This is a genomic window from Plantibacter sp. VKM Ac-2885 (genome assembly GCF_015351205.1).
Taxonomy (GTDB): domain Bacteria; phylum Actinomycetota; class Actinomycetes; order Actinomycetales; family Microbacteriaceae; genus Plantibacter; species Plantibacter auratus.
This window is the reverse complement of record NZ_JADKSK010000001.1, coordinates 1,012,597-1,124,709: the sequence shown is the minus strand read 5'-3', so window position 1 is coordinate 1,124,709 and position 112,113 is coordinate 1,012,597. Positions and strand designations below refer to the sequence as shown.

At 70.3% G+C, this 112,113-nt stretch carries 109 protein-coding genes and 1 pseudogene (1 of these 110 only partly in view); 53 read left to right on the top strand and 57 right to left on the bottom strand.

Annotation, left to right across the window (positions count from 1 at the left end):
• A protein-coding gene (locus ITJ66_RS05490) for a sensor histidine kinase (protein ID WP_192018755.1) crosses the window boundary here: on the top strand, nt 1-460 show its final stretch. 1,199 nt of this gene lie to the left of the window's left edge; 460 of the gene's 1,659 nt are visible here — the last part of the coding sequence; the start codon falls outside the window, past its left edge; it ends in the stop codon at nt 458-460.
• Nucleotides 457-1,164, top strand: coding sequence for a response regulator (locus ITJ66_RS05485; protein ID WP_194643877.1), 708 nt, complete (start codon nt 457-459; stop codon nt 1,162-1,164). The genes ITJ66_RS05490 and ITJ66_RS05485 overlap by 4 nt, the downstream gene beginning before the upstream one ends.
• Nucleotides 1,165-1,393: 229 nt before the next feature.
• On the opposite strand, the gene ITJ66_RS05480 is transcribed toward ITJ66_RS05485, so the two are convergent.
• The 3 genes from ITJ66_RS05480 to ITJ66_RS05470 are packed head-to-tail and all read right to left on the bottom strand — an operon-like array spanning nt 1,394 to nt 3,710.
• Entirely contained in the window at nt 1,394-3,046 is a 1,653-nt protein-coding gene (locus tag ITJ66_RS05480; RefSeq protein WP_194643875.1) for a hypothetical protein, read from the bottom strand.
• Nucleotides 3,043-3,438: a hypothetical protein gene (locus ITJ66_RS05475; RefSeq protein WP_194643873.1), complete on the bottom strand. Its 396-nt coding sequence runs from the start codon at nt 3,436-3,438 to the stop codon at nt 3,043-3,045. Before ITJ66_RS05475 ends, ITJ66_RS05480 begins: the two co-directional genes overlap by 4 nt.
• The gene (locus ITJ66_RS05470; protein ID WP_194643870.1) at nt 3,435-3,710 is read right to left on the bottom strand and encodes a hypothetical protein; all 276 of its coding nucleotides are present in this window, start codon (nt 3,708-3,710) and stop codon (nt 3,435-3,437) included. Before ITJ66_RS05470 ends, ITJ66_RS05475 begins: the two co-directional genes overlap by 4 nt.
• A 205-nt stretch (nt 3,711-3,915) precedes the next feature.
• Between ITJ66_RS05470 and ITJ66_RS05465 the strand changes: the two genes are divergently transcribed.
• The 3 genes from ITJ66_RS05465 (at nt 3,916) to ITJ66_RS05455 (ending at nt 6,187) form a co-directional block, all read left to right on the top strand.
• Nucleotides 3,916-4,530 carry a hypothetical protein gene (locus ITJ66_RS05465; protein ID WP_194643868.1) on the top strand — a complete coding sequence of 205 codons (615 nt, stop codon included), beginning with the start codon at nt 3,916-3,918 and terminating at the stop codon, nt 4,528-4,530.
• A 170-nt stretch (nt 4,531-4,700) separates the two neighbouring features.
• Nucleotides 4,701-5,558, top strand: coding sequence for a DUF4097 family beta strand repeat-containing protein (locus ITJ66_RS05460; protein ID WP_137242313.1), 858 nt, complete (start codon nt 4,701-4,703; stop codon nt 5,556-5,558).
• Nucleotides 5,555-6,187 (top strand): PadR family transcriptional regulator, encoded by a 633-nt coding sequence (locus ITJ66_RS05455; protein ID WP_086474617.1) that lies wholly within the window; start codon nt 5,555-5,557, stop codon nt 6,185-6,187. The genes ITJ66_RS05460 and ITJ66_RS05455 overlap by 4 nt, the downstream gene beginning before the upstream one ends.
• 59 nt (nt 6,188-6,246) lie before the next feature.
• Here ITJ66_RS05455 and ITJ66_RS05450 read toward each other — a convergent pair whose 3' ends face one another.
• A complete protein-coding gene (locus ITJ66_RS05450; protein ID WP_191940500.1) occupies nt 6,247-6,756 on the bottom strand; it encodes a septum formation family protein in 510 nt (169 codons plus the stop codon).
• Nucleotides 6,757-6,940: 184 nt separating this feature from the next.
• A complete protein-coding gene (locus ITJ66_RS05445) occupies nt 6,941-7,447 on the bottom strand; it encodes a septum formation family protein (RefSeq protein WP_229940073.1) in 507 nt (168 codons plus the stop codon).
• Between the two features lie 261 nt (nt 7,448-7,708).
• On the opposite strand from ITJ66_RS05445, the gene ITJ66_RS05440 reads away from it, so the two are divergent.
• Entirely contained in the window at nt 7,709-9,712 is a 2,004-nt protein-coding gene (locus ITJ66_RS05440; protein ID WP_085511822.1) for an APC family permease, read from the top strand.
• A 59-nt stretch (nt 9,713-9,771) separates the two neighbouring features.
• Entirely contained in the window at nt 9,772-10,062 is a 291-nt protein-coding gene (locus ITJ66_RS05435; protein ID WP_124768674.1) for a hypothetical protein, read from the top strand.
• Nucleotides 10,063-10,131: 69 nt separating this feature from the next.
• Here the strand turns inward: ITJ66_RS05435 and crcB are convergent, their stop codons facing one another.
• The 4 genes from crcB to ITJ66_RS05415 are packed head-to-tail and all read right to left on the bottom strand — an operon-like array spanning nt 10,132 to nt 12,053.
• Nucleotides 10,132-10,512: a fluoride efflux transporter CrcB gene (gene crcB, locus ITJ66_RS05430; protein WP_137242314.1), complete on the bottom strand. Its 381-nt coding sequence runs from the start codon at nt 10,510-10,512 to the stop codon at nt 10,132-10,134.
• On the bottom strand, nt 10,509-10,943 hold the full coding sequence (locus tag ITJ66_RS05425; protein ID WP_194643866.1) for a CrcB family protein: 435 nt from the start codon (nt 10,941-10,943) through the stop codon (nt 10,509-10,511). Before ITJ66_RS05425 ends, crcB begins: the two co-directional genes overlap by 4 nt.
• Nucleotides 10,940-11,464, bottom strand: a complete 525-nt coding sequence (locus ITJ66_RS05420) for a universal stress protein (protein ID WP_194643864.1) — start codon at nt 11,462-11,464, stop codon at nt 10,940-10,942. Before ITJ66_RS05420 ends, ITJ66_RS05425 begins: the two co-directional genes overlap by 4 nt.
• Nucleotides 11,465-11,468: 4 nt before the next feature.
• Nucleotides 11,469-12,053, bottom strand: coding sequence for an HhH-GPD-type base excision DNA repair protein (locus ITJ66_RS05415; RefSeq protein WP_194643862.1), 585 nt, complete (start codon nt 12,051-12,053; stop codon nt 11,469-11,471).
• 207 nt (nt 12,054-12,260) lie between these two features.
• Here ITJ66_RS05415 and ITJ66_RS05410 point away from each other — a divergent pair, with 207 nt between their 5' ends.
• Both ITJ66_RS05410 and ITJ66_RS05405 read left to right on the top strand, forming a co-directional pair.
• The gene (locus ITJ66_RS05410; protein WP_064294210.1) at nt 12,261-12,476 is read left to right on the top strand and encodes a DUF3073 domain-containing protein; all 216 of its coding nucleotides are present in this window, start codon (nt 12,261-12,263) and stop codon (nt 12,474-12,476) included.
• Nucleotides 12,477-12,610: 134 nt separating this feature from the next.
• On the top strand, nt 12,611-13,780 hold the full coding sequence (locus tag ITJ66_RS05405; protein ID WP_192018763.1) for a 2TM domain-containing protein: 1,170 nt from the start codon (nt 12,611-12,613) through the stop codon (nt 13,778-13,780).
• Between the two features lie 69 nt (nt 13,781-13,849).
• Here ITJ66_RS05405 and purF read toward each other — a convergent pair whose 3' ends face one another.
• From purF to ITJ66_RS05390, 3 genes are all read right to left on the bottom strand, one after another.
• Nucleotides 13,850-15,307, bottom strand: coding sequence for an amidophosphoribosyltransferase (purF, locus tag ITJ66_RS05400; protein ID WP_085511828.1), 1,458 nt, complete (start codon nt 15,305-15,307; stop codon nt 13,850-13,852).
• Between the two features lie 71 nt (nt 15,308-15,378).
• The gene (gene purM / locus ITJ66_RS05395) at nt 15,379-16,491 is read right to left on the bottom strand and encodes a phosphoribosylformylglycinamidine cyclo-ligase (protein WP_192018764.1); all 1,113 of its coding nucleotides are present in this window, start codon (nt 16,489-16,491) and stop codon (nt 15,379-15,381) included.
• The gene (locus tag ITJ66_RS05390) at nt 16,488-16,967 is read right to left on the bottom strand and encodes a DUF2273 domain-containing protein (RefSeq protein ID WP_192018765.1); all 480 of its coding nucleotides are present in this window, start codon (nt 16,965-16,967) and stop codon (nt 16,488-16,490) included. The genes purM and ITJ66_RS05390 overlap by 4 nt, the downstream gene beginning before the upstream one ends.
• An 84-nt stretch (nt 16,968-17,051) precedes the next feature.
• Here ITJ66_RS05390 and zapE point away from each other — a divergent pair, with 84 nt between their 5' ends.
• On the top strand, nt 17,052-18,197 hold the full coding sequence (zapE, locus tag ITJ66_RS05385) for an AFG1/ZapE family ATPase (RefSeq protein ID WP_194643860.1): 1,146 nt from the start codon (nt 17,052-17,054) through the stop codon (nt 18,195-18,197).
• Nucleotides 18,198-18,203: 6 nt separating this feature from the next.
• On the opposite strand, the gene ITJ66_RS05380 is transcribed toward zapE, so the two are convergent.
• The 3 genes from ITJ66_RS05380 to ITJ66_RS05370 form a co-directional block, all read right to left on the bottom strand.
• A complete protein-coding gene (locus tag ITJ66_RS05380; protein ID WP_137242320.1) occupies nt 18,204-19,208 on the bottom strand; it encodes an NAD-dependent epimerase/dehydratase family protein in 1,005 nt (334 codons plus the stop codon).
• Between the two features lie 90 nt (nt 19,209-19,298).
• Entirely contained in the window at nt 19,299-20,300 is a 1,002-nt protein-coding gene (locus ITJ66_RS05375; protein ID WP_229940067.1) for a glycosyltransferase family 2 protein, read from the bottom strand.
• A gap of 21 nt (nt 20,301-20,321) precedes the next feature.
• The gene (locus ITJ66_RS05370; RefSeq protein ID WP_064294203.1) at nt 20,322-20,687 is read right to left on the bottom strand and encodes a sterol carrier family protein; all 366 of its coding nucleotides are present in this window, start codon (nt 20,685-20,687) and stop codon (nt 20,322-20,324) included.
• Between the two features lie 38 nt (nt 20,688-20,725).
• Between ITJ66_RS05370 and purD the strand changes: the two genes are divergently transcribed.
• The 3 genes from purD to ITJ66_RS05355 are packed head-to-tail and all read left to right on the top strand — an operon-like array spanning nt 20,726 to nt 23,382.
• Nucleotides 20,726-21,991: a phosphoribosylamine--glycine ligase gene (gene purD, locus ITJ66_RS05365; RefSeq protein ID WP_192018767.1), complete on the top strand. Its 1,266-nt coding sequence runs from the start codon at nt 20,726-20,728 to the stop codon at nt 21,989-21,991.
• 11 nt (nt 21,992-22,002) lie between these two features.
• Nucleotides 22,003-22,881, top strand: coding sequence for an alpha/beta fold hydrolase (locus ITJ66_RS05360; RefSeq protein WP_192018768.1), 879 nt, complete (start codon nt 22,003-22,005; stop codon nt 22,879-22,881).
• A 3-nt stretch (nt 22,882-22,884) separates the two neighbouring features.
• Nucleotides 22,885-23,382 carry a 2'-5' RNA ligase family protein gene (locus ITJ66_RS05355; protein WP_192004537.1) on the top strand — a complete coding sequence of 166 codons (498 nt, stop codon included), beginning with the start codon at nt 22,885-22,887 and terminating at the stop codon, nt 23,380-23,382.
• Between the two features lie 30 nt (nt 23,383-23,412).
• On the opposite strand, the gene ITJ66_RS05350 is transcribed toward ITJ66_RS05355, so the two are convergent.
• Entirely contained in the window at nt 23,413-24,993 is a 1,581-nt protein-coding gene (locus ITJ66_RS05350) for a DHA2 family efflux MFS transporter permease subunit (RefSeq protein WP_192018769.1), read from the bottom strand.
• A gap of 88 nt (nt 24,994-25,081) precedes the next feature.
• Complete coding sequence (locus tag ITJ66_RS05345) at nt 25,082-25,723, bottom strand: PadR family transcriptional regulator (protein WP_192018770.1); 642 nt, start codon at nt 25,721-25,723, stop codon at nt 25,082-25,084.
• A gap of 94 nt (nt 25,724-25,817) precedes the next feature.
• On the opposite strand from ITJ66_RS05345, the gene ITJ66_RS05340 reads away from it, so the two are divergent.
• Complete coding sequence (locus tag ITJ66_RS05340) at nt 25,818-26,756, top strand: phosphoribosylaminoimidazolesuccinocarboxamide synthase (protein WP_192018771.1); 939 nt, start codon at nt 25,818-25,820, stop codon at nt 26,754-26,756.
• A 12-nt stretch (nt 26,757-26,768) separates the two neighbouring features.
• Here ITJ66_RS05340 and ITJ66_RS05335 read toward each other — a convergent pair whose 3' ends face one another.
• The 7 genes from ITJ66_RS05335 to ITJ66_RS05305 form a co-directional block, all read right to left on the bottom strand.
• Nucleotides 26,769-27,473, bottom strand: a complete 705-nt coding sequence (locus ITJ66_RS05335) for a hypothetical protein (RefSeq protein ID WP_192018772.1) — start codon at nt 27,471-27,473, stop codon at nt 26,769-26,771.
• Nucleotides 27,474-27,684: 211 nt separating this feature from the next.
• Nucleotides 27,685-28,812 (bottom strand): zinc-binding dehydrogenase, encoded by a 1,128-nt coding sequence (locus ITJ66_RS05330; RefSeq protein ID WP_124768656.1) that lies wholly within the window; start codon nt 28,810-28,812, stop codon nt 27,685-27,687.
• A 19-nt stretch (nt 28,813-28,831) separates the two neighbouring features.
• Nucleotides 28,832-29,632 (bottom strand): HAD family hydrolase, encoded by an 801-nt coding sequence (locus ITJ66_RS05325; protein ID WP_229940064.1) that lies wholly within the window; start codon nt 29,630-29,632, stop codon nt 28,832-28,834.
• On the bottom strand, nt 29,629-30,891 hold the full coding sequence (locus ITJ66_RS05320; protein ID WP_229940063.1) for a TIGR03364 family FAD-dependent oxidoreductase: 1,263 nt from the start codon (nt 30,889-30,891) through the stop codon (nt 29,629-29,631). Before ITJ66_RS05320 ends, ITJ66_RS05325 begins: the two co-directional genes overlap by 4 nt.
• Complete coding sequence (phnE, locus tag ITJ66_RS05315; protein ID WP_194643858.1) at nt 30,888-32,645, bottom strand: phosphonate ABC transporter, permease protein PhnE; 1,758 nt, start codon at nt 32,643-32,645, stop codon at nt 30,888-30,890. Before phnE ends, ITJ66_RS05320 begins: the two co-directional genes overlap by 4 nt.
• A complete protein-coding gene (phnC, locus tag ITJ66_RS05310) occupies nt 32,645-33,634 on the bottom strand; it encodes a phosphonate ABC transporter ATP-binding protein (RefSeq protein WP_194643856.1) in 990 nt (329 codons plus the stop codon). Before phnC ends, phnE begins: the two co-directional genes overlap by 1 nt.
• A 133-nt stretch (nt 33,635-33,767) precedes the next feature.
• Nucleotides 33,768-34,688: a phosphate/phosphite/phosphonate ABC transporter substrate-binding protein gene (locus ITJ66_RS05305; RefSeq protein ID WP_086474636.1), complete on the bottom strand. Its 921-nt coding sequence runs from the start codon at nt 34,686-34,688 to the stop codon at nt 33,768-33,770.
• 261 nt (nt 34,689-34,949) lie between these two features.
• Between ITJ66_RS05305 and ITJ66_RS05300 the strand changes: the two genes are divergently transcribed.
• Both ITJ66_RS05300 and ITJ66_RS05295 read left to right on the top strand, forming a co-directional pair.
• The gene (locus ITJ66_RS05300; protein ID WP_370582574.1) at nt 34,950-36,095 is read left to right on the top strand and encodes an alpha/beta hydrolase; all 1,146 of its coding nucleotides are present in this window, start codon (nt 34,950-34,952) and stop codon (nt 36,093-36,095) included.
• 58 nt (nt 36,096-36,153) lie between these two features.
• A complete protein-coding gene (locus ITJ66_RS05295; protein WP_137242327.1) occupies nt 36,154-37,584 on the top strand; it encodes an alanine--tRNA ligase-related protein in 1,431 nt (476 codons plus the stop codon).
• 14 nt (nt 37,585-37,598) lie between these two features.
• Here ITJ66_RS05295 and ITJ66_RS05290 read toward each other — a convergent pair whose 3' ends face one another.
• Together ITJ66_RS05290 and ITJ66_RS05285 are read right to left on the bottom strand one after the other, a co-directional pair.
• Nucleotides 37,599-39,650, bottom strand: a complete 2,052-nt coding sequence (locus ITJ66_RS05290; RefSeq protein ID WP_194643854.1) for a bifunctional lysylphosphatidylglycerol flippase/synthetase MprF — start codon at nt 39,648-39,650, stop codon at nt 37,599-37,601.
• Between the two features lie 54 nt (nt 39,651-39,704).
• The gene (locus ITJ66_RS05285; RefSeq protein WP_194643851.1) at nt 39,705-41,300 is read right to left on the bottom strand and encodes a PucR family transcriptional regulator; all 1,596 of its coding nucleotides are present in this window, start codon (nt 41,298-41,300) and stop codon (nt 39,705-39,707) included.
• Between the two features lie 156 nt (nt 41,301-41,456).
• On the opposite strand from ITJ66_RS05285, the gene gabT reads away from it, so the two are divergent.
• The 11 genes from gabT (at nt 41,457) to ITJ66_RS05230 (ending at nt 55,550) form a co-directional block, all read left to right on the top strand.
• Complete coding sequence (gabT, locus tag ITJ66_RS05280) at nt 41,457-42,821, top strand: 4-aminobutyrate--2-oxoglutarate transaminase (protein WP_194643849.1); 1,365 nt, start codon at nt 41,457-41,459, stop codon at nt 42,819-42,821.
• Nucleotides 42,822-43,023: 202 nt separating this feature from the next.
• Nucleotides 43,024-44,490 carry an NAD-dependent succinate-semialdehyde dehydrogenase gene (locus ITJ66_RS05275; RefSeq protein ID WP_194643847.1) on the top strand — a complete coding sequence of 489 codons (1,467 nt, stop codon included), beginning with the start codon at nt 43,024-43,026 and terminating at the stop codon, nt 44,488-44,490.
• A gap of 284 nt (nt 44,491-44,774) precedes the next feature.
• Nucleotides 44,775-46,133 carry an NAD(P)/FAD-dependent oxidoreductase gene (locus tag ITJ66_RS05270; RefSeq protein WP_137242332.1) on the top strand — a complete coding sequence of 453 codons (1,359 nt, stop codon included), beginning with the start codon at nt 44,775-44,777 and terminating at the stop codon, nt 46,131-46,133.
• 156 nt (nt 46,134-46,289) lie between these two features.
• Nucleotides 46,290-47,186 carry a universal stress protein gene (locus ITJ66_RS05265; RefSeq protein WP_194643845.1) on the top strand — a complete coding sequence of 299 codons (897 nt, stop codon included), beginning with the start codon at nt 46,290-46,292 and terminating at the stop codon, nt 47,184-47,186.
• Nucleotides 47,183-48,760, top strand: coding sequence for an APC family permease (locus ITJ66_RS05260; RefSeq protein ID WP_079705048.1), 1,578 nt, complete (start codon nt 47,183-47,185; stop codon nt 48,758-48,760). Before ITJ66_RS05265 ends, ITJ66_RS05260 begins: the two co-directional genes overlap by 4 nt.
• A 105-nt stretch (nt 48,761-48,865) precedes the next feature.
• Nucleotides 48,866-49,126 carry a phosphoribosylformylglycinamidine synthase subunit PurS gene (gene purS / locus ITJ66_RS05255; protein ID WP_064294182.1) on the top strand — a complete coding sequence of 87 codons (261 nt, stop codon included), beginning with the start codon at nt 48,866-48,868 and terminating at the stop codon, nt 49,124-49,126.
• Nucleotides 49,123-49,824, top strand: a complete 702-nt coding sequence (gene purQ, locus ITJ66_RS05250; protein WP_064294181.1) for a phosphoribosylformylglycinamidine synthase subunit PurQ — start codon at nt 49,123-49,125, stop codon at nt 49,822-49,824. The genes purS and purQ overlap by 4 nt, the downstream gene beginning before the upstream one ends.
• A 292-nt stretch (nt 49,825-50,116) precedes the next feature.
• A complete protein-coding gene (locus ITJ66_RS05245; protein ID WP_194643843.1) occupies nt 50,117-50,824 on the top strand; it encodes a FadR/GntR family transcriptional regulator in 708 nt (235 codons plus the stop codon).
• A gap of 675 nt (nt 50,825-51,499) precedes the next feature.
• Entirely contained in the window at nt 51,500-52,771 is a 1,272-nt protein-coding gene (locus tag ITJ66_RS05240; RefSeq protein WP_192018784.1) for an HNH endonuclease signature motif containing protein, read from the top strand.
• A gap of 513 nt (nt 52,772-53,284) precedes the next feature.
• A complete protein-coding gene (locus ITJ66_RS05235) occupies nt 53,285-54,193 on the top strand; it encodes an NAD(P)-dependent oxidoreductase (protein ID WP_137242337.1) in 909 nt (302 codons plus the stop codon).
• Nucleotides 54,194-54,296: 103 nt separating this feature from the next.
• Nucleotides 54,297-55,550: a four-carbon acid sugar kinase family protein gene (locus tag ITJ66_RS05230; protein ID WP_194643841.1), complete on the top strand. Its 1,254-nt coding sequence runs from the start codon at nt 54,297-54,299 to the stop codon at nt 55,548-55,550.
• On the opposite strand, the gene ITJ66_RS05225 is transcribed toward ITJ66_RS05230, so the two are convergent.
• Nucleotides 55,547-55,918: a helix-turn-helix domain-containing protein gene (locus ITJ66_RS05225; RefSeq protein ID WP_194643839.1), complete on the bottom strand. Its 372-nt coding sequence runs from the start codon at nt 55,916-55,918 to the stop codon at nt 55,547-55,549. The genes ITJ66_RS05230 and ITJ66_RS05225 overlap by 4 nt on opposite strands.
• 116 nt (nt 55,919-56,034) lie before the next feature.
• On the opposite strand from ITJ66_RS05225, the gene ITJ66_RS05220 reads away from it, so the two are divergent.
• The 5 genes from ITJ66_RS05220 to ITJ66_RS05200 all read left to right on the top strand — a co-directional run bounded on the left by ITJ66_RS05220 (nt 56,035) and on the right by ITJ66_RS05200 (nt 61,452).
• Nucleotides 56,035-56,892, top strand: a complete 858-nt coding sequence (locus tag ITJ66_RS05220) for an SDR family oxidoreductase (protein ID WP_192018787.1) — start codon at nt 56,035-56,037, stop codon at nt 56,890-56,892.
• 214 nt (nt 56,893-57,106) lie between these two features.
• A complete protein-coding gene (locus ITJ66_RS05215; protein ID WP_194643837.1) occupies nt 57,107-58,810 on the top strand; it encodes an amidohydrolase in 1,704 nt (567 codons plus the stop codon).
• Between the two features lies 1 nt (nt 58,811).
• Nucleotides 58,812-59,705 carry an ABC transporter substrate-binding protein gene (locus ITJ66_RS05210; RefSeq protein ID WP_192018789.1) on the top strand — a complete coding sequence of 298 codons (894 nt, stop codon included), beginning with the start codon at nt 58,812-58,814 and terminating at the stop codon, nt 59,703-59,705.
• Nucleotides 59,706-59,707: 2 nt separating this feature from the next.
• Complete coding sequence (locus ITJ66_RS05205) at nt 59,708-60,679, top strand: amino acid ABC transporter permease (protein WP_079705041.1); 972 nt, start codon at nt 59,708-59,710, stop codon at nt 60,677-60,679.
• Complete coding sequence (locus tag ITJ66_RS05200) at nt 60,676-61,452, top strand: amino acid ABC transporter ATP-binding protein (protein ID WP_274598595.1); 777 nt, start codon at nt 60,676-60,678, stop codon at nt 61,450-61,452. Before ITJ66_RS05205 ends, ITJ66_RS05200 begins: the two co-directional genes overlap by 4 nt.
• A 75-nt stretch (nt 61,453-61,527) precedes the next feature.
• On the opposite strand, the gene ITJ66_RS05195 is transcribed toward ITJ66_RS05200, so the two are convergent.
• From ITJ66_RS05195 to ITJ66_RS05170, 6 genes are all read right to left on the bottom strand, one after another.
• Nucleotides 61,528-61,746, bottom strand: a complete 219-nt coding sequence (locus ITJ66_RS05195; protein WP_064294172.1) for a hypothetical protein — start codon at nt 61,744-61,746, stop codon at nt 61,528-61,530.
• A 151-nt stretch (nt 61,747-61,897) separates the two neighbouring features.
• Complete coding sequence (locus ITJ66_RS05190; protein ID WP_192018790.1) at nt 61,898-62,521, bottom strand: hypothetical protein; 624 nt, start codon at nt 62,519-62,521, stop codon at nt 61,898-61,900.
• A complete protein-coding gene (locus ITJ66_RS05185) occupies nt 62,518-63,126 on the bottom strand; it encodes a DUF6286 domain-containing protein (protein ID WP_192018791.1) in 609 nt (202 codons plus the stop codon). The genes ITJ66_RS05190 and ITJ66_RS05185 overlap by 4 nt, the downstream gene beginning before the upstream one ends.
• Nucleotides 63,123-63,536 (bottom strand): hypothetical protein, encoded by a 414-nt coding sequence (locus tag ITJ66_RS05180; protein ID WP_192018792.1) that lies wholly within the window; start codon nt 63,534-63,536, stop codon nt 63,123-63,125. Before ITJ66_RS05180 ends, ITJ66_RS05185 begins: the two co-directional genes overlap by 4 nt.
• Nucleotides 63,533-63,724 (bottom strand): DUF2273 domain-containing protein, encoded by a 192-nt coding sequence (locus ITJ66_RS05175; RefSeq protein WP_056008790.1) that lies wholly within the window; start codon nt 63,722-63,724, stop codon nt 63,533-63,535. The genes ITJ66_RS05180 and ITJ66_RS05175 overlap by 4 nt, the downstream gene beginning before the upstream one ends.
• The gene (locus tag ITJ66_RS05170; RefSeq protein ID WP_079001390.1) at nt 63,721-64,179 is read right to left on the bottom strand and encodes an Asp23/Gls24 family envelope stress response protein; all 459 of its coding nucleotides are present in this window, start codon (nt 64,177-64,179) and stop codon (nt 63,721-63,723) included. The genes ITJ66_RS05175 and ITJ66_RS05170 overlap by 4 nt, the downstream gene beginning before the upstream one ends.
• A gap of 241 nt (nt 64,180-64,420) precedes the next feature.
• Between ITJ66_RS05170 and purL the strand changes: the two genes are divergently transcribed.
• Entirely contained in the window at nt 64,421-66,754 is a 2,334-nt protein-coding gene (gene purL / locus ITJ66_RS05165) for a phosphoribosylformylglycinamidine synthase subunit PurL (protein ID WP_194643835.1), read from the top strand.
• Between the two features lie 208 nt (nt 66,755-66,962).
• Here purL and ITJ66_RS05160 read toward each other — a convergent pair whose 3' ends face one another.
• Nucleotides 66,963-67,403, bottom strand: a complete 441-nt coding sequence (locus tag ITJ66_RS05160; RefSeq protein ID WP_194643833.1) for an FCD domain-containing protein — start codon at nt 67,401-67,403, stop codon at nt 66,963-66,965.
• Nucleotides 67,404-67,585: 182 nt separating this feature from the next.
• Between ITJ66_RS05160 and ITJ66_RS05155 the strand changes: the two genes are divergently transcribed.
• Nucleotides 67,586-68,272, top strand: coding sequence for a GntR family transcriptional regulator (locus ITJ66_RS05155; protein WP_064294165.1), 687 nt, complete (start codon nt 67,586-67,588; stop codon nt 68,270-68,272).
• A gap of 310 nt (nt 68,273-68,582) precedes the next feature.
• Nucleotides 68,583-69,248, top strand: coding sequence for a nicotinamide riboside transporter PnuC (gene pnuC, locus ITJ66_RS05150; RefSeq protein WP_137242344.1), 666 nt, complete (start codon nt 68,583-68,585; stop codon nt 69,246-69,248).
• Here the strand turns inward: pnuC and ITJ66_RS05145 are convergent.
• Together ITJ66_RS05145 and ITJ66_RS05140 are read right to left on the bottom strand one after the other, a co-directional pair.
• Complete coding sequence (locus ITJ66_RS05145) at nt 69,179-70,513, bottom strand: cell wall metabolism sensor histidine kinase WalK (RefSeq protein ID WP_194643831.1); 1,335 nt, start codon at nt 70,511-70,513, stop codon at nt 69,179-69,181. The two genes, pnuC and ITJ66_RS05145, sit on opposite strands and share 70 nt — an antisense overlap.
• Nucleotides 70,513-71,175, bottom strand: coding sequence for a response regulator transcription factor (locus ITJ66_RS05140; protein WP_191940464.1), 663 nt, complete (start codon nt 71,173-71,175; stop codon nt 70,513-70,515). Before ITJ66_RS05140 ends, ITJ66_RS05145 begins: the two co-directional genes overlap by 1 nt.
• Before the next feature lie 190 nt (nt 71,176-71,365).
• On the opposite strand from ITJ66_RS05140, the gene ITJ66_RS05135 reads away from it, so the two are divergent.
• The 5 genes from ITJ66_RS05135 to ITJ66_RS05115 all read left to right on the top strand — a co-directional run bounded on the left by ITJ66_RS05135 (nt 71,366) and on the right by ITJ66_RS05115 (nt 75,434).
• Nucleotides 71,366-71,893 (top strand): hypothetical protein, encoded by a 528-nt coding sequence (locus tag ITJ66_RS05135; RefSeq protein WP_191940463.1) that lies wholly within the window; start codon nt 71,366-71,368, stop codon nt 71,891-71,893.
• A complete protein-coding gene (locus tag ITJ66_RS05130; protein ID WP_191940462.1) occupies nt 71,890-72,957 on the top strand; it encodes a peptidoglycan-binding protein in 1,068 nt (355 codons plus the stop codon). Before ITJ66_RS05135 ends, ITJ66_RS05130 begins: the two co-directional genes overlap by 4 nt.
• Nucleotides 72,954-73,685, top strand: coding sequence for an ABC transporter ATP-binding protein (locus tag ITJ66_RS05125; protein ID WP_194643829.1), 732 nt, complete (start codon nt 72,954-72,956; stop codon nt 73,683-73,685). The genes ITJ66_RS05130 and ITJ66_RS05125 overlap by 4 nt, the downstream gene beginning before the upstream one ends.
• A complete protein-coding gene (locus tag ITJ66_RS05120; RefSeq protein ID WP_194643827.1) occupies nt 73,682-74,893 on the top strand; it encodes an ABC transporter permease in 1,212 nt (403 codons plus the stop codon). Before ITJ66_RS05125 ends, ITJ66_RS05120 begins: the two co-directional genes overlap by 4 nt.
• An 85-nt stretch (nt 74,894-74,978) precedes the next feature.
• A complete protein-coding gene (locus tag ITJ66_RS05115; RefSeq protein WP_191940459.1) occupies nt 74,979-75,434 on the top strand; it encodes a VOC family protein in 456 nt (151 codons plus the stop codon).
• Nucleotides 75,435-75,436: 2 nt separating this feature from the next.
• Here ITJ66_RS05115 and ITJ66_RS05110 read toward each other — a convergent pair whose 3' ends face one another.
• The gene (locus ITJ66_RS05110; RefSeq protein ID WP_137242351.1) at nt 75,437-76,123 is read right to left on the bottom strand and encodes a TetR/AcrR family transcriptional regulator; all 687 of its coding nucleotides are present in this window, start codon (nt 76,121-76,123) and stop codon (nt 75,437-75,439) included.
• Nucleotides 76,124-76,274: 151 nt separating this feature from the next.
• Between ITJ66_RS05110 and ITJ66_RS05105 the strand changes: the two genes are divergently transcribed.
• From ITJ66_RS05105 to ITJ66_RS05095, 3 genes are read left to right on the top strand one after another with little or no spacing between them, the layout of a single operon-like run.
• Nucleotides 76,275-79,127: an MMPL family transporter gene (locus ITJ66_RS05105; RefSeq protein WP_194643824.1), complete on the top strand. Its 2,853-nt coding sequence runs from the start codon at nt 76,275-76,277 to the stop codon at nt 79,125-79,127.
• A complete protein-coding gene (locus ITJ66_RS05100; RefSeq protein WP_194643822.1) occupies nt 79,124-81,121 on the top strand; it encodes a YhgE/Pip domain-containing protein in 1,998 nt (665 codons plus the stop codon). The genes ITJ66_RS05105 and ITJ66_RS05100 overlap by 4 nt, the downstream gene beginning before the upstream one ends.
• Before the next feature lie 34 nt (nt 81,122-81,155).
• A complete protein-coding gene (locus ITJ66_RS05095; RefSeq protein WP_194643820.1) occupies nt 81,156-81,296 on the top strand; it encodes a hypothetical protein in 141 nt (46 codons plus the stop codon).
• 193 nt (nt 81,297-81,489) lie between these two features.
• On the opposite strand, the gene ITJ66_RS05090 is transcribed toward ITJ66_RS05095, so the two are convergent.
• The 5 genes from ITJ66_RS05090 to ITJ66_RS05070 all read right to left on the bottom strand — a co-directional run bounded on the left by ITJ66_RS05090 (nt 81,490) and on the right by ITJ66_RS05070 (nt 87,092).
• A complete protein-coding gene (locus ITJ66_RS05090; RefSeq protein ID WP_085511877.1) occupies nt 81,490-82,482 on the bottom strand; it encodes an NADP-dependent oxidoreductase in 993 nt (330 codons plus the stop codon).
• Nucleotides 82,483-82,628: 146 nt separating this feature from the next.
• Nucleotides 82,629-83,465: a carbohydrate ABC transporter permease gene (locus ITJ66_RS05085; RefSeq protein WP_192004504.1), complete on the bottom strand. Its 837-nt coding sequence runs from the start codon at nt 83,463-83,465 to the stop codon at nt 82,629-82,631.
• On the bottom strand, nt 83,462-84,442 hold the full coding sequence (locus ITJ66_RS05080; RefSeq protein WP_194643819.1) for a carbohydrate ABC transporter permease: 981 nt from the start codon (nt 84,440-84,442) through the stop codon (nt 83,462-83,464). The genes ITJ66_RS05085 and ITJ66_RS05080 overlap by 4 nt, the downstream gene beginning before the upstream one ends.
• Before the next feature lie 6 nt (nt 84,443-84,448).
• A complete protein-coding gene (locus ITJ66_RS05075; protein WP_192004502.1) occupies nt 84,449-85,747 on the bottom strand; it encodes a sugar ABC transporter substrate-binding protein in 1,299 nt (432 codons plus the stop codon).
• Between the two features lie 112 nt (nt 85,748-85,859).
• On the bottom strand, nt 85,860-87,092 hold the full coding sequence (locus tag ITJ66_RS05070; RefSeq protein ID WP_064296105.1) for an aminotransferase class V-fold PLP-dependent enzyme: 1,233 nt from the start codon (nt 87,090-87,092) through the stop codon (nt 85,860-85,862).
• A gap of 237 nt (nt 87,093-87,329) precedes the next feature.
• Between ITJ66_RS05070 and ITJ66_RS05065 the strand changes: the two genes are divergently transcribed.
• A complete protein-coding gene (locus ITJ66_RS05065) occupies nt 87,330-88,022 on the top strand; it encodes a FadR/GntR family transcriptional regulator (protein ID WP_079705021.1) in 693 nt (230 codons plus the stop codon).
• A gap of 186 nt (nt 88,023-88,208) precedes the next feature.
• Here the strand turns inward: ITJ66_RS05065 and ITJ66_RS05060 are convergent, their stop codons facing one another.
• The 3 genes from ITJ66_RS05060 to aztA form a co-directional block, all read right to left on the bottom strand.
• Entirely contained in the window at nt 88,209-89,150 is a 942-nt protein-coding gene (locus tag ITJ66_RS05060) for an SDR family NAD(P)-dependent oxidoreductase (protein ID WP_194643817.1), read from the bottom strand.
• Between the two features lie 258 nt (nt 89,151-89,408).
• Nucleotides 89,409-89,753, bottom strand: coding sequence for a chorismate mutase (locus ITJ66_RS05055; protein ID WP_194643815.1), 345 nt, complete (start codon nt 89,751-89,753; stop codon nt 89,409-89,411).
• Nucleotides 89,754-89,815: 62 nt separating this feature from the next.
• Complete coding sequence (gene aztA / locus ITJ66_RS05050; RefSeq protein WP_199862236.1) at nt 89,816-90,508, bottom strand: zinc ABC transporter ATP-binding protein AztA; 693 nt, start codon at nt 90,506-90,508, stop codon at nt 89,816-89,818.
• Nucleotides 90,509-90,558: 50 nt separating this feature from the next.
• Between aztA and aztB the strand changes: the two genes are divergently transcribed.
• From aztB to aztD, 4 genes are read left to right on the top strand one after another with little or no spacing between them, the layout of a single operon-like run.
• Nucleotides 90,559-91,557 carry a zinc ABC transporter permease AztB gene (gene aztB, locus ITJ66_RS05045; RefSeq protein ID WP_194643812.1) on the top strand — a complete coding sequence of 333 codons (999 nt, stop codon included), beginning with the start codon at nt 90,559-90,561 and terminating at the stop codon, nt 91,555-91,557.
• Nucleotides 91,449-92,774 carry a hypothetical protein gene (locus ITJ66_RS05040; RefSeq protein ID WP_370582572.1) on the top strand — a complete coding sequence of 442 codons (1,326 nt, stop codon included), beginning with the start codon at nt 91,449-91,451 and terminating at the stop codon, nt 92,772-92,774. Before aztB ends, ITJ66_RS05040 begins: the two co-directional genes overlap by 109 nt.
• Nucleotides 92,775-92,776: 2 nt before the next feature.
• The gene (gene aztC, locus ITJ66_RS05035) at nt 92,777-93,709 is read left to right on the top strand and encodes a zinc ABC transporter substrate-binding protein AztC (protein ID WP_194643810.1); all 933 of its coding nucleotides are present in this window, start codon (nt 92,777-92,779) and stop codon (nt 93,707-93,709) included.
• A gap of 28 nt (nt 93,710-93,737) precedes the next feature.
• Nucleotides 93,738-94,985 (top strand): zinc metallochaperone AztD, encoded by a 1,248-nt coding sequence (gene aztD, locus ITJ66_RS05030; protein ID WP_228501493.1) that lies wholly within the window; start codon nt 93,738-93,740, stop codon nt 94,983-94,985.
• Nucleotides 94,986-95,070: 85 nt separating this feature from the next.
• Here the strand turns inward: aztD and ITJ66_RS05025 are convergent, their stop codons facing one another.
• From ITJ66_RS05025 to ITJ66_RS05015, 3 genes and pseudogenes are all read right to left on the bottom strand, one after another.
• Nucleotides 95,071-96,465 carry an FtsX-like permease family protein gene (locus tag ITJ66_RS05025; RefSeq protein ID WP_370582571.1) on the bottom strand — a complete coding sequence of 465 codons (1,395 nt, stop codon included), beginning with the start codon at nt 96,463-96,465 and terminating at the stop codon, nt 95,071-95,073.
• A 245-nt stretch (nt 96,466-96,710) separates the two neighbouring features.
• Nucleotides 96,711-97,388: pseudogene (locus ITJ66_RS05020) on the bottom strand (ABC transporter ATP-binding protein); the annotation flags it as partial.
• Nucleotides 97,389-97,490: 102 nt separating this feature from the next.
• Nucleotides 97,491-97,805 carry a hypothetical protein gene (locus tag ITJ66_RS05015; RefSeq protein ID WP_086474678.1) on the bottom strand — a complete coding sequence of 105 codons (315 nt, stop codon included), beginning with the start codon at nt 97,803-97,805 and terminating at the stop codon, nt 97,491-97,493.
• 126 nt (nt 97,806-97,931) lie between these two features.
• Here ITJ66_RS05015 and ITJ66_RS05010 point away from each other — a divergent pair, with 126 nt between their 5' ends.
• Nucleotides 97,932-99,086 (top strand): AI-2E family transporter, encoded by a 1,155-nt coding sequence (locus ITJ66_RS05010; RefSeq protein WP_194643808.1) that lies wholly within the window; start codon nt 97,932-97,934, stop codon nt 99,084-99,086.
• A 32-nt stretch (nt 99,087-99,118) separates the two neighbouring features.
• Here the strand turns inward: ITJ66_RS05010 and ITJ66_RS05005 are convergent, their stop codons facing one another.
• The 8 genes from ITJ66_RS05005 to ITJ66_RS04970 all read right to left on the bottom strand — a co-directional run bounded on the left by ITJ66_RS05005 (nt 99,119) and on the right by ITJ66_RS04970 (nt 106,789).
• Complete coding sequence (locus ITJ66_RS05005; protein WP_194643806.1) at nt 99,119-100,219, bottom strand: ABC transporter ATP-binding protein; 1,101 nt, start codon at nt 100,217-100,219, stop codon at nt 99,119-99,121.
• A complete protein-coding gene (locus tag ITJ66_RS05000; protein ID WP_085512186.1) occupies nt 100,216-101,028 on the bottom strand; it encodes an ABC transporter permease in 813 nt (270 codons plus the stop codon). The genes ITJ66_RS05005 and ITJ66_RS05000 overlap by 4 nt, the downstream gene beginning before the upstream one ends.
• Nucleotides 101,025-101,993 carry an ABC transporter permease subunit gene (locus tag ITJ66_RS04995; RefSeq protein ID WP_228501491.1) on the bottom strand — a complete coding sequence of 323 codons (969 nt, stop codon included), beginning with the start codon at nt 101,991-101,993 and terminating at the stop codon, nt 101,025-101,027. Before ITJ66_RS04995 ends, ITJ66_RS05000 begins: the two co-directional genes overlap by 4 nt.
• The gene (locus tag ITJ66_RS04990) at nt 101,993-103,102 is read right to left on the bottom strand and encodes an ABC transporter substrate-binding protein (protein ID WP_194643804.1); all 1,110 of its coding nucleotides are present in this window, start codon (nt 103,100-103,102) and stop codon (nt 101,993-101,995) included. The genes ITJ66_RS04995 and ITJ66_RS04990 overlap by 1 nt, the downstream gene beginning before the upstream one ends.
• A 233-nt stretch (nt 103,103-103,335) precedes the next feature.
• Complete coding sequence (locus ITJ66_RS04985; protein ID WP_124768619.1) at nt 103,336-103,968, bottom strand: GNAT family N-acetyltransferase; 633 nt, start codon at nt 103,966-103,968, stop codon at nt 103,336-103,338.
• Between the two features lie 49 nt (nt 103,969-104,017).
• Nucleotides 104,018-105,133, bottom strand: a complete 1,116-nt coding sequence (locus ITJ66_RS04980; protein ID WP_194643802.1) for a beta-propeller fold lactonase family protein — start codon at nt 105,131-105,133, stop codon at nt 104,018-104,020.
• A 42-nt stretch (nt 105,134-105,175) separates the two neighbouring features.
• Nucleotides 105,176-105,469 (bottom strand): winged helix-turn-helix transcriptional regulator, encoded by a 294-nt coding sequence (locus ITJ66_RS04975; protein ID WP_079705009.1) that lies wholly within the window; start codon nt 105,467-105,469, stop codon nt 105,176-105,178.
• A gap of 33 nt (nt 105,470-105,502) precedes the next feature.
• Entirely contained in the window at nt 105,503-106,789 is a 1,287-nt protein-coding gene (locus ITJ66_RS04970) for an adenylosuccinate synthase (RefSeq protein ID WP_064295554.1), read from the bottom strand.
• A gap of 252 nt (nt 106,790-107,041) precedes the next feature.
• Between ITJ66_RS04970 and ITJ66_RS04965 the strand changes: the two genes are divergently transcribed.
• Nucleotides 107,042-107,794 (top strand): HAD-IIB family hydrolase, encoded by a 753-nt coding sequence (locus ITJ66_RS04965; protein WP_064295553.1) that lies wholly within the window; start codon nt 107,042-107,044, stop codon nt 107,792-107,794.
• 158 nt (nt 107,795-107,952) lie between these two features.
• On the opposite strand, the gene ITJ66_RS04960 is transcribed toward ITJ66_RS04965, so the two are convergent.
• On the bottom strand, nt 107,953-108,429 hold the full coding sequence (locus ITJ66_RS04960; RefSeq protein WP_194643800.1) for a DUF3151 domain-containing protein: 477 nt from the start codon (nt 108,427-108,429) through the stop codon (nt 107,953-107,955).
• A 125-nt stretch (nt 108,430-108,554) separates the two neighbouring features.
• Here ITJ66_RS04960 and ITJ66_RS04955 point away from each other — a divergent pair, with 125 nt between their 5' ends.
• From ITJ66_RS04955 to ITJ66_RS04945, 3 genes are all read left to right on the top strand, one after another.
• Nucleotides 108,555-109,229, top strand: a complete 675-nt coding sequence (locus ITJ66_RS04955) for a TetR/AcrR family transcriptional regulator (protein ID WP_086473086.1) — start codon at nt 108,555-108,557, stop codon at nt 109,227-109,229.
• Nucleotides 109,219-109,875, top strand: coding sequence for a hypothetical protein (locus ITJ66_RS04950; protein WP_191940444.1), 657 nt, complete (start codon nt 109,219-109,221; stop codon nt 109,873-109,875). Before ITJ66_RS04955 ends, ITJ66_RS04950 begins: the two co-directional genes overlap by 11 nt.
• A gap of 70 nt (nt 109,876-109,945) precedes the next feature.
• Nucleotides 109,946-111,823 carry a YhgE/Pip domain-containing protein gene (locus ITJ66_RS04945; protein WP_192018810.1) on the top strand — a complete coding sequence of 626 codons (1,878 nt, stop codon included), beginning with the start codon at nt 109,946-109,948 and terminating at the stop codon, nt 111,821-111,823.
• The last annotated feature ends 290 nt before the right edge of the window (nt 111,824-112,113 follow it).

The window sequence follows — 112,113 nt, the reverse complement described above, 5'->3', positions numbered from 1 at the left end:
GCAGGCGGCCGAGCAGGGGGTCGAGCTGCACCTCGAGAGCGACCCGGCGCTCGGACGCGTGCGCGTCGACCCGGCCGTGATCGTCACCATCCTCGGCAACCTCATCGACAACGCGATCGACGCGGCGTCCGGTGATCGCCCCTGGGTGGAGGTCTACCTCGGGCAGGGGCTGCCGGACGAACTCGGCGCCGGGCGGTCCGCCGACGCCGAGACGACGGAGCTCGTGATCCAGGTGACCGACAGCGGACCGGGCCTGCCCCCGGAGGCGCTCGACCTCGCATTCGTGCGCGGCTGGTCGACGAAGGAGCCCGGCCGCTACGGCCGGGGGTTCGGTCTCGCGTTGGTCCAGCAGGCCGTGACACGGCTCGGCGGCACGATCGAGGTCGTCCGCGAGCCGTCCTCGGCGTTCGTCGTGACGCTGCCGGCCGCGGTCGGGGTCCGGGACGAGGCAGGCACATGAGCGAGCGCATCCGGGTCCTGGTCGTCGAGGACGAACCGATCACCCAGCAGGCCCATGCGTCCTACCTGCGCCGCGTCGAGGGCTTCGAACTCGCCGCCGTGGCGGGCGATGCGGCCACCGCGATGCAGGCGCTGCGGGCAGCTGCGGCCCACCGCTCCCCCGACGACCGGATCGACCTCGTCCTGCTCGACCTCAACCTGCCGGACGCGCACGGTCTCGAGCTCTGCCGACGCATCCGGACGGCGGGTATCGACGTCGACGTCATCGCCATCACCGCGGCCCGTGATCTCCGGATCGTCCGAGCGGCGGTCTCGGCGGGCATTGTCCAGTACCTCATCAAGCCGTTCGCGTTCCCCGCGTTCGCCGACAAGCTGGAGGCGTACCGCTCCTTCCGGCGCACGATGTCGGCGGAGGGCTCGGTGGCGAGCCAGCACGAGGTGGACCTCACCCTCGCCACGCTGCGAGCGCCGTCCTCCCGTCCGCAGTTGGCGAAGGGCCTCTCGGAGGACACCCTCCGCCTGGTCTCGGACCTCCTCCGGCAGGCGGCCGGACCGCTCTCCGCGAGCGAGGCGGCAGCCGCCGGGTCCCTGTCGCGGGTGACGGCCAGGCGCTACCTCGAGTACCTCGCCGAGACGGGCGCCGTCGAGCGGTCGCCGCGCTACGGCACCCCGGGGCGCCCGGAGCTCGAGTACCGCTGGCGCTGAGCGGACGTCGCTCTCCACCGCCCCGGCCCCTGAGCCGCCCCTGCCTCCAGTCCCCGAGCAACCCCACGCGGTCCCCGAGCCACCCCTCCGGTCCCCGAGCCGCCCCGGGCCTCCGATCCCTGAGCCACCCCACCCGGTCCCCGAGCCACCCCGAAGCCCGTGGTCCCCGAGCCACCCCCTGCTTCCGATCCCCGAGCAACCCCACGCGGTCCCTGAGCTTGTCGAAGGGTCAGCTCGGGTTCACGACGGCGTAGATCTGGTTCCAGTTCGCGAAGCCGGTGACCGGGTCGTCCGAGCCGTTCAGCATGATGTCCTCGTCCACGGAGTTCGTCTCGCCGGTCGACGGATCGTAGATCTCGTAGTCGCCGTCGTGGAAGCCGATGATGAGCACGTAGTGCTGCGGGATGGTGTTGTCGCTCGGGCCGACGAGAAGCGGGACGGGCGTCCCGTCGTTCGCCGCCGCCGCGGCCTCGGTGAGTGCCGCGCCTCGGCCCGAGTCACCACCCAGGGCGTTGGTCCAGTCGATGTGGTAGTCGGTACCGGTGCGGTCGGATTCGGTGACCGCGCCGCCGGGTGCGGTGCCCGCGACGTTCGGGTAGTCGATCGGGCCGGGGAACAGGTCGTTCGCACGGTCCTGGACGGCCTGCTGCAGGAACGTCATCCGATCCTCGGTGTCCAGACCGGCCGCGTCGGCGAGGTCGAGTCCCCGGAGGTAGTCGGGCACGTGGCCGTCGAGGAACTCGCCGGTCTGCAGCCAGTAGGCGAGGAACGGGTCCGACTGGGCGGCGAGGGTGATGAGCGTCGTCGATCCGCAGGTCTTGTTGTTGTACTGGTCGAAGGTCTCGCCGTTCACCGTGGCGTCCCCGTTGTCGCCGACGCCGAGGTTCGTGAGCTCGTCGATCATGCGCTGGCGTTCGCCGGGCGGAGCGTTCTTGATCGCGTCGGCGAGGGCGAGCACGGAGGAACTGCCGGCGCCGGTGGCGATCGCACTCATGAGGAGGGCGCTGACGGCAGGGTCGCCGGACTCTTCCATCGCCGCGAGGATGCGTTCGCGTTCGTCGTCGCTCATCGCGTTCCAGTTCTGGACGTAGTTCGCCCATTCCGTCTCGGAGAGGACCGAACTGTCGGGGTCACCGTTCGGGAACTGCGTCCGCGAGACGAGGACGTCCAGCCGCGTCTGGCCCACGGGCACCTCGACGCCGGCGAGCACGGCGTAGCCTTCGGCGTCCGACAGTGCCCGCTGCAGCGCCTCACCGGCCGCCCATGCGTCGTCGTAGGCGTCGTGGCAGACGGACACGCCGTCGAGGATCTGGCCGGCCCCGCGGATGAGGTCCGAGAGCACACCGGCGACCTCTCCGGCTCCGGTGATCGGGTTGGTCATCGCCCATGGGTTCACGGAGATGTTCCCGATGGTCCGCTGACCGTCGCGGATGGTGTCCGCACCCGGATGGTGGGCGGCGCGGGCCGCGGTGATGGCGTCCGCGTAGTCGCGGAGACCGCTGGCACCGGTCCGGAGACCCTCGATCTCGCTGCCGACGAGGGTGTTGACGGACGCCAGGACCTGCGTCGCGCTCGCGCCGGTCACCCCGACGAGTGCGTCGGGCAGGCTCGACGCGGTGACGGTGGAGAGCGTGGTCTGGATCGCCTCCGCGGCGAGCACCGCGTTCTCGTACTGCTCCGCGAGCCCGTCGATGGTGGCCGGGTCACCCGGCGGTGGGGTGTCCGCGAACGTGGAGGATCTGGGGATGAGCCCGACTGCGCGATCAACGAACGAACCGATCGAGGTGATGAAGCTCAACGGGTCGCCGCTCAGCGAGCCGATGAAGGTGGCGAGCACGTCGATCTCGGCTGAGCTCTTGGTGCGGAGGTCGGAGAGGTTCATGGTCGGTCCCCGGTCCCGGCGGTGCGCGTGGTCGTGGCGAGTCCGGAGAGGAGCTGCCGGACGACGGTCTGCAGCCTGGCGACCGCGCGCAGTTCGGCGGACGTCTCTGCGCTGTCGGCTCCTCGGCGACGCGCGTCGATGAGGGCGTCGAGCAGCACAGCCCCCGCCTGCTCGTCCGTCAGCATGCCGGCGCCGAGGCCGATGACGGCGTCGAGACCGGCCGTGCGGACCACACTCGCGACCTGCTCGGTGACGCCGGCGGGGACGCCGGCTCCTCGGAGTTCCGCGGCCAGCGACGCGACCCGCGCGCCGGTCGCGGCCCGCTCGGCCGCGTCACGACGATCGGACGGGACCGCCGTGGGTGGCGGAGCCTGCGGCGGCGGCGCGGTCATGAGGCGTCCTTGGCGAGCGCCGCGTCCGTGCCGGCCATCGTGTCCGCGACGTTCTGCATCCACCGTGCGAAGTCGTCGAGCGTCTTGCCCGCCTCCGTCATCTCGGTCCGCCACGTCAGTTCGAAGGCGGCGGCGTTCGCAGCCACCTGCTCGTCAAGGAACGACGTGTCGAGGCAGGTCGAGAAGACCCCCGTCGCGCTCGTGGCCGCCCCACCCACCGCTTGGACGACCGCCGCCAGGCCCGCGTCGTCCACCTGCATCGTGCCACTCATGGATCCCCGCTCTCCGGTGCTGTTCGCGCTGCCCGGTCGATCCCGGTGAGGCGCCTGATCCGATGGTTCCACCTTGTCCCCGCCGGCTCCGGAAGACGATGGGCAGCACTCCCCATCACCCGTCGGGCGTCGGACGTGGCGCACGCCGGGGTGTCGGTTACGGTGAGGGTGACGCGTCCGCTCGGGCGCCGCGGAGGGAACCGTCATGCAGCAGATCCATCGTCGCCTCGCGACCGTGTCGCTGACGATCCTCGTCGCCGCGCTCGCTTGTACGGGATGCGGCCTGTCGGCGACACCCGTCGTGGCCGACGAGACCGACCACGCCCGGCTCACCGCGTTGGCCGATGATCCGCTCTTCACGGACGGCAGCGTGACCGGGCCACGGGTTCCGGACACCTCTGCCAACGTCAGCGTGCAACGCGGGGCGATCACGGTCGAGGACCTCTGGCCGTCGGACGTGACCGCGGAACCAGGAGCGAGCGGACCCGCCTGGCCTGCCGCCACCGCCATGTTGGCCCAGCTGCGCGACGCAGGGTGGCGACCGGTGGCCGTCTCCTGCGAGCTGGATCCGTCGTCGGGGTTGGAGGGCGCGACGGTGTACGCCACGAAGGAGTTCGACGACTTCACCGCTGCGCTCGAGGCCGAGGTGAGGCCTCCATCCTCGAAGCTCGTCGGGTACGTGCCCTTCCATTTGGAGGCCGACGACCCGTGGTCGGCGCACTCGGAGGTCCCGGCGGGATCCAGTTGCCTCGACGGCAGTGGGCCACCGAGCGGCGAGGGGTCCGTCCCCGACGACCTGGCCATCGCTCCCTGGTACTGAGCCTCCGCCGCTGCAGACCGACGTGCGCCGCGACGACCGTCCGTACGCCGATCCCAGGGTCGACTCAGGGTGATCCCGGAGGTTCCGGGGGTTGCCACGCGCCGAAACGCGATATATCGTGAATTCCAGTTCAACGCGATATATCGCGATCACTCGGAAGGAACCGCACCATGGCACAGGAGAAGTGGATCATCGCTCCCGGCGAGAGCCGCATCATCGACCTCGAACTCGTGAGACGACTCAAGGTCGGCCTCATCGGCGGCCAGGTCGACATCATCGGACACGACGAGCCCGGCGCCCGCATCGAGGTGGGGGCCGTCACCGGCAAGGACCTCAAGATCACCATCGACGGCGACGTCGCCGAGATCGACCACCCGCAGCTGCGCTGGGACAACTTCCTCGAAGTGTTCTCGAACTTCGGCGCCAATCGCGCCACGGCCCAGGTCAGCGTCCTCGTCCCCCGCGACATCGCCCTGACGTTCGGCGTGGTCAGCGCCAGCGGACTGGTCGCAGGCCTCACCGCAGACGCCAAGCTCAACACGGTGTCCGGCGACCTCGTGGCCGACCGGATGACCGGACGGCTCGACCTCAACTCCGTGAGCGGCGAGCTCACGGTCCAGAACCACACGGGTCGCATCCAGGCGCACACGGTCTCGGGCGACGTCACCGTCTCCGGCGACATCACGCGCGCCTCGATCGACGGCGTCTCCTCCGACCTGCTCCTCGACATCCACGGTGCATGCGAACAGCTCGACCTGAACACCGTGAGCGGCGCGATCACGGTCCGTCTCGACGAGGAACTCGCCGCCCGCTACACGGCGAACTCGGTCGGCGGCCGCCTGGCGATCGACGGCGTCGTCCTGAAGGGGCTGCGCGGTGGCGGGTACAACTCGCACACCGGCGCCCTGTCCGGACAGTTCGCCGAGGTGCGCATGAACACCGTCGGCGGCGCGGTGACCGTCCTCCGCCGCCCGGCTGCCGAGCCGGCGGGCGCGGCCACCACCGCAGGGAGCGAGGCAGGCGCATGAGCCCCGTCTTCGCCCACGGCAGCCTGCGGTTGTACCTCCTGAGCCTGCTCGACGAGTCGCCGAAGCACGGCTACGAACTCATCCAGGCACTCACCGACCGGAGCGGTGGCACCTACAGCCCGAGCGCCGGCACCATCTACCCGCGCCTCGCGAAGCTGGAAGAGGAGGGACTCGTCACGAAGACGAGTGACGGCCGGAAGACCGTCTACGAGATCACCGAGGCGGGCCGGGCGGAGCTCGCAGCACGGGCGGGCGAGCTCGACGGCATCGAGGACCAGCTCACCGATTCCGTCCGCCGTATCGCCGACGAGGTCCGTAGCGGGGTCACGGCGGCCATGAAGAGCCTCCGGGCCGATCTCGCCTCAGCCGCGCGCGAGGCGAAGCAGTCCGCGAAGCCCGGTCCGAGCTGGACGTCGACCGCCGAGGAGAGCGCCGACCAGAAGGTGCAGGGACGCCTGGCGCTCCACGAGACCGACGTGTCGATCAACGAGTTCCGCCAGGCGGTCCGAGCCGAACTCCGCGAGCACGTCGCCCGTGGAGGCGCGCTCGACGACGACACCGTGTCGGCCCTGCGTGCCGACCTCGTCGCCGTCCGCGACCGCCTGCGGGAGCGGCTCAGCGGCTCCTGACGATCGACGACGACGTGCCCGCCTTCCCGTCTGGAGGCGGGCACGTCGTCGTCGCCGCGTCAGCGGGCGGCGCCGGAGAGCGACCCGGCCGTCGGCGCGGTGTCGAAGATCAGACAGCTGACGAGCCGATCATCCAGCTGGTCCCAGCTCTCCTCGGTCGGCCAGTAGAAGCTGTAGTCGAGTGCCGACTCCTCGAACGGGATACCGACGAAGCGCTCGAACTGCGCCAGGCACCCGGCGTCCGCCTCCGAGGTGACGGCCTCGTCGCCCGGCCATTCGTCGCCCTCCAGCTCGAAGTCGGCGTAGACCTCGAGGTCGTGATCCGCGGAGCACGGCACGGTCGGTACTTCGGTGAGTTCGTCGGCGGTCGACGAGTCGTCCAGGCAGTCGCCGACCGCGATGGTGAACACGTCGGTCGCGCCGCCCTCGAGGATCTCTCCGGACTGCGGGTCGCGCGTCTCCGCCGGCTTGGGGAGGATGCCCTCGATAGCACTGCAGCCGGAGAGGGTCAGTACTGCGGCGACCGCCATGGAGACGGTGATGGCAGGGAGGAAGCGATGGGAGGTCATGGGAGGTCCTTGTCCGGAGGGAACGTGAATGTCGCTCGGCAGCGCTCAGGCCGAAGCAATCCAGTATATGACATATGAGTTGTCATGAATTGTGCGTAGCCCCCGGATTCAGGGCCGAGAAACGGGACCACCCGACCCCACTCTGGAGTCGGGCGGTCCCGTCGGTGCTGCGCGCGCGGTCGACCTACCGTGCCGCGCCGGCCAGCGAGCCCGTGGTCGCCGCGGAGTCGTAGATCACGCAGGTGACGAGCCGGTCGTCCACCCCGTTCCAGCTGGCCTCGGTCGGCGTGTAGTAGTTGAACTCGAGGCTGGAGTCCTCGTAGACGATCCCGACGAACGCCTGGAACTGCGCGTAGCAACCGTCGTCGGCCTGCTGCGTGACGGCTTCCTCGCCGGGCCACTCGTCGCCGGTCAGCGTGACCTCGCCGTACACCTCGTACTGGTGCGGCTCGGAACAGGGCACGGTCGGCACCTCCGTGACCTCGTCGGACGACGACTCGTCGTTCAGGCAGTCGCCGACCGAGAGGGTGAAGACGTCCGTCGTGCCTCCACCGACGATCTCACCGGACTGCGCGTCCCGGGTCTCGGCTGGCTTCGGGAGGATGCCCTCCACGACACTGCAACCGGAGAGCGTCAGGGCCGCGGCGAGGGCGGCGAGGGCGAGCGGGAGGAGACGACGGCGAGCGGTCACGATGAGGGTCCTTGAGGTGGGTGGTCGATCACGAGCGACTGTCCGGGCTCACAGCCAAGCAACAGCCGTCGATCAGGATATTGGTCGACCATCCTGGTCCGCCACTCCCCCGCTCGATGAACACTGCGTCACGGTCGGGTGACGATGCCTGTCCATCCAGCTCATCCCCGCTTGACTCCGGTTCCCGAAGGAGTAATATCGCCGCTCGTGACAACTGAGGGTCGAGAGCCCGGGACAGAACCACGATCGGCAAAACGCTGGTTGATCGGGGACCCGCTGCCGACCGAGAACCTGGAGGGCCAGCTCCTCCCCAAACGGCTCGCGCTGCCGATCTTCGCGAGCGACGCACTGTCGAGTGTGGCGTACGCGCCGCAGGAACTCCTCATGATCCTCACGCTCGGCGGGCTCGCCTTCCTGAGCTTCGCGCCGTGGGTCGCGGCGTGCGTCGTGATCCTGCTCGTCGTGGTCGTCGCGAGCTACCGGCAGCTCATCAAGGCGTACCCGTCGGGTGGTGGCGACTACGAGGTCGCCCACCGGAACCTCGGCGAGAAGGCCGGCCTCGTGGTCGCCTCCGCTCTCCTGGTGGACTACGTCCTCACGGTCGCCGTGTCGGTGGCCTCGGGCGTCGACAACATCATCTCCGCGATCCCCGGGCTGAACCCGTGGCGCGTCGAGCTGGCCGTCGGATTCGTCCTCGTCCTCATGGCCGTGAACCTCCGTGGCGTGCGGGAGTCGAGCAAGGCCTTCGCGATCCCCACCTACTTCTTCATCGCGAGCGTGCTCGTCATGATCGTCGCGGGACTCGCCCGCACGTTCATGGGCGACGCCCCGGTCGCGTCGAGCGCCGAGTTCACCGTGCAGGGCGAGAGCCTCACCCAGGCGGCGTTCATCCTGCTCCTCCTCCGCGCCTTCTCCTCCGGTTGTTCAGCACTCACCGGTGTCGAAGCCGTCTCGAACGGCGTCCCGGCGTTCCGCCGCCCGCAGATCAAGAACGCCCAGAAGACGCTGGTCCTCATGGGCGGCACCGCGATCGTGCTGTTCGTCGGCCTCACCGCGCTCGCCCTCATCTCACGCGTGCACTACGCCGAGAACGCCTGTCACCTCGAAGGGTTCGCGGACTGCGCGACGACGCCGCAGCCGAGCCTCATGGCCCAGGTCGCGACCGCGGTCTTCGGCGCGAACAGCATCCCGTTCTTCCTCATCCAGGCGGCGACCGCGTGCGTCCTGCTCCTCGCGGCCAACACCGCGTTCAACGGCTTCCCGCTGCTCGGCGCCGTCCTTGCGCGCGACTCCTACGCCCCCAAGTCGCTCAACACCCGTGGCGACCGCCTCGTGTTCTCGAACGGCATGATCATCCTGGGCCTCGCCGCGTGCGCGATCCTCGTCGTCTACCAGGCGAACCTCACCCAGCTCATCCAGCTGTACATCATCGGGGTGTTCGTGTCGTTCACGCTGGGCCAGACAGGCATGGTGAAGCACTGGCTGCGGATGCTGCGGGAGGGCTGCGACAACCGCGGCTCCGTCTACCGCGGCCTCGCGATCAACGCGTTCGGCGCCCTGCTCACGGCGAGCGTCCTCATCGTCGTGACGATCACGAAGTTCACCCACGGCGCCTGGCTCGTCTTCGTGCTCATGCCGATCCTCTTCGTCCTCATGCTCGGCGTGAACCGCTACTACCGCGACGTCGAGAAGGAGGTCGAGGTCGACCCGACCACGACCTTCGGCGCGACCGGCGACCACGCGATCGTCCTCGTCGGCAAGATGCAGAAGCCGATCCTCAAGGCGCTGGACTACGCGATCGCCGCCAAGCACGACAGCCTCGAAGCGGTCCACATGTCGATCGATCCGGAGGCCACGAAGCTGCTCGAGCAGCAGTGGATCGAACAGAACATCCACGTTCCGCTCGTCATTCTCGAGTCGCCGTACCGCGAGTTCGCGATGCCGCTCGCGAAGTACATCAAGGCGCACCGTGCAGAGCATGGCGCCGAGGTCGTGACGGTCTACATGCCGCAGTACATCGTCGGGCACTGGTGGGAGAGCCTCCTCCACAACCGGCGGGCGTCGCGGATCCGCAACCAGATCATGCTCGTCCACGGCGTGACCGTCGCCCTCGTGCCGTGGCTGCTCGACTCCTCGGAGCTCATCTACGGACGTCGGTCACGGCCGCTGCCCGGCCAGGAACGACGGGGCGAGATCGTCCGCGTCAAGAAGCCGATCGAGCGGAAGCCGCACATCGACCGCAACACGGGGCAGCCCCGCTCCTGATCGGCCACCCGCTCCGGCGACGGCGTGAGGGAGTTGCCGCAGACTGACAGACTGGGGACATGTTCACCTGGGGTCTCTCGCTGCTGTTCCTCGCGGCCGTCTTCGGGACGCTCTCGATGGCCCGCCTCATCGCCGCGAACCCCGACTCACCACTGCCGATGTGGCAGGGCCGCCCGCAGCGACTCCCGCAGTTCACGATCATCCTGCGCGGACTGTCGGGCGGACTCGGGGTCTTCGGGGTCTTCCTGCTGTGGTCGGAGATCGGCTTCTGGAGCATCCTGCTGCTCATCGTCGCCCTCGGGATCCCCATCGTGCTGAACCTCCGGCACAACCGCCGCTTCGAGGCATAGCCGCCGTGTTCGTTCGCCCATCTTCGGGCGAACGAACGCTCATTCGCCCGTATTTGGGCGAACGGGCGGTCAGGCGAGGAGCGAACCGAGCCCGTAGCCGACCAGGGCTGCGACGACCGACGCGACGAGCATGCCCAACGCGTTCGTCAATCCGGCCCGGGAACGTCCGTCGTGGAGCAGCCGGACGGTCTCGATGCTCGCGGTGCTGAACGTCGTGTACCCACCGAGCAGGCCACCCCCGAGGACGAGCCGCCACGCCTCGTCGACGACCCCGCCGAGGGCCAGCGACGTGACGAGGCCGAGCAGGAGCGACCCGCTGACGTTGATGACGGTCGTCCCCCAGGGGTACGCACCACCCACGCGGGAGCGGACCAGGCCGTCGACGACGAAGCGGGCCGCGGCACCGACACCGCCGGCCGCCGCGATCGCGAGGAAGAGCCACGGCGTCACGAGTGGCCACCGCCGATCCGTCGGGCGAGGACGATGCCGCTCCAGCTCGCCAGGACGCCCAGCACGACGCTCCCCACCGCGTACAGCACTCCCACGAGCGCGCTCCCCTCGATGAGGAGGACACTGCTGTCGGCCGCGAGCGCGCTGTACGTCGTGAAGCCGCCGAGGACGCCGGTGCCGAAGAACAGGCGGAGATCGCGTCGACGGCCTGCGTCGGGCCCGCGTCGGAGCAGCGACTCGAGGAGGAGACCGAGCAGGAAGGCGCCGACGACGTTGATGCCGAGGATGGCCACCGGGACACCACCGATCGGCGGGACCGCGAGGGAGATCGCCTCGCGGGCGCCCGTCCCGATCGCGCCACCGAGCGCGACCGTCGCGATCGTGGCGGGTTGGAGGTGCGGAGCCCGTGTCCCCGTCGGAGCGGCCGTCACCGCAGGTCGCCGGCGGAGGCGTCCCAGAGTGGTTCGTCGGTGGCGCTCGGCGCGAGTGGGACCACGATCACCGGACGCGCCTGCCGATGGGCCAGCGTCGCGGCGACGGAACCGTTGAAGAACTCGAGGATGCCCTTCCGGAGGCCCCGCTCCCGGGTCCCGACGATGATCGCCCGGGCGGACACCGAATCGGCGAGTCGACCGAGGGCACGAGCCGGGTCACCGGCGAGCTGGGTCAGCTCCCACACGACGCCGGTGTCGTCGAGGAGACGGTGCGCCGTCGCCTCCAGGCCGGGATCGGCGGGCTCCGGGTCGAAGTCGTGCAGATCTGCGTCGAACGGCAACGACGTGACGGTGCCGTCGACGTTCTCGACCACGACGAACCGGCTCGCGTCGACGTGAGCGAGGACGAGCCGGCAGGCGAAGGCCTGCGCGAACGACGCCGCCTCGACGAGCACGGTGTCGGGCTGCCCCGGCGTGACACCGACCACGATCGCGGTACCCCGCTGCTCTCCGCTCATGTCGTCACTTCCCCTTCGCGCGCTTCGCGGCGGCCTTGGCCGCCTGCTTCGCCGCCCGCACCTGCGCGAGCGACTCCGGGTCGACGATGTCGGCGACGGACCGCAGACTGCCGTCCTCGCCGTAGGGCGCCGAGGCCTTCCGCCAGTCGGCCGCGTCGAGCCCGTACTGCTTGCCGAGGAGCGCGAGGAAGATCTTCGCCTTCTGCTCGCCGAACCCCGGCAGGGCGAGCAGGCGCTTCAGGATCTCCGGGCCGTCTGGCGCGTCGCGCGTCCAGATCGCCTCCGCGTCGCCGTCCCAGTCGTCGACGATCGCGGCGCAGAGCCCCTGCACCCGGCCGGCCATGGAACCCGGGAACCGGTGCACGGCCGGACTCGTCTTGAAGAGGGCGGCGAACGCCTCGGGTTCTTCCCGCGCGATGGTGGCCGCGTCGAAGGAACCGAGTCGGTCACTGATCTTCAGCGGGCCGGCGAACGCGGTCTCCATCGGCACCTGCTGATCGAGCAGCATGCCGACGAGCAAGGCGAGCGGGTCGGTCGACAACAGGCGGTCGGCGTCCGCATCTCCGGTGATGTGCAGGGTTCCGGTCATGGGTCCATCGTCCCACCACTCGGCGTCCTGGCCCAGCCCCGTTCCGTCGCGGTGTCGGCATCGGTGCCCGGCAGACCGTCTCCGTACGAGCGCCCCGTCCACGGGCGGCATGGTAAGCTCAACGCTAGTCTTTATCGTTCCCTGGTAGGCGAAAGCCCCGGACGCCCCGCAAGCGCGGCCGGTCAGAAAATCATGAGGGGGTCTCGCATGGGTCGTGGCCGTCAAAAGGCAAAGCACACGAAGATCGCTCGTGAGCTCAAGTCGTTCAGCCCGGACGTGAACTACAACGCGCTCGAGCGCGAGCTCACGGGGCACTCCGTCGACCACCCGGGCACGGGCGTCGACGAGAGCTACGACGACGAGATCGCCAAGTGGGCTGAATACGCCGAGAAGTACGCCGACGGTGAGGCGAAGGGCGCGTAGGCGCGCCCTTCCCACCGTTCCGGCGCGCGCCCGCATCGGCGATTCGCCGTCGCTTCAGCACCTCACGGCTGGGTGATCTCTCAGACGACTGTTGGCAAATGGAGTTCTCGCTGGGCGGAGACTAGCCTGGACGGATGAACACCGACGAACTCCGCGTTGCCGCCAAGAAGCGCCTGAAGGCGCAGCACGATTTCAAGCAGTTTCTCGCCGTCTGGGGTGCGGTCTCCGTCCTCCTGATCGTCATCTGGCTCCTCACCGGTGCCTGGGGATACTTCTGGCCGATCTGGCCGATCTTCGTGATGGGCATCGCCCTGGTCTTCGTCGGACTCGACGCCTACGGTCCGTCCAAGCACATCACCGAGGACGCCATCGACGCCGAAGTCGCGCGCCTCGTGAACCAGCAGCAGCAGCGCGCTGCCGCTCGCGAGGCCGCCTCGCAGCCGAACCACGCGCAGGCACCGTACGCCGGTCAGAGCGGTTACGAGCAGCACCCGTACCAGGCGGGTCAGACCGGCCAGGCGCCGGTGTACGACCCCGCACAGTACGGACAGACGGCCGCCTACGACACCTCGCAGTACGCGGGTGGCCAGACCGGCGGCTACGGCACGCAGCCGACCCAGGGCGCCCAGGCCACGCAGCAGTACGGCGCCTACCAGGCCCCGTCGGCCGAGGCTCCGGCCTCCGAGGCTCCTGCGGCGGAGCCCACCTCGGACTGGGTGCGCGCCGCCGAGCCCACCCCGACCGAGCAGTTCGCCGCGGTCTTCTCCGGCACCGACCGCGCGCCCGAGGCCGCAGCCGCGCCGAACACGTCCGCCGAACCGGCCGAGTCGATCGTCCTGGAGTCGACGTCCACCGGCGACGCCGAGACCGTCGCAGCCGCCGCCGACGAGACCGAGGCGCGCCTCGCGAGCGACGAGACCGGACGCGACGAGACCGTGTCGGCCGCCGCACCGGCCGCGGCCGTGAGCGCGCCCCGCACCTCGACCAGCCGGTCGACGACGGCGCGTTCGACGACGGCCCGGAAGCCCGCCGCCAAGACGACCACGGCGGCGACGGCCGCGGGCACCACCGTCCGCAAGACGAGTTCGACGCGCGCCACCACCGGTTCGACGACGCCGAAGGCCGCAGGAGCCAAGACCACGACGCCGAAGGCCGCAGCCACGAAGGCACCGACGACGAAGACGACGGGCGCCGCAGCGAAGCCGGCCACCGCGAAGGCACCGGCGAAGCCGCGCACGACGAAGCCGAAGGCGGCCCCCGCGGCCGCGCCGGCGCCGCTCGAGCAGCCAGGTACGCCGGAGTAGCAGTCGGTTCCTGAACGACGAAGCGCGCGAGCCCCTCGGGGCTCGCGCGCTTCGTCGTTCAGGCGGGACTCAGGAGAGCTGTGAGCGCTCCACCCACTCGAGGTACTCCTCGGAGACGGTACCGGTGACGTACTCGCCGGTGAAGCAGCTCATCTCGAGGTCGCTGATGCCCGAGCCCTCGAGGATGGCGGCCTTCATGTCGGCGACCTCCTGATAGATGAGGTTGTCGGCACCCAGCTCGCGGGCGATGTCGGGGATCTTCTTGCCGTGTGCGACGAGCTCCTGGCGGGACGGCATGTTGATGCCGTACACGTGGGGGTAGCGGACCGGCGGTGCGGCGGAGGTGAAGGTCACCTTGTTGGCACCGGCGAGACGCGCCATGTCGACGATCTCCTTCGACGTCGTCCCGCGGACGATCGAGTCGTCGACGATGAGGATGTTCTTGCCCTTGAACTCCGAGCCCATCGCGTTGAGCTTCTGACGGACGCTCTTCTTGCGCTGCGCCTGGCCCGGCATGATGAAGGTGCGCCCCACGTACCGGTTCTTGTAGAAGCCCTCGCGGTACTCGATGCCGAGCTTCTGGGCGACCTGCATGGCCGCTGGGCGGGAGGAGTCCGGGATCGGCATGACGACGTCGATGTCACCCATCGGCGTGTACTCGGCGATGGTGTCGGCGAGCCGGTTGCCGAGACGCAGTCGGGCCTCGTAGACCGAGATGCCGTTCATGACGGAGTCGGGGCGAGCGAGGTAGACGTACTCGAAGGAGCACGGCACGAGCCGCGGGTTCTTCGCGCACTGCCGCGAGTACAGCTCACCCGAAGCGGTGATGAAGACGGCCTCGCCCGGGGCGATCTCGCGGACGATCTCGTAGCCGCCGGCTTCGAGGACGAGCGACTCCGAGGCGACCACCCAGTCGTTGCCGACCAGGCCCGTCTGGCGCTTGCCGAGGATGAGCGGGCGGATGCCGAACGGGTCGCGGAAGGCGAGCAGGCCGTGACCCGCGATGAGGGCGATCGTCGCGTAGGAGCCCTCGACCCGCTCGTGCACGTTCTCGACGGCGTTGAACACCTGGTCGGGATCGAGGTCGAGGCCGCTGATTTGTCCCTGCAGCTCCGTCGCGAGGACGTTGAGCAGCAGCTCGGTGTCGCTCGTGGAGTTCACGTGGCGGCGGTCGACGTGGAACAGGTCCTTGCTGAGCTCGCGGGTGTTCGTGAGGTTGCCGTTGTGGATGAGCGTGATGCCGTAGGGCGCGTTCACGTAGAACGGCTGCGCCTCGCTCTCGTTGGCGGCGTCGCCCTTCGTCGCGTAGCGCACGTGGCCGAGGCCCATGTTGCCGAGGAGCGAGCGCATGTCGCGGGTGCGGAAGGCTTCACGCACCTGTCCCTTGGCCTTGACCATGTGGAAGGTGCTGCCGTCGGCGGTGGCGATGCCGGTGGAGTCCTGACCGCGGTGCTGGAGGAGCAGGAGGCTGTCGTAGACCTGCTGGTTGGCAGGCTCGGTTGAGACGATGCCGACGATGCCGCACATGCGTGGGGACTCCTTGGGGTTCGTGCTGGGCGAGTGGCGGAACGGAGGAACAGTGGGCCGGATCGGTGCGACTAGTCGCGGTAGGCGCCGACGAGGCGGACGGCACCGCCGTCGACCCCCTTGGCACCCTGTTCGAACGCGCTGAGGTCTGCGGCGGCGTCGCCGAGGTGCACGGTGCCGACCTGCCAGGTCGCGATCCCGTCGGCCTCGAGGGCGGCCGTGACGCCGTCGGCGACCGCCGGCGAGACGACGGCGAAGAATCCGACGCCCAGGTTCCAGGTGCCCTCGCTCGATTCGAGCGAGGATCCGGCCAGCTCGCTCAGCGTCCGGAACACCGGCGACGGGCTCCAGGTGGAGCGGTCGACCTCGGCCCAGGACCCCTTGGGCAGGACGCGCGCGAGGTTGGCGGCGATCCCGCCTCCGGTGACGTGGCTGAGCGAGTGGACGCCGCCCGCGAAGGCCGGGTCGTCGAGCAGCCGCAGGAGGGGCAGGGTGTAGAGCCGTGTCGGCTCGAGGAGGGCCTCGCCGAAGGTCGTGCCGAGCTCGTCGCTGTGGTCGGCGTAGCCGACGCCCGCCTGGGCGAGGATGTGCCGCACGAGGGAGAAGCCGTTCGAGTGCAGGCCCGAGGACGCGAGTGCGAGGACGACGTCGCCGTCCTCGACGCGGTGCTCACCGAGGATGGCGTCCGCCTCGACCGCACCGGTGCAGGCGCCGGCGACGTCGTAGTCGTCGACCCCGAGGAGTCCGGGGTGCTCCGCCGTCTCGCCGCCGATGAGCGCCGTCCCGGTGTCGGAGCAGGCCTGGGCGATGCCCGAGACGATCGAAGCGATGCGCTCCGGGTGGACCTTGCCGCAGGCGATGTAGTCGGTCATGAAGAGCGGCTTCGCCCCGACCACGACGATGTCGTCGACGACCATGCCGACGAGGTCCTGGCCGATGGTGTCGTGCTTGTCGATGGCCTGGGCGATCGCGACCTTCGTGCCGACACCGTCGGTCGACGTGGCGAGCAGGGGCCGACGGAAGGCGGTGAGCGCTGAGGCGTCGAACAGGCCGGCGAACCCGCCGAAGCCGCCGAAGACCTCCGGGCCGTGCGTCTTCGCGACGGCGGCCTTCATGAGCTCGACGGCGCGGTCACCGGCTGCCGTGTCGACACCGGCCTCCCGGTAGCTGGTGGATGAGGTCATGACCGTCCTGAACCTTCTGCGATGGGTGGATTCGGGGGGCCGGACTCACCTGGCTCGGCACTGACGGAACCGGCAGGTTCCGCGTCGGCCGCGGGGGTCCCGGCTGGATGCACGTCAACTCTATCCGCTGCGACGATCCGCGTCCGTCGCGCCATGGAGCGGTCGATGAGGAGACCGATGACGAGGGCGATCGCGCCGAAGACGACGACGCACACGAGCAGGAGGAAGCCGAACACCTGGGTGAGCGAGTAGTCGGCGCTCCCCGGGAACGCGAAGGTGAGGATGAGCGCGGCGATGATCCCCACGAAGGCACCGATGACGAGGAACCGCCAGTAGCGGGGCGACCGCCGCACGGAGACCGAACCGGAGGAGTACACGGTCGCGACCTCGGTGTCGGGCTCGGTCGGCGTCGCGGGGCCGGTCGGTTCGGATGGGTGCTGAGCTTCCGGCGCTGGCTGCCCGGTGGCGTCTGTCATGCCTCCATTCTCCCCCACGATCCTGGGCATCGTGAACCGATGGTGAACGGCCGCGGTCGACGTGCCGGCAGGTACGATCGAGCGGTGGACACGACGGGGACCGAGACGACCGATCCCGTTCCGATCCCTCCCGACGACACCCTGCTCTCGGCGGTCGAGTCCGCCGCCGCCGTCGCCGGGTTCACGCTCGAGCCGGAGCAGCTGGAGGTGGCGAGGCGCCTGGCATCACTCCGGATCGCCGAGGATCGACCCGCGCACCTGTACCTGTGGGGTGCGGCCGGGCGGGGCAAGACCTGGCTCCTCGACGCGTTCTTCGCAGCGCTCCCGACGCATCGGAGGCGTCGCGTCCACTTCCACTCCTTCTTCCGCGGGCTGCACGCCGCGATCCACCGGGTCCGCACGGAGGCCGCCGACGCCGCTCGAGCGACGGGCGAGCCGGGCGCCGGGTCCCGCGCGGCGGCCGGAGCGGTGACGAACGCGGTCGAGCAAGCCGTCGACGAACTGCTCGACGAGGTGGACGTCGTGCTGTTCGACGAGTTCCAGGTGCACGATCCCGGCGACGGCGCGCTCATGATCCGGCTGCTCGACGCGCTCTTCGCCCGACAGGTGACCCTGTTGACGAGCTCGAACTCCGCGCCGCAGGATCTGCTGCCGGACCCGGGGTACCACCACATCTTCGAGCCCGGAATCGCCCTGATCGAGGCGAACATGCAGGTGCTCGAACTCGCCGGCTCGACCGACCACCGTCGCAGCTCCCCGGTCAGGCACCGCGACGGCTTCGCCCGTGGCAGCTGGTCCATCGCCGGCGAGTCCGCGGACGCCCACCTCGCGGCACTCGGCCTCCACCGTCCGGGGCCAGGCGAGGCGACGGCGCTGACGATCAGTGGCCACACGTTCCAGGCAGCCGCCGCGCGCGACGGCGTCCTCTGGTTCGCCAGCGCCGAACTCATCGAGCGTCCGACCTCGGTCGGCGACTACCTCGCCTGGGCGGCGGACTACGACCGGTGGGTCCTCGACGCCCTGCCCGAGTCCCACGCCCTCACCCGGGAGGCGCGCGCCCGGTTCGTCCACCTCGTCGACGCCCTGTGCGATCTCGGCGTCGAACTCCACGTCGTGGCCACCACCGACCGGGACACCTTCATGACCGATCCCGCCCTCGGACCGGATGGGTTCGCCCGCGACGCGGTGAGGACGCGCAGCCGGCTCGCCCTCCTCCGCGAGATCCGCTGACGGCCGTCAGCTCCCGGCGAGCACGGCCCGCTCGACGGCGCGGTCCAGCCCGACGACGGGCCGGTCCGGACGCTGCGGCGCCACACCACCGAGAGCCTGCAGCCAACCCCAGGTGTCGGCGACGGTCTCGGCGAGCGGACGACGACGGAGACCCGCCGCGACCGCACGCGAGACGTCACCGTGATGCATCGCGTCGGCGTCCGGTCCGGTGGGGAGCCAGACGGGCAGTTGGGTCCAGGGCTGGATCCCGGCCGCGAGCACCCGCTCCTGATCCACCCAACGGAGGGTCGCAGCTGACCCGGTCGCGGCGACGCAGGCGTCGAGCAGCTCCCCCAACGTCGTCGCCCGCGGCTCGCTCACGACGTTGAACGCACCACTCGCGCCCGTCGAACCGGCCGTGAGGAGGAAGGCCGCGAGATCCCGCGCATCGATGTACTGGATGGGGTCGGAAGCGGCGCCGGGAGCGAGCACCTCGCCGCCCTCGGCGATCCGCGCCAGCCACCAGGGCAGTCGCCCGATGTTCTCGTGCGGGCCGAGGATGAGGCCGGCTCGCGCCAGGACCGCACGGTCGCCGAACGCCTGCACGGCGGCCAGCTCACCGCCGCGCTTGGCACGGGCGTAGTCAGCGAAGCCGTCGTCATGCGCCGACCCGTCGACGACCGGTGCATCCTCCGACGCGCCGGCGGGGAGCGGGTCGGCGTAAACCGAACGGCTCGAGACGTACACGTAGCTCCCGGCCCGGTCGGCCAGCAGCGCGGCCGCGTCACGCACGGCGACCGGAGCCCACGACCAGGTGTCGACGACGACGTCCCACGACCCGACCCGGAGCGCGTCGAGTCCACCGGGCATCGTCCGGTCGCCGTGCAGCACGGTGACCGCGTCCGACGGCGCGGCGCGGTTCGTGCCGCGGTGGAAGACGGTGACCTCCCAGCCGGCGGCGACCGCTTCGTCGACGACTGCTCGCCCGACGAACTCCGTCCCACCCAGGACCAACAGCCGTTTCGTGCTCATGCCTCCATCACAGCGCAGGAGGCGACGGCGCACCACCCCGGTTCGCTGGGAGCAGCGAGCAGCGCGCCGGAGCGGAGCGCCGTCAGCGGACTACTTGCGGCTGTGCTCCAGCGATCCGGCTCGCATGGCGGCCTCGTCGTTCAGGTCGACGCGGGAGGCCACGTAGTAGCTGCTCCACTTCGCCGCGTGGTACGCGGGGTTCATGACGAACCAGTATGCCCGGCGCTTCCAGCCGTACTCCTTGTCGCGGACGATCCGCTTCGCGTCGCGGATCGCACCGACGACGGTGTAGCCGATCTGACGCGACCGTCGGAGCCGCGCGATCGGTTTGCCGATACGGCGCAGCGCGGTCGTCTCGTCGAAGATGCGTTTGCGGTACTCGTCGAGGGTGAGGTCGTTGGAGTGGATGACCCAACCCCGCGGTGCGTAGGCCTTCCGCAGTCCGGCCGCGATGATGTCGGCACCGAACGCCATGTCCTCGGAGTACGGGAGGTCGCGGTAGGGGATGTCGCCCAGCAGGAGCTCGCGTCGCGTGGCCGAGTTGACGTCGGAGTAGAAGCCGAGGGCGTCGAGCAGCCCACCGTTCCCGTCGGCGAACCCGTCGTTCGCGAACACCGTCGTGCCGAAGTCCGGCCCGAAGTTGCGGAAGACGTCGTGGATCTCGTACTTCATCAGCGGGAAGCAGGTCGGTCGGGCGATCTGCTTGCCCATGACCGCGACGACGTCCATGCCGTCCGGGTCCAAGGGCGTGGTCAGCTCGTGCAACCAGCGGGAGTCGCCCGGGATCGCATCGTGCGTGAGGTAGGCGACGTACTTGCCCCTGGCGAGGCGCGCGGCGAGCTGGCGGGTCCGGCCGTGGCCGAACTCGCTGTTCGGGATGACGTGCAGCCGGACGTCGGGGTGGGCGGCGACGATGTCGAGCGTCCGGTCGGTGGAGCCGGAATCGATGACGAGGGTCTCGAACGTGCCGTCGTAGTCCTGGCCCTCGATCGCCGAGAGGATCTGTTCGAGGTACATCTCGCCGTTGTAGGTGGGGATGACGATCGTCGCGTCGAGCGTCGTCTCAGCTGGGGCTTCGAGGTCAGAGGTCACCGCACCAATGTACCCGGAACGTCAGCGCGGCAGCAGCAGTGGCACGAGGCCCGTGAGGTCCGCCCGCTGGCCGGACGCGTGCACCGTGCCGCCGGCCATCGCCGTGGTCCAGTCGATGCGGCCGGAAGCGAGGGCGAGCCAGGTCGGCGCGTCCATCTCGATCACGTTCGGTGGCGTGCCGCGGGTGTGGCGGGGGCCCTCGATGCACTGAACCGCACCGAACGGCGGCACCCGCACTTCGACGGTGTTGCCGGGTGCCCGCTCGACGAGGAGCTCCAACAGGTAGCGGACCGCGGTCGCCGTGTCCGTGCGCGACGCCGGTGCGTCCCCGAGTGCCTGCTCCAGGGCAGCGCGACCGACGGCGTCCGTGATCCTGGGTCTGGCCATGCATTCGAGGCTAGGCCATTGCGCCTTAAGCTAGACGGGTGAAGATCCTCGTCCTCGGTTCCGGTGCTCGCGAGCACGCCATCATCAAGGCTCTCCTCTCCGAAGAGGCCGGGCACCACATCATCGCCGCCCCCGGCAACGCGGGCATCGCGGGCGACGTGACCGTGGTCGGCATCGACCAGGAGAACCCCTCGATCGTGCGCGACTTCGCCCGGGACGAAGCGGTCGACCTCGTCGTCATCGGGCCTGAGGCCCCGCTCGTCGCCGGCGTGGCCGACAAGCTGCGCGCCGCCGGCATCCCGGTCTTCGGCCCCAACCGCTCGGCGGCCGCGCTCGAGGGCTCGAAGTCCTTCGCGAAGCGGATCATGGACGAAGCCGGCGTGCCCACCGGTCGCGCGGTCCGCGCCGAGGACCTCGACGCAGCGGTCGCCGCGCTCGACGACTTCGGTGCCCCGTACGTCGTCAAGGCCGACGGCCTCGCGGCGGGCAAGGGCGTCCTCGTCACCCACGACCGCGATGCGGCCATCCAGCACGCCACCAACTGGCTCGGCTACGGCGGCGTCCTCGTCGAGGAGTTCCTCGACGGCCAGGAGGTCTCCCTCTTCTTCATCACCGACGGCGAGACGGTGCTCCCGCTCTCCCCCGCACAGGACTACAAGCGACTGCTCGACGGCGACGCCGGCCCGAACACGGGCGGCATGGGCGCCTACTCCCCGCTGCCCTGGCTCGACAACCGCTTCGGCAGCGAGACGGCCTTCGTCGACGAGGTCCTCGAGACGGTCGCCGTCCCCGTCGTGCGACAGCTGGCGTCGGAGGGCAACCCGTTCCAGGGCCTCCTCTACGCCGGACTCATCCTCACCGAACGCGGGATCCGCGTGATCGAGTTCAACGCGCGCTTCGGCGACCCGGAGACGCAGGTCGTCCTCCCCCGGCTCGTCACCCCGCTGTCGGCGCTCCTGCTCGGCTCGGCCACCGGAACGCTCGGCGAGCAGCCGCGACCCGCGTTCGCCGATGCGAGCGCGGTGACCGTGGTGCTCGCGAGCCAGAACTACCCCGAGACGCCCGTCACCGGCCGGAGCATCACCGGCCTCGACGCCGCCGTCGCCGTCGAGGGGGTCCACCTCGTCCACGCCGCGACGGCCGACGTCGACGGTGGCCTGGTCGCCACCGGCGGCCGCGTCCTCAACGTCGTGGCCCTCGGATCCACGTTCCCGGAGGCACGCGGACGTGCGTACGAGGCGCTGTCGCGCATCGAACTCGAGGGCGGTCAGTACCGCACCGACATCGCCGCACGCGTCTCCTGATCGCGGCCCGGATGAGCGCAGCAGCGGGAACCGGGTCGTCGGCAGTCGTCAAGAGTCACGACGGCACCAGACTGCACGTGGACGTGATCGGCGACGACGCCCTGCCGCCGCTCGTCGTCCTCGCCGGCGGTCCGGCGCGTCACCCGGTCTACCTCGGTGATCTCGGCGGCCTGAGCACCAGGCGTCGCCTCATCGTGCTGCACCAGCGCGGGGTCGGACGGTCCGAGAGCGGATCGTCGACCGCTGCGGCGAGCTGGCCGGAACTCGCCGAGGACGTCGAGGCCGTGCGTCGCTGGTTGGACGTCGACCGTCTCGAACTCCTCGGGCACTCCGCCGGTACCCGCGTCGCCGTGAGCTACGCCGCACGCTACCCGCACCGGCTCGACCGCCTGTGCCTCATCACGCCACCCGCCACCTGGCTCGTCGACACGGACGACGACAGCGCGGAGATCATCGCCCGGCACGCGGCGGAGGACTGGTACCCCGGCTTCCTCGAGGCGCTGCCCGCGCTGCTCGCGGCGCCGGACTCCGCGTCGGGGAACCGCTTGTTCCCGGCGGTGGCGCCCATCGCCTGGGGCGAGTGGGACGACACCGCCCGCGAACACGAGCGTCTGGGCGCCTGGCACCCGGCCGCGCAGGACGCGTTCGTGCACACGCCCACGATCGACGAGGTCGAGGACATCCGCGACGCCCTGCGCACCGTGACGGCTCCCGTCCTCGTGGTCGCAGGCTCTGAGGACGGCCTGACGGGACTCGCGCCCGTCGTCGACCTCGCGAAGCGGTTCCCGCTCGGCCAGGCCATCGTGCTCGACGGGTGCGGACACTACCCCTGGGTGGAGCAGCCGCGATCCTTCGCCGCCGCCGTCCACGGCTTCTTCCCGATCGGCTGACCGGTGCGCAGCGTCGATCTGACGTTCGACGAGGCCCTCGAGGCCGCCGTCCGCGACCGCTGGCAAGCGCTCCTCGACCTCGGTATCAGTAGTCTCGCCACGCATCGCGGTGCGAGCAACCGTCCGCACGTCACGCTGTCGGCCGGCGAGGACCTCGAGCTCACCGGGCGGCCGGCCTTCGCGCCGTTCGCCGTCCGGCTCGGGGCTCCGCTGTTGTTCCCGCGTCGCTCGGGCGCCGTCCTCGCGCTCACGGTGATCCCCACGCACGAGCTGCTGGAGCTGCACGGACGTGTGGCCGGCGGCGTCACCGGTTCGTTCGAGCACACCCGGCCTGACGCCTGGACACCCCACGTCACACTCTCCCGACGCGTCGCCGGCGAACAGACCGCGGCGGCACTCGACGGGCTCCGGTCGCTCGGCGACCTCCCGTCCGGGCTCGTCACCGGGCTCCGGTTCTGGAACGGCGACACCAGGACGGTCACGGACCTCCTCGGCCCGTGACCGTCCCGTGCCGCCGTGTCGGTTGAGCCGCTACTCGGCTTCGGCCCGGGCGGTGGCGGCAGCTGCGGCGACCGCGGCGGCCTGTCCGTGCTGGGTCTCCGGGGTCGACCAGGCGGCCGCCTTCGGCTTCTGGAAGAACAGGACCACGACCGCGCCCACGAGCGCGAGGCCGGCCGGAAGGAGCAACGACTGGGCCATGGCGGTGGTGAACCCGGCGTGCAGGAACTCCGGCAGCTCACCACCCGTCACCTCGCTCACGCCGCCGGCAGCACCACCAGGTGCCGCGGGCAGCTCGGCCGCGAGGCGTCCCTGGATGAGCGCGGCGATGGCCGCGCTGCCGAGGACGGCTCCGATCTGACGCGTCGTGTTGAACACGCCTGAGCCGGCGCCGGCCTGGTGCTGCGGGAGGCCCCGAGTGGTGAGGTTGGAGACCGGGCCCCACATGAAGCCGTTGGCGAGGCCGAGGACGGCACTCGGGAGGAGCAGCATGAGGATCGGCTGCTCGGGCGTGAGCAGGATCGAGTACCAGCCGAGCGCGAGGGCCAGCAGGAGGAGCCCCGCGAGGGCGAACCACTTCGGGTTCACGCGGTCGATCGCCCGCCCGACCACGGGCGCGAGCCCGGCGGAGAGCACGGCCATCGGCACGAGCATGAGCGCGGACTGCGTCGGGGTCAAGCCGCGGACGGTCTGGTAGAAGAAGACGAGCGGCAGCGACATGCTCGTTATCGTGAACCCGATCGTCGAGATCGCGAGGTTGCCGACCGAGAAGTTGCGGTCGCGGAACAGCGCCAGCGGGAGCAGCGGCTCACCCTTCATGACGGCCTGCCACAGGACGAACAGGCCGAGGACGACGACACCGGCGATGATGAGACTCCACACGGTGATCGGACCGGTGATCGTGCCCCAGTCGTAGCTCTGGCCCTCCTGGATGCCGAACACGAGGAGGAACATCCCGAGCCCGCTCAGGACGACCCCGAGCACGTCGAACTTGTGCGGATGCGTGGCGAGCGCGGGGACGTTCCGCCAGACCATGATGAAGCCGATGACACCGACGGGCACGTTGATGAAGAAGATCCACTCCCACCCGAAGCCGTCGACGAGCACCCCACCGAGGATCGGGCCGACGAGTGTCGCGACACCAGCGGTCGCTCCCCAGAGGCCCATGGCCGCACCGCGGCGGTCCGGCGGGAAGATGCGGGTGATGACGGCCATCGTCTGCGGGGTCATGAGCGCGGCGCCGAGACCCTGCACGACGCGGGCGACGATGAGCATCTCGATGGAGCCCGACAGGCCGCACCAGAGTGAGGCGAGCGTGAAGACGACGAGGCCGATGAGGTAGAGGTTCTTCGGGCCGAAGCGGTCGCCGAGGCGGCCGGTGATGAGCAGCGGCACGGCGTAGGCGAGCAGGTAGGCGCTCGTCACCCAGATGACGTTGTTGATGCCGGTGTCGAGGCCGCGCATGATCGCGGGGTTGGCCACGGACACGATGGTCGTGTCGATGAGGATCATGAAGAATCCGATGACGAGCGACCAGAGCGCAGGCCAGGGGCGCACGGCCCCGGGCGTCGTGCCTGCGGCGCCCTGGGGCGGCGTGGACGGGGTGGTGGACATGAGGTCCCTTTCTGCATGGAGGACGATTCGCGTTCGGGACGCGAGGCTGAGCGGGAACGCGACCGGACGGGTCGTCGGTCCCGAAGGATCAGGTGGAGGGTGTCGTCCGAGTGGACACCGGCGGGGTCGCCGCCTGCTCGTGGAGTGGCGCACGGGTCCCCGGCACGTGCCAGGCGAGTGCACCGTCGGCGATCTCGGCGAGGAGCGATTCGAGGTGGGAGATCTCGGCGCGCAGCATGGCGGCCGAGTAGGGGACGTTGATCCAGTACACGCGCGGGATCCCTCGCTCGCGCGCCCACGTCATGCGGCGATCGAGGTCGGCGAGCTCGGCCTGTTGCCGGAGGATACGGGTCTCGAGCAGCATCCGCACCTCCTCGGCGCCCAGCTCGTGCGCCTCGGACAGCGCGAGCCCGAGCTCCGGGTACTCGTTCGTGGGGGTGCTGAGCAGCTCGCGCAACCGCTCCCCCAGCAGGTGCCGGCCGAGGTCGGTGATCTCGAAGGTGGTGCGCTCGGGCCGGGCTCCCTCGCGGTCGGTCCCGGAGGCGAGCACGAGGCCGTCGGCCTCGAGTCCGTAGACGGCGCGGTAGAGCGAGCCGGGGCTCACCTTGACGACCCGGTCCTCCTGACGATGGAGCGCGAGTTGGTACATCTCGTAGGGGTGCATGGGGCGCTCGGCCAGGTATCCGAGCGCGGCGACGGCGAGCAGGCCGAGCGGCTTGATCTTGCCCATGACCCTCCCATCACTCCACGCGAACTATTCCACGTGGAATATACGCGTACCGCCCCGAGGTCGCAAGCCCCGGCGACCGACCCGGCCACCGCCGATGCACGATAATGAACGAGTGAGCGCACCCTCGGAGACCAACGCCTGGAACCACGTCTACTCGGGCAAGGTCCGCGACCTGTACGAGCCGGCCGCCGGGCCCGACGACCTGTTGCTCGTCGTCGCGAGCGACCGGGTGAGCGCGTTCGACCACGTGCTCGAGCCGGGCATCCCCGGCAAGGGCGATCTCCTCACCAGCCTGAGCCTCTGGTGGTTCGACCAGCTCCGCGACGTGCCGAACCACCTCGTGCCCGATCACGAGCTCGACGCCGCGGGCGTCGCGGTGTCCAGCATCCCGGTGGAGTTCGCCGGTCGCGCGATGCTCGTCCGGAAGCTCGACATGTTCCCCGTCGAGTGCGTCGTCCGCGGCTACCTCACCGGCTCCGGCTGGAAGGAGTACGTCGCGAACCGCACCGTCTGCGGCATCCCGCTGCCCGACGGCCTGCGCGACGGCGATCGTCTGCCCGAGCCGCTGTTCACCCCCGCGTACAAGGCGCCGCTCGGCGAGCACGACGAGAACATCTCGTTCTCCCGCATGATCGAGCTCATCGGCGAGGACGACGCAGTCGCACTGAAGGACCTGTCACTCGGCATCTACGAGACGGCATCACTCACGGCGGAGCGCCACGGGGTCATCCTCGCCGACACGAAGTTCGAGTTCGGCCGCAACCCCTCGACCGGTGTCATCACGCTCGGCGACGAAGTGCTCACCTCCGACTCCAGCCGGTACTGGGACCGCGACGTCTACCTGACGAGCGACGACCCCACCGCACGGATGGCGAGCTTCGACAAGCAGATCGTCCGCAACTGGCTGGCCCACAACTGGGACCAGGACGACGCCTCGACACCCACACCACCGACGCTGCCTGCCGAGATCGTCACGCAGACGGCCGCTCGCTACCGCGAACTCCTCGAGCGCCTCACCGGCACCGGTCGCTGACCGAGGTGCCGGTCAGCTCGTCTTCCGACGGGCACGAAGCCGAGCACTGTCGGCCAGGATGGCCTGCGCATCGGGCAGCGGCCCCTCCGGCACGATGACACCCATGAGCGTGGCCGTCTTCTCGAGTGCGTCGCGTGCATCGTCTGCCGCGAGCCGCGCCTCGACCAGATCGCACTGAGCGTCACTGCCCACCTCGCCGAGGGCTGCGCTGCGTTCCACCAGCTCACGCTGCAGCCGCTCCGCGGTGGCGTACATGCGCGTGAGCGTCCAGAGCGAGGTCCACGGGAGGTCGTCGCTCAGCCCGATGAGGTGGTCGTTGAGCGGGTCGATCCACCGCGACGGCTGGTGCCCGCCGTCCAGGCGACGACGACGGTTGCGTCGTTCGGCCGACACGAGCAGGAAGACGGCGACGAGGATCGCACCGAGCAAGGCGCCGACGACGTCGAGTCCGGGCGCCCAATCCGGGTCGAAGCCGGGGAGCGACACGGACGAGCGTTCGTCGTGGACGATCGACCACTCGACGAGTACGCCCACCGTCGCGCCGATGACGAAGCCCGCGAGCAGGAGGAAGGCACCGAGCAGGAGCGTGATCCTCCGCCGCAGCTGGTGGCCGCGCTGCTGATCCTCGGTGAGCTCACCTCGTTCCGCGAACGGATCCACGACCATGAGGCGACCACCGACACGGACCACACCAGGGTGGCGAGTCGTGACCGTCATGGCCCGAGGATACCCCACAAGGTGGGTCATGCGGCAGGATTCACGAGTCGAGATCGGCGGAAATCCGCGGTGGATCGGCCGTCGTGACCCCCGGAATGGGGGCGCTCGAAGGGGTCACGCCGCCCCAGGGAGCCGTCGCCGAGCCGTCGACGGAACCCAGCCAGGCTCACCGGACGATCTGCGCCAGGTCGAAGCGCACCCCGTGGTCCGTTCAGGGCCGGACACCGACGCGCGGGAAGGCGCCCGATGCAGCTGCGACGAGCGCCTCGTCGACGTCCTGCAAGGGGAACTCCGGACCCACGAGTTCGGCGAACGGATACCGACGCCACGCACCGGTCAGGAAGTCGACCGCGCGTGCCAGATCCCGCGGTCGGTAGTTGTGTGCGCCACGCACCGTGAGGAGGCGTCGGACGATGCGTTCGGCGTCGATGCCGAGCGGCGCACCGGGCGACACGCTGCCGACGAGGACCGCCGTCCCGCCGATCGACAGCGACGCGATGGCGGCGTCGACGGCACGGGCGTCGCCGGACATCTCGATGGCCACCGGGAAGCCCTCCACGCCCGCCGCCAGGTGCGCGGCGTCGAGGTGCTCGGCGGCACCGATCGTGGGGTCGACCGTCGCGATGGCGCCGAAGCGACCGGCGAGCAGCCGGCGGGCTGGGTCCGGATCGCTCACGACGACGCGCGCGCCGGCGTCGGTCGCGATGGCCGCGACCGTCAGCCCGAGCATCCCGGCGCCGGTCACGAGCACCGCCGTGCCGGGCAGGTCGTGCCCGGCCGCATCCAGTGCGGCGATCGCGGTGGCCGTCGCGCAGGACGCCGGCGCGAAGACGGCGGCGGGCGGCGTCTCCCCCACGATGACGATGGCCGTGCCCTCGAGGAGTTCGACGTGGGTCGCGAACCCACCGCTCAACTCCCACCCGCGGTGCACCCGGTCGTGACCGTACTTCGCGAGCCGGCGGCACTTCTGCTCCAGGCCGGCGGAGCAGCGGTCGCAGACGCCGCAGCTCACGACGACCGACCACACGACCCGCATCCCCGCGACGAGGACCGTGCCGTCCACCGCGGTGACGGGTCCCCCGACCGCAACGACGCGTCCCACCTGTTCGTGCCCGAGGACGAGCGGTGTGGCGGCGTCACGGTGCCCGAGGACGGTGTGCACGTCGGAGCCGCACACGGTCGCCAGTTCCACTTCGACGAGGACGTCGCCCGGCCCGAGCGTCACCCCGGGCACCGCCATCGCCTGGTGCGGGTGCCCCGGCCCCTGCCAGACCATCGCGATCGGCGACGGTCTGATGAAGACGTCGTTGCCCTCGTGCGCGGTGAGCGTCGTGTGCATGGTTCCCCCGGTCGGTCGTTCAGTCGAGACCGAGGAGCGCGGGCAACTCGGCGATGCTCGTGATGATCTCGTCGGCGCCCGCCTCGAGCAGCGTCTCCTCGTCGTGCGCTCCGGTGAGCACCCCGACGACGAGCCCGGCGCCGGCGTTCACCCCGGACAGCATGTCGCTGGCCGTGTCGCCGACGACGACCATGGTGTCGACGGCGCTCGCACCGAACCGGAGGAGCGCCGTCAGCGGCAGGTCCGGCGCTGGACGCCCTCGACCGGCGTCGGCGGGCGACAGGGCGTCGTCGGCGAGTTCGGACCACCCGAGGCTCGCGAGGAGCGCGTCGCGTGTGGCGGGGGCGAACCCGGTGGTGAACACGACACCCACGCCGAGCTCGCGGAGCCGCCGCACCGTGTCCTCGGCTCCGGGGATCGCCTCGACGCGCCCCTCGCCGACGAGGCGCTCGTAGGCCTCTTCGAAGGTGGCGTTGCCGGAAGCGGCTCGAGCCTCGTCGCCGTCGGTCAGCATGAGGAACACGTCGAGCTTCGACTGGCCCATCGTGTCGCGGACGAGCTCGATGGCCGCGTCGAGCGCGTCCTCGGTGTCGATGCCGATCGTCTCGGCGGCGACGCGGAAGGCGTCCTCGACGACGCCGTCGTCCGAGACCGTCGTCCCGGCGAGGTCGAGGACCACCAGTTCGAGCAGGAGGTCGTCCTCGTGTGCGTCGTCGAACCCGTCCTCCAGCTCGTCGAGGTCGTCGAGGTCGGTCTCCACGTCGTCGTTGAGGTCGGGCGCCGCGGTGCTGTCCTGCTGGGGTCGATCGATGCTGGTCACGAGAGGCCTTTCTGAAGGTGGGCTGATGCGGCACGGATGCTGGTCGGCTGCGCCGGCGAGAAGGTCGGGCCGAGGTGCTCGGCGACGGCCAGCTCGCCGAGTGCGGGTCCGGTGGTCATCCCGATGCCCGTCGTCGCGGCGACCACACGGACGCCCGGGGTCGGTTCGTCGATGAGCAACTCCTCCGGGGCGGTGGCGTAGACGCCCTGCCAGCGTTCGAGGACGTCGAGCCTCGTCCCGAACAGCGCGCTTCCTGCCCGCAGGAGTTCGTCGAAGGCGTGCTCGGACTGGAACGGGGAGACCGCCTCGCCGCGGCTGTGGGTGTCGCCGAGGATGATCGAGCCGTCCGGCAACTGGGTCGCCATGAGGTTGACGTCGAGCGAGGCGAGCCCGGGGTGATCCTGCTGCAGTCGCTCCCGGAGGGCCGGGATGGCGGGCGAGTCGGCGAATCCCGCGTAGCGCAGGAGTGACCATCCGGTCAGGAGTGGCGCCGGCATCGGCTTCGGCAGCTCGGCGCGCACCCGGACCATGTCGAGCGCGCATCGACGGACGACCGCCCGCTCGGCCAGCTCGGGGAGGAGGGTGTCGATGTCGTGGTTCACCGCGACCACGGTGAGGCCTGCGGCGATGACGCCGCGGCTGGTGTCGACGAAGCCGGAGCGCAGTCCCGTCACGGTCGTCCGGCGTCGGAACTCGACACCGCGGCGTTCCAGGTACGCCGTGACGGCGCCCAGGGCCTGACGCGGGTTCACCTGGAGGTCGCGTGGCAGCCAGGCGCCGCCCACCACGTCGGCGGCGCTGACCGGCACCTGCTGCAGGAACTCGGCCGCGTCGTACAGGCGGACGTCGGCCGCGGCTCCCGCCTGGGCACGGGACGCCGCGAAGTCCTCGAGGACGCGCAACTCGTCGAGGTGCCGGGCGACCACGTGCGTGCCCGAGCGCCGGACCCACAATCCCGCGTCCTGCTCGAGTCGCTGCCAGATCTCGGCCGAACGCGCGGCGAGGCGAGCTGCGAGCCCGGCCTGCGGCGTCGCGGCCAGATGGCCGAAGTTGCGGACCGACGCACCCTGGGCTTCGGCCGAGCGTTCGACGACCACGACCTCGGCACCGGCGTCCACGGCGGCGAGCGCCGCCGACAGCCCGACGATGCCGGCTCCGACGATCACGACGTCCGCGCGATCGGCCGAGGCACCGAGCGAGCCGACACCGAGGCCGACCCGCGCCGCCGACACCCCGCCGCTCATCCGTCGTCCGTTCACGAGAACACCCTCCGCATCCACATGGCGATGCCCTCGACGACGAGGACGACCGCGAGGATCATCAGCACGATGGCCGTGACCTGGTCGTAGTTCCCGCCCTGGTCCGCCTGGATCAGGTAGTAGCCGATGCCGCCTCCGCCGACGATGCCCAGCATGGTCGCGGCGCGGATGTTCGTGTCGAGCGTGTAGAAGGTGTGCCCGACCAGTGCACGGGCGCCCTGCGGGAGCGTCGCGGCGGCGTAGACCTGCGGGCGCGTCGCACCGACGGCGGTCAAGGCGCGTTCCGGTCCGGGCGCGACCTCCTCGAAGGAGTCCGCGATGAGCTTGCCGAGGAGGCCGATCCCGCAGATGCCGAGCGCGAGCGTCCCCGCCTGGGCACCGAGTCCGGTGACGACGATGAGGAGGATCGCGAGGATGAGCTCCGGGATGCCGCGGATTCCGACGAGCGCGAACCGGGCGCCGGTGCGGACACCGCGGCTCGGGGCGACGTTCCGCGCGGCGAGCGACCCGATGACGATCGAGCAGACGAGGGCGATGAGGGTCGCCGCGAAGGCGATCGCGACGGTCTCGAACATCGCCTCGACCATCTGCTCCGTCGTGCGCATGCCGAACGACGGCGGCCAGAGTCGGACGAGGACGTCGGGGGCCTTGGCCCAGAACGTCACGAGGTCCCCCCACTGGATGTCGGACACGACGACGCCCCAGACGACGACCGCCACGGCGAGCCAGGCACCGACGGTGTCGCGGACGCGGGCCGGCGTCCACGGACGCTTCGCTGCAGCGGCGATCCGGGACTCGGCACTCGGAGTGGCGACCGTCAGGCTGCTCCCGCTCGCCACGCGACGTGCCTCCCGGCCCGCGGCCACCCGACGCACGACGCGGTCTCCGAGTCCGCGTCCGGTCGGCTGCACCCCGAGCATCACGGTCCGCACGGTGCTCGACACGATCTCCATGACGACGCACAGCGCGAAGATGACGATCGCGAGTCCGATGCCGAGCGAGTAGTCGAGCGATTTGAACGCGAGCGACAGTTCACGGCCGAGGCCGAGGACGCCGACGTAGCCGAGCAGGACCGAACCGCGCAGGTTGATGTCGCCGCGGTGGAGGACCGTGGCCACCCAGGACGGCAGGACCTGCGGCAGGACACCCGAGGTGAACTCCTGCAGCTTCGAGCCGCCGGCCGCCCGGATCGCGAGTCGCGGCCCCTCGTCGACCTGCTCGATCGCGTCCGCGAAGAGCTTCGAGATCATGCCGACGGAGTGCAGCCCGATCGCGATGATGCCGGGCAGCGAGCCGAGCGAGAACATGAGCACGAGGATCATCGCGATGACGACGTCCGGCACGGCACGGCTGAGCACGCCGACGAACCGACCGACCGCGCGCCAGGCCGGTCCCGGGGTCGTGTTGGCGGCTGCGAGGTACGCGACCGGGATCGAGAGCACCGCAGCGAGGACGGTGCCGGAGATCACGATCCCCAGGGTCAGGGCGGTGAGCGACAGCAGTTCCCCGGGCGGCGGGAACGTGATCGTGCCCACCCGGTTGAAGAAGTTGACCGCGTTGCCCCAGCTCGCCACCATGTTCGGGATCGAGATCCCGACCTCGAGGAGCGAGTAGACCGAGAACGCGAGCAGCGCGACGAGCGTGAGCACGGCGGCGATCGTCTGCGGTCGGAGCCGACCGACCGGAACGGGTCCGGAGAGTCCTGGCGGGCGGCCGGCGGGCGGTGCCGTCTTCGCGGGCGCGGTGACGACCATCAGCGGGTCCTGCCAGGTCGACGGAGCTCGTCGGGCTCGCGGCCGTCGACGTCGAACTCCCACTCCGGGTCGTCGGGCAGTTCGTCCTCGCCCGCGCGCTCCTCGACCCCGAGCAGGCCGCGGAGGTCGTCGTCGGGGTCGCCGAGCAGCTCGTCGGTCTCCAACTCCACCGCGATCGCCTGCAGCTCACGGGTGCTCGTCGCGACCCGGCCGTAGATCTCCATCACCTCGGTCTTCGACAGGCCGTCGGTCGTGGTGTCGAGGACCACCTCGCCGTGGCGGAGGCCGACGATGCGGTCGCCCCAGGAGAGCGCGAGGTCGACCTGGTGCAGGCTGCACACGACGGTGAGCCCGCGGTCGATCGCGATCTCGCGGATGAGGGCCATCACCTGCTCGCTCGACTCCGGGTCGAGGGAGGCGACGGGTTCGTCGGCGAGCAGGATCTCGGGGTCCTGCATGAGCGCTCTGGCGATGGCGACGCGCTGCTGCTGACCGCCGGAGAGGGTGTCGGCGCGCTGGTAGGCGCGCTCGAGGAGCCCGACGCGGTCGAGGTGGCCGAGCGCCTTCAACTTCAGGGTGCGGCCGTAGCCGAGGATGCCGAGACGCGGTCCGCGGACGCCCGCCAGCGAGCCGGTGAGGACGTTCTCGAGGACGGTGAGTGACGGGACCAGCTCGAACTGCTGGAAGACGAACCCGACGCGGGCGCGGAGCCGGCGCAGGGCGCGCTGCCCGAGGGCCGGCACCTCGTCGCCGAGGACCGAGACGGACCCGGCGGTGGGCCGCTCGAGACCGTCCAGGTGACGGAGGAGCGTCGACTTGCCGGAGCCCGACAGACCGAGCAGGACGACGATCTCACCACGACGGATGTCGAGGTCGACGCGCTGCAGGGCGACCGTCCGGTCGAAGCGCTTCGTGACCCCGCGGAGACGCACGAGCGGTTCCGCTCCGTCGGGTGCGGTGTGACGCGCCTGCTGCTCGGTGACGCTCATGGCTGCTGCCTCTCGTGAGGTTGGTGGTGGTGCGGATGTCGCGCCTCGACAGGCTCGGTGAGCGGATACCGGAGCACCGGTCACTGCCCTTCGACAAGCTCAGGAACCGCTTGTCGAAGGGCGGGACTGGCGCTCAGGCCTGGCACTGCTTGGCGTTGGTCTTCTTGCAGATGTCGCGGATGGTGTCGTAGTACGCGTCGTCGACCGGCGAGGTGCCGTAGAAGGTCGCGCGGAAGGCGTCGCTGTCGGCGCTCTTCACGCCGGAGTCGATGATCTGGTCGATCGTGACCTCGGACAGGGCCTTCTCGAGCTTCTCCTTCACGTCGGCGGGCAGCGAGTCGGACTCGACGATCGGCGCACCGGGGACCATCGTGCGGTCGATGACCTTCACGCCGTCGTTCTTCTCGACCTCGGAGTCCTCGGCGAAGCCCGCCTCGCACTCGACGCCCTCGGCGGTCTTCGTCACCGAGACGTCGTGCTTGCCGGCGAAGACCGGGGTGATGTCCTTCTCAGGGTCGATGCCGGCCTCGAGCAGGTTGTAGCTCGGGAAGAGGTACCCGGACGTCGAGGACGGGTCGACGAAGCAGACCTTCTTGCCCTTGAACTCCTCGATCTTCGTGATCGACGAGTCCTTCGGGACGATCGCCTCGGAGTAGTAGCCCGGCTCCTGCCCCTTGTCGGTGATGATCGACGAGATCGGCGTGATCTTGGCCCCGTTGTTGAGCGCGGTCACGTAGGTGAAGCCGGAGAAGGAGGCGACGTCGATCTTCCCGGCCACGGCCGCCTCGATGAGGGCCGCGTAGTCGGTCGACTCGTGGTACTCGACCTTCTTGCCGGTCTCCTGGGCGATGTAGTCCATGAGCGGCTGGTAGTTGGTCTGCGTGTCGACCGAGTCGGGGACGACGCCGAAGACGAGGGTCTGGTCGTCGACCGCGAAGGTGCCGGCCGCGGCGGAACCGGTGTCGCTGGCGGTGGCGCTCGAGCAGGCGGCCAGGCCGATCGAGAGGAGGGCTGCGGCGCCGAGCGCAGCGACGCGGGTGAGGGAGAGCTTCATGTGCTGGGACGTACCTTTCAGAAGGACCGATGCACCCGCCCGCTCCGCGCGTGGCTCCGGTGGATCGGAACCGCGAGTGACCGACGCGGGCACTGCTGTGTGCCGTACGTGTGATCACGCTACGAGCGGCGCCCGAACAGGGCCGGGCCTCCCGGTGAACAGGAGGTGAAGCCCCGCGGAAGGATCGATCAGGCAAGCCACGACCGTCGTCCGCCGAGCCGCCTAGACTGCTGGAATCCGCCCATCCGAGCAGCAGAGCAGGTGAGTCGTTTGCCCCTCGACCCGATCTTCGTCGAACGAGCGCGGACGCACCGCGCCTACCTCATCTCGACCGCACTCGAGCAGGCGAAGGCCTTCTTCCTGCGACCGAAGACGACCACCGTCGCGCGCCCGAAGCCAGCTCCCGCGGCAGACCCGACGGCGACCTCCCCGAAGGCCGCCGGACCGAAGGCGAAGCCCTCGAGCCCGACGGCGAAGGCAACCACCGCCGCACCCCGCCGCAAGAAGACGCGCGCACAGCACCGCAAGGCGGCGCGGAACTGGGACAAGAAGGAGCTCGCGACCGTCGGCGTCCCGGGCCCGGAGCTACGCATCGAGGAGCACACGATCCCGGTCGCCGGCTTCCCCGACGTCCGGATCCGGCTCTACCACCCGCCGACGGCCGACGGCGACCAGGCCGTGCCCGCGGTCCTTTCCTTCTTCGGAGGGGCGTTCCGCATCGGCGGGATCGACTACCCGACGACCGACGCGGGGTTCCGTCGTCGGGCGGCCGACGCCGGTGTGGTCATCGCCGCCGTCGACTACGCGCTCGCTCCCGAGCACCGGTACCCGACGCAGCTGGAGCAGGCCCATGCGGCGCTCGTGTGGCTGTTCGCCGAGGCCGCGACGCTCGGGATCGACTCGGGGCGGATCGCCGTCGCCGGGGTGTCCGCCGGCGGCAGCATCGCGGCGGCGCTCACGCTCGTGAACCGTGAACGCGGCCGGCTGCCCATCCGACTCCAGCTGCTCGAGGTGCCGGTCACGGACCTCACCGGAGGCCACATCGACCTCCGTCCCGTGCGGGAGATGGGCATCCCGAGGATCTTCGCGATCAAGGAGCTGCGTTCCGTCGCGAAGACCTACCTCCTCGATCGACGTCAGGCGAAGGAGCCGCACGCATCGCCCCTCCTCGCCCGATCGCACGCGGACCTCCCCCGCGCCGTGATCCTCACGGCCGAGTACGACCCGCTCCGCGGTGACGGCGCGGCCTACCTCGCCGCGCTCCGGGCCGACGGCGTCGACGCGAGCGGGACGATGTACCTGGGCGCGACGCACGACACCCCCATCTTCGGCGGCGTGCTCCCCGCGGCCCGCCGCTGGCACGACGACGTCGTGACCGCCCTGCGATCACTCCACGACGCGGACTGAGTCGGGTCGCCGCGCCCACCGGCTTCCCCTCGGGCCGGAAAGCTGGAATCGTGTCGGCATGGACGCCCACGAGATCCGGAACGCCTACCTCGACTTCCTCGAGCGGAACGGCCACGCGCTGATCACGCGGGCACCGCTCGTCCCGCGCGGCGACACGAGCACCCTGTTCAACGGCAGCGGGATGCAGGCGCTCCTGCCGTACCTCCTCGGTGAGGATCACCCCGACGGACGGCGGCTGACCGACAGCCAGCCGTGCGTCCGGGCCCAGGACATCGAGGAGGTCGGCGACAACCGGCACACCACCTTCTTCGAGATGCTCGGCAACTGGTCGCTCGGCGACTACTTCAAGGAGACGCAGATCCGGCAGTTCTTCACCTTCCTGGTCGACATCGTCGGGCTGGATCCGGAGCGGATCTCCGTCACCTGCTTCATCGGCGATCCCGCGAACGGCATCCCGCGCGACGACGAGGCCGCGTCGATCTGGGCGTCCGTGTTCGCCGAACGCGGGGTCTCCAACGGGATCGCGGAGATCGGCTCACAGGCCGATGGTGACGCCCGCGGGGTGCGGCCCGGAGAGCGGATCTTCTTCTACGACGGCGGCGAGAACTGGTGGTCCCGCGGCGGGTCACTCGAGGGCACACCGATCGGCGACCCGTGCGGCCCCGACAGCGAGGTGTTCTACGACTTCGGCCCCGAGTACCAGGATCCGTCCTACGGCCTCGCGCATCCCGCGAGCGACGGCGGACGGTTCATGGAGATCGGCAACCAGGTGTTCATGCAGTACCGCCGACGCGAGGACGGCTCGTTCGAGGAACTCGCCAGACGCAACGTGGACTTCGGCGGCGGCCTCGAACGCATCGCCGCCGCGTCGATCGACTCCGACGACGTCTTCCGCATCTCGCTCCTGTGGCCCATCGTCGAGCGACTCCAGGAGCTCACCGGGAAACGCTACGAGGACGAGACCGCCGCCATGCGCATCATCGCCGACCACCTGCGCGGGGCGACGTTCCTGGCCGTGGACGGGGTGCGTCCGTCGAACAAGGAGCAGGGCTACGTCATGCGGCGGCTGCTCCGACGGGCGATCCGGCTCGCGCTCTCGCTCGACCTCCACGAGAACTTCTTCGGCGAGATCGTGCCCGTCATCGCCGGCTTGTACGCCGACGACTACCCGGAGGTGGCCGCCGCCCGTGACGAGGTCGTCGCCGTCCTCGTCAAGGAGGAGCAGTCGTTCCGACGCACGCTGGGCGCAGGCCTCCAGATGGTCCAGGGGTACGCCGGGCGGGTCATGACGGGACACGACGTGTTCCGGCTGTCCGACACGAACGGCTTCCCGAAGGAGCTGACCATCGAGGAGGCGGGGCGCCTCGGCATCGAGGTCGCTCCCGACTGGGAGGCGGAGTTCGCCGCCGCCCTCGCCGAGCAGCGCGCGCGGTCCCGCGGGGCGACGCACCTCGGTGCCGCCGGTCTCCCGGGCGGCGACACCGCCTGAGGGTCGGCCTCCGCTCAGTCGCGCTTGAGCATGTCGATGCCGGCGCCGGCGAACTGCCGGAGCGTCGCGTCCGGCAGGAATGCACGGGTGAGCGCCGCGGCGATCCGGGTGAGGTCGCCCTCGTCGCGGTACAGGAGGTAGATCGGCTCCGATCGCGGGTTGAACTTCTGCTTGAACCGGTGGAGGGACGAGAAGCCGTACACGGGCTCCAGGATGCCGCTGAGCTGCCCCAGCAGGTGCGCGATGCGCCCTTCGTCGTCCTCCACCCGATGCGCGAGCGGCGCACCCGAGAGCGAGAGGATCTGAGCGCCCTCCTCGGCGAAGACTTTGGCCGAGGAGGCGATGAGGAACTCCATGACCGATCCGAAGCCCTCCTCGCGTCGCCGCATGAGGTCGAGCGTCCACCCGCGGTGCTCGCTGTCGGGGCCGAATACCGGGAGCCAGCTGAGGAATCCGTCGACGTCGCCGTCGGGTGAGATCGCGAGTGCCAGACGGACCTCCGGGTCGTCGGCCTCCTGCAGGGTCCCGAGGGTGAACCGCATCTCGGGCAGACCCTTGTCGCCGACCCAGCCTTCGGAGATGGCGCGGATCTGCTGTCGGACGCCCCAGGTCTCGGCGGCGTAGGTGCTCATCCGGAAGACCATCCCCTCGCGCTCGGCCTTGTTGAGCGCCGTGCGGATGTTCGACCAGGCCTTGCCGGTGAACGCGAGGCCCGGGAGGTCGACGATCGTGTCGTCGGCGATGATGAGGTCGCGCCATCCCTCGGGCATCGCGTCCTTCGTCGCCTGGCTGGAACTGAAGAAGCACGGGATGAGGGAGTCACGCTCGGCCGCCTGGACGAACTCCTCGACGCTGGCCTGCAGGTGCTCCGGCGGGCCGAGCGGGTCGGCGAGCACGATCGCGACGCCGGCGTGCTTCTGGTAGGGCACGAGGCCCACCGAGGTGCGGAAGTACTCCATGCCGTCCCATGTGGCCATCCACGAGAGTGAGCCACCGCCGTCGGTCCGGATGAGCGCGCGGGCGTCGTCCGCAGAGGGCAGGTCCTGCTGCTGCTTCCGCCCGACGCCGAGCTGTCGGCGTCGGTGGGACGAGAACGCGCTGCGGGTCGCGAGGAGGTAGACGAGGAAGGCGAGCCAGAGCACCGACGTCGCCAGGAACACGTCGGTGTCGCCCCAGTCGATCGGGAGCTCGGCGGGGTCCAGTGGCGACAGCGCCAGGTACAGGACTGCGACCAGGACGTTGAGGATCGCCCAGACGACGCTCAGCACCCATGCCCAGCGGCGACCGAGCCGCAGGCCGTTGGCGACGATGATGATCACGACCGTGTCGATCGCGACGTCGAGCCACGGGCCCTCCGCCGGAGCGGTCGGACCGAACGGGCCGTTGGTCGGCACGAGCAGGGCGACGATCTGGACGACGCCGAGTGCCACGCTCGTCGTGAACGCGAGTAGTCGGCGCTCGCGGACGCTGGCCCGCTGGATGCGGAAGGAACGGTTCACCGCGAGGACGAAGAGCACCGCGAAGGCGTGCTCGAGGTCCGCGAGCGAGCCGATGAAGAGGACCCCGATCGCGGCGTAGGACGCGACGATGATCCAGCCCCGCTGCCGCCAGGGCGAGGCGAAGAGCGACACACAGGCGGCGAAGCACGCCATCGTCCCGCCGGAGGGACCGACGTCGAGCATCCCGGCGAGGCTCGTCGCCCACGGCCAGAGCAGCTGACTGGCGGCCCAGAGGAATCCGGCGGTGGCGAGGACGGCGACGAGCTGACCGGCGGCGAAGGTGATGAGCGCCACCCTCGATCCTCGCCACCACTCCAGCAGGCCGACCCAGGCGAACCCGATCACCGCGAACACGTAGGCCCACGGCTCCACGACGAGGAACGTCCCGGTGACAGGAGTCCACCAGCGTCCCGCCTCGAAGGCGGGCAAGCCGTAGGCGACCGCGTCCCACCATGGTTGCGCCGTCGTCGACTCCCAGAGGCCACGCCCGACGACCCCCACGACGAGGATGACCAGCACCAGGGCGATCGTGACCGGCACCCGGGCGACCACCGTTCGGATCCTCATGCGCGCTGCCCCCTTCGTGGTTCCACGGAGCACACGCGCGCCGTGCGGTCGAGGCTACAGAACGGCCGCGCGCGAACGCAACGCATCGCCGTCCGACAGGCTGACCAGTGCGAGCCAGAGTTCGGCCCGAGCGGCGAAGGTGTCGAGCGGTCGCCCGAGCACCTGCTCCACCCGGGTGATGCGGTTGCGGAGCGTGTGTCGATGGATCCCGAGTCGCCGTGCTGCGGGCTCCCACTGACCATTCGCCTCGAGCCAGCCGCGCAGGCTCGGCACGAGGTCGGAGCCCTCCTCGCGGTCGACGCGGAGCACGGGCTCGAGCAGTTCCTCGGCCACGGCGGCGGCACGCAAGGGGTCGAGCAACCCGGCCATCCCCGCCGCGGCGAGCGCCCCGAACTGTACGACGGCCTCGCCGGCGGAGACGGCGTGCTCGTGTGCGGAGACCGCCTGCTCGATCCCGGTCGTCAGATCAGCGAGCGCGAGGGATCGGGAGAGGCCGAGCCGCCGAGCGGGGGCCGCCGCGATCACCGCCTCGACCGCCCGGTCGACGTCCGTCTCGGTGTCCCCCTCGGCCGCTGCGAGGAGCAGGACAGGCCGTCCGTCCTGCTCGGCGACGAAGAGCGAGCCCGGGCTGAGCGTCTCGGCCCGTTCCAGCTCGGTGAGGAGCGCCTCGCGCCCTTCGGTCGGCCCGGAGCAGACGCCGACACGAACCGCTCCGGTCGGCAACGGCGTACCGAGCTGATCGGCGACCTCGCGCGCCGCAGTGGTCTGTCCGGCGCGGAGCAGCTGCCAGACACCGGTGCGCAGCGAGCGCCCCGCCCGTCCGAGCGCGCCGCCCTGCTCGAGGGTGAGCCCGGCGATGGCGACGACGGAGGTCACGACGCTCTGGGCCGCGGCGTCCAATGGGCCGTCGGTCCCGGCGATGGCGAGCACGCCCCGGAGGTCCCCGCGCCGACCGAGGGTCTGCAGCGAGACCGTGCGGGTGCGGCTCGCGAGCGTCGCCCCCGACCGCTGTCCGCGGCTCAGGAGCATGGTGGCCTCGCCGGCCACCCGCTCCAGGAGGCGCTCGGTCTCGGGACCGGCGGTGGGCCCGTCGCCCGCGATCGCCACCGGTGTCGCATGCGCGTCGAAGAGCACGACCCAGGCACCGAGGGACCGCGCGAGTTCGGTGACGACGGCGGCCGTCGCGTCGGGTCGGAGTGCGGCGAACGCGATGGCGCGCTGGGCTCCCAGGGCCCAGGCGTCCCTCGCCCGCGCCGCCTCGGTGAGGAGGTCGGCCGCGTACCGGATGACGGCGATGAACGGCGTGCGGTACGGGACCTCGATGAGCGGCATCCCGTGCGCCGCGCAGGCCTCGGCGAGTTCCGGCGGCGTCCCGGCCGTGATCACCTCGGTGCCGAACCCCAGTCCGGCGACACCGGCGTCGGCGAGGCGGGCGACGTACGCCTCGACCTGCGTCGTCGACACCGCGGTCCCGAACTGCGTGCCCGTCGTGAGCAGCACCTGGTCGGCGAGGAGGAACGGCGTGGGGTCCGGGAGGTCGGATCCGGAGACCCAGGCGACCTGCCGGTCGAGCGCGCCCTCGGTCCCGGCCACCACGAGCTTCAGGCCGAGCGCACGGTGGTCGAGGAGGTCCTGCAGCGTCGGTGCCATGGCGTGAGTCTACGCACGGATGCCGGATCGTCCAACCAATGCACTTCGAATGGACAGACTGTCGACTGCCTCGACGCGAACCGCTGCCTAGCCTGGGTGCACTGCTCGCGGACGACCTCGGCGCCCCCGCCGGACGCGGCAGCCGAAGGAGTACCGATGACGAGCAGCACCGCAGCCCCCGCGCCCTCCATCCTCGGCGGACCCTCGCTCCCACAGGAACGTCGCCTCGTCACCGCCATCCCCGGACCGATCTCCGAGGAACTCATGGCCCGGAAGCACGCTGCGGTCGCGTCCGGCGTCGGCACGACGATGCCGGTCTTCGCGGCCGGCGCGGGTGGTGGCGTCCTCGTCGACGTCGACGGCAACTCCCTGATCGACCTCGGGTCCGGCATCGCCGTGACCGGCGTGGGCAACAGCAACCCGCGCGTCGTGGAGGCCGTCACCCGACAGCTGCAGGAGTTCACCCACACCTGCTTCACCATCACCCCCTACGACTCCTACGTCGAGGTCGCCGAGGCGCTCAACCGCCTCACCCCCGGCGACCACACCAAGCGCACGGCGCTGTTCAACTCGGGCGCCGAAGCGGTCGAGAACGCGGTGAAGATCGCCCGCAGCCACACGAAGAAGCAGGCGGTCGTCGCCTTCGACCACGCGTACCACGGCCGCACGAATCTGACCATGGCCCTCACCGCCAAGTCCATGCCGTACAAGAGCGGCTTCGGCCCCTTCGCCTCCGAGGTGTATCGCGCACCGCTGTCCTACCCCTTCCGCGACGGCGGGCTCACCGGCGCCGAGGCGGCGCAGCGCGCGATCACCCAGATCGAGAAGCAGATCGGCGCCGACAACCTCGCGGCGATCATCATCGAACCCATCCAGGGCGAGGGCGGCTTCATCGTCCCGGCGGACGGCTTCCTGCCGGCCCTGCTCGACTGGGCCCGCGCGAACGACGTCGTCTTCATCGCCGACGAGGTGCAGACCGGCTTCGCCCGCACGGGTGCGATGTTCGCATCCGAGCACTTCGACATCGTGCCCGACCTCATCATCACCGCCAAGGGCATCGCCGGCGGCCTGCCACTCTCCGCCGTCACCGGACGCGCGGAGATCATGGACGCCCCGCACGCCGGCGGCCTCGGCGGCACCTACGGCGGCAACCCACTCGCCTGTGTCGCCGCCCTTGCGGCGATCGAAGCGTACGAGGAGGAGGACCTCGCAGCCTCGGCCCGGGCGATCGAGACCCGCGTCGTCGACCACTTCACCGCGGCGCAGGCCTCCGACCCCCGCATCGGCGACATCCGCGGGCGCGGCGCCATGATGGCGGTCGAGTTCGTCGACCCAGCCACCGGCGAGCCCGACGCCGCCCTCACAGCACGCGTCGCGAAGGCCGCCCACCAGGCCGGGGTCATCGTCCTCACCTGCGGCACCTACGGCAACGTGGTCCGCTTCCTCCCACCGCTGACCATCCCCCTCGAGCTACTCGACGAAGGACTCGACGTCGTCCTCGAGGCGCTCGCCGCGAACTGACGCCCCGCCCGCCGCTTCCTGAGCTTGTCGAAGGGCCGCCCTTCGACAAGCTCAGGAACCGCCTGTCGAAGGGCGGGGACCGAGGCGGCCCCCGCCCTTCGACAAGCTCAGGGACCGATGTGATCGTCCCCGAGCTTGTCGAGGGGCATGCACGCTGAAACACTGTGACCGACGGCACCGACACCACCAAGGAGCTCCACCCATGACCGACGCACGTGAAACCGATCTGCTCGCCAAGGTCCCGAACGGCCTGTTCATCGGAGGCGTCTGGCGCGACGCGACGGAGGGCGCGACGCTCGACGTGAGCGACCCGTCCACCGGCGACGTCATCAAGACGATCGCGGACGCCTCGATCGCCGACGGCACGGCGGCCCTCGACGCCGCGGTCGCAGCACAGGACGAGTGGGCGGCGACCGCTCCCCGCACCCGCTCCAACATCCTCCGGAAGGCCTTCGACCTCCTCCAGGAGCGCCGCGAGGAGTTCGCCCTCCTCATGACGCTCGAGATGGGCAAGCCCCTCGCCGAGGCGAACGGCGAGGTCACCTACGGCGGTGAGTTCCTCCGCTGGTTCTCCGAGGAGGCCGTCCGCATCTCCGGACGCTACGGGTCGAACCCCGAGGGCACCGGCATGATGACCGTCTCGCAGCACCCCGTCGGTCCGTGCTTCCTCATCACCCCGTGGAACTTCCCCCTCGCGATGGCGACCCGCAAGATCGCCCCGGCGCTCGCCGCCGGCTGCACGGTCGTCGTCAAGCCCGCCGAGCTCACGCCGCTCACGACCCTGTACTTCGTGAAGCTGCTCGAGGACGCCGGGCTCCCCGCCGGCGTCGTGAACGTCATCACCACCTCCAGCTCCTCCGCGGTCTCCGGCCCGATCATCGCCGACCCGCGGCTCCGCAAACTGAGCTTCACGGGTTCGACCGCCGTCGGTCAGAAGCTCATCGAGCAGTCCGCGAAGAACGTCCTCCGCACCTCGATGGAGCTCGGCGGCAACGCCCCGTTCGTCGTGTTCGAGGACGCCGACCTCGACAAGGCCGTGGAGGGCGCGATGGCCGCCAAGTTCCGCAACATCGGACAGGCGTGCACGGCGGCGAACCGCTTCATCGTCCACCGCGACGTCGCGGACGAGTTCGCGAAGCGCGTCACCGACAAGGTCAACGCGTTCCGCATCGGTCGTGGCACCGAGGACGGCGTGACGATCGGCCCGCTCATCGACGACCGCGCGGTCACGAAGGCGAAGACGCTCGTGGGCGACGCCGTCGAGCGCGGCGCCGAGGTCCTCACCGGCGGCGAGGCCGTCGACGGACCAGGCACCTTCTTCCAGCCGACGGTCGTCACCGGGGTCGTGCCGGGGTCCGACATCCTCCGCGAGGAGATCTTCGGCCCGGTCCTCGCGATCGTGCCGTTCGACGACGAGGACGAGGCCGTGCGGCTCGCGAACGACACCGAGTACGGGCTCGTCTCCTACGTGTTCACCACCGACCTCGCCCGCGGACAGCGCATGATCGGCCGTCTGCAGACCGGCATGATGGGCCTCAACGTCGGCGTCATCTCGAACGCCGCAGCACCGTTCGGTGGTGTCAAGCAGTCGGGCATCGGACGCGAAGGCGGACTCGAGGGCATCCACGAGTACCTGTACACGAAGTACACCATGACGCCCATCGGCTGACCCGCCTCGGTCGGCACAACGGAAACCGTCGCCGATCGCCGATACGACCGGCGACCTCGCCATCCTCGGTTCCATCCGACCGCCGGATCCGCCATACTCGACTATCGGCGCCGGTCCCGAGCACCAGCCGACACCCGAGTACCATCCCAGTCCAGAGCACCACCCGGCACCCACAGCCCCACCCGGCCCCCGAGCACCACCCGGCACCCACAGCACCACCCCGGCCCCCGAGCACCACCCCGGTCCCTGAGCTTGTCGAAGGGCCACGAACAGGAAGACACCTCATGAGCGCTATCGAACGCGACGTCGTCATCATCGGCGCCGGGGCCTCCGGGCTCACGGCCGCCACCAAGCTCCGCGCGGCGGGCCTGTCCGTCGCCGTCCTCGAGGCGCGCGACCGCGTCGGTGGTCGCCTCTGGACGAACCACATCGACGGAGCCATGCTCGAGCTGGGCGGCCAGTGGGTCTCCCCCGACCAGACCGCCCTGCTCGCCACGCTCGAGGAGCTCGGGCTCGACACCTACTCCCGCTACCGCGAGGGCGACAGCGTCTACGTCAATGCCGAGGGCGTGCGCACCCGCTTCACTGGCGACATCTTCCCCGTCGCCGAGTCGACCGCAGCCGAGATGGAGCGACTCATCACCCTGCTCGACGAGCTCGTGGAGGAGGTCGGCGTCACCGAGCCGTGGGCGCACGCCCGGGCGAAGGAGTACGACCGCATCTCGTGGAGCGCCTGGCTCGCCGAGCAGACGGACGACGTCGAGGCGCGCGACAACATCGCCCTCTTCATCGCCGCCGCGATGCTCACGAAGCCCTCCCACTCCTTCTCGCTCCTGCAGGCGCTCCTCATGGCGGCGTCCGCCGGCAGCTTCACCCACCTCGTCGAGGCCGACTTCATCCTCGACAAGCGCGTCGTCGGCGGCCTGCAGCAGGTTCCGATCAAGCTCGCCGAGGCCCTCGGCGACGACGTCCACCTGTCCTCGCCCGTGCGTCGCCTCGAGTGGTCCGACGCCGGCGTCTCGGCCGAGGCGGACAGCGTCACGGTCAACGCGCGGTACGCGATCGTCGCCGTCCCGCCGAACCTCTACTCCCGCATCGACTTCCAGCCGCCGCTGCCGCGCCTCAGCCACCAGATGCACCAGCACATGTCGCTCGGGCTCGTCATCAAGGTCCACGCCGTGTACGAGACGCCGTTCTGGCGCGAGGACGGCCTCTCGGCCACCGCGTTCAGCCCGTACGAGCTCGTCCACGAGGCCTACGACAACACGAACCACGAGGACCCGCGCGGCACGCTCGTCGGGTTCGTCTCGGACGAGCGCGCCGACGAGGTCTTCAAGCTGAGCGCCGAGGAGCGTCGCGAGCGGATCCTCACCTCGCTGTCCCACTACTACGGCGAGCAGGCCCTCTCGCCGGTTGTCTACTACGAGAGCGACTGGGGCAGCGAAGAGTGGACGCGCGGCGCGTACGCGGCGAGCTTCGACCTCGGTGGCCTCTCGCGCTACGGCGCCATGCAGTCGACGCCGGTCGGTCCGATCTTCTGGTCGACGAGCGACCTCGCCGCCGAGGGCTACCAGCACGTGGACGGCGCGATCCGCAAGGGAGCCGACACCGCGGAGGCGATCATCGCCCGCCACCAGGCGTAGCGATCCGGGGAGCGGGGCCCACTCCGCTCCCCGCCCTTGTCGAGCGCCCACCCCCGTCGATACCCTGCACCAACGAAACACCCGCACACCGCCGTGCATCCTGGTCCCGGTCCCTGAGCTTGTCGAAGGGCGCACCCGATCGAAAGCGAACACCAGATGAGATACATCGTTGGCTACACCGATACGCCGGCGGGACGCGACGCGCTCGCGCTCGGCATCCGGATCGCTCGGACCACCGGCGCCCGGCTCGACATCGTCCTCGTGCTCGCGAACGAGGAACGCCCGACGATCACCCCGGCCGATCCCGGCTACGAGCGGTTCCTCCGTGAGACGGCGGAACGCTGGCTCGCCGAGGCGCTCGACGCGGTCCCCGCCGACATCACGGCCAAGACGCACCTCGTATACGACGAGTCGTTCGCGGAGGGCCTCCTGGAAGCTTCCCGCATCCTCGAGGGCGGGCTCATCATCATCGGTGCGGCGCGCGGCGGCCTCCTCGGGCGGTTCACGCTCGGCAGCGTCGCGAACACACTCCTGCACTCGGCGGTCGTCCCGGTCGCCCTCGCTCCGGTCGGTAGCCGCGACCTCCTCGACGCGCAGCCCACCGGCGGCACGGTCAGCCGGATCACCTGCGCTATCGGCACCCGGTCAGGCGCGCACCAGCTGCTCGACGCGGCCATCGTCGTCGCCAAGAACGCGGTCATCCCGCTCCGCCTGGTCTCGCTCGTCGCACTCGACCAGCCGGAGGGCGCCGAGCACCCCGAAGCGACCGCCCGGGCCGAGTCGCACGCGGCGGAAGTCCTCGCCTACGCGACCGAGCACCTGCCGAAGGACATCGACGTGACCACCGAGATCGCCTCGGGCACCCGCATCGAGGACGCCGTCTCGCACCTCGAGTGGAAGCCCGCGGAGATCGTGCTCGTCGGTTCCAGCCGACTCGCCACCCCGAAGCACCTCTTCCTCGGCTCCACGGCAGCGAAGATGCTGCGGGAGCTCCCCGTACCCATGGTGGTCGTGCCCCGCGACTCCGTGCTGACCCTCGGAGACCCGACATGACTCCTCCCGAAACCACTCCCCCGCGCGACGTCGCCCACCCCGAGACGACCGCGACGGGCGCCCTCTCCAAGAAGGGCCTCGGCGCCGGCACCGTCGGCCTCGTCGGCGCGATCGTCATCGGCATCTCGTGCATCGCCCCGGCGTACACCCTGACCGGTGCCCTCGGTCCGACCGTCGCGGAGGTCGGCACCCACGTGCCGGCCATCTTCCTCGTCGGCTTCATCCCGATGCTGCTCGTCGCCTTCGGCTACCGGGAGCTCAACAGCCGCATGCCGGACTCCGGCACCTCGTTCACCTGGGCGACGCGTGCGTTCGGCCCGTGGGTCGGCTGGATGGCCGGTTGGGGCCTCATCGCCGCGACCATCGTCGTGCTCTCGAACCTCGCGGGCATCGCGGTCGACTTCTTCTACCTGATGCTGTCGCAGATCTTCCAGAACCCCGACATCGCCGGCCTCACGTCGAACCCGTTCATCAATGTCATCACCTGTCTGGCGTTCATGCTCGGGGCGACGCTCATCTCCTACCGCGACATGCAGACGACGCAGAAGCTGCAGTACGTGCTCGTGGGCTTCCAGTTGCTCGTGATGGTGCTGTTCGGCATCGTCGCCTTCGCGCACGTCGCGGGCGGTGACGCGTTCGACGCCCTCCCGATCTCGCTGGACTGGTTCAACCCGTTCGCCGTCGGCTCGTTCAGCGCCTTCGCCGCAGGCCTCTCGCTCTCCATCTTCATCTTCTGGGGTTGGGACGTCACGCTGACGATGAGCGAGGAGACGAAGGGGTCGAGCTCGACGCCCGGCAAGGCCGCCACGGCCACGGTCGTCATCATCGTCGTCCTCTACCTGTTCCTGTCGGTCGCGCTCATCAACTACGCGGGCGTCGGCGACGGCGAGTTCGGGCTCGGCAACGAGGACATCCAGGGCAACGTGTTCTTCTCGCTCGCGGGGCCCATCCTCGGTCCGCTCGCGATCCTCGTGTCGATCGCGGTGCTGTCCTCCTCGGCCGCCTCGCTGCAGTCGACGTTCGTCTCCCCCGCGCGGACCCTGCTCGCGATGGGGCACTACGGCGCGCTGTCGCCGAAGTTCTCGAAGGTGCACCCGAAGTTCTTCACGCCCGGCTACGCGACGATCGTCTCGAGTGTCGTCGCGTCGGTGTTCTACGCGGTCATGCGCTTCATCTCCGAGGACGTGCTCTGGGACACGATCACGACCCTCGGCATGATGATCTGCTTCTACTACGGCCTGACGGCGTTCGCGTGCGTCTGGTACTTCCGGAAGCAGTGGTTCTCGAGCGCACGGAACTTCTTCTTCCAGTTCTTCTCCCCGCTCGTCGGCGGTCTCATCCTGGGCGTGCTCTTCTTCACCACGATCATCGAGAGCGCGGACCCCGACTACGGCAGCGGCTCGAACATCGGCGGTGTCGGGCTCGTGTTCATCCTCGGCATGATCATCATCGTGGCGGGCATCGTCATCATGCTCATCCAGGCGAAGCTCCGACCGGACTTCTTCCGCAACAAGACGCTCGCCCGCGGCATCGCCGGCGACGCGAACGAAGCGGACGCCGCCCTCCCCGAATGACCCGATGACCTCGACGCCCGTCCGACGCACCGCCGTCGGACGGGCGTCGTGCGCTCGGCGCTAGACTGTTCGCATCCCCGCCGCGTCGCAACGAAAGAGACCTCCGTGCCGACCATCGTCGTAGAAGTCATGCCGAAAGCCGAACTGCTGGACCCCCAGGGCAAGGCCGTCGCCGGCGCCCTCGCGCGTCTCGGCAAGAGCGAGTTCACCGATGTCCGCATCGGCAAGCGCTTCGAGCTCACGGTCGACGGCCCCATCACCGACGCCACGCGCGCCACGGTGCAGCAGATCGCCGACGACATCCTCTCGAACGCCGTGATCGAGGACGTCGTGGCCATCCACTACCCCGAGGGCTCCGAGGCATGACGACCCGTATCGGTGTCATCACCTTCCCCGGTTCGCTCGACGACCGCGACGCCCAGCGCGCGGTCCGCATGGCGGGTGCCGAGCCCGTCGCGCTCTGGCACGGCGACCACGACCTCCAGGGTGTCGACGCTGTCATCCTGCCGGGTGGCTTCAGCTACGGCGACTACCTCCGAGCCGGCGCGATCGCCGCGGTCTCGCCGATCATGACCGAGCTGAAGGACGCCGCTGGCAAGGGCATGCCGATCCTCGGGATCTGCAACGGCTTCCAGATGCTCGTCGAGGCGCACCTGCTGCCCGGCGGCCTCATCCGGAACGCCCACCAGCAGTTCATCCGCCGCGACCAGCTGCTCACGGTCGAGAACGCCGACACCGCCTGGACCCACCAGTTCTCGAAGGGGCAGGAGATCACCATCCCGCTCAAGAACGCCGACGGCGGCTACATCGCCGACGCCGAGACCCTGGCACGTGTCGAGGGTGAGGGCCTGGTCGCATTCCGCTACGCGGGCGTGAACCCGAACGGTTCGCTCGACGACATCGCCGGCCTCACGAACCCCGCTGGCAACGTCGTCGGGCTCATGCCGCACCCCGAGCACGCGATCGAGCCGGGCTTCGGTCCCGACACCCCGCTCGCCATGCGCTCCGGTGTCGACGGTCTCGCCTTCTTCACGAGCGCCGTGCAGGCGCTCCAGGCGGTCTAGCAAACTTACGTCGTTTCCACGCCCGTCCCGATCCGTCGGGACGGGCGTGTTGCGTCGGTGGATGGATCCCGCAGCGACGCCCAGGTCCCTGAGCGTCGCCCCGGTCCCTGAGCCTCAATCCGGTCCCTGAGCCGCACCCCGGTCCCAGGGCCGCACCCCGGTCCCAGAGCCGCACCCCGGTCCCAGAGCCGCACCCCCGTCCCAGAGCCCCCACCCGGTCCCTGAGCTTGTCGAAGGGCGGCCCGCACCACCGGCTACCATCGACACTGGTCGGACCAATCGAGGGGGCAGTATGGCGGAGCCGCTCGAAGCGCTCGTGGCGAGGCTCGTCGAACTGGCCACGCCGGAGCCCGGCACCACCGCGCGGCGCCTGCCGCCGGAACGCGAACTCGGCGAGGCACTGCAGATGAGCCGCGGTGCCCTTCGCGAACAGCTCGCGGTCCTCGAACGGCTCGGCTTCCTCCACCGCACTCAGGGTCGGGGCACCTCCATCGACGCTCCTGGCGACGACTTCGTCCGCAGTTGGTTCACCATCTCCCGTCAGCTGGGCTACCTGTCCGACGGCCAGTTCGCCCGGTCGCGCATGATGCTGGAGGAGACCGTCGCCGAGGCGGCGGCCGGTCTCGTCACCGACGAAGCGGTCGCGGTGCTGCGCGACGACGTCGATCGCATGATCGCCGCGACGCTCGCCGGGGATCACGATGCGGCGCTCGAGGCCGACGTCGACTTCCACAGCCGACTGAACGCCATCGTCGACGACCCGATCTTCCGACTCATGCACGAGGGCTTCAGTCACGTGCTGCGCGAGACGATCCGGCAGCGTCGACTCCGCGCGATCGAGGTGGAGCAGCCGGACGAGCGAGGCGTCCGGCGGACCGACAGCGTGCACTACGCCGTCGTCGACGCCCTGGCAGCTCGAGACGCCGAGGCCGCCCGACGCGCGATGCGCCAGCACTTCGAGGACTGGTTGCAGCTCGAAGCCGACGACGGCGCGAGCTGACGCTTCGCGGCCGCCACGCCGTTCGGGCAACCTCAACCGATCCCTGAGTCTGTCGAAGGGCACTCGTTGGCACTTCGACAAGCTCAGTGACCGGAAGAGATGCACGCGGATTCCTTCCGGACCCAGAGCAACCCCCTCCGGTCCCTGAGCAACCCTCTCCGGTCCCTGAGCAACCCTCTCCGGTCCCTGAGCCTGTCGAAGGGCACTCATAGCACTTTGACAAGCTCAGTGACCGGAAGAGGTGCACCCGCACTCACTCCGGTCTCCGAGGGACCCCCTCCGGTCCCTGAGCTTGTCGAAGGGCCCACGGGAGAACCCCGCGAATCCAGCATGTCTCCTCCGCTCCCTGAGCCTGTCGAAGGGCCCACGGGAGAACCCCGCGAATCCGGCATGTCTCCTCCGCTCCCTGAGCCTGTCGAAGGGCCCACGGGAGAACCCCGCGAATCCGGCATGCCTCCTCCGCTCCCTGAGCCTGTCGAAGGGCCCACGGGAGAACCCCGCGAATCCGGCATGTCTCCTCCGCTCCCTGAGCCTGTCGAAGGGCCCACGGGAGAACCCCGCGAATCCGGCATGCCTCCTCCGCTCCCTGAGCCTGTCGAACGGCCCACGGGGACACTTCCACAACCGGGCCGACTCAGCATCTGGAATGTCAGTGGTCCATGGTGGACTGGTTCCATGACCGAGACCACCTCCGCCGCGATCCGCGCGAGCGACGAGTACGCCGCGCACCTTGCGGAGTTCTCGGACCATTACGCGGACATCCAGCGGCGGCGTGCTGCTTTGGACGCCGAGGAGGCCAGGCTGCTTGCTCGCTCTGCCGCTTACGCGGACGCCTTCGCAGACGTCACGGTTCCGGCGATCTTCCCGCCGGCTGAACGGCAGGCGCTCTCCCGCCGATCGACCTGCGCAGCCCTCGCGATGGCGACGCGCACCCCCGAGCTGACCGTTCAGCGGGCGACGAACGACGCGGAACGGCTCGTCAACGACGCACCGGCCGTGCTGGCCTCGCTCGAAGCCGGCCGCATCTCGGCGCGGCACGCGCAGACGATCATCGATCAACTCAGTGATGTGCCGACCGCAGGGCGGGCGGTGTTCCTCGCTGAGGTCCTGCCGGTTGCGGAAGAGTCCACCAACGCGAACCTCCGCAGGCGCGCCCGCGTCCTGCGCGAGCGCCTCCACCCGGAATCCATCACCGCCCGCGCGGTCCGCTCAGAGGCCGACCGCCGGGTGGAGTTCGAGCCCGCAGCCGACGGCATGGCGTGGGTGCACTTGTTTACGACGGCACCCATCGCGCAGGGCATCATCGAGCGCGTCGAGGCCGCGGCAGCGGAGTCGCGCAATGCGGGTGACACTCGCACGTGCGCCCAGCTGCAGGCGGACGCCCTGGCGGCGCTCGCGCTCACCGGCGTCACGCCGGAAGACGTGATTTCGAGCTCGGTCCTTCCGCACCCGATCGAGGTGCAGGAGCACATCAAGCCAACCGTGCAGATCACGGTCCCGGCGCTCACGATGGCCGGAGTCTCCGACGCACCCGGCATGCTCGATGGCTACGGTCCTATCGACCCCGAGACCGCTGCACGTATCGCAGTGAACGCACCCAGCTTCACCCGGATACTCGTCCAACCCGAGACCGGCACGATCTTGTCGGTCGGGCGGGGCCAGTACCGCGTTCCGGCCGACCTGCAACGGGCCGTGCGCCTCCGGGACGGCACATGTCGGGCACCGGGCTGCGGCAGGCGCGCCAGAGCATGTGACCTCGATCATTCGGTCGCCTGGGACGACGGCGGGACGACAGATGTCGGGAATCTCGCCTGCCTCTGTCGACATCACCACCGGATGAAGCACCTCCCCGGCTGGAACCTCGACCACCAGCCGGGCGGGGTACTCGAGTGGACGACACCTGACGGGAAACACCACCGGACCGAACCGGACCCCGCACCGTTCTAACCCCCGCCGGTCCCTGAGCCTGTCGAAGGGTTCTTCGTGGGCACTTCGACAAGCTCAGTGACCGGGAGAGGTGTACCCGGAACCGATTCGGTACCCGAGCCAGTCGAAGGGTTCCTCGTGGGCACTTCGACAAGCTCAGTGACCGGGAGAGGTGTGCCTGGAACGATGAAGAGTCCCCGTGGGCACTTCGACAAGCTCAGTGACCGGGCTGGACTGTGCTCGCACGCTTTCGGTCCCTGAGCCTGTCGAAGGGCAGCCGAGCCGCGCCACCTCGGTCATCGGGCTAGCGTCGCCCGAATCACCCTCGATCTCTGAGCTGCGCCGCACTGAGCCTGGCGACGTGTCGAAGGGTGCCTCCTGGGCACTTCGACAAGCTCAGTGACCGGAAGAGGCCTGCCCCGAATACCGCGGTCCCTGGGCCTCTCGACGAGCGACCGGGCACCCACCACCGGGCGCTTGCCCGCGTCGACATCCGCGGTTACGATTGGTCCAACCAATCCCCCGGAGGACGCCATGGCATCGACGCCACAGCCCGCACACACCATCACCTTCGTCGGCATCGGCGCGATCGGCCTGCCGATGGCCACCCAGCTCGCCGCGGCCGGCCACCGGGTCACGGGCGTCGACCCCTTCCCCGCCGCACGGGAACGCGCGGCCGCCGCAGGCATCAGCGCGGTCGAGTCGATCACCGAGGCACCGCAGGCCGACACCGTCGTGGTCATGGTCGCGACGCCCGACCAGCTCGCCGAACTCGTCACCCTCGCCCTCGCCGACACTGATCCCGCCGGCCAGACCTGGATCATCATGAGTACCGTCGGCCCCGCCTCCGTCGTCGAGCAGGCCGCCCGTCTCGAAGCCGCGGGCGCAGCGGTGGTCGACGCCCCGGTCACCGGCGGCGTGGCACGCGCCAGCACTGGCGAGCTCACCATGTTCGTTTCCGGATCCCCCGCCGCCACCGCGGCCGCAACGGAGCCGCTCGCCGCTCTCGGCACCGCCAGGATCGTCGGCGAAGCCATCGGCGACGGCCAGGCGATCAAGGTCGTCAACCAGCACCTCTGCGCGGTGCACATCGCCGCTGCCGCCGAAGCCCTCGCCCTCGCGTCCTCGCTCGGCCTCGATCCGGCGGCCGTCCTCCCCCTCGTCGAGTCCGGTGCGGCCGCATCCTGGATGCTGTCGGACCGAGGACCCCGCATGCTGCAGGACACCGATGCCCCGGTGATGAGCCGCGTCGACATCTTCGTCAAGGACACCGGCCTCGTCGCCGATGCGGCGAGCGCCGCCGGAGCCGCTACCCCCGTCCTCGATGCGGCGCGCGAACGCTTCCTCGCCGCTGCGGCGTCCGGCCTCGGCGCACGCGACGACTCCCGAGTGATCGAGACCTACCAGGATGCCGGCCACCCCCGCCAGGAGACCAACGCATGAAGACCCTCATCCTCGACGACGGCACGTCGCACCGCCCAGGAGCCCCACGCATGACGCCCCAGCCCCTCGGAGCCGCACGTTCCACCACCCAGGGGACCAACGCATGAAGACCCTCATCCTCGACGACGACCCCACCGGCACGCAGTCGGCCTCCGGCGTCGACGTCCTCCTGGAATGGGACGCCGACCTCATCGAGCAGGCCCTCGGCCGAGCCGACGCGGTCTACCTGCTCACGAACACCCGCGCCGTCCCGGAGGACGAGGCCGTCGCGCTCCTGGAACGCACCCGCGAGCAGGCGGCGGCGGCCGGCCGTCGTCTCGGAGAACGCATCCACGTCGTCCTCCGAGGCGACTCGACCCTGCGCGGGCACGTGTTCCCCGAGACCGCCGTCTTCACCGGGGACCGCAGCGTCATCGTGTTCGTCCCGGCCTTCCCGGAGGGCGGGCGCACGACGATCGACGGCACCCACTACGTCCGGATCGGTGACGAGACACTGCCGGCCCACGAGACGGAGTACGCCCAGGACCCCGTGTTCCCGTTCCGCTCGGGACATCTGCCGGACTACGTGCGCGAACAGTCCGGGCGGGAGGCCGCCCACTTCGGCCTGGCGGGTCTCCGCGACGGCGCCGCCGAGTTCCGTGCAGCGCTCCGTGACGCCGCTCCCGGAACGGTGCTCCTTCCGGACGCGGAGACGGGAGACGACGTCCGGATCATCGCGCAGGCCATCACGGCGGCCTGGGCCGATGGAGCCGACGTGGTCGTCCGATCTGCGTCACCCCTCGCTGCGGCCATCGCGGGCGTCGAGAGCGACGGCCTCCTCCCCTCGCCGCTCGTCGCGAAGCCGGTCGCCGCGCTCCTCGTCTGCGGCTCCCACACCATCGGTGCGACGCGACAGCTCGCGCCCGTCGAGGCGGCGTTCGGCCCCGCCGAGATCGTCCCCACGAGCGACGCCCTCCAGGATGCCGTCGCCACTGGGCGGGCCGTGGCGGAGGCCGGTCGAGCGAGACTCACCGCGACGGGGTTCGCCGCGATCTCGTCCGAGCGGGAACGGGACGCCACGCACAACACGCTCGACCACGGCGAGCGGGTGATGATCGCACTGACGTCGGCGACCGCTGCGCTCCGACGATCGGTGGAGGTCGTCGTGTCGAAGGGCGGCATCACCTCCGCCGAGGTCGCCCGGGTCGGACTCGGTGCCAGGCGCGCACGCGTCCTCGGGCAGGTGCTGCCAGGGGTCTCGGTGTGGAGCGTGGTGACACCCGAGGACGAGGAGAAGCTCTACGTGGTCGTCCCGGGGAACGTCGGCGACCCGTCGACGCTCGTGGACGTCCTTGCAGCGCTCGGCCGGACCGCCTAGCGCCCGAGGATCTCCGACGCGTTGTGGTCGATCCACGCCATCAAGGGCATCAGGTGCTCGTTGAGGTCGCGACCCCGGTCGCTCAGGCTGTACTCGACACGGGGCGGGATCTCGGGGTGCGCGACGCGGACGACGATTCCGTCCTCCTCGAGCGTGCGGAGCGTCTGGGCCAGCATCTTCTCGCTGATGCCCTGGACCACGCGTCGCAGCTCACCCCAGCGATGAGTGCCGTCGGACAGCGCCAGGAGGACGAGGACGCCCCACTTGCTGGTCACGTGGTCGAGCACCGTGCGCGAGGGGCAGGCGGCAGGCAGGATGCCGTCGGTGAATCCGGGGCGTCTTCCCAGCTGCGTGTCTACGCTTGTCATGACTCATTCCTTACTTATCGGACAGTAGCTTACCTCAAAGTGGGTACTGCAGATCGGGAAGTAATGTGATCGGAAGCGGGTTCCTCCTCAGCGAACCCCATCGAAAGGACCCTCACATGTCTCTCGTCGTCACCGGAGCCACCGGCCAGCTCGGCCACCTCGTCGTCGAGCACCTGCTCGCCCGCGGCACCGACCCCGCCACCATCGTCGCCACCGGCCGCCGGACCGAGGCGCTCGCCGATCTCGCCGCACAGGGCGTCCGCACCGCGAAGGTCGACTTCGCCGACCCGGCCACCCTCGACGCCGCCCTCGAGTCCGGCGACACGGTCCTGCTCGTCTCCAGCAGCGAGGTCGGCCAGCGCGTCGCCCAGCACGCCGCGGTCATCGACGCCGCCAAGCGCGCCGGCGTCGCCCGCCTCGTCTACACGAGCGCGCTCCGGGCCGACACCTCCCCGCTGATCCTCGCCCCCGAGCACAAGGCGACCGAGGAGCTCATCCACGCGTCCGGCCTCCCGTTCACCATCCTCCGCAACGGCTGGTACACCGAGAACTACGGCCAGTCCGTCGACCAGGCCAAGGCGACCGGATCGTTCGTCGGGAGCGTCGGCGACGGTCTCGTGTCGAGCGCGTCGCGCACCGACTACGCGGAGGCGGCCGCCGTCGTCCTCACCACCGAGGGCCACGAGGGCAAGGCCTACGAGCTCGCCGGCGACGTCGCGTGGTCGCACCCCGAGCTGGCGCAGGCGATCGGCGAGGTCGTCGGCCGCGAGGTCGTGTACCAGGACCTCTCCCCTGAGGACCACCTGAAGGCGCTGCTGGCCGCCGGTCTCGACGAGGGCACCGCGGGATTCGTCGTCGCCCTCGACGGCAACACCCGTGACGGGCTCCTCGCCGACACGAGCGGCGACCTCGGTCGCCTCATCGGGCGTCCGACGACGCCCCTGGTCGACGGGCTGCGCACGCTCGTCGCCTGAGCCGCCGTCCACACCTCCTGCAATCAGCCGGGCCCGGAGCGCTTGCTTCGGGCCCGTTCGCGTGCGCTGAGGCTCCGACTGAAGGATTCCGTTGCAGAAACGCGATCAGACGCACGAATCCGTCACCTCGATCCGGGTTATGCTCTCGATACCGCTAGCGCGCCGAGGATGACGCGCCGGCCAGACGGCACCACCGACGCTTCGAGCAGGTGATATGACGAGCAACGCGGACACGGTCTTCACCGGAGGCACCGTCTTCCGGAACGCCCTGCTCACGCCGCAGACCGGAGCCGTCGCCGTCTCCGACGGCCGGATCGTCGCCCTCGACGCCGATGCACACGCGGCGATCGGTCCCGACACCGAGATCGTGGACCTCCGAGGCGGTCTCCTGCTCCCCGGCTTCGTCGACGCGCACGTCCACCCCGTCGAGGCCGGACTCGAACAGCTCGCGTGCGACCTGTCGGCCGAGCGCACACCCGAGGGGTACCTCGCCACGATCGCCGCCTACGCCGAGGCCCACCCCGAGCGCCCGTGGATCGTCGGCGGCGGCTGGCAACAGGCCGCCTTCCCCGGCGGCACCCCGCTCGCCGCGGACCTCGACCGAGTGGTGCCGGACCGGCCCGTCTTCCTCCAGAACCGCGACCACCACGGAGCCTGGGTGAACACCGAGGCACTCCGTCTCGCCGGCATCGACCACACCACACCGGACCCCGCCGACGGCCGGATCGAGCGGGACGCGAACGGCACCCCGAACGGCATGCTCCACGAGGGTGCCCGCTCGCTCGTGTCCCGGTTCGTCCCCGTCGACACCGACGAGGACGTCGCGGCCGCCCTCGTCGCAGCCCAGCAGACCCTCCACAGCTTCGGCGTCACCGGCTGGCAGGACGCGATCGTCGGCGACTATGGCAGCCACACCGACACGAGCGACGCCTACCTGCAGGCGATGGCGGACGGGTCGCTCACCAGCGACGTCGTGGGGGCGCTCTGGTGGGACCGGGATCGTGGACTCGAGCAGATCGACGACCTCGTTGCACGCCGCGCCGCGATCGCACGCCGCGCCGCAGCCCTCGGGACGACGACCGGGCGCTTCACCGCGGGCACCGTCAAGATCATGCAGGACGGCATCCCCGAGAACCGCACCGCGGCGATGATCGACCCCTACCTCCGCACCTGCCACTGCGGTGACACCGCGCCCGAGCACGGCATCTCCTTCCTGGAGCCCGCCATCCTCATCGAGGCGGTCACGAGACTCGACGCCGCGGGGTTCCAGGTCCACTTCCACGCGATCGGCGACCGGGCGGTCCGCGAGTGCCTCGACGCCCTGGAGGCAGCGCGGGAGCGCAACGGCGAGAGCGACAACCGGCATCACATCGCGCACGTGCAGATCGTCCATCCCGACGACCTGCCGCGGTTCGCCCGACTCGGCGTCACGATGAACATGCAGGCGCTCTGGGCCACGTGGGAGCCTCAGATGCTCGAGCTGAACCTGCCCCTGCTCGGCGACGAACGCGCCTCCTGGCAGTATCCGTTCGGCGATGCGGCACGACTCGGCACCCTGCTCTGCGCCGGATCGGACTGGCCCGTCACGACCCCCGACCCGTGGCAGGCCCTGCATGTGGCCGTCAACCGGACGCTCCCGGCCGACGATCCCGACCACCACCCCGAACCACTGAACCCCGGCCAGTCGCTGACGCTCGGAGCGGCGATCGGCGCGTACACGCACGGGTCCAACCGGATCGACCACCGCGACGACACCGGAGTGATCGAGGTCGGCGCCGTCGCAGACCTCGTCCTCGTCGATCGTGACCCGTTCGCCGGCCCCACCACCGAGATCGCGCACACCAGGACCGTCGGGACCTGGATCGCCGGACGCCGCGTCTTCACCTCCACCACCACATCAACCGAGCAAGGAACCTGACATGAAGAACCGATACCTGCTCCCGGCCGCACTCACGGCCGCCGCCGCGCTGCTGCTCACCGGCTGCGTCAACAACGAGGTCGCCACACCGGACGCCACCGGCTCAGCGGCCGCGGTGACCGTAGACAAGGCCGCCGAGGCCCTGCTCCCCGACGACATCCGTCAGGCCGGCAAGCTCATCCTCGGCACCGACGCGACCTACGCGCCCAACGAGTTCAAGGACGCGAACGGCGACCCGATCGGGTGGGAGATCGAGCTCGCCGACGCGATGGCCGGCAAGCTCGGCCTCACCACCGACTACCAGGTGGCGAAGTTCGACAACATCATCCCGAGCATCACCGGTGGCAAGTACGACGTCGGGCTGTCGTCCTTCTTCGACACCAAGGAGCGCCAGCAGCAGGTCGACATGGTCGACTACTTCACGGCCGGGATCCAGTGGGCGACCCTCGCGGGCAAGTCCGTCGACCCCGACAACGCCTGTGGGCTGAAGGTCGCCGTCCAGAACGGCACGACGGAGGCCCTCGACGACGTCCCCGCCAAGTCGCAGGCCTGCACGGACGCCGGCAAGCCCGCGATCGAGGCCCTCGGCTACGACACGCAGGACGAGGCGACGGCAGCGGTCACGCTCGGCCGCGCCGACGCGATGACCGCCGACTCCCCGGTCGTGCAGTACGCCGTGCAGCAGAGCGACGGGAAGCTCGAACTCTCCGGCGACGTCTACTCCACGTTCCTCTACGGCATGCCGATCGCGAAGGACCGCGGCGACCTCGGCAAGGCCCTCCAGGCCGCCCTGCAGTCCCTCATGGACGACGGCACCTACGGCTCGATCCTGAGCAAGTGGGGCGTCGAGTCCGGCGCCATCGACAAGATCGACATCAACGGCGCGACGAGCTGACCGTGAGCGACTCCAGAACCACCGGAACGGCGTCCGCGCCCCCGGTGCCGTTGAAGGTCGTCAAGCTCCGCCATCCCTGGCGGAACGTGTTCGCCGTCATCATCGTGCTCTTGCTCGTCGCCTTCGTGGTCGACGCGGCGACGCGACCGGCGTACGACTGGCCGGCCGTCGGCAAGTACGTCTTCGACCGGCGGATCACCATGGCAGCGCTCATCACGCTGCAGCTGACGGTGTACTCGATGATCGGCGCCATCGTCCTCGGCGTCGTGCTCGCGATCATGCGACTGTCACCGAATCCGGTGCTCAAGGCCATCGCATGGGGCTTCGTCTGGCTGTTCCGCGGGACGCCGGTCTACGTGCAGCTGGTCTTCTGGGGCCTGCTCGCGACGATCTACCCGACGCTCAACATCGGCCTGCCGTTCCTCCCGCCGATCGCACAGCTGCCGACGGACGCTGCGCTGAACACCTTCTGGATCGCCGTCATCGGGCTGGCACTCAACGAGGCCGCCTACATGTCGGAGATCGTGCGCGCCGGTCTGCTGTCAGTGGACCGCGGACAGGAGGAGGCGTCGACGGCGCTCGGGATGAGCTGGGCGCAGACGATGCGGCGGGTCATCCTGCCGCAGTCGATGCGGATCATCATCCCGCCGACCGGCAACGAGGTGATCTCGATGCTCAAGACCACCTCGCTCGTGACGGCCGTCCCGTTCACGCAGGAGCTCTACACGAGGTCGCGGGACATCTCGTCCGAGACGTTCAACCCGATCCCGTTGCTCATCGTCGCGTCGCTCTGGTACCTGCTGTTCACCTCGATCCTGATGGTGGGTCAGTACTTCCTGGAGAAGCGGTTCGCGCGCGGGCTCACCCGGATCGACGCGGGGGCACCGGTCACGACCGAGGCCATCCAGGTCCAGGAGGCGGAGGCGCGCGCGAAACAGAGCCCCGCCGACGGCGAGAGCGGAGAACGACGATGACGATCACGGACACGACCGACATGGTCCGCGCCGAGGGCGTGGTGAAGTCCTTCGGCTCGAACACGGTGCTCAAGGACATCTCCCTGACGGTGCGACGTGGCGAGGTGATGTGCCTGGTCGGGCCGTCGGGCTCCGGCAAGTCGACCTTCCTGCGCTGCATCAACCACCTGGAGCGGGTCGACGGCGGACGGTTGCTCGTCGAGGGGGACCTCATCGGATACCGCGAGCGGGGCGACAAGCTCTACGAGTTGAAGCCCAAGGAGGCGGCGAAGCAGCGGCGCGACATCGGCATGGTGTTCCAGCGGTTCAACCTGTTCCCCCACATGACGGCGCTCGAGAACATCATCGAGGCGCCCATGCAGGTGAAGGGCCAACGGCGAGCGGTCGCCGAGCAGCGCGGCCGGGAACTCCTGGACCGGGTCGGTCTGAGCGACAAAGCGGCTGCGTACCCCGGCCACCTGTCGGGTGGTCAGCAGCAGCGGGTCGCGATCGCGCGGGCCCTCGCGATGGATCCGAAGCTCATGCTGTTCGACGAGCCGACCTCGGCGCTCGATCCGGAGCTGGTCGGCGAGGTCCTCGACGTCATGAAGGGGCTCGCGAAGGACGGCATGACCATGATCGTCGTGACGCACGAGATGGGGTTCGCCCGAGAGGTGGCCGACTCGCTCGTGTTCATGGACGGCGGCGTCGTCGTGGAGACGGGAGCGCCCCGCGAGGTGCTCGCCAATCCGCAGCACGCCAGGACACGCGCATTCCTGTCGAAGGTGTTGTGAGCACGAACGCCGCCCGCTCTCCCAGACTGGGGCGAGCGGGCGGCGTTCCACCCGAGGACGGGCGGGCGAAGGGGCTCAGTGGAGCTTCTTCTGGACTTCCTTCTGGGCCTTCGCCGTGGCCTTCTTCGCGTTCTTCACGGCCTTCTTGCGCGCCTTCTCGACGCGAGGGTCGTTCCAGAACTCTTCTGCGGCGTGCTTGATCTCGCGGTACCGGGTGCGTCCGGCCTTCGCGCCGAGCGTGTAGGCACCGAAGGCGATGAGGCCGACGATGATGAGGAGGATCTTCTTACCCATGGTGTTGCTCCCTCTCCCACGGATCGCCGTGGGGCGTTGATGTGTCCCGATGGTTCATCCCGCGACACTGGCATTCTGCGACGCGCGGCTGCGGATCAGCCGATTCGGACGGGGGCTTGCAATTGCACCGGCACGTCCGGATCAGTGACGGTCACTGGAGGACGCGCTTCGGCTTGGCGGCGCGGAAGCCGCCACCGACCTCCACGAGGACGGGGAGCTCGACGCCGAGCAGGCGGTCGAGCGACTCCACCGCCGTGCTGACGGTCTCCACCGCCGTGCGGGGCGAGACGCCGCGCCGGCAGGTGACGGCGACCTTGAGCGCCTGCGCCCGGTTCACGTCCCAGGCGGAGACCCGGACCGACGAGAACGCTTCGGTGTCGTCGAGCGCATCGCCGAGCGCGTTGGCCGCCACGTCCGTCTCGAGCACGATGTCGCCGTGCTCGACGGTCGCGCGATGCACGACGCCGGAACGGCCACGCCCCTGGCGCAGGACGAACGAGAGGAGCAGGGCCGCGACGAGCACGAGCAACACGATCCCGGCGATCGGGACGAGGATCGGGGCCGCCTGTCCGGCGTCCGCGCCTGGCGCAGCGGCGAACGGGTTCCAGGCGAACCAGCCGTCGATCGTGTCGAGCACGGCGGCACGGTTGTCGCGCCACCAGTCGGCGACGACGGGCACGGTGACGACGGCGAGCGCCGCCGCCCCGAGCACGACGAACACGAGTCCGATGAGGAGGATGAGCAGACGGTTCAGTCCGCGGTTGGTGGAGTTCACTGTCCGACCTTCCCGTTCGACGAGATGGAGGTGGTCGCCCGGAGCGACGGCTGCAGGCCGAACGCGTCGAGGTCTGCGGCGACGGCGCGGTCAACCTCGGACCGGTCGACGGGCATGCCGCTGGCGGGGGTGATCCGGATCGCGGCGCTCCGCCGGCCGACGGCCACGGAGGTGCCGTCAGGATGCGTGGCAGCCGTCGTCGAAGCGCGCTGCGCGAGGGCCGACGCGATGACCTCGTCGTCGACGACCGCGAGCACGCGCCCGGTCGACAACAGGTGGCGGTGCCGACGTCCCGGTCCGAGCGCGATCCCGATGAGGACCACCCCGAGCAGGAGCACGAGTGCCCCCGCGACACCGAGGATGACGGGTTGCGTCGTCGGCAGGCTGGCCGCGGCTCCCGGGATCTCACCCGGGGCGACGAGGAGCGCCCGGACGCCGATGAGGGCGAGCACCGTCTCCACGGCGATCCAGAGCGCGACGAGCACGAGCAGGACCGCGAGGAGGATCGCAGCGGTCGAGCGCGGCGAGTGCAGTTCGCGGCGAGCCAGGCGCCGGAGCACCCGCGTCGGACCGGCGACCGGGGTCGTGGCTGCGGTGGCGGTCATGAGACCCGTCCTTCCTGGTCGATCTCGAGTCCGCTCACGCGGATGGAGACGCGCGAGACGCTCGAACCGGACAACTGCTCGACGCGAGCAGCGATGGCACCGGTGGCGGCCGACACGCGCTCGACGATGGAGCCCCCGGAGCGCTGGAGCGCGTCGGGGGTGGCCGAGACGCGTGACAGTGGGATCGCACGCATCGGCGAGGTGACGATGAGCGCGAGTGCGCCCCGGTCGTCGGCGAGCTCGACCTTCACGCGTCCCGCCGGGACCCCGAGCGACTCGGCCGCGATGTTCACGGCGACGTGCTCGAGGGCCTTCGCGGTGATCCGCGTCCGGCCCGGCCCGCCGTGCGGGTGCACGACGGGAGCTTCGGCGACCGAGGGGACACCCCGGTCGAGGACGGCGGTGGTCATGACGAGACGCGCTTCCCGCGGACGGCGTCGACGATCGCGTTCAGGTCGGTCTGGCCGGTGACGATGCGGGCCACGAGGGCGCCGATCCCCATCGCGACCGCGACGAACACGAACGCCCAGAACCCGAAGGCCACCCAGCTGAGTGCGAGGACGGCACCGATCAGGATGCCGGTGTTGGTGGCGGTCACTGGACTCGCGCCTCGGCGTTCTGGTCCTCGTCGTCGGACGGGATGAAGACGTCGCTGACGGTCACGTTGACCTCGGTGACCTCCATGCCGACGAACTGCTCGATCGCGCGGATGATGGAGGCGCGGACCTCGCTCGCGACGGCCTGCAGGTCCACCGGGTAGTCGGCGACGATCACGACGTCGACGGCGACCTGGGTCTCGCCGACCTCGACGCGGATGCCCTGCGACAGGTCGGAGGAGCCGATGGCGTCGCGGATGGCACCGAAGGCACGGGCTGCGCCACCACCGAGGGCGTGCACGCCGCGGACCTCGCGGGCCGCGATGCCGGCGATCTTCGCGACCACGCCGTTGTCGATGACCGTCTTGCCGTGGGTGTTCGTCTGCGTGGCGGCGTTGTTCTCGCCGACGACACCCTTCGTGACGGTGGGCTTCGGGGAGTTGGTGGTGTTCGACATGGTGTTGCCCTTCCTGGTTCGTCTCGAGCGAGCGGTTGATCGCTTCGTTGGTGATAGGACGCAACCATCGCACCGATCGTCACGGTCGATCTCGAACCTCGTGAAGAGACCGCGAATCCGGCACCGCACCGTGACGAATCGGCGTCGGCCTCCGACGCCCATCCGAGGATCTGTTCGTCGCCGCGCGCCGCTAAGATTGGTGGGTCCGGCATCCCACCACTTCCTTTGGAGTCCTGCCCTCGTGACGACCACCACCCCCACCAGCTCCGCCGTCGCCGACACCGTCGAGAACGCCGTCGCGACACCGGACCGCGAGCAGCCCTACGGCGCCCTCGGCCTGAAGGCCGACGAGTACGCGAAGATCCGCGAGATCCTCGGCCGTCGTCCCACGAGCGGCGAGCTCGCCATGTACTCGGTCATGTGGAGCGAGCACTGCTCCTACAAGTCCAGCAAGATCTACCTGCGCCAGTTCGGCCAGAAGGTCACCGACGACATGAAGAAGAACCTCATGGTCGGCATGGGCGAGAACGCCGGCGTCATCGACGTCGGCGAGGGCTGGGCCGTGACCTTCAAGGTCGAGAGCCACAACCACCCCTCCTACATCGAGCCCTTCCAGGGTGCGGCCACGGGCGTCGGCGGCATCGTCCGCGACATCATCTCGATGGGCGCCCGACCGGTCGCCATCATGGACCAGCTCCGCTTCGGCGACATCGACCACCCCGACACCGCGCGCGTCGTGCACGGCGTCACCGCCGGCATCTCCTCCTACGGCAACTGCCTGGGCCTGCCGAACATCGGCGGCGAGACCTACTTCGACAAGGTGTACCAGGGCAACCCGCTCGTCAACGCCCTGTCGGTCGGCGTCCTGCGTCACGAGGACCTCCGCCTCGCCAACGCCTCGGGCGTCGGCAACAAGATCGTCCTCTTCGGTGCCCGCACCGGTGGCGACGGCATCGGTGGCGCCTCCATCCTCGCGTCCGACTCCTTCGACGCGAACGGCCCGACGAAGCGTCCGGCCGTCCAGGTCGGCGACCCGTTCGCCGAGAAGGTGCTCATCGAGTGCTGCCTCGAGCTCTACCGCGACAGCCTCGTCGAGGGCATCCAGGACCTCGGTGCCGCCGGCATCTCCTGCGCCACGAGTGAGCTCGCGGCCAACGGCGACGGCGGCATGTTCGTCGAGCTGTCGCACGTGCTGCTGCGCGACCCTTCGCTGACACCCGAGGAGATCCTCATGTCGGAGTCGCAGGAGCGCATGATGGCGGTCGTCGAGCCGGGCAAGCTCGACGCTTTCCTCGCCGTCACCGACAAGTGGGACGTCGAGACCTCGGTGCTCGGTGAGGTCACCGACACCGGCCGCCTCGTCATCAACTGGCACGGCGAGGAGATCGTCAACGTCGACCCCTCGACCGTCGCGGTCGACGGCCCGGTCTACGAGCGCCCGGTCGCCTACCCCACCTGGATCGACGCCCTGCAGGCCGACTCCGCGTCGGCCCTCCCCCGCACGGACGCCCCTGCCGAGCTGGAGCAGCAGTTCCGCTCACTCCTCGGCTCGGCGAACCTCGCCGACAAGAGCTGGATCACCAACCAGTACGACTACTACGTCATGGGCAACACGGCGCTGTCCTTCCCCGACGACGGCGGCATGATCCGTGTCGACGAGGAGTCCGGCCTCGGCTTCGCCATCGCGACCGACGCGAACGGCCGCTACTGCCAGCTCGACCCGCGCCAGGGCGCGCAGCTCGCGCTCGCCGAGGCCTACCGCAACGTCGCCGTCACCGGTGCCGTCCCGGCCGCCGTCACCGACTGCCTGAACTTCGGCTCGCCGGAGAACCCCGAGGTCATGTGGCAGTTCTCCGAGGCCGTCGCCGGCCTGTCGGACGCCTGCCTCGAGCTCGGCGTGCCGGTCACCGGCGGCAACGTGTCGTTCTACAACCAGACGGGCGACGTCCCGATCTTCCCGACGCCCGTCGTCGGCGTGCTCGGCGTGATCGACGACGTCGCGCGCCGCATCCCGAGCGGATGGCAGGACGAGGGCGACAACCTCTACCTCCTCGGCACCACGTCACTCGAGCTCGACGGCTCCGCCTGGGCCGGGACGATCCACGACCACCTCGGTGGCCTGCCGCCCAAGGTCGACCTCGCCGGCGAGAAGACGCTGGCCGAGCTGCTGCACGCCGCGGCCAAGGAGGGCCTCGTGTCCTCCGCCCACGACCTCTCCGACGGCGGTCTCGCCCAGGCGCTTGCGGAGAGCGTCATGCGCTTCGGCGTCGGTGCCCGGGTCTTCCTCGGCGAGCTGCTCACGCGCGACGGCGTCGACCTCGCGACGGCGCTCTTCTCCGAGTCCACCGGACGCGTCATCGTCTCGGTGCCGCGCGAAGACGACGTCAAGTTCCAGGGTCTGTGCGAGGGCCGCGGCTACCCGGTGCTCCGAATCGGCGTGACCGACGCCTCGGCCGTCGGCGACGCGACCGAGCCCGCCCTCGAGATCCAGGACGTCCTGACCATCCCGGTCTCCGAACTGCGTCGGGTGTCGAAGAGCGTGCTCCCCGAGCGGTTCGGCCCGGTCATCGGCTGAGCGACCCGCCTCCACAGCCCCTGCGCCCGACGGTGTGGGGGCTGTGTCGTTTCTGGATGGGGTTCGAGACGCCGGGTGGGCGGATACCCGAAACCCACCCACCCGACTCACCACCGGGCGCTCAGGCCAGGAACCCGAATGTCCTGACCGGCGTCTCCGGCAGTGGTGTCGCAAGCGACGACTTCAGCATATCAGCATTTGGAATGCTTCACGGAAGCGTCGCGGCCATGCCCCAGAGTCGTTCTACGGCCAGTTCCGCGGCGATCGCGTCCCCCTCCGCGACCGCGTCCCGGAGGATCGGGAAGTCCACTGCGAGTGACGGCCAATCGAGCCAGTCGGTGTCGGCGGTGACCTCGAGTTGCGGCGACAGCAGCGCGAGGGCATCGCGAGCGGTCGTGACCAGGATGCGATTCGGGCAGAGAGCGACGAGATGGTCCATGAGCGGCCACGAGAGCTCGGCGTAGGCGACCGGGTCCTGCAAGCCGATCACTCGCGACACCTGGTCCAGCTCGGCGACGAGCGCCGCTCGGTCGGCGTCCTCGAGGACGGGCACGGTCACCTGCGTCACACCGCCCAGCAGCGCCCCGAGCGTCTGGAACAGATGGATCCGCCGATGGCGGGGCCTGCTGGCCGTCGAGTCCGTCGACATGCGTCCCACCTTCCTGCCGCTCCGGGGTGCGCCCGTGCGCGCCAGGATAGCAAGGCTCGGCGCACCCGGCTGCACCTGTGCATCCGGCATGTTCACCAACACATGAGGCACAAAACTATCCAACACACCTTGGATATCGGTATTCTGAACTGGTCATATCCCAGCTCGACGATCGGAGTCCCATGCCTGTTCCCAAAACCGTCGAGACGAGCCCTCGGAAGCTCCTGCGCGACATCGTCTTCGAACAGCTCCTGACCGCCATCGAGGACGGCACCCTCGAGCCCGGCGAGCGCCTCAACGACGAAGAACTGGAGAAGTGGCTCGGCGTCTCGAGGACCCCGATCCGCGAAGCGATCAGCAAGCTCGCCGACATCGGACTGGTCGAGACCGCACCGCAGCGGTACACCCGCGTCGCGAAACCCACCGCCGAGCAGTACGCCGAAGCACTGCGCCTCCTGAACGGCTTCCACGAGCTCAGCGCACGCTGGAGCATCCCGCAGTTCACCGACGAGGACGTCGCGGCGTTCCGCGAGCTCGGCGACGCCGTGCTCGCGGACATCGAGGCGCGTGACAAGCACGTCCTCCGGTCGTCGTCCGCCTTCGCCGACTTCATGGTGGAGCGTTCGGGCAACTCGCTGCTGCAGCAGGTCGCCCGTCAGATGAACACCCGGGTGACCTACACCTCGCTGCCGACGATCGACTTCTTCCAGTGGGACATCTTCGCCGCCTACGTCACCGGGCTGGTCGCGGCCGCCGAGGCGCGCAGCGCCGAGGACGCCGAGCGCGTCATGCGCAAGCAGGCCGAGGCCACCGACGCCTTCCTCGAGCAGGTCATCGCCGCCGGTGGAGGACTGCCCGCCGCGAGCTAGTCGGCGAACGCTGTCGAACAGCGGAAGGTCACAGAGCCTGTCGAAGCGCCGACCGCCCTTCGACAGGCTCAGGGACCGGAACATTCCGCGGACACCTCGCCCGGTCACTGAGCCACACACTCCTCCCGGTCACTGAGCTACACACTCCTCCCGGTCACTGAGCTTGTCGAAGTGCCCACGAAAGACTTCCTGAGCCGCAGATCGTCACAGAGCCGCCTCCCGATCGGGAGGCGGCTCTGCACGTTGTACGGTGGACCGTCGGTCGCGTGACCGCGCATCATCTGGCGACGGACCCGATCGGAGCACTGCAGTGGGGATCCTCCTCTGGCTCTTCGACGCGACGTTCCGGGTCGGCGACCAGGTGGTCCTCTGGCGGGAGGTCGTCGGCAACCTGTTCGGCCTGGCGAGCGCCCTCGGCGGCATGCGTCGCCGCGCCTGGGCCTGGCCCGTCGGCATCATCGGCAACGCGCTCCTGCTGACCGTCTTCCTCGGCGCGGTGTTCCACACGCCGAACCCGACCAACCTGCTGGGACAGGCGGGCCGCCAGCTCATGTTCATCGTCGTGTCGATCTACGGCTGGGTGCAGTGGCGACGGGCTGAGCACGTCGAGGCGACGACCGGTCCGGTCGCCGTGATCCGGCCCCGCTGGGCCGGCTGGCGGGTACGGCTCGTCCTCGTCGGCCTCCTGCTCGGCGGCACGCTGCTCCTGATCCCCGTGTTCCGGGCACTCGGCTCCTACGAGCCGGTCTGGGCCGACGCCTGGATCTTCATGGGCTCCCTGCTCGCGACCTGGGGGATGGCGAAGCGCTGGGTGGAGTTCTGGCTCATCTGGGTCGCGGTCGACCTGGTCGGCGTGCCGCTCCTGTTCGGCGCCGGGTACTGGGTCTCGGCGTCGATGTACCTGTTCTACGGGGCGTTCACCCTCGCCGGCTTCTTCGTGTGGGCTCGCGGCGAGCGCGTCGTCACGGCGCGCTGAGCTGACGCCGGTGCATCCGTGTCCGGGCGGTGCGGCGGGAACGTGACCGTCACCACCAGCCCACCCTCCGACCGCGCGGTGAGCTCGAGCACAGCCCCGTGCACCTCGGCGAGGCTCTCCACGATGGCCAGTCCGAGCCCGCGAGACCGCTCCGGACCCCGCGCGACCCGGCCGCCGGCGCGGTAGAACGGTTCGGTGAGCCTCGCGACCACGTCCGCCGGGATCGACTCCCCGGAGTTCTCGACCCGGAGGACCACCGCGCCACCCGCCGGACCGCCCGACCGGCGCACCGAGACCCGCACGAAACCACCGTCGACGTTGTGTCGGACGGCGTTCTGCAGGAGGTTGCCGCACAGCTGGTGCAGCATGCCCTCGTCGCCCCAGACATCGAGGTCCTGCACCTCGGCCGTGCAGTCGATCCCGCGCTCTCGAGCCGCGGAGGCCGCGGCGACGCAGGCCTCGGAAGCCAGCTCTCCGAGTGCCACGCTCTCACCCCGCAGCTCCGAGTGCTCGAGGTCGGCGAGGTCGAGGACGGCCTCGACGGTCTGGATGCTGCGCGTGTTGGTCTCACGGAGCCGGGCGATGAGTCCCCTGACGGTCTCGTCGTCGAGGTCGTCGCTGGTCGCGGCGACGTCGAGCATCGCCTGGGTCGTCGCGAGCGGGGTGCGCAGCTCGTGCGAGGCATTCGCCGCGAACCGTTGGTGTGCGCGGAACGACCGGTCGAGCCGCTCGAGCATGTGGTCGAAGGTGTCGGAGAGGTCGGTGATCTCGTCCCGCGGGCCGGCGAGGGCGACCCGATGGTCGAATGACCCGGTCGCCGCCCGCTGCGCGGCCACGTTGATCTCGTGCAGCGGACGCAGCAGCCGGCCCGACAGGATCCAGCCGCCCCACGCGCTCGCCGCCGCGAGGACGACGAGCACGATGAGCGACCAGACGAGGAGCGTGTTCAGGATGTCGCTCTGGTCCGAGACGACGAGGGCCGCAGTACCGTTCGTCGAGGTCAACCCCTCAGCCGGCTGGTAGGTGGCCGCCCCGGCGACCTCGGTCGGCGCGGTCGCCCGCCAACGGGTCGCGCCGTCCATGGCCGCATCGGCCCGCACCGCGGTGATCGCGTACGTCGGGACGTACCGCATGAAGGCGTAGATGAGCGCGAGCATGATCGAGCCGGCGACGGTGAACAGCAGCGCGTACGTCAGCGTCAAGCGCATACGCACCGTCAAGCGGTTCGGGCGGCTGAGCAACCCCGCAGCGTCGGAACGCGGCATCAGTCGCCCTCGATCCGATAGCCCGCGCCCGGGACGGTCGTGATCACCCACGGCGAGCCGAGGCGTCGGCGGAGGTTGGAGATGGTCACGCGGATGGTGTTCGTGAACGGGTCGACGTTCTCGTCCCAGGCCTTCTCGAGGAGGGTCTCGGCGCTCACGACCCCTCCGTCGGCGAGCAGCAGCTGCTCGAGGACCGCGAACTCCTTCCGTGACAGCTTCACGTACACGCCGTCGCGGAAGACCTCCCGCCGGAACGGGTCGAGTCGCACCCCCGCGCGCTCCAGGACCGGTGGACGCGATTCCGCCGTCCGCCGGGCGAGCGCGCGGAGCCTGGCCACGAGCTCCGGGAACTCGAACGGCTTCACCAGGTAGTCGTCGGCGCCGAGGCCGAGGCCGGACACGGTGTCGTCGAGTCGACGTGCCGCCGTCAGCATCATGACGCGGACACCGGGATGCTCGGCGACCACCGTTCGACACACCTCGTCGCCGTGGGTGCCCGGCAGGTCCCGATCGAGCAGCAGGACGTCGTAGTCGTTGATCGTGAGCGCCTCGAGGGCTGCGTCGCCATCGTGGACGAGATCCGCGGCGATGGCCTCCTGTCGGAGACCGGCTCGGACCGCCTCGGCCAGGTAGACCTCGTCCTCGGCAACCAGGACGCGCATGATGTTCCTCTCGATGGGGTGTGGTGACACCGGGAGCGTACGGACGCCGATCGAGCAACCCCCGAGTGTCGGTTATCCATCGTGCCGTTCGGGACGTTCAGAGAACGTCAACGTTTTCCTTGACGCCCGGACAACGCGCCGCCGAGTGGACTGGTCGTCACCAGTCAGCCCCACCCACTGAGGAGTGCAGATGTCCGACATCACCATCACCCGTTCCGTCCGCCGTCCGGCCGGCAGACTCGCCGCCCTCATCGCGATCCCGTTCCTCATCGGATCGTTGGCGGCCTGCAGCTCGGGCTCGCCCGAGACCGTGGGCAAGACGCCCGAGGCCGAGCAGACCTTCGACGACTGGCAGATCGCCTTCGCGTCGTGCATGCGCGATGAGGGCGTCGACATGCCGGACCCGGAGCAGAGCGGATCGGGCGGCGCGTCGGTGACCCTCGGCGGAGAAGACTCCGGCGCGTTCCAGGCCGCCTCCGAGACGTGCATCGACCGGCTCGGTCCACCGCCCGCTCCGGCCGGCGGCTCGTCCTCCGTCGCCGACGCCTTCGAACAGCAGCTCGAGATGGCCGACTGCTTCCGCGAACACGGATACGACGTGTCCGACCCGGTCGAGGGCCAGGCCATGGAGATCCCCTCGGACATCACCGAAGAGGTGATGGAGGCCTGCGGTCTCGGAACGACGCCCGGCACCACCACCGGGTCCACCAGCCGATGAGACGACGACGCCCGCTCGTCGTCGCCGCGGTCTGCGTCGGCGCCGTCCTGCTCGCAGGCGGCGCCGTCGCAGCCGCGACGACCCTGATCCCCGCCCAGGGGACGAGCCAGGAGGAACCGCGCAGCAGCATCCGCACCGGCACCGCACCGATCACCGCCGGCGACCTGGCCGGCACGACGCAGGCGAGCGGCACCCTCGACTACGCGGACCAGCGCACCATCGGCGGCGGGACCGGCATCGTGACGAGCACCCCGGCCCCGGGAAGCACGGTCTCACTCGGTGGCACCCTGTACGCGGTCGCCAACGTCCCGGTGACCCTACTCCACGGGCCACTGCCCGCCTGGCGCACGTTCGAAGCCGGGATGGGCGACGGACCGGACGTCCAGCAGCTCGAACAGAGCCTCGCGGCGCTCGGGTACTTCGACCGCGAACCGGACGGCGAGTTCGCCGCGTCGACCGAACGCGCCATCGAGCGGTGGCAGAAAGCCCTCGGCGTCGAGGAGACCGGACGCCTGGAGCTCGGATCGGTCGTCTTCATGCCGGGCGACGTACGGATCGCATCGGTCGACGCCGCGGTCGGCACCACCGCCTCGGACAAGATCGTCACCGTCTCGTCCCTCGTGAAGCGCATCGACGTCCCGCTGAAGCTCGCCGATCAGCGGCTCGGCGTCGTCGGGACGAAGGTCGACGTCAACCTCCCCGGCGGACAGCGGACGACCGGCACGGTCACCGATGTCGGCGTCCCGACCGAATCGGATGCGGACGGGCAGAAGAAGGTCACGATCCCCGTCGGGATCACCCTGGACGACCCGGCGGCGGCAGCCGAGCTGCAGCGCGCGACCGTGACGGTCGGCTTCCCGACGGAACGACGCGAGAACGTCCTCTCCGTCCCGGTCCAAGCGCTCATCGCGATCGACGACGAGCGCTTCGGCGTCGAGGTCGTCGACGGGAAGGGGAAGCACCGGCAGGTCCCCGTCACGACGGGCCTGTTCGCCGACGGTCGCGTCGAGGTCTCGGGCGACGGCATCCGCGAAGGTCTCGACGTCGTGGTGCCGGTCTCATGACGGACACCACGACGGCATCGGCAGCCGCACTCACGCAGCCGGCCGGACCACCGATCATCCACCTCGACGGGGTCACCCGGGAGTACGGCGAGCCACCCACGCTCGCACTCGCGGGTGTCGACCTCACCGTCGAGGAGGGCGAGTTCGTCGCCATCGTGGGGCCCAGCGGATCGGGGAAGTCCACGATGCTCAACCTCATCGGGACACTCGACCGACCCACCAGTGGGACCGCCCGCATCGCGGGCTCGGACGTCGGACGCCTCTCGGACGCGAAGTTGTCGGCCCTGCGCGCCTACCGCATCGGCTTCGTCTTCCAGCAGTTCCACCTCGCCGACGGCGTGACCACGGTGGACAACGTCGCCGACGGCCTCATCTACGCCGGAGTACCGCGGGCCGAGCGCCGACGACGGGCGCACCTCGCCCTCGAACGCGTCGGACTCGGCCACCGTCTCGACCATCGACCCTCGCAGCTCTCGGGCGGTGAGCGGCAGCGCGTCGCCATCGCGCGCGCGGTCGTCGGAGACCCGCCCCTGCTGCTCGCCGACGAGCCGACGGGCAACCTCGACTCCGTCTCCGGCGCGAGCATCGTGGAGCTGCTGCACGAGCTCCACCGTGGCGGGACGACCATCGTCGTGATCACCCACGACGCCGAACTCGCAGCCCGACTGCCCCGTCAGGTGGCGATCCGCGACGGCCGCATCGTCGACGATTCAGGGAGGGCGGCATGAGCGACCGCAACGGAGGCACCGAGGACGACCGTCGATCACGACTGCTCGGTCGCGACATCCTCCGGCTCGGGACCACCGGGCTCCGCGCCCGCCCGACGCGCGCGGTGCTGTCGGCCCTGGGGATCGCGATCGGGATCGCCGCGATGATCGCCGTCGTCGGCATCTCCTCGTCCAGCCAGGCGAAACTGCAGGCGCAGCTCTCAGAGCTCGGGACGAACCTCCTGACCGTGCAGGCGGGCAAGAGCCTCTTCGGCCAGGACGCAGCCCTCCCGGAGAGCACCGTCGGCAAAGTCGGACTCATCGACGGTGTGGAACAGGTCGGCGGCGCTGCGACCATCGACGGCGCCTTCGTGTACCGGAGCAGCTTCATCGACCGGGCCCAGAGCGGCGGTCTCGCCGTGACGGCCGTGACGGCGAGACTGCTCGACGTCGTCGGCGGCACCCTGGCGGCCGGCGACTGGCTGAACCCGGCGACGAGCGGCTATCCCACCGTCGTACTGGGGTCGAAGGCCGCCGAGCGACTCGGCGTCGCCACCGTCGGCTCGGTCATCCAGGTGGGCGAGCAGCCGTTCACCGTCGTCGGCATCCTGGACCCGATCGACCTCGCGCCCGAGCTCGACACGAGCGCGATGATCGGCGAGGCCGTCGCCGCAGAACGCTTCGGCTACGACGGCAAACCCACGATGGTGTACGAACGGTCGACGGACGAGCGCGTCGGCGACGTCCGGGCGCTCCTCCCCCGCACCGTCAACCCGGCGGCACCCGAGGAGGTCGAGGTCTCCAGGCCGTCGGACGCCCTCGCCGCCAAGCAGGCTGCCGACCAGGCCTTCACCGGTCTCCTCCTCGGACTCGGTTCCGTCGCCCTGCTCGTCGGCGGCATCGGGGTGGCAAACACGATGGTCATCTCGGTCCTGGAACGCCGACGCGAGATCGGCCTCCGTCGCGCCCTCGGGGCCACGCGGGGCCACATCCGGTCCCAGTTCCTCACCGAGGCACTCCTCCTCTCCGCGCTCGGCGGGGTCGCGGGTGCCGCGCTCGGTACCGGCGTGACGAGCGTCGTCGCCGCGGTGAACGACTGGCCGACCGCCGTGCCGCCGGAGGTGCTGCTCGCGGGCGTCGGCGCGACCCTGGTGATCGGCGCGATCGCCGGCCTCTACCCGGCGATCCGCGCGGCCAGGACGCCACCGACCTCGGCCCTCAGCGGCTGAGTCGGGCCACCCCCGGACTGCTCCGACGCGGGCCCGCTCCAGGAGACCCTGGATCGGGCCCGCGCGGCCGGGTAGCGTGCAGCCCATGGACATCAGACTCGAGAACGTCGGGATCGCGGTCCGCGACCTCGAGGCGACGATCGCCTTCTTCACCGACCTCGGCCTCACCGTACTCGGCCGCGACACGGTGAGCGGCGAGTGGGCCGACACGGCCGTGGGCCTCGACGGCAACCACGCCAAGATCGCGATGTTGCAGACGCCGGACGGTCACGGACGCCTCGAACTCTTCGAGTACCTCCACCCGGACGCGATCGAGACCGAGCCGACACTGCCGAACGAGATCGGCATGCACCGCGTCGCGTTCGCCGTCGACGACATCGACGAGGCGCTGGCGATCGCCGCCAGACACGGCTGCCACCCGCTCCGCGGGGTCGCGGATTATCAGGGCGTCTACAAGCTCAGCTACGTGCGCGGGCCGAGCGGCATCATCGTCATGCTGGCCCAGGCGCTGCAGCCGGATCGATCCGGCGAGTCCGCCTGAGGTCAGTCGGCGATCGACTCGGTGAGGGCGCGGACGATGGCCGGGAGCGTGCGCATCGCGAGCTCGCGCGGTGAGCCCTCATCGCCGTCCGGGTCCATGAGCACGGCCGTCTGGATGGCCGACTCGTAGAGGGCGACGACGATGTTCGCGATGTCGGGCGTCGGGATCGTGAACCGGACGTGTGCGAGTCCGGCAGCCTGGTCGAGCCACGCGGCGAGCTGTCGGCCCGCGCTCTCCTGGTGCTGGAGGTAGCGGGCTGCGACGTCGGCGTCGCGCATCGCCAGCATCCGGAACTCCGACTGGACGAGGCACCAGCGGCGGTCATCGGGCTGGAGCTCGAGGAAGGCACGGATCAGTGCCTCGAGCGAGCCCTCGGTGTAGCGGCCCGCTGCATCGAGGAGCGACGGGCTGACCGCCTGCAGTCCGGCCTCCAGGCGATCGAGTCGGAGCTGGTTCTCACGCGACTCGAGGGCGAAGAACAACTCCTCCTTCGAGTCGAAGTTGGAGTAGAAGGCACCGCGGGTGAAGCCCGCGCGCTCACTGATCTGCTCGACCGACGCCGCGTGCACACCGAACTCGGCGAAGACCTCGTAGGCGGCGTCGACCAGCCGCTCGCGCGTCCGCTGCCGACGCGCGGACTCGACGGGTGCCTCGTCGCTCGGGGACTCGACCGCTTCGTGCACGCGCATCCTGACACCTTACTGACAGCTCGACCGACTTCTTGCCGATACATCACTGTATCCAATACAGTCGTGTATCGGATACACCGCTGTATCGATCCTGTTCGAATTTCTCCGTCGGCTCGCCTGCAAGCAGCGCCGACCTCCCTAGGAGCGACGCGTGTCCTCACTGCTCTACACCCTCGGCCGCTGGGCGTTCGGCGCCCGCAAGCTCGTGCTGATCCTCTGGATCGCCGTGCTCGCCCTCGCGGGTGGCGGCGCGCTGCTCTTCAACCAGGGAACCGACAACGCCTTCTCCATCCCCGGCACGGAGTCGCAGGAGGCCCTCGACTCGCTCGACCACACCTTCCCGCAGGTGGCCGGCGCCTCGGCGCAGATCATCGTCGTCGCACCGAAGGGCGACACCGTCGAGGACGCCGGGGTCCGGTCGGCGATCGACGACGCCGTCACCGCCCTGGGCGACATCGGGCAGGTCGAGCAGGCGGTCTCCCCCTTCGACGAGAACGTGACGGGGGCGGTCTCGGAGGATCAGCGGGCGGCGCTGATCTCGATCCAGTTCGACGGCGCGCAGACCGACATCACCGCCGCCACGATCAGCGACGTCGAGGGCGCGGAGGCGAGCCTCGCGAAGGCCCTCCCGGCCGGTGCCGAGTCGTCCCTCGGCGGGCAGCTCTTCAGCAACAGCCTCCCGACGCTGAGTGTCATCGAGCTCGTCGGCGTGGTCGTCGCGCTCGTCGTCCTCATCCTCACCTTCGGCTCCTTCCTCGCCGCGGGCATGCCGCTCATCACCGCACTGCTCGGGGTCGGCATCTCGATGGCGCTCATCTTCGTGGCGACGGTCTTCGGGCCGATCTCCTCCACGACGCCGATGCTCGCGCTCATGCTCGGCCTGGCCGTCGGCATCGACTACGCGCTGTTCATCATCTCGAGACACCAGGACGGCCTGCGCAGCGGGCTCGACCCGGCCGAATCAGCCGCCCGCGCGACCGCGACGGCCGGTTCCGCCGTCATCTTCGCGGGCCTCACGGTCATCATCGCCCTCCTCGGGCTCGCGGTCGCGAACATCCCGTTCCTCACGACGATGGGTGTCGCCGCGGCGGTCGGCGTCGCGATCGCGGTCGTCATCTCGCTCACCCTCATCCCGGCCATGCTCGGCTTCGCCGGCGAACGTCTCCGGCCTAAGGCGAGGCGGGGCAGCAAGCGCGCGGCGGCCCGGGGCGCTGCAGAGCCGGTCGACGGCCCACAGGACTCGGTCCCTGAGCACCACAACGCGGTCCCTGAGCCCCATAACACGGTCCCTGAGCCTGTCGAAGGGCACCCCAACCGCTTCTTCCTCGGCTGGGTGCGCGGCGTGACGCGACTCCCCATCGTCACGATCGTCGCCGTCGTCGCCGTCCTGGGCGCCCTCGCCATCCCCGCTCTGTCGCTCCGACTCGCGCTGCCCGACGCCGGTTCCCTGCCGGAGGGTGACGGAGCCCGCACGACGTACGACCTCGTCTCCGAGCACTTCGGTGAGGGTTTCAACGGGCCGCTCATCGTCACCGGCGGCATCGTCGGCAGCACCGACCCGCTCGGACTCATGGCCGACCTCAAGCAGGAGATCGAGGGACTCGACGGCGTCGCCGCCGTCCCACTCGCCACCCCGAACGCGACGGCCGACACCGGCATCATCCAGGTCATCCCGAGCGGCAGTCCCGACTCTCAGGCGACGAAGGACCTCGTCGCCGAGATCCGGGGACTGCACCAGTACTTCCAGGACGAGTACGACGTCGACCTGCAGGTCACCGGGTTCACGGCCATCGGCATCGACATCTCCGACCGCCTCGGCGGCGCCCTCCTCCCCTTCGGCCTGATCGTCGTCGGCCTGTCGCTCGTGCTCCTGACGATGGTCTTCCGCTCGATCTGGGTCCCGATCAAGGCGACCCTCGGCTACCTGCTGTCGGTCGCCGCGTCGTTCGGTGTCGTGGCCCTCGTCTTCGAGCACGGCGTGTTCGCCGAGGCCCTCCACGTCGCCAGGACCGGTCCGGTGATCAGCTTCATGCCGATCATCCTCATGGGTGTCCTGTTCGGGCTCGCGATGGACTACGAGGTCTTCCTCGTCTCCCGGATGCGCGAGGACTTCGTCCATTCGGGACTCGCGAGGCGATCCGTCGAGACCGGCTTCCTCGGCTCGGCGAAGGTCGTCACCGCCGCGGCCGTCATCATGTTCGCGGTCTTCGCCGCCTTCGTGCCGGAGGGCGACACGAACATCAAACCGATCGCCCTCGGGCTCGCGGTCGGCGTCTTCGTCGACGCGTTCATCGTGCGTATGACCCTCGTGCCGGCGGTGCTCGCGCTCCTCGGCGACCACGCCTGGTACCTGCCGAAGTGGCTCGACCGCATCCTGCCGTCGTTCGACGTCGAGGGTGAGGGGCTGCAGCGCGAACTCGAGCTGCGCGAGTGGCGCAACGGTGACGAGGTCGCCATCGCCGCCGCTGGGGTCACCCTGGCCGGTGCGGACGGCCCGCTGTACGAGGACGTCGACACGACCGTCGCCGTCGGTGGCGTGCTCGCGGTGCAGGGTGCGCGCCCGGTCTCGGTCACCGCGCTCCTGCTGACGCTGGCCGGTCGCCTCGAACCCGACCACGGCCGACTCAAGGTCGCCGGTCTGGTCCTCCCGGTCCGCGCCGGGGCCGTCCGGTCCCGCGTCGCGTACGTCCGTCTCGACCACGGCGAACCCGTCCGGACGCTCGCCTCGGCGCTGGCCGAACGCCCCGCCGTCATCGTCCTCGACGGCGTCGACACCGTGCCGGACGACGACACGAGACGCGGACTGTACGAGCGCCTCCTGACGGCGACCAGAGCCGCGGAGCGCTCGCGCCGGCCGCTCACGATCGTCGTCGGCACCGCGGACGCGTCCTCGCTCGCCGACGTCCTGCCGACCACGGCGCCGGAGGTACTCGACCTCGACCGCGCCGCCTCCACCACCGCCTCCAGTCCCACCGCCATCGCTGAATCGAAGGTCGACGCATGAGCACCATCCTGAACCGCCTCGAACGGGCCCGCTCCGGTAAGGGCATCACGGTCGTCTCGATCATCGGCCTCATCCTCGTACCGCTCGTCATCGCGGGCGGACTCGTCTGGGCCCTGTGGAACCCGGCGGAACGACTCGGTCAGGTGACCGCCGCCATCGTGAACGATGACAAGCCGGTCACCGTCAACGGCCAGACCGTGCCGCTCGGACGACAGCTCTCCGCGGGCCTCGTCGACGGCGACCAGGAGACCAACTACACCTGGGTCATCACCGACGCGTCCGACGCGAAGGCGGGCCTCGCCGACGGTTCGTACACGGCCGTCGTGACGATCCCGGAGAACTTCTCGAAGGCGGCGACCTCGTTCTCCGGCGACGCCGCCGACGCCGAGCGCGCCCGCCTCGACGTGACGACGAGCGACCGCAGCAAACTCGTCGACGACGCCATCTCCCAGACGATCACGCAGACCGCGGCTTCGCTCCTCGGTCGACAGCTCACCACCACCTACCTCGAGAACGTCTACGTCGGGTTCAACACCCTCCACGACCAGCTCGGTGGGGCCGCCGACGGTGCGAAGCAGCTCTCGACGGGCGGACTCTCGCTCGCGCAGGGTGCTCAGCAACTCGCGAACGGCACCACACAGCTGGCCACGGGTGCGACGCAATTGTCGTCGGGTGCGACGCAGCTGAGCGACGGGGCCGGGCAGTTGTCGAACGGTCTCTCCGCGCTGTACGCCGGCACACAGCCCGACGCATCGACCGGCAGCCCTGGGCTCGTCCCCGGTGCGGCAAAGATTGCCGGCGGTGCGAAGGAGCTGGCGGACCGCGTCTCGCAGCTCTCGACCGCCGCAGACGGTACGGCCGCCGCGACCACGCAAGTGGCACAGCAGCTCGCACTGCTCAGCGCCGGATGCGCCGCCTCCGGCGCGTCCGAGAAGTACTGCGAAGGAATCGCGCAACTCGCCACGACCAGCAACGTGATCGCGAACGGCGGTTCCCTCGACCCCTCGAACCCATCGGTCGAGTACCCAGGGACCACGGCACTCGCGGCTGGCACCACGGCGATCGCCTCCGGAGCGCAGGAACTGTCGACCGGTGCGGCGACCTTCTCCGCAAGCCTTCCCACGCTGGTGGACGGCATCGCCACCATCAACGCCGCTGCGGCACAGGTCGCGTCGGGTGCATCCGCTCTCGCCGAGGGTGCCGGCCAGGCGGCCACCGGCACGACCCAGCTCGCCGACGCGTCGAACCAGCTCGCGTCGGGGGCCGGGACCCTGTCCGGCGGGATCACCTCGCTCGCGTCCGGGCTGCAGAGCGCGGTCGACAGTCTCCCGACCTACACGAGCTCCGACCGACAGACGCTCGCGGACGTCGTCGCCGACCCGGTCTCGGCCGGCGATTCGGCGACCGTGTCCTTCGGCACGAACAGCGCTCCCTTCTACGCCGTCCTCGCCCTCTGGCTGGGTGCGCTCGCGAGCTTCCTCGTGCTGCGACCGGTGCCCACGCGGGCGTTCGGGTCCACCCGCTCATCGCTGCGGCTCGCGCTCGGCGCCTTCGTCCCGGCCGGCGCGATCGGGATGCTGCAGGGCCTGCTCGTCGCCGTCATCACCGCACCGCTGCTCGACCTCGACGCGGGCGGCTGGCTCGCCTTCGCCGGGATCGCCGTCCTCGCGGGACTCGTGTTCGCCGCCGCCAACCAGGCGCTGAACGCCCTGTTCGGCGGTGCGGGTCGGTTCATCTCGATGATCGTCGCGCTCGTCGGTCTGGCGACCGGGATCATCGCGACCGCTCCGGAGGTGCTGGACCAGATCCTCGCGTTCCTGCCGATCGCACCCGCGCTCGGTGGTCTGCAGGCGATCGCGATCGGCGACACGGGAGCAGCGGCCGGCGTCGTCGGCCTCGTCCTCTGGCTCCTCGGATCGCTCGCCGCGACGACGTTCGCGATCGCCCGGGCGAGGACCACGTCGGTGAAGGCGCTCGTCCCGGCCGTCGCCTGATGCCCGGCGAGAACCTCGCCGGTAGGCTGGGGTGATGAGCAGCAGCGAAGACCGGGAACTGGCCGAGTGGGGCGAGCAGCGCAAGCGTCGTCAGCGGCTCGTCGCCTGGGTCCTCGTCGTCGCGCTCGTCCTCGGTGGAGGCGGCGCGACCGTCCTCGGCTTCATCTTCAACTAGCCCCGCCCTCCCTACCCGGTCGCCAGCGCGGTGCGCTGACGCGAGCGCGCCCCACACGCGCGAGCGCGGGTCTCCGGAGGGTCGCGCTCACGCCCCGGACCCGCGCCTACGCCGGAACCGAGCATCTCAGGTCAGCGCACCGCGCTGGCGCCGGAACCCGACGTCTCGGGCCAGCGCACCGCGCTGACCGTCGTCAGGGTCGGGCGTCGTGCAGGTCCCGCTGCTTGACGATGCGCTCCGGGTTCGCCGGACGCATACCGACGATGATCTTGCCCCGCGCGTGCAGCCGCTCGAGATCCTCGAACGCGTCGATGATCAGGTCGAACGGGTAGAACGCCGAGACGACGACCTTCAACGCGTGGTCGGCGGCGTACTCCGCGAGACGTTGCAGCTGCTTCGTGGCGTGCGCGGCGAACTCCTCGTCCGGCTCGAGTGCGGCGAGCTCGATGGCCTTCCGATCCTCGCTCGACCGGTACTTCTCCGGCGGGACGCCGAGTTCGAAGGCGAGCTCTTGGCCGTCCTGACCGAAGTTGTCGATGAACGCCGTCACGCCCTCTGGCGCGAGCTTGCGGATCCGATCCGCCATGCCCTCGCCGTAGACGACCGGCTTGACGCCCTGTTCACGGAGGAAGTCGTGATTGCGCTCACCACACGTGCCGATGACCCGGACCCCCGCGAACTTCGCCAACTGCGCCTCGATGTTCCCGACGCCACCGGCCGCCGCCGAGATGACGAGGGTGTCCCCCTGCTTGAGGTGCAGCCCGTCGAGCGTGTCGAGCGCCGTCAGTCCAGCGAGGTAGAGCCCGCCGGCCTCCTCCCAGCTCACGCGCTTCGGCTTGCGGACGAGGGATGACGCCGGGACGACGACCTGGGTGGCGTGCGCGCCGCGGACGGCGTGACCGATCACCTCGTCGCCCCGTTTCCAGCCCTCGACCCCGGTTCCGACCTCGCGGACCAATCCGGCGAAGTCGCTCCCCTGCCCCGTCGGCAGCTCGATCGGCACCGTCTCGGCGAGGTGCCCCTCGCGGACGAACGCCTCGATGTGGTTGATGCCACTCGCGAGGACGTCGACCACGACCTCGCCCCATCTGGGATGCGGCATCTCGGACTCGATGAACTCGAGTACGTCGGGCCCGCCGTAGCGGGCATAGCGGAGTGACCTCGTCGTCTGCTTCGAACCGAACATGGTTCATCTTCCACCTGTCGGTCGCTAGCCGATCGAACTATCAGCTGGCTTACAGGTTCACCGGACGGCTGCTCATGACGACGCCCGCTCGCCCAGGAATGGGCGAACGGGCGTCGGCTCGCCCATTTTTGGGCGAATGAGAGGGCTCAGCCCTTCACCGCTCCCGCGGTCAGGCCCTGCACGATGTACCGGCTCGCGAACGCGAACAGCACCATCGTCGGGATGATCGTCAGCACGGCGGCCGCCGACATGGAGCCCCAGTCGATGTTGTAGCTCGTGATGAAGCCGTTGAGCGCCGTCGGGATCGTCTTGTTCGCGTCACTGTTGATGAGCGTCACCGAGAGGAACAGCTCGTTCCAACAGTTCACGAAGTTGAAGATGAACGCCGCCACGATCCCGGGCTTCAGCACCGGGACGAGCACCCGGAAGAGCGCGCCGAACCGCGAGCAGCCGTCGATCATGGCCGCCTCCTCGAGGGCGTCGGGGATGTTCTCGAAGAATCCACGCAGCATGACGGTGCAGAACGGGATGCACACCGCGATGTAGATGAGGATGAGACCGAACCGGTTGTCGACGAGCTTGAGCTGCGTCATCAGCAGGTAGAGCGGGCCGAGCGCGATGAACGACGGGATCATCTGCGTGGCGAGGAACGCCAGCAGGATCGCCCCCTTGCTCCGGAACTCGAACCGCGCCAGCACGTACGCCGACAGCATCGAGATGAACGTCGCCACGACGGCTGCGATCGTCGCCACGATGAGGCTGTTGACGACGTAGGTGCCGAACTGCGCCTTGCTGAACAGGCCGAGGTAGTTCTCGACCGAGAACACCTCCGGCCAGTACGTCAGCGGGTAGGAGAAGATCGCGCCCGGCTTCTTGAACGAGGTGACGACGATCCAGTACAGCGGGAACACCGTGATGACGAGCCAGAGCCCGAGGAAGAGGAACTTGACGACCTTCGCGGTCCGGGTCTCCTGGTCGATCATGCCTTCACCCTCTTCTCACGCATGGACAGCAGGTAGAACGCGGTGAACACCAGCAGGATCGCGACGACGATGAGGCCGATCGCGGAGGCCCGGCCGTAGTCTCCGCGCTGGGTGGTCGCGATCATCCAGGTCGTCAGGATGTGGGTCTGGTTCGCCGGACCACCGCCCGTCATGCCGTAGATGATGTCGGGGAAGTTGAAGATCCAGATGACCCGGAGCAGCACCGTGAGGGCGAGCGTCGTGCGGATGTACGGGATCGTGATCTGGAAGAGCATGCGCGCCTTGCCCGCGCCGTCAAGCGCTGCGGCCTCGAAGAGGTCCTCCGGCACCGACTGCAGGGCGGCGAGGATCATGATCGCGAAGAACGTGACGCCGTACCAGACGTTCGCGACGATGACGGCGAACATCGCGGTGTTCGGGTCCGCCAGCCACGGGATCGGGGTGTCGATCAGCCCCACCTTCTGGAGCAGGTCGTTGATCACGCCGAACTCGCTGTTGAACATCCAGCGGAACAGGATGCCGATGAGGAAGCCCGAGATGGCCCACGGGAAGAAGATCATCGCCTGGTAGAGGCCGCGGAACCGGAACTTCCGGCGCAGCCACAGGGCGATGCCGAAGCCGATGACGAACTGCGGGACGATCGAGGCCACCACCCAGAGCACGGTGTTCGCGACGACCTTGCCGAAGGCGGGGTCGGCGAAGACGGCCAGGAAGTTGGCGAATCCCACCCAGGAGGTGTCGGTGAGGTTGGCGAGGTTCCAGTTGCGGAACGCCATCTGGGAGCCGGCGATCATCGGGTAGTAGATGAAGATCGCCACGAAGATGAACGCGGGGGCGAGGAAGGCGAGGAGGCCGAAGCCGCGGCGCACCGTGAAGGTGCGCCGCCGACGCCCACCGGCGGTCCGCGAGGGACCGGCCGGGGGTGTCGGGGTCGCACGCTGCTGCGTGCGACCCGCTTCGTCAGTGGTGGTCGTCATGGACGGTTACTCGCTCTTCCACTTCTCGGTCCAGTACTCGTCCCAGCCCGCGAGGAGCTTCTCCGGCGTCAGCTGGCCGATGAGGACCTGCTGGATCTCCGAGTCGGACTTCTGGATCCACTCGGTCCACCAGGAGGAGCCGCGCGGCTGCGTGACGCTCAGGTAGGTGTCCGGGTTCTCGTTCATCGTGACGTAGCTGGCCCACGGGCCGGTCTTGTAGAAGTCGCTGTCCGCCGCGCTCTTGACGATCGGGACGAGGCTGTTCTCCTGGGCGAAGGTGGTGGCCTGCTTGTCCTCGGAGAGGAACTCGATGAGCTTCGCGGCCTCGGCCTTGTGCTCGCTCGACGCCGCCGTGCCCCAGCCCGCGGTCGCCATGGGCTGTGCGGCCTTGCCGGTCGGGCCGGTCAACAGCGGAGCGGTGCTCCACTGCTCGGCCGTGATCGCCTCGGACTGCTCGACGGTCGCGATGACCTCCGGGTCCTGCAGGAGGAACGCGGTCGAACCGTTCGAGAAGCCTTCGACCATCTCGGGGTAGCCCCACGCGACGGACGATGGCGGCGAGGCCTCCTTGAAGAGGTCGAAGTAGGTGTTGACGGCGTCGAGCGCCTCCGGTGCGGAGAAGATCGTGTCGCCGTTCGTCAGCTTGAACGCGTTCTCGGTGTCGAGGTCGTCGGCGACGTAGGCCTCGATGGCCGCGACGACGTTGCTGTTCGCGTTGGTGCCGCCCCGGAAGGCGTAGCCGAACTGGTTCTTCGCGGGGTCCTGGATCGCGGAGGCCTGCTCGAGGAGGTCGTCCCAGCTCTTCGGGGGCCCGTCGAAGCCGGCCTCCTTGATGAGGTCGGTGCGGTAGAACAGGCTCAGCCCGTAGAAGCCGTAGGGCACGTAGTAGACCTTGCCGTCCTCGCCCTTCGCGTACTTCGTCGCGTTGTCGGTGAGGTCGTCCCAGCCCTTCCAGTCCTCGAGCTCGCCGCTCATGTCGTCGAGCCAGCCGTTGGTGGAGAACGGGCCGACGGTGATGTCGCGGACCTCGAGCACGTCGACGCCCGAGCCGGACTGCAGCATCTGGGTGATCTTCTGGTCGGCCTGATCGGTCGGCGGCGAGATGAGCTCGACCTTGATCTTCGGGTTGTCGGCCTCGAAGTCCGCGATGAGCGACTTCAGGACCTCGGTCCGGGCGGGGTTGGTCAGGCTCTCGACCATCTGCAGGGTGACGGTGCCGTCGCTCGCGCCGCCGGCACAGGCCGACAGGGCGAGGCCGGTGACGACGGACAGGCCGATGGCTGCCGTTGCGCGTGACTTCCTCATGCTCGCTTCTCCTTTGAGTGGTGCTGGTGGGGGTGCTGCGGGGGTGGGTGCTGTGGTGCCGGTGCGGTGCGGTGGTGCGGGTGTGGTGGTGTCGGGTCGGGCGGTTCCGCGCTCAGCTCGTGGCCGCGCGCTCCTCCTCGGCCCATCGCGCGAGGACCGGGACGGCGTGCTCGGCGAAGTGTTCGAAGTCCTCGGGGGTGTTGTAGACGTGGGTGGAGAGTCGGACGTAGCCGATCCCGTCGAGGCTCGTGAACGCGCCCTCGACACCGAGCTCGGCGGAGACGCGGTCGCGGAGACCGTCGGCGGTCGCGTGGGTCGTCGCGAGGCCGGTCGGGAGCTTGACGAGCCGGAGGGCGTTGACCGGCATGCCCACGTCGACGTGGCTGTCCTCGCCGGTGATGGCGGTCACGGCGTCGGCGACCACCTCGACGGCGTAGTCGGCGAGCTCGGTCATGTAGTCCCTGGCGGCCGACCAGCCCCACACGTCCTCGATGAACCCGAGCGAGGTCGCCGCGGCGAGGTAGCTCGTGACGTCGACCGTGCCCTGGGTGTCGAAGCGCTGCGGGAACGGGTACGGCGAACCCCAGGAGTCGATGAGCGGGTAGAGCTCCTGCGCGAGCGGGCTGCGGGCGACGAGGACGGCGGCACCGCGAGGGGCGCACCCGAACTTGTGCAGGTTGCCGACCCAGAAGTCGCAGTCGAGGTCGCGCATGGGGTCGGCGTAGAGGCCGGGGACGTGGGCGGCGTCGACAAGCGTGGGGATGCCGGCGGCACGGGCGGTGGCGGCGATCTGCTGGACCGGCAGGAGTCGGGCGGTCGGCGAGGTGATCTGGTCCATGACGATGAGGGCCGTGCGGTCGCTGAACTCGGCGACGACGGCGTCGTGGGCGGTCTGCGCGTCGGCGTCGAGCGGGATGCGGGCGGTCCGGACGGTGCCGCCCCAGCGTCGCGCGAGGCGCTCGGCACCCATCGTGACGGCGCCGTAGCCGTGGTCGGTGACGATGATCTCGAGGCCGCGCTGCACGGGGAGGCTGGAGAAGACGACGCTCGCTCCGGCACTCGCGTTCGGAACCATGGCGAGCTGGTCGACCGACGCCCCGAGGAAGTCGGCGATCCCGACACGGGCCGCGCCGACCTTGGCCGGGAGGGCCGGGAACCAGGTGAGGGGTGCCGCCTCCATCTCGCGGCGGAGGGCCTGCTGGTGCTCCTGCGCGACGATCGGGACCGCCCCGAAGGATCCGTGGTTGATGTGACGCTTGGTCGGATCCAGCGTCCACCCGGCCGTTGCCGGTCGGCCGTCGCCGAGCGTGAGCGGCGCTGGCCGTGCGATGGTGCGAGTGTCCACAGTGACGTTCCTCCGAGTCGATTATGCAGTGGATTGTCCGATAACCATAGGGGCAACGTTTGATGACTTGGGTTTCTGTCGTGTTACAAGTGATCACTCAGGTCATTTCGGGATCAACTCATCGGATGACTTGACGTTCGAGCATGGATTCATCGGACGTCTCGCAGCCCAGGGCGGCTCACGGATCACCGGTGAGGGCCCGCTACGATGGCGGGACGACCCCTGAGGAGGAGCCGCATGTCCGCAGTCGACACCGCGTTCCACGGCCTGCGACACATGATCGCGTCGGGACGGCTCGTGGCGGGGCAGCGGTTCCCGGCCGAGAACGAGCTCTGCGACGAACTCGGCGTGTCCCGCGGGTCCCTGCGTGAGGCCGTCCGCATGCTGGCCGCCCTCGGGATCATCGAGTCGCGGCACGGCTCGGGCACCTACGTGTCGATGCTCCGGCCCGAGGAGATCATCGGCAGCCTGTCGCTCACGGTCGACCTCCTCCCCCTCGACGGTCTCCTGCAGATGTACGAGCTGCGGCGTGTGCTCGAGACCCATGCCACCTCGCAGGCGGCTGCTCGCGCGAGCGACGAGGTGCGCGCCGAACTCGCAGAACTCGTGGAGGCGATGGAACGGACGACCGACCCCGCCGAGTCGAGCGAGCTGGACCACCGGTTCCACGAACTCATCGCGCGGACGGCCGGGAACGCCACGCTGACGGCCCTGCTGCAGGTCTTCCGGTCGCGCTCGCGAGCCTACGACGTCTTCAGTCTCCCCGCCGGCGACGAGCTGCGTCGCGTCAGCAACCGCGGACACCGGGCGATGACCGAGGCGATCCTCTCGCGCGACCCCGTCGGCGCGGCCGGGGCGGCGTCAGCCCACGTCGCGCAGACCGAGGAGTGGTTGCGGGTCCTGCAGCCGCCGGCGACCCCCGCCGACTGAGGTCTGGTTGCGCCAGCGCGGTGCGCTGACGTCAGCGCGGGTCTGTGGCGCGAGCGCGGGCCTCCGGAGGGGTGCGCTCAGCGCCATGCCCCGCAGTCACGCCGGTTGAGGCGCAGTCACGCGAGCGCACCGCGCTGGGGCCGATTCCCCCGCGCTCGTGTCAGCGCGGTGCGCTGACGGCTGTGCTCAGGAGGTCGGGAGGATGGGCGTGCCGATGAGCCGCTCGAGGTCCGTCCAGAGCGCCGCCGCGACGTCCCGGTCGGTCGTGATCGCGGCAGGGGTCTGCCGGACAGCGTCGCCCTTCGTGAGCCACCGGGGACCGTAGAACCAACCACCGTCAGCTGCTTCGTCGGTGATCGCCCGGAGCGTCGGCTCGGCACCCCGCTGCTTGCTCTGCGCGTAGACGGACTGCAGGGTGTCGGAGAAGCGGCGCCCGCGGGTCGGCTCGTTGACCCCGGGGACGCGACGGTCGAGTCCGTTGACCGAGTAGCCGGGGTGCGCGACGAGTGCCCGGACGGTGCTGTGCGACGCCGCGAGCCGACGGTCGAGCTCGAAGCCGAGCGACGAGAGGGCGATCTTGGACTGGGCGTACGCCTGCCAGCCGCTGTACCCGTCGCGGAGTTGCAGGTCGTCGCCGTGGAACCGGACGAGCAGGGTGGAGAGGCTTCCGAGGAGCACGACGCGCGGCGCGGAATCGTACGCATCCGCCGTGCGCTGCACCACCGGCAGGGCCTCGGCGAGCAGGGCGGCGTGGCCGACGACGTTCGTCGCGAAGACCAGCTCGATGCCGTCGGCCGTCTCCTGCCGCTCCTTCGGCATGTGCACCATGCCGGCGTTCGCGACGAGGGCGTCGAGACGGTCGAGGTCCGCGAGTCGCTCGCCCGCCGCACGCACCGAGTCGAGCGATGAGGTGTCGAAGGGGAGATGGCTGAGTCGGGCATCGGGCACCTTCACCCGGATCGCCCGCATCGCCGCCTGCGTCTTCGTCGCACTCCGCGACGCGAGGATGACCTCCGCACCGGCTCGCGCGAGCCCGAGGCTCGTCCAGAAGCCGAGGCCGGCGTTCGCTCCGGTGACGAGGACGACGCGTCCGGTCTGATCGGGCAGGGAGTCGGCGTTCCAGGTCATGGACTCATGATGGCGCAGGACGCTGGACACCGCCCGAAGAAGCGTCACCCCTTGCCCTGGCTCACCCGAGGTGCCAGCGCGGTGCGCCGACGTGACCGCGCGCGAATCGGGCCGACCGTGGACGAACGGGCCTGACCGCACACGAACGGGCGTGACCGCGGGCCACACGCGCGGGCGCGACCCTCCGGAGACCCGCGCTCACGCCACAGACCCGCGCTCGCGTCAGCGCACCGCGCTGGCGGAACGGAACACGAAGGATCAGTGCTGGTTGGCGAGACGCTCGTGGTGGTGGATGACCTCGGCGACGACGAAGTTGAACCACTTCTCGGCGAAGGCCGGATCGAGGTGCGACTCCTCGGCGAGCGCCCGGAGACGGGTGATCTGCCGCTGTTCGCGCGCCGGGTCGCTCGCAGGCATGTCGTGCTCGGCCTTCAGGCGACCGACCTCCTGCGTGCACTTGAACCGCTCGGCCAGCAGGTGGACGAGCGCCGCGTCGATGTTGTCGATGCTGCTCCGCAGGCGGCCCAATCGCTCGGTGGCCGCCTGGGCGTCCGCCGCAGCGGCGCCGGTCGTGGGTTCGGGTTGCTGCTCGGCCTCGCTCATGCGAAAACTCTAGCAACGCGCCAGGGGCCGGAGACGGGTCGCCGGGCGATCCCCCAGCCGGTTCACCGCGGATCCTCGACGAGACATCCCGCCTCGAGGTGCACCCGCGCGTCGGCCTCCGCGACCGCGACCGGATCATGCGTCACCTCCACCACCGTCGCGCCACGGTCGGCCTCCGCCCGGAGCACCTCGCGGATCGCCAGCCCAGCAGCACGGTCGAGGCCGACGGTCGGCTCGTCGAGCAGCAGCAGGTCGGCCTCACGCGCGAGCGCCTGCGCGACGAGGACCCGCTGGCGCTGCCCGCCCGACAGCTCACCGAAGGAGCGTCCGGCGAGGTGCAGGACGTCGAGGCGGGCGAGGCTCTCGTCGACGATGCGTCGGTCCCCAGCCCCGAGTCGACCCCACCAGCGACGCAGCGTCGGCCAGCGTCCCATCGACGCGACGTCGCGCACCGTGACCGGGAAGCGCTCAGGCACGGCACTGCGTTGCGGGACGTACGCGGCCGACCGACCGTCGAGGCCGTCGACGCCGCCCGAGGTCGGTCGGTGGAGGCCCGCGATCACCGCGAGCAGCGTCGACTTCCCCGCGCCGTTCGCCCCGGTGACGACGGTGATGGCGGCCGCCCCGACCTCGGCTGAGATCCCGTGCAGGACGCGCGCGCCGTCGTACTCGGCCGACACGTCGTGGAGTCGGATGCCGGACACGACGGGCCGTCCCGCCATCGGAGGGCGAGGGGTGCTCGTCGCGGATCGCATGTCATCACCCTATCAATACTGAGAATCATTTTCATGTAGGGTGCTCAACCATGACCTGGATCGCCGAGCCGTTCACCGCGGCCTTCCTCCTGCGCGCCCTCATCGGCGGCCTGCTGGTGGCAGCCGTCTGCGGTGTCGTGGGCACCTGGGTCGTCCTCCGCGGCCTCGCGTTCCTCGGGGAGGCGATGGCCCACGGCATGCTGCCCGGCGTCGCCACCGCGGCACTCCTCGGCCTGCCACCGGTCGCCGGCGCGGCCGTCAGCGCGGTCGTCATGACCGCCGGCGTCAGCCTCGTCTCGCGGCGCGGCAGGCTGTCCCACGACACCTCGATCGGTCTCCTCTTCGTCGGCATGCTGGCCCTCGGGGTCATCATCGTGTCGTCGAGCAGATCGTTCGCCACCGACCTCACGGCGATCCTCTTCGGCGACATCCTCGCCATCCGGCCCGCGGACCTGGTGGGCCTCGCCATCGCCCTCCTCGTCACCGTGGGCGTCGCGGTCGCCTTCCACCGCCCGTTCGTCGCGCTCGCCTTCGACCGCCGGGTCGCCCAGACCATGGGCCTCCGGCCGCGACTCGCCCACGCGATGCTCGTCGGCCTCGTGACCCTCGCAGTCGTCGCCTCGTACAGCGCCGTCGGCACCCTGCTCGTCGTGGCGCTCCTCCTCGGGCCGGCCGTCGCCGCGGCCCACTGGGCGCGTCGCATCCCGCTCATCATGCTGCTCGCCACGGGTTTCGGCGGCCTCGCCGTGCTGCTCGGCCTGCTCCTCTCCTGGTACGGCGACACCGCGGCCGGAGCGTCCATCGCCGCCTGTTCGATCCTGCTCGCCACGGTGTCGTGGGGCGCGCGGGCGCTCGTCGGACGGCTCCGGCGGCCCATCGACCGACACCTCGACCACCCCGACGACCACCTCACCGAACCGACCCACCTGGAAAGCGCACCGTGCACCGACTCCTCCGACCGACCATCCGACCAGGCGGCATCCGCCCGACCGACGACCGGCTCCCCCGCGCCACACGCACCGCGCTCGCTCTCGGCGCCCTCGCACTGACGCTCAGCGCCTGCGCGCCGCAGGGGTCGGCATCACCCACCGCGACGGCCTCGGACGAACCGCGCGGACACGGCTACGTCGAGGGCGCGAGCGAGCTCCCCGAACCGCAGCTGCACCTCGCGACCGCCGACGTCGACGGCACCGTCGAGCTGACCGACCTGCTCAGCGAGGAGCGGACGACGCTCGCCGAGCTCGGCCCGATCTCGGCGCTCACGGGCGACGGCCGGTTCGTCGCCGCGCAGTCCGAGCCCGCCGGCACCGTGACGATCATCGACACCGGCGTGTGGACGGTCGACCACGAAGACCACCAGCACTACTACCGGGCCGAGGCGCGGGTCGTCGGCGAGATCGAGGGCGACGGACCAGCGACGATCACCGCCGGTTCGACGACCACCGCCGTGCGGTTCGCCGATTCGGGCGAGACACTCCTCCTCGACACCGCCGCACTCGGCACGGGCGAGATCACGCAGTCCGGTCGGATCCGGACCTCGCCGGGTGCTCCCGGACTCACCGTGCCGATCGGCGAGACGGTCCTCGCGACCGACGGGAGCGGGAGGCTGCATCTCCATGGCGTCGACGGCGACCTCCTCGACCCTTCGTCGGCATCCGTGACCGCTGCCGACACTGTGCTCGCCGGGTGCACCGATCCGGCCGGCAGCATCACGACCAACGTCGGCGTCGTCATCGGCTGCGCGGAGGGCGCGCTCCTCGCCGTCGTCGACCGTGGTTCGAGCGAGGCCGACCCGGTCCCCACGTTCGAGGCGATCCCCTATCCGCAGGCTGTCGCCGCCGCCGACCGCGCGACGTCCTTCCACGCGCGTCCCGGCCGTCCGACGGTCGCCGCCGTCGCCGGCACCTCCGGCGCCTGGCTGCTCGACACCCGCGAGCGCAGCTGGGCGCTGCTGCCGACCCCCGCACCCCTGCAGCTGGTCACCGCCATCGACGACCGCGACCAGCACGTCGTCGGCCTCACGACGACCGGCGACCTCCTCGTCCTCGACGGTGTCACCGGCGCCGTGACGGGGACCGCGGCCGCACTCGTCGGTGCAGCCGACCTCGCCACGGGCGTCCAGCTGGAGGTCGACCAGAACCGCGCCTACCTGAACACCCCGGGCACGCGCACCGTCTCCGAGATCGACTACGGCGACGCCGCGCGGATCGCCCGCACCTTCACCTTCGACACGGCACCGGCGTTCCTCGCCGAGACGGGACGCTGACCATGCGAGCGACCATCCCCCGCACGACCGCCCTCCTGCGCACGACCGCGGTCCTCGCAACCGGCCTCGTGCTGGGGACCGGCCTGACGAGCTGTGCGGCGAGCGCCGACGACCGCCCGCTCGTCGTCGTGACCACGAACATCCTCGGCGACGTCGTCGGTGAACTCGTCGGTGACCAGGCCGAGGTCATGACCCTCATGCCGCCCGACGCCGATCCGCACTCCTTCGAGATCTCCGCGCGGCAGGCGGCACGCATCACCGGTGCGCAGCTGCTCGTGTCGAACGGCCTGGGACTCGAGGAGGGACTCACCCAGCACCTGGAGACCGCGGCCGACGAGGGGGTGCCGATCGTCGAGGCCGGCTCGCTCGTCGACGTCCTCGAGACCGCGTCGGGCGCGACCGATCCGCACTTCTGGACCGACCCGACGCAGATGACGTCGGTCGTGGACGGGGTCACCGAGGCGTTGCTCGAGGAGATACCCACGCTCGACGCGGCCGAGCTGCAGGCGAACGCCGCCACGTACGCGGCCGAGCTCGAGGCGCTCGACGCCGAGATGGCCGAGGCGTTCGCCGCCATCCCGGCCGAGCAGCGGAAGCTCGTCACCAACCATCACGTGTTCGGGTACCTCGCCGCCCGCTACGACTTCCAGGTCATCGGCGCCGTCATCCCGAGCGGCACCACGCTCGCGGCCCCCAGCGCCTCGGACCTCGACGAACTGTCGACCGCGATCGAGGAGGCCGGCGTCCGGACGATCTTCGCCGACTCCTCGCAACCCGACCGGCTCGTGCAGGTGCTCGCCGACGAGGCGGACGTCGACGTCACCGTCGTCCCGTTGTTCACCGAGTCGTTGACCGCCGAGTCGGGCGACGCCCCCACCTACCTCACCATGATGCGCGCGAACACCGAGCGCATCGCCACCGGACTCTCGCCCTGAGCGGGCGTCCACGAACCGATAGGAAACCATGCAGCAGCACCACCGCAGTCCCCTGGCATCGCGCCTGAAGCGCGGCCGGGTCCCGTTCCTCGTCGTCGGCACCGCCGCGGCCCTCCTCCTCACCGGGTGCTCGACCGCGAGCGGCTCCGCGCCCGACGCGACTGCGTCGACCTCCGCCGACCCGCAGAGTCGGATCACCCTGACCTACGACGGCGGCCTCCTCGTCCTCGACGCCGCATCCCTCGAGGTGGTCGGCGACCTCCCCCTCGACGGGTTCAACCGGGTGAACGCCGCCGGCGATGGGCGGCACGTGCTCGTCACCACGACGAAGGGCTTCCAGGTCCTCGACACCGGGACGTGGACGGACGAGGACGGCACCTCGAAGCAGGCCGACCCGGTCCTGACCGACCTCGTCTTCCCCGCCGACACCGCAGGCCACGTCGTCCGTCACGCCGACAAGACCATCCTCTTCGCCGACGGCTCCGGCGACACGACGATCTTCGACAGCGCTGACCTCCTCGAGGCCACCGACGAGCTGCCCGAGACCGAGACCATCCCGTCGGAGGCCGCGCACCACGGTGTCGCCATCGAGCTCGAGGACGGCACCGTGCTGTCCACGATCGGCACCTCGGACGCCCGGACCGGTGTCCGGGTGCTCGACGACTCGCGCACCGAGATCGCCCGCAACGAGCAGTGCCCGTCGGTGCACGGTGAAGGCACCGTCAAGGACGAGGTCGTCGTGTTCGGCTGCAGCGACGGCGTGCTCGTCTACGACAGCGGCGTCTTCACGAAGATCCAGGCGCCGGACGCCTACGGGCGCACGGGCAACCAGTACGTCAGCGAGACGTCCTCCATCGCGGTCGGCGACTACAACAGCGACCCCGACGCCGAGGGCTACGACCTCCGCCAGCTCGCGTTCACCGACACGGTCGCGAAGACGACGAAGATCGTCGACCTGCCGGAGGGCGTCGGCTACACCTGGCGCGACGTCGCGCGAGGGCCGAGCAACGAGGTCATCGTGCTCGGCAACGACGGTTCGCTGCACATCCTCGACGAGCAGACGGGTGCCGTCACCGACACCATCGAGGTCATCGACGCCTGGGAGCCGCCGGCTGAGTGGCAGGACGCCCACCCGGCGCTCGTCGTCCAGGACGGTGTCGCCTACGTGACCGACCCGGCGACGAAGTCGATCCACGCCGTGGATCTCGCGTCGGGCGACATCACGACGGGTGAACTGCCCGGCGTCCCGAACGAGATCGCGGTCGTCACGGGCTGACCCGACCTCACCGAGAGCGCCCGTTCCGTCCTCCCCGCGTCATGCAGGGGACGGAACGGGCGCTCCCGTCGTGCGGGCCGGGCGGTCAGACGCGCTCGGGCGCTCGGAGCACCCCGGAGACGACTGGACGGGTCGCGCGAAGGGCCGCCCACACGAGCCCGATGCCACCGGCGAAGCACCCGACGATGACGAGGACCGACAGCGGGGCGAGGATGACACTGATGCTGGCCATCGGCAGGACGAGGAGGACGCCCAGTCCGGCCGAGCCCAGCGCGACCACCCGCAGGGGCAGCATGACCGCGCGACCGCGAGCCCGTTCCATCACGTCCCGCGGCACCCCCAGGCGGTCGAGGCTGACGTACAGGTCTCGCCGGTCGAGGACCGCCGACGCCTGGTTCACCCCGACGGAGCATGCGACCATGAGGAACGACGCGACGAGCGTGATGATCACGCCGGTGCGGATGTCGTCGATGAGGATGGCGCTCTCACGGTCGAGGTCGGAACCTCCGGCGGCGTCCATGAGCGCCACCCCCGTCCCGGCGACGACGGCGACGAAGCTCGTCATCGCCACGCCACTGACCTGACGCCACGCCGCCTTCGGCGACTCCAGGATCGTGCGGGCAGCGAGGAGCCGCTCCGGTGTCTTGGCACGCTTGGCCGACCCACGGCCGATCACCCCGACGACCCAGGGGCCGATCAACCCGAGCACCCCGACGCCGGCGGCGAACCCCACCCCCAGGACGGCGATCATGACGGCGACCTCCTGCAACCCCGTCACGACGGAGAGCATGCCGTAGGCGACGATCACGACGACGACCCCGACGACGATGCGCAGCCAGTGCACGGTCGGCGCCTGCTGCTTCGTGCGGACGCCGAGCGGGCTCACGTTCACCGCGCGGAGACCGATGGCGGCACTCGCTGCTGCGAGCAGCACGACACCGAGGATCACCGCGGCGATGATCGGGACACCGGCCCAGACGCCCTCGACCCCGATCGGGGAACCACCGAACGGGATGAGCCCGACGAGCGGCAGCATGCCGAGGTACAGCAGGATCCCGGCGAACGCACCGAGGAGGGCGACCCCGGCCGACTCGAGGACGGTCATCGCCGTGACCGTGCCGGGTGTCGCGCCGAGGAGTCGGAGGGTGGCGAGTCGGTCGTCGCGGCGCCGGGCGGAGAGCCGCGCGGCCGCCCCGCCGAGCGAGCCGAGCGGGACGAGCAGCAGGGCCAGCGCCAGCACACTGAGCACCTGGTAGATGAAGGCCGTCTCACCGGTCCACCGCCAGAACATCATCGCGCCGCCGAGCACCGTGAGTACGAGAGCGGTGGTCACGGCGAACGCGACCGCCGGGAGCACGATCGTCGCAGGGCTCTGCGCGCCCGGGCGGGCGAGCATCCAGGTGAGACGGACGACGGGACTGCGACCGCTGCCGGCGGGGACCGGGATCCGGGTCGGTGCGACCCCGACTGCGGCGGTCACGGTCGGGCTCCGTTCGGGACGACGCCGGTCGCCTGACCCGGGTGGGCCTGCGGCGGGTACGGCTGCGCAGCGGGCTGGGCGTACGGCTGCGGCGGGAACGGCTGCCCGGCGGGCTGCTGCTGGTACGGGGGCTGCTGCTGGTACGGGAGCTGCTGCGGCGGGTACGGCTGCTGCACCTGCTGCGGCACGGGTGCCTGCCCGGTCGCGAACTGCTGCGGCGGGGTCGGCGCGCCGACCCCGCCCGGCTGCCCGACGATCCGACCGTCGGCCAGGCGGATGGTCCGCGAGCACCGCGCGGCGACCGTCTCGTCGTGCGTCACGAGGACGAGCGTGCGTCCCTGCCCGGTCGTCGCGTGGAGCAGGGCTCCCATGACGTCGGCTGAGGTCCGGGAGTCGAGCGCGCCGGTCGGCTCGTCGGCGAAGACGATGGGGGCACCGGTCACCTGGGCGCGGGCGATCGCGACGCGCTGCGCCTGACCACCGCTCAGTTCGCCGATCCGTCGGGTCTCCATGCCGGCCAGTCCGAGGGCGGCGAGCCACGCCGCCGCGCTCGTTTCAGCGGCGATGCGCGGTGTCCCGCCGAGCATCAGCGCGATGGCGACGTTCTCGACGGCGGTCAGCTCGGGGATGAGCAGGCCCTGCTGGAAGACGAAGCCGAAGGACTCGCGCCGCAGCTGCGACCGGTGCCGTTCGTCGAGCTGGTCGACGCGGACGACGCCCGTCGGGGTGCTGAAGGCGATCGAGCCGGTGTCGGGGGTGACGATCCCGGCGAGCGCATGCATGAGCGTGGTCTTGCCGGAGCCGGAGGCACCCATGATGGCGACCGACTCACCGGGGAGGATGTCGAGGTCGACGCCGGCGAGGGCGACGGTCGGCCCGTACTGTTTCGTGAGTCCGCGTGCGGAGAGGATCGAAGTGTTCATGCTCCCATCGTCGGCGGCAGGTGTCCCTCGGCGCGTCGGCCGGGCGATGCAAGCTCCGCCGCCCGGGTCATCCGCGAGGTGGACCCGGCGTGGACCTCGCGGTCAGTTGCCGCGGCGGCGGTACTGGGCGAAGACCGCCGCGTCGGCTGCCCAGCCCGCACCGAGGAACCGGAGGCCTGTTCCGGCGTCGGTCCCGTCGGTTCCGGCCGCGGGCGCTTGCGTCGGCTCGACCGAGGCGGTGAGGTCGACCCCGGCAGCGCCGGCGGCGACGTGTGCCGTAGCGCTGACGCGCTCGGCGACCACTCCCTGCTCCGCGGCCTCGTCGCGCCGGCTCGGCATCGGCTCCGTCAGCGGGACCGCCCGCAGCGGTGCGGTGACCCGGGTGTGGACGGCGTGCGAACGGGTGATCGATGACATGTTCCCATCGTCCTGAACCCGAGCACCCGGCACATCCCGCAGTCGGGTGATCCTGCAGGGCCCGGTCTCATCCTCCGGTACCACGACAGCTGTCGGGCAACGGGCGGTGGGCAATACGCTTGCGGCATGACGAGTGCACCCCATCGCCACCAGCCGCTGCGTCCGGCGGCACGTCAGCAGCGGGTCCGGTTCCGCGCCCATCGCCCGGCCGAGGTGACGACCACCGTCAGGACGACCCTCCAGCGCCCATTCGCGATCGGCTTCGTCGGAGCACTCGGTGCCCTCGCGGCCATCCTGCTCGTCCTCACCCTCGGCTCACTGTCGACCATCCTCGTGTCCATCGCCGTCGGCCTCTTCATCGCGCTCGGCCTCGATCCGGTCGTCGTCCGGCTCGAGGCACGCGGCATCAAGCGCCCGTTCGCGATCGCGATCGTCTTCGCCGTCTTCGCCGTCCTGCTCGCGCTCCTCCTGGCCCTCGTCATCCCCGTCGTCACCCGGCAGGCCGTCGAACTCGTGAGCAACGCCCCGACCTTCCTGACCGGCATCCAGGACCAGGAGTGGTTCCGGTCCCTGAGCGACTACCTCGGTCCGGGCGTCGACCTCCAGGGCGCGCTCGACTGGCTCTACGGGGTGGCCGCCGACCCGAAGACGTGGGTCGTCCTGGCCGGCGGCGCCCTCAACCTCGGCGTCGGCATCGCGAACGGCTTCTTCGGCGGCTTCATCGCCCTCGTCCTCGCGCTCTACTTCCTCGCGTCCATGCAGGCGATGAAGAACGCGTTCTACTCCTTGGTGCCCCGTCGCTCCCGGCCACGCGTCGTGTCGATCACCGACCAGATCACCGCCTCGATCGGCGGATACGTGAGCGGCATGGTGGTGCTGGCCGGGATCAACGCCGTCCTCGGGCTCATCATGATGCTCATCGTCGGGGTGCCGTACGCCGGGATCCTCGCCGTCGTCATCTTCTTCGTGACGCTCATCCCGCTCGTCGGCTCGATCATCGCGACCGTCGTCGTCGCGACCGTCGGGCTGTTCGACTCACCGACGACGGCACTCATCGTCATCGTCTACTACCTGATCTACATGCAGATCGAGTCGTACGTGCTGACGCCGCGGGTCATGAACAAGGCGGTCGCGGTGCCCGGCGCCCTCGTCGTCATCGGCGCGATGGTGGGTGGTTCGCTCATCGGGCTGCTCGGTGCCCTCGTCTCCATCCCGGTGACGGCGTCGATCCTGCTGATCATCAAACAGGTCGTCGTGCCACGGCAGAACGCGAAGGCGTAGCCCTTCGACAAGCTCAGGGACCGGTGGTGGGCTCAGGGAGCGGAGTGCACCGGGACGGGACGACCGGCGAAGCGGATGCGGACGGACTCCCCCGCCTCCAGTCGTTCCGTCGCGCCGTGCTGCACCGCGACCAGCGTGCCGTCCGGCAGCTCGACGGTCGTGCGACGCACCGGGCCGAGGAAGCTGGACGTGAGCACGACCGCAGCGGACCCGACCTCGGGCTCCGTCGCGTCGGTGAACACGACGTCCTCAGGCCGGACGAGCGCGACGACGGCACCGTCCCCCGGCTGCTCGCCGATCACCGGCAGCACCTGCCCGAGCACGTCGACCCCACCGGGCACGAGCTCCCCCGGGATCCGGTTGCTCAGGCCGATGAACTCCGCGACGAACGGCGACGACGGCCGCGAGTAGAGCTCCTCCGGCGTCCCGATCTGCTCGATCACGCCGGCACGCATGACGGCGACCCGGTCGGCGACGGCGAGCGCCTCCTCCTGGTCGTGCGTGACGAAGAGGGTCGTGATCTGCAGCTCCGACTGGATCCGACGGATCTCGTCACGCAACTGGACGCGCACCTTGGCGTCGAGGGCGCTGAGCGGCTCGTCGAGGAGGAGGACCCGAGGACGCGTGACCAACGCCCGGGCGAGGGCGACGCGCTGCTGTTGCCCGCCCGACAGCTGGTGGGCGTAGCGGGCGGCGAGGTGGCCGAGGCCGACGAGGTCGAGGCTCTCGGCGGCACGCGTCCGTCGCTCGGCCGCGGGCACCTTCCGCATGCGCAGGCCGAACTCGACGTTCTCGAGCACCGTGAGGTGCGGGAACAGCGAGTACGACTGGAACACCATGCCGAGGTCGCGCCGGTTGGTGGGCACGGACACGACGTCGACGCCGTCGATGAGCACGCTCCCCGAGGTGATGTCCTCGAGTCCCGCCAGGCTGCGGAGCGCGGTCGTCTTCCCGCACCCCGACGGCCCCAGCAGCGCGACGAACTCGCCGGGCGCGAGGTCGAGGCTCACGCCGTCGAGGGCGCGGGCACCCGAGCCGTAGTCCTTCACGACGCGATCGAACCGCACCGCTGCGCCGGCCGGGCGTCCGTCTCCCGGCGTCGCTGCGGGTGCCGACTGGTCGATGGTGGTCATGGTGTCTCCCTGATGCGACGGATCGATCCGACGCGGCCGATGATGAACAGCAGGACGAAGGCGAAGGCGAGCGCCAGCAGGGCGAAGGCCACCGCGACGAAGGGGTCGCTCTTCGACACCTGCACGAGCGAGGTCTGCAGCGTGTTGCGTCCGAGGAGCGAGGCGATCGTGTACTCACCGAGGACGACGGCGACCGAGATGACCGACGCCGTCAGCACGCCGCGACGCAGGTTGGGCAGCAGCACGCGGACGAGGACGGTCCCCCAGCCGGCGCCGAGCGTGCGCGCGGCCTCGGCGAGGGTGCCGACGTCGACCGACTGCAGGTTCGCGGCGATCGCCCGGTAGGCGTACGGCAGCACCGTGATCCCGTAGGCGAACGCGAGCGTCCACGGCGCACTGCCGAGCAGCCTGGCCACGACGGAGTACACCGGCGCGAGTCCGACGACGAGCACGATGGCCGGGACGGTGATCGGGATGATGCAGACGAACTCGAGGACGCGCTGCAGCTTCGGGAAGCGGAGCTTCACGAGGATCATCGTCGGCAGCAGGAGCACCACGACGATCAGCACGGTCACCGCGGCGAGCACGACGGAGTTGCCGATGCCCTGGAAGAGCACCCGGTACTTCCGCGAGTTCTCCGGGTCGAGGATCGCGGCCCAGTGGCCGAGGTCGTGGCCGCCGTCGATCCCGGCGCGCAGGGTGAACTCGACCATCGACAGGATCGGGACGGCGAACACCACCGCGACGACGACGAGGATGATGCGGCTGGTGAGCTTCGACGGCGTGGCCGAGTCGCGGACGGCGCTCATCGCTGCCACCGTTCCGTCCGCGCCTGGAGGGCGGAGTAGGCCGTCATCATGACGACCATCACGACGATCATCCCGATCGCGAGCGAACCGGCGAGGTTCTCCCGGCCGAGCACGGTCTCGCTGATGAGCGCGCCGCGGATCTGCAGCGGCACGATCTGCGCCCCCTGGCTGATGAGCGCGGCGGCGGTCGCATAGCTCGAGAACGCGTTCGCGAACAACAGCAGGAGCGACCCGAGGAAGGAGGGGGCGAGGATCGGCATCGCGATCCGAGTCCAGTAGGTGAAGCGGGTGCCGCCGAGGGTCGCGTTCGCCTCGGACCAGGTCCGCTTCAACCCCTCCATCGCCGGCATGAAGGTGATGACCATGAGCGGCACCTGGAAGTACAGGTACGGCAGGAGGAGGCCTGGGACCTGGTAGAGCCAGACGCCGTCGGCGAAGAGGTCGACCCCGAGGCGGTCCTTGAGGAACACGGTCACGAGGCCCTGGATGCCGATGGTCGCGATGAAGGCGAAGGCGAGCATGACGCCGCCGAACTGGGCGAGGACACTCGAGGCCGCGTCGACGAAGGTGCGGATGAGCCCGTCTGGCCGGACCGCGAGGAGCGCGTAACAGACGAGGGCGCCGATGACGGCTCCGGCGACCGCGGTGACGGCAGAGACCCAGAAGGAGCTGGCGAAGGCCCCGAGGACCGCCGGCTCGGCGAGCGCCGTGAGGTTGTCGAGCGTGAACGCGCCGTCGCCGTCGAAGAAGCCGGTGGCGAGCGCGAGGAACGTCGGGACCGCGAGGAAGAGCAGGGCGTACAGGGCGAACGGCGTCAGGCCGAGGACCGCCCAGCGCGGACGGCGGCGGGGGCGCGCCGCGGCGGGTTCGGCCGAAGCGTCCGATGCGTCGGTCGGCGGGAGCGAGACGGCGGGGCCGGCGTGTGCCGACCCCGCCTCACTCCGCCGGGTGGCGGAGGCACTCATCAGGAGATCGCTGCCGCCCACTTCTCGGCGAGCAGCGAGGTGGCCTGCTCGGTCTGCTCGGGCGTGAACTGCACGAGGTCGGCGGGCATCTCGCCCACGGCGTCGAGGGCCTTCTGGTCGACGGTGTCGGCCTCGACCATCGCGGCGAGGGTCGACGGGTACGCGCCGGCGGCGAGGTACAGGTTCTGCGCCTCGGGGCTGAAGATGAACTCCTGCCAGAGTCGCGCGGCCGCGGGGTGCGGGGCGTCCACGTTGATGGCCTGGTTGTAGTAGCTGCCGACGGCCGAGCCCGGGAGGACGGTGGTCTTCCAGTTGCGCTGGCCCTCGTTCTCGGTCGCGGCGGCGAGGTTGTTGTAGCTCCAGTCGATCACGACGGGGGTCTCACCCGAGGCGATCGTCGCCGGGGTCGGGTCGAGGGGCAGGAAGTTGCCCGCCTGGTTGAGCTTCTGGAAGAAGTCGACACCGGGCTGGATGTCGTCGGCCGAACCACCGGACTGCAGGGCGGCGAGGTAGACGCCGGCTGCGGCGGCACCGGCCTGGGTCGGGTCGCCGTTCAGCGCGACCTTGCCCGTGAACTCGGAGCCGAGGAGGTCGTCGAGCGACTTCGGTGCCGGGACGGCGTCCGCGTCATAGCCGATGGAGACGAGGCCGGTGTAGTCGTAGACCCACAGGCCGGTCTTCTCCTTCGAGCCCTCCGGGATGTCGTCCCAGTTGGCGACCTGGTACGGCGCGAACTGGTCGAGGTTGTCGAGGGCGACGGCGGAGCCGAGGTCGAAGACGTCGGGAGCGGTGTCCTGGCCCTGCTGGTTCTTCGCGGCCGTGATCTCCTCGGCGCTCGAGACGTCGGGGTCGGCCGAGTTGACCGTGATGTCGTACTTGTCCTCGAACGCGGAGATGATCTTCCCGTAGTTCGCCCAGGTGTCGGGGAGGGCGATGACGTTGAGCTGGCCTTCGGCCTTCGCCGCCTCGACGAGCGCGTCCATCCCGCCGAAGTCCTCGGCGGAGGTCGCCTGCTTGGCGTCGACGTCGGAGCCGGCTCCGGTGTCCGCTCCGGCGGAGCATGCGGTGAGCGCGGTCGCTGCGAGCGCGACGATGGCGAGGGCGGTCATACGCCTGGTGTTCACGGTTCCTCCAGTGACGTCGGCGGCCGCCCGTGCTGTCGGGCCGTCGGATACCGCGTCCGTCGTCTGGAGGACAAGCTAGGGTCGCGACGTAGCGCGATCGGGGCCTGCCGGTGTCGCGCAGGTGAACAGTGCCCTTCGACAAGCTCAGGGACCGGGCGGGGGGGCTGAGGGACCTGGCGGGGGGGCTCAGGGACCTGGCGGGGGGCTCCGGGGCCGCGTCAGCCGCGGAGGGCCACGGGGCCGGGGCTCCTGGCGAGGCGCTCCTCGAGACCGGCCCGGACCTCCGGCCACTCCTCGGCGAGCACGGAGAACAGTGCGGTGGTCCGCCACGTGCCGTCGGCCCGCTGCTTGTCGCGGCGGATGAGCCCCTCGAACGTGGCCCCGAGGCGCAGGATCGCGGTGCGTGAGCGCTCATTGCGCTCGTCGGCCTGGATCTTCACCCGGCCGAAGCCTGCGTCGAAGGCGAGTCCGAGGAGCAGCAGCTTCGTCTCGGCGTTGACGGCGGTGCCCCAGACGCGCGGGTCGTACGCGGTCCAACCGAGGTGGGCGGCCTCCCCCGGCTCGTCGAAGTCGCCGAGCGTGGACGTGCCGACGAGGAGCCCGTCGTGTTCGCCGCCGACGAGCCGGATGACGTAGGTGTTGCGCACGCCGGTCGTGAAGTAGCCGTCCGCGAAGGCGTCGAACTCGGCCTGCGTCGTCGGCAGCCCCGCAGGTCCGCCGCCGTAGCCGCCGGCGAAGACCTCCGGGTGCGCGATCGCCGTGAACAGCTCCGGATAGTGCGCGCTTTCCAGCGGTTCGAGGCGGATGGTCCGGCCGTCGATGGGACGGGGCTCAGGGCGTCGTGCGGTCACCGTTCCACCGTATCCGGTGGCGGGCGTCGCGCGAGGACCGGTCTCGCGGTCAGGCGAGGATGAGGCAGGTGGGCGAACCGGCGTCGAGCGTCCCGAGGAGCGTCGTCGGGACCCCCGTGCGCTCGTCGAGCCGGAAGCTCGCGATGGAGTTCGACAGCTGGTTCGCGACGTGCAGGAAGCGACCCGACTCCCGGTGGTGGCGCGGCATCGTCCCGCCGCACTCGACGTCGGCCACGGCCTCGACCCGCGAACCGTCGCCGGTGACGCGCAAGGTGGCGATGCGGTCGCTCCCGCGGACGCCGACGTGCAGCTGCTCCCGCGAGGCGGCGAGGCTGATCTCAGCGCCCGTGTCGCCCTCGGACACGCCCTCCGAGGCCGCGACGGTCGCCGCGAGGATGTGCCAGTGCCCGTCGGTGCCGTCGACACCGAGCGTGAAGACCTCGACCGAGTATTCGGTGATGACGTGGAGGTGGCCGCTCGGGTGGACGACGAGGTGTCGCGGACCCGTGCCGCGCGGGAACACGACGGTGTGGTCGAGCACCAACCGCGACCCACGGAGCTGCCAGATGCGGACCGTGTCGTGGCCGAGGTCGGTGGTCGCGATGCGGCCGTCCGGGAGGAGCGCCGAGGCGTGCGCGCGCGACGGTCGGGACGGCAGGGCCTCGCCGACAGCGGCCTCCAGCGCGAGCAGCGTGAGCGCGTCCTCGCCCGCGTCCGCGGACTCCGCAGCGAGCGCGGTGGGCGACGCCCAGGGGTCGACGGACGCCTCGCCGAGACGCGGGTCGCCGGCGAACGCCGCGTTCTCCGCGAGCGGGACGGTCACGACCCGACCGTCGCCGTAGCAACTCGCGATGAGCATGTCAGCACCGGGGACCGTCGCGACGTGGCACACCGAGTCGCCGGCTTCGATGGGCTTGCCGAACGGGGCGAGCCCGAACTCTCCGGAACGTTTGAACGCTTCGACGGCGCCGGTCGACTCGCTCGCCGCATAGACGATCGGCAGCGTCGGGTGCAGGGTCAGGAACGAGGGCGACTGCGCCTCCGACGACTGCACGAGGCGGAGGGTGCCCGCCTCGTCCTGGCGCAGCAGGCTGATGCCGGCACCGGTGCCGTCGGCCTCCGAGGTGTAGGAACCGAGCAGGAGGTAGGGGTTGTCGTCGCTCACCCCCACAGTCTCCCACCTGCGCCGTCTCGCACCGGCGCCCGCTCAGGAGATGCGGCGGGCGCGGACGCCGGCCGCGTACTCCTTCGGGGTCATGCCGATCGCCTCACGCACGATCCGGATGAGCGTCGCGCGGGTGATCCCGAGCGCGTTCGCGAGGGTGACGAGCGAGAGGTCGGGATCGTCGTCGAGGGTCGCCAGAGCGCGCCGGACCCGCGGGTCGAGCGCACCGGCGTCGCGCTGGGCACGCACCGCCGGCCGAGGCCTGACCTCACCGCTCGTGAGCTCCTCGACCGGTGGCAGCCCGGGCAGGGACGGCTGACTGGATTCGTCCACCATGGCGCGTTCGACGCTCGTCGTTCGCTACTCGGATCAGTCGACAAGGTCGTGACGCACGACGATCGCGTCGCGGCCGGGACCCACGCCGATCGCGGAGATGCGCGAACCGCTCATCGCCTCGAGCGCCAGCACGTAGTCCTGGGCGTTCTTCGGGAGGTCCTCGAAGCGGCGGACACCGGTGATGTCTTCCTGCCAGCCGGGGAACTCCTCGTAGATCGGGACGGCGTGGTGGAAGTCGGTCTGCGAGACCGGCACCTCGTCGACCCGGACGCCGTCGACCTCGTAGGCGACGCACACCGGGATGGTGGCGAGGTCGTCGAGGATGTCGAGCTTCGTCAGGACGAAGTCGGTGACGCCGTTGATGCGCGCCGCGTACCGGGCGATCGGGGCGTCGTACCAGCCGACGCGACGCGGACGACCGGTCGTCGTGCCGAACTCGAAGCCCTTCGAGCGGAGGTAGTCGCCGGACTCGTCGAACAGCTCGGTCGGGAACGGGCCGGCGCCGACGCGGGTCGTGTAGGCCTTGACGATGCCGATGACGCGGTCGAGGCGGTTCGGTGCGACACCGGAGCCGGTCGCGGCACCACCCGAGGTCGCGTTGGAGGAGGTGACGAAGGGATAGGTGCCGTGGTCGACGTCGAGCATCGTGGCCTGGCCACCCTCGAAGAGGACGATCTTGCCGTCGTCGAGCGCCTCGTTCAGCACGAGCGCGGTGTCCGCCACCATCGGGCGGAGTCGCTCGGCGTAGGCGAGGAGGTCGGCCACGATCTCGTCGACCGTGATGGCGCGGCGGTTGAAGACCTTGACCAGCAGGTGGTTCTTCTGGTCGAGGGCGCCCTCGACCTTCTGGCGCAGGATGTTCTCGTCGAAGAGGTCCTGGATGCGGATGCCGACGCGGTTGATCTTGTCGGCGTAGGCCGGGCCGATGCCACGGCCGGTGGTGCCGATCTGACGCTTGCCGAGGAAGCGCTCCGTCACCTTGTCGATGGTGCGGTGGTACTGGGTGATGACGTGCGCGTTGGCGCTCACGAGGAGGCGCGAGACGTCGATGCCGCGGGCCTGGAGTGCCTCGAGCTCGTGGAACAGCACCTCGATGTCGATGACGACACCGTTGGAGATGACGGGGACGACGCCGCTCGTCAGGATGCCGGACGGCAGGAGGTGGAGCGCGTACTTCTCGTCACCGATGACGACCGTGTGCCCCGCGTTGTTGCCGCCGTTGAACTTCACGACGTAGTCGATGCGGTCACCGAGCAGGTCGGTGGCCTTCCCCTTGCCTTCGTCGCCCCACTGGGCGCCGACGATCACGATTGCTGGCATCTGGATGCCGCCCCTTCCGGATTCTCGTGTGCCCGGCGGATCCGCTGGGGAACCACGCCCTGACAGGCCGGACGCCCACCCTCTGCGGGCGGGCGTCTCGTGCACGCACCCCTCCATCGTACCGGAGGAGGGTCACGGGCACCGAGTCCCAGGCTGCGCTCGATACCATGAGGGGATGTTCAGGCCTCGGGCGGCCGTCCTGCCTGCCGATCGCCCTCGACGACCGTCCTCTCGACCGACCGAACGGAACCCATGACCTCCTTGCCGCGCCTCGTCGCCTTCGACCTCGACGACACCCTCGCCCCGTCGAAGTCCGCGCTCGACCCTCGCATGGCCGAACTGTTCGTCGCGCTCCTCGAACGCACCTCGGTGTGCATCATCTCGGGCGGCCAGATCGTGCAGTTCCAGAACCAGGTGCTCGACCGGCTCGGAGCCGCGTCGCCCGAGGCCCTCGGCCGACTGCACCTCATGCCCACCTGCGGCACCCGGTACGACCGCTTCGACGGCACCGCGTGGGTCACCGTCTACAAGCACGACCTCACCGACGACCAGAAGGCCCGCGCCATGGGCGCTCTCGAGACCGAGGCCAAGCGACTCGGCCTCTGGGCCGACGAGACCTGGGGACCGATCCTCGAGGACCGCGGCTCGCAGATCACCTTCTCCGCCCTCGGGCAGGCCGCGCCGGTCGCCGAGAAGACCGCCTGGGACCCCGACGGCGCGAAGAAGGAGTCGCTGCGCGCCGCCGTGCAGGCGCTGCTCCCCGACCTCGAGGTCCGATCCGGCGGCTCGACCTCCGTCGACATCACCATGGCGGGCGTCGACAAGGCGTTCGGCATGACGCGGCTCGCCGAGCACACGGGCATCCCGCTTGAAGAGATGGTCTTCGTCGGCGACCGTCTCGACGAGGGCGGCAACGACTACCCGGTCCTCGCGCTCGGGGTGCCGTCGGTGGCCGTGCACGGCTGGCAGGACACCGCGGCGTACCTGGAATCGCTCGGCCTGTAGGGCGTCGGTCCGGCCCTTCGACAGGCTCAGGAACCGGGGACGCGGCCTGCCCTTCGACAGGCTCAGGAACCGGGGACGCGGCCTGCCCTTCGACAGGCTCAGGGACCGGGGAGGGAGCTCAGGAACCGGGACCGACAGGCTCAGGGACCGGGGAAGGGCTAGTCGGAGCCGAGGATGACGATCGCGGAGGTCGGCGGGGCCGCCGCCGCGACGAGGTACTCGATCTCCTCCGACGCGGTGGGGTCGGCCTCGCGCAGGAAGATGTCGAGACGCTCGACCTCTTCGGTCTCGCCGATCGCCTTCGCGGAGCGGCGGAGCGCGTAGAGCGAGCGCAGCACCCCGCGGTTCGGCGCGTGCGACCATGGGATCGGGCCCTGACCGCGCCAGCCGGCGCCACGGAGCGAGTCCAGGCCGCGGTGGTACCCGACCCGAGCGGCCGCGTAGCCGGGGATCGGCGATTGAGGGTCGTGGACCGCGTCGGCGAGGAGTGCCCAGCCGAGCGAGGAGCGGGGGTGGGCCGCGAGGAGGTCCGCCAGCGCCTCGATCGAACCGACAGCCGCGTGGAACTCGGCATCGGTGGCGCTGTCGTCCGGCAGCAGTGTCGGAGGGGTTGCCATCAGATTCTCACCGGTCATCGTTCAACCATAGCTCCGTTCCCAGGCCCTGGCGTGGGAGGAAGCTGGCAGCCCTCGCTGAGAGCTCGCCGCATCCGCCGACATCGATATTGCACACCGCTGTGCAAGATAGTACGATCGCTGTCATGACCACCACCCAAGCGCCCGCGAGCGGGTCGCGCGCCCCTCGTCGCGACGCCGCGGAGAACCGCGTCGCGCTGCTCGAAGCCGCCCGCCTGGCGCTCCGCAGCGACCCCGACGCCAGCCTCGAGACCATCGCGGCCGCCGCCGGCCTCACCCGCCGTTCGGTGTACGGACACTTCGCCACGCGCGACGAACTCGTGAACGCCGTCGTCGTGGCGGGGGCCGAGCGCGTCGCCTCGTCGATCACGGCCGTCCAGGGCGACGACCCGCTCACCACCATCGCGCTCATCGGCGACGTCCTGTGGGCCCAGGTGGACCACGTCCGGATCATGGCGCCGCTCGCCGTCCGCGGGCCGCTCCGCGCCGTCACGGCGGCCGCCCTCGAACCCGTCAGGACCCTCCTCCTCCGCACCGTCGAGGCGGGCGTCGCGGACGGCTCCATCCGCCCCGACATCGACGCAGGCGTGCTCGCCCGACTCGTCGAGAGCACGGCCGTCGGGGTACTCGAGGAGGCGACCCGATCCGGCCTCTCGACGAGCGCCGGCCGCCGACTCGTCATGCTCGCCACCCTCGGGGCGGTCGGTCTGTCGTGGCAGGACGCCACGGCGGTCGCCGACCGCGCCGACACCGAACGACACACCACCGGTATGAACGAGGAGTCCTCCCATGCGCGTTGAACTCGACGGCGTCTCCAAGGGCAAGGGCGGCATCGTCCTCGAGCCGACCTCCCTCTCCTTCCGGACGGGCGAGGCGACCTTCGCCCGCGCCGAGACCGAGCAGCGGCCGACCGTCCTCGGCCTCATCGCCTCCGGCCGGATGATGCCCGACACCGGCACCGTCCTCGTCGACGGGGCGACCGACCGCAAGACGATGCGCCGCGTGATCGCCCTCATCGACGCCCCCGACGTCTCCGAACCGGCCAGCGGCGTCGCGGTCTCCGGCGTCGTCGCCGAGGAGCTCATGTTCGCCGGCCGGGCGAGCCACCCCTTCGCCGTCGCGCGGTTCCTCGAGTCGCTCGACCTCGCGCACCTCGCGAAGCAGCCGATCTCGACCGTCGCACCGACCGACCGCGTGCGGCTCCTCACCGAGCTCGCGGTCCTCCGGGAGGACGTCACCGCGCTCGTCCTCGTCTCCCCCGACCGCCACGGCGGCGACCCGCTCGAGTGGTGGAACCTCGCCCGCAAGCTCGCCGCCCGTGGCTACGGCGTCCTCGTGATCGCCGGCGACGCCTCGGCGACCGCCATCAACGCCACCGCCGACGCCCCGGTGTCCGAGAACGCCACGGACGAACTCGTCCCCCTCTTCCAGCAGGACTGGTCGTGACGCACACCGTGCACCACGACCGTCCAGCCCTCCCCTCATCCCGCACCACCCGTCCCCAGAAGGACCTCCTGTGAAGATCTTCGCGATGATCCGCGCCGAACTGTCCCGCCTGTGGGCCACGCCCATGTCGCGGCTCGCCCTCGTCGCCCTCATGTGCGTCCCGTTGCTCTACGGCGGCCTGTACCTCTGGGCGAACCAGGACCCGTACGCCAAGCTCGACCAGGTTCCCGTGGCGCTCGTCGTCGAGGACACCGGTGCGCCGGCGACCGACGACACGACCGGCGATGCGACAGGCGAGACGGAGAACTACGGCGACGACATCGCCGACCAGCTCATCGAGGACGGATCGTTCGCCTGGCACGAGGTCAGCGCGGCCGACGCCGCCCGGGGCGTGAACGACGGCACCTTCGACTTCAGCGTCACGATCCCCGCCGACTTCTCGACCTCCCTCACCTCCGCGTCGGGCGACGCCCCGCAGCAGGCGACGGTCCAGCTCACGACGAACGACGCCAACAGCTACCTGGCGACGACGATCGGTGAGCAGGCGGTCAAGCAGATCAAGGCGACCATCGTGCAGACGGTGAACCGCCAGGCCGCCGGCCGGTTCCTCATCGCGCTCGACACGATCAAGACGAAGCTCGTCGACGCCACCTCGGGCGCGACGCAGCTGGCCGACGGCGCACAGCAGGCCTTCGACGGCGCCGGGACCGCCCAGGCCGGTGCGGCGACCCTCGCCTCCGGCACCGCGCAGATCGCCTCGGGGACGGCCAGCCTGCCCGCCCAGACCGACCAGCTGGCCTCGGGCGCCGAGCAGGTGGCGTCCGGGACGTCGACCCTCGCCGGCAAGGGCGACGAGGTCGGCGCGGCCGCCCAGCGACTCGTGGACTCGATCCCCACGGCCCGTGCGCAGATCTCCCAGACCCTCGCGGAGAACGGCTTCACCCCCGAGCAGATCGCCCAGGTGCTGGCACTGCTCGACCCGGTGGCCGCCGACGCCACGACGGCGAACGAGCGCGTCCAGACCGTCGTCTCGCAGGTCGACCAGCTCAACAGCGGTGCCCAGCAGGTCGCCGGGGGCGCCCGGACGCTGAGCGACGCCATGCCCGCGCTCGCCTCGGGGACGCAGCAGGCCGCCGACGGTGCCGCATCGTTGCAGACCGGCCTCACGACCCTGCAGACGGGCCTCGGCACCCTCCGTGACGGCATCGTCACCCTCCGCGACGGTCTGCAGTCCGGCGCGGACGCCATCCCCGCGACCACCGCGGACTCCCGCGAACTCCAGGCCAAGACGATCGCCGATCCGGTCAAACTGACCAACTCCTCGGTGACGAGCGCGGGCACCTACGGGGCAGGACTCGCTCCGTTCTTCGTCAGCCTCGCCGCCTGGATCGGCATCTACGCGCTCTTCCTCATCGTCAAGCCGGTCTCGCGGCGCGCCATCACCGCGCTCCACAGCCCCATCAAGGTGACCGTCGCCGGTTGGCTCACGCCGGGCCTCCTCGGCACGATCCAGATGGTCGCGCTGTTCGGGATCCTCGCCGGCGCCCTGCACTTCGAGGTCCACAACCCGCTCGCGACCTACGGGATGATGGCGCTCGCGTCCCTCACCTTCGCGGCGATCATCCTGACCCTCAACGTGTGGTTCGGCAGCGTCGGGCAGTTCCTCGGCCTCGTGCTCATGGTCGCCCAGCTCGTCACCGCCGGCGGGACGTTCCCGTGGCAGACACTCCCGGCGCCGCTCGCGGCCCTGCATCACGTGCTCCCGATGTCCTACGCGGTCGACGGCATGCGCCAGTTGATGTACGGCGGACGGATGGACGCCGCGCTGCAGGACGCCGGGGTCCTGCTCGCCTGGCTGGCGATCGCGCTGAGCCTCTCGGCGATCGGCGTGACGCGGATGACGCACGCCAGGACGCTCCGCGACCTCCGACCGAGCCTCATCGGCTAGGCACCGGTCGAGCGCGCAGGAGCTCGCGCAGGAGCGTCGTCCTCGGGTGGGACGACGCTCCGGCGCGTGTGGTCCGCCTGCTGCGTGCGACGCCCATTCGGGTCGGGCATCGTTCGACGTCGGCGTCTGAATGCCGCGTCGATCCGGGTTCGGGTCCGCCCGACAGCGTTGCACTCCCTTGAGTGATCGACCGGAGGCGCGATCATGACGCGGAACGCGGCAGATTCTCTGGAACGTCGTCGAGCCACCGGACGGACCGGCCGTCGTCCGTGGCGGAGACCCCGCCGTCG

Coding starts and splice junctions, on each gene's coding strand:
- ITJ66_RS05485 (WP_194643877.1), top strand. CDS start 457: ATGAGCGAGCGCATCCGGGTCCTGGTCGTCGAGGACGAACCGATCACC.
- ITJ66_RS05480 (WP_194643875.1), bottom strand. CDS start 3,046: ATGAACCTCTCCGACCTCCGCACCAAGAGCTCAGCCGAGATCGACGTG.
- ITJ66_RS05475 (WP_194643873.1), bottom strand. CDS start 3,438: ATGACCGCGCCGCCGCCGCAGGCTCCGCCACCCACGGCGGTCCCGTCC.
- ITJ66_RS05470 (WP_194643870.1), bottom strand. CDS start 3,710: ATGAGTGGCACGATGCAGGTGGACGACGCGGGCCTGGCGGCGGTCGTC.
- ITJ66_RS05465 (WP_194643868.1), top strand. CDS start 3,916: ATGCAGCAGATCCATCGTCGCCTCGCGACCGTGTCGCTGACGATCCTC.
- ITJ66_RS05460 (WP_137242313.1), top strand. CDS start 4,701: ATGGCACAGGAGAAGTGGATCATCGCTCCCGGCGAGAGCCGCATCATC.
- ITJ66_RS05455 (WP_086474617.1), top strand. CDS start 5,555: ATGAGCCCCGTCTTCGCCCACGGCAGCCTGCGGTTGTACCTCCTGAGC.
- ITJ66_RS05450 (WP_191940500.1), bottom strand. CDS start 6,756: ATGACCTCCCATCGCTTCCTCCCTGCCATCACCGTCTCCATGGCGGTC.
- ITJ66_RS05435 (WP_124768674.1), top strand. CDS start 9,772: ATGTTCACCTGGGGTCTCTCGCTGCTGTTCCTCGCGGCCGTCTTCGGG.
- ITJ66_RS05420 (WP_194643864.1), bottom strand. CDS start 11,464: ATGAGCGGAGAGCAGCGGGGTACCGCGATCGTGGTCGGTGTCACGCCG.
- ITJ66_RS05415 (WP_194643862.1), bottom strand. CDS start 12,053: ATGACCGGAACCCTGCACATCACCGGAGATGCGGACGCCGACCGCCTG.
- ITJ66_RS05410 (WP_064294210.1), top strand. CDS start 12,261: ATGGGTCGTGGCCGTCAAAAGGCAAAGCACACGAAGATCGCTCGTGAG.
- ITJ66_RS05405 (WP_192018763.1), top strand. CDS start 12,611: ATGAACACCGACGAACTCCGCGTTGCCGCCAAGAAGCGCCTGAAGGCG.
- purF (WP_085511828.1), bottom strand. CDS start 15,307: ATGTGCGGCATCGTCGGCATCGTCTCAACCGAGCCTGCCAACCAGCAG.
- purM (WP_192018764.1), bottom strand. CDS start 16,491: ATGACCTCATCCACCAGCTACCGGGAGGCCGGTGTCGACACGGCAGCC.
- ITJ66_RS05390 (WP_192018765.1), bottom strand. CDS start 16,967: ATGACAGACGCCACCGGGCAGCCAGCGCCGGAAGCTCAGCACCCATCC.
- ITJ66_RS05380 (WP_137242320.1), bottom strand. CDS start 19,208: ATGAGCACGAAACGGCTGTTGGTCCTGGGTGGGACGGAGTTCGTCGGG.
- ITJ66_RS05370 (WP_064294203.1), bottom strand. CDS start 20,687: ATGGCCAGACCCAGGATCACGGACGCCGTCGGTCGCGCTGCCCTGGAG.
- ITJ66_RS05360 (WP_192018768.1), top strand. CDS start 22,003: ATGAGCGCAGCAGCGGGAACCGGGTCGTCGGCAGTCGTCAAGAGTCAC.
- ITJ66_RS05350 (WP_192018769.1), bottom strand. CDS start 24,993: ATGTCCACCACCCCGTCCACGCCGCCCCAGGGCGCCGCAGGCACGACG.
- ITJ66_RS05345 (WP_192018770.1), bottom strand. CDS start 25,723: ATGGGCAAGATCAAGCCGCTCGGCCTGCTCGCCGTCGCCGCGCTCGGA.
- ITJ66_RS05340 (WP_192018771.1), top strand. CDS start 25,818: ATGCACGATAATGAACGAGTGAGCGCACCCTCGGAGACCAACGCCTGG.
- ITJ66_RS05335 (WP_192018772.1), bottom strand. CDS start 27,473: ATGACGGTCACGACTCGCCACCCTGGTGTGGTCCGTGTCGGTGGTCGC.
- ITJ66_RS05330 (WP_124768656.1), bottom strand. CDS start 28,812: ATGCACACGACGCTCACCGCGCACGAGGGCAACGACGTCTTCATCAGA.
- phnE (WP_194643858.1), bottom strand. CDS start 32,645: ATGGTCGTCACCGCGCCCGCGAAGACGGCACCGCCCGCCGGCCGCCCG.
- phnC (WP_194643856.1), bottom strand. CDS start 33,634: ATGAGCGTCACCGAGCAGCAGGCGCGTCACACCGCACCCGACGGAGCG.
- ITJ66_RS05305 (WP_086474636.1), bottom strand. CDS start 34,688: ATGAAGCTCTCCCTCACCCGCGTCGCTGCGCTCGGCGCCGCAGCCCTC.
- ITJ66_RS05295 (WP_137242327.1), top strand. CDS start 36,154: ATGGACGCCCACGAGATCCGGAACGCCTACCTCGACTTCCTCGAGCGG.
- ITJ66_RS05290 (WP_194643854.1), bottom strand. CDS start 39,650: ATGAGGATCCGAACGGTGGTCGCCCGGGTGCCGGTCACGATCGCCCTG.
- ITJ66_RS05285 (WP_194643851.1), bottom strand. CDS start 41,300: ATGGCACCGACGCTGCAGGACCTCCTCGACCACCGTGCGCTCGGCCTG.
- gabT (WP_194643849.1), top strand. CDS start 41,457: ATGACGAGCAGCACCGCAGCCCCCGCGCCCTCCATCCTCGGCGGACCC.
- ITJ66_RS05275 (WP_194643847.1), top strand. CDS start 43,024: ATGACCGACGCACGTGAAACCGATCTGCTCGCCAAGGTCCCGAACGGC.
- ITJ66_RS05270 (WP_137242332.1), top strand. CDS start 44,775: ATGAGCGCTATCGAACGCGACGTCGTCATCATCGGCGCCGGGGCCTCC.
- ITJ66_RS05265 (WP_194643845.1), top strand. CDS start 46,290: ATGAGATACATCGTTGGCTACACCGATACGCCGGCGGGACGCGACGCG.
- ITJ66_RS05260 (WP_079705048.1), top strand. CDS start 47,183: ATGACTCCTCCCGAAACCACTCCCCCGCGCGACGTCGCCCACCCCGAG.
- purQ (WP_064294181.1), top strand. CDS start 49,123: ATGACGACCCGTATCGGTGTCATCACCTTCCCCGGTTCGCTCGACGAC.
- ITJ66_RS05245 (WP_194643843.1), top strand. CDS start 50,117: ATGGCGGAGCCGCTCGAAGCGCTCGTGGCGAGGCTCGTCGAACTGGCC.
- ITJ66_RS05240 (WP_192018784.1), top strand. CDS start 51,500: ATGACCGAGACCACCTCCGCCGCGATCCGCGCGAGCGACGAGTACGCC.
- ITJ66_RS05235 (WP_137242337.1), top strand. CDS start 53,285: ATGGCATCGACGCCACAGCCCGCACACACCATCACCTTCGTCGGCATC.
- ITJ66_RS05230 (WP_194643841.1), top strand. CDS start 54,297: ATGAAGACCCTCATCCTCGACGACGACCCCACCGGCACGCAGTCGGCC.
- ITJ66_RS05225 (WP_194643839.1), bottom strand. CDS start 55,918: ATGACAAGCGTAGACACGCAGCTGGGAAGACGCCCCGGATTCACCGAC.
- ITJ66_RS05220 (WP_192018787.1), top strand. CDS start 56,035: ATGTCTCTCGTCGTCACCGGAGCCACCGGCCAGCTCGGCCACCTCGTC.
- ITJ66_RS05215 (WP_194643837.1), top strand. CDS start 57,107: ATGACGAGCAACGCGGACACGGTCTTCACCGGAGGCACCGTCTTCCGG.
- ITJ66_RS05210 (WP_192018789.1), top strand. CDS start 58,812: ATGAAGAACCGATACCTGCTCCCGGCCGCACTCACGGCCGCCGCCGCG.
- ITJ66_RS05200 (WP_274598595.1), top strand. CDS start 60,676: ATGACGATCACGGACACGACCGACATGGTCCGCGCCGAGGGCGTGGTG.
- ITJ66_RS05195 (WP_064294172.1), bottom strand. CDS start 61,746: ATGGGTAAGAAGATCCTCCTCATCATCGTCGGCCTCATCGCCTTCGGT.
- ITJ66_RS05185 (WP_192018791.1), bottom strand. CDS start 63,126: ATGACCGCCACCGCAGCCACGACCCCGGTCGCCGGTCCGACGCGGGTG.
- ITJ66_RS05180 (WP_192018792.1), bottom strand. CDS start 63,536: ATGACCACCGCCGTCCTCGACCGGGGTGTCCCCTCGGTCGCCGAAGCT.
- ITJ66_RS05170 (WP_079001390.1), bottom strand. CDS start 64,179: ATGTCGAACACCACCAACTCCCCGAAGCCCACCGTCACGAAGGGTGTC.
- ITJ66_RS05160 (WP_194643833.1), bottom strand. CDS start 67,403: ATGTCGACGGACTCGACGGCCAGCAGGCCCCGCCATCGGCGGATCCAT.
- ITJ66_RS05155 (WP_064294165.1), top strand. CDS start 67,586: ATGCCTGTTCCCAAAACCGTCGAGACGAGCCCTCGGAAGCTCCTGCGC.
- ITJ66_RS05145 (WP_194643831.1), bottom strand. CDS start 70,513: ATGCCGCGTTCCGACGCTGCGGGGTTGCTCAGCCGCCCGAACCGCTTG.
- ITJ66_RS05140 (WP_191940464.1), bottom strand. CDS start 71,175: ATGCGCGTCCTGGTTGCCGAGGACGAGGTCTACCTGGCCGAGGCGGTC.
- ITJ66_RS05135 (WP_191940463.1), top strand. CDS start 71,366: ATGTCCGACATCACCATCACCCGTTCCGTCCGCCGTCCGGCCGGCAGA.
- ITJ66_RS05130 (WP_191940462.1), top strand. CDS start 71,890: ATGAGACGACGACGCCCGCTCGTCGTCGCCGCGGTCTGCGTCGGCGCC.
- ITJ66_RS05125 (WP_194643829.1), top strand. CDS start 72,954: ATGACGGACACCACGACGGCATCGGCAGCCGCACTCACGCAGCCGGCC.
- ITJ66_RS05120 (WP_194643827.1), top strand. CDS start 73,682: ATGAGCGACCGCAACGGAGGCACCGAGGACGACCGTCGATCACGACTG.
- ITJ66_RS05115 (WP_191940459.1), top strand. CDS start 74,979: ATGGACATCAGACTCGAGAACGTCGGGATCGCGGTCCGCGACCTCGAG.
- ITJ66_RS05110 (WP_137242351.1), bottom strand. CDS start 76,123: ATGCGCGTGCACGAAGCGGTCGAGTCCCCGAGCGACGAGGCACCCGTC.
- ITJ66_RS05100 (WP_194643822.1), top strand. CDS start 79,124: ATGAGCACCATCCTGAACCGCCTCGAACGGGCCCGCTCCGGTAAGGGC.
- ITJ66_RS05095 (WP_194643820.1), top strand. CDS start 81,156: ATGAGCAGCAGCGAAGACCGGGAACTGGCCGAGTGGGGCGAGCAGCGC.
- ITJ66_RS05090 (WP_085511877.1), bottom strand. CDS start 82,482: ATGTTCGGTTCGAAGCAGACGACGAGGTCACTCCGCTATGCCCGCTAC.
- ITJ66_RS05085 (WP_192004504.1), bottom strand. CDS start 83,465: ATGATCGACCAGGAGACCCGGACCGCGAAGGTCGTCAAGTTCCTCTTC.
- ITJ66_RS05080 (WP_194643819.1), bottom strand. CDS start 84,442: ATGACGACCACCACTGACGAAGCGGGTCGCACGCAGCAGCGTGCGACC.
- ITJ66_RS05075 (WP_192004502.1), bottom strand. CDS start 85,747: ATGAGGAAGTCACGCGCAACGGCAGCCATCGGCCTGTCCGTCGTCACC.
- ITJ66_RS05065 (WP_079705021.1), top strand. CDS start 87,330: ATGTCCGCAGTCGACACCGCGTTCCACGGCCTGCGACACATGATCGCG.
- ITJ66_RS05060 (WP_194643817.1), bottom strand. CDS start 89,150: ATGACCTGGAACGCCGACTCCCTGCCCGATCAGACCGGACGCGTCGTC.
- ITJ66_RS05055 (WP_194643815.1), bottom strand. CDS start 89,753: ATGAGCGAGGCCGAGCAGCAACCCGAACCCACGACCGGCGCCGCTGCG.
- aztA (WP_199862236.1), bottom strand. CDS start 90,508: ATGCGATCCGCGACGAGCACCCCTCGCCCTCCGATGGCGGGACGGCCC.
- aztB (WP_194643812.1), top strand. CDS start 90,559: ATGACCTGGATCGCCGAGCCGTTCACCGCGGCCTTCCTCCTGCGCGCC.
- aztC (WP_194643810.1), top strand. CDS start 92,777: ATGCGAGCGACCATCCCCCGCACGACCGCCCTCCTGCGCACGACCGCG.
- aztD (WP_228501493.1), top strand. CDS start 93,738: ATGCAGCAGCACCACCGCAGTCCCCTGGCATCGCGCCTGAAGCGCGGC.
- ITJ66_RS05015 (WP_086474678.1), bottom strand. CDS start 97,805: ATGTCATCGATCACCCGTTCGCACGCCGTCCACACCCGGGTCACCGCA.
- ITJ66_RS05010 (WP_194643808.1), top strand. CDS start 97,932: ATGACGAGTGCACCCCATCGCCACCAGCCGCTGCGTCCGGCGGCACGT.
- ITJ66_RS05005 (WP_194643806.1), bottom strand. CDS start 100,219: ATGACCACCATCGACCAGTCGGCACCCGCAGCGACGCCGGGAGACGGA.
- ITJ66_RS05000 (WP_085512186.1), bottom strand. CDS start 101,028: ATGAGCGCCGTCCGCGACTCGGCCACGCCGTCGAAGCTCACCAGCCGC.
- ITJ66_RS04995 (WP_228501491.1), bottom strand. CDS start 101,993: ATGAGTGCCTCCGCCACCCGGCGGAGTGAGGCGGGGTCGGCACACGCC.
- ITJ66_RS04990 (WP_194643804.1), bottom strand. CDS start 103,102: ATGACCGCCCTCGCCATCGTCGCGCTCGCAGCGACCGCGCTCACCGCA.
- ITJ66_RS04975 (WP_079705009.1), bottom strand. CDS start 105,469: ATGGTGGACGAATCCAGTCAGCCGTCCCTGCCCGGGCTGCCACCGGTC.
- ITJ66_RS04970 (WP_064295554.1), bottom strand. CDS start 106,789: ATGCCAGCAATCGTGATCGTCGGCGCCCAGTGGGGCGACGAAGGCAAG.
- ITJ66_RS04965 (WP_064295553.1), top strand. CDS start 107,042: ATGACCTCCTTGCCGCGCCTCGTCGCCTTCGACCTCGACGACACCCTC.
- ITJ66_RS04960 (WP_194643800.1), bottom strand. CDS start 108,429: ATGACCGGTGAGAATCTGATGGCAACCCCTCCGACACTGCTGCCGGAC.
- ITJ66_RS04955 (WP_086473086.1), top strand. CDS start 108,555: ATGACCACCACCCAAGCGCCCGCGAGCGGGTCGCGCGCCCCTCGTCGC.
- ITJ66_RS04950 (WP_191940444.1), top strand. CDS start 109,219: ATGCGCGTTGAACTCGACGGCGTCTCCAAGGGCAAGGGCGGCATCGTC.